The 115,343-nt window shown below is 33.8% G+C and carries 79 protein-coding genes (1 of these 79 running past the window's edge); 39 read left to right on the top strand and 40 right to left on the bottom strand.

All coding sequences use genetic code 11. The features are described 5' to 3' along the window. From AC8GF4_RS04190 to AC8GF4_RS04175, 4 genes are all read right to left on the bottom strand, one after another. Nucleotides 1–1,107, bottom strand: partial view of an MFS transporter gene (locus AC8GF4_RS04190; protein WP_506592931.1) — the 5' portion only. Its footprint begins 177 nt before the window's first position; 1,107 of the gene's 1,284 nt are visible here — the first part of the coding sequence; the start codon lies at nucleotides 1,105–1,107; its stop codon lies beyond the left edge, outside the window. A gap of 531 nt (nucleotides 1,108–1,638) precedes the next feature. After that, nucleotides 1,639–3,198 (bottom strand): glycoside hydrolase family 10-like protein, encoded by a 1,560-nt coding sequence (locus AC8GF4_RS04185; protein ID WP_506592930.1) that lies wholly within the window; start codon nucleotides 3,196–3,198, stop codon nucleotides 1,639–1,641. Between the two features lie 428 nt (nucleotides 3,199–3,626). Then, a complete protein-coding gene (locus AC8GF4_RS04180; RefSeq protein WP_506592929.1) occupies nucleotides 3,627–4,061 on the bottom strand; it encodes a DUF6526 family protein in 435 nt (144 codons plus the stop codon). Between the two features lie 36 nt (nucleotides 4,062–4,097). Beyond that, nucleotides 4,098–4,283 carry a Thivi_2564 family membrane protein gene (locus tag AC8GF4_RS04175; protein ID WP_506592928.1) on the bottom strand — a complete coding sequence of 62 codons (186 nt, stop codon included), beginning with the start codon at nucleotides 4,281–4,283 and terminating at the stop codon, nucleotides 4,098–4,100. Between the two features lie 475 nt (nucleotides 4,284–4,758). On the opposite strand from AC8GF4_RS04175, the gene AC8GF4_RS04170 reads away from it, so the two are divergent. The 8 genes from AC8GF4_RS04170 to AC8GF4_RS04135 all read left to right on the top strand — a co-directional run bounded on the left by AC8GF4_RS04170 (nucleotide 4,759) and on the right by AC8GF4_RS04135 (nucleotide 11,926). After that, nucleotides 4,759–5,121, top strand: a complete 363-nt coding sequence (locus AC8GF4_RS04170; RefSeq protein ID WP_219318079.1) for a BlaI/MecI/CopY family transcriptional regulator — start codon at nucleotides 4,759–4,761, stop codon at nucleotides 5,119–5,121. Beyond that, on the top strand, nucleotides 5,118–7,202 hold the full coding sequence (locus AC8GF4_RS04165) for a M56 family metallopeptidase (RefSeq protein ID WP_506592926.1): 2,085 nt from the start codon (nucleotides 5,118–5,120) through the stop codon (nucleotides 7,200–7,202). Before AC8GF4_RS04170 ends, AC8GF4_RS04165 begins: the two co-directional genes overlap by 4 nt. A 406-nt stretch (nucleotides 7,203–7,608) precedes the next feature. Then, on the top strand, nucleotides 7,609–8,823 hold the full coding sequence (locus AC8GF4_RS04160; RefSeq protein ID WP_506592925.1) for a sensor histidine kinase: 1,215 nt from the start codon (nucleotides 7,609–7,611) through the stop codon (nucleotides 8,821–8,823). Nucleotides 8,824–9,526: 703 nt separating this feature from the next. Further along, the gene (locus AC8GF4_RS04155; RefSeq protein WP_506592923.1) at nucleotides 9,527–9,892 is read left to right on the top strand and encodes a helix-turn-helix domain-containing protein; all 366 of its coding nucleotides are present in this window, start codon (nucleotides 9,527–9,529) and stop codon (nucleotides 9,890–9,892) included. Between the two features lie 11 nt (nucleotides 9,893–9,903). Continuing rightward, the gene (locus AC8GF4_RS04150; protein ID WP_506592921.1) at nucleotides 9,904–10,146 is read left to right on the top strand and encodes a hypothetical protein; all 243 of its coding nucleotides are present in this window, start codon (nucleotides 9,904–9,906) and stop codon (nucleotides 10,144–10,146) included. Beyond that, on the top strand, nucleotides 10,131–10,514 hold the full coding sequence (locus AC8GF4_RS04145; protein WP_506592920.1) for a type II toxin-antitoxin system VapC family toxin: 384 nt from the start codon (nucleotides 10,131–10,133) through the stop codon (nucleotides 10,512–10,514). Before AC8GF4_RS04150 ends, AC8GF4_RS04145 begins: the two co-directional genes overlap by 16 nt. 894 nt (nucleotides 10,515–11,408) lie before the next feature. Then, nucleotides 11,409–11,621 (top strand): hypothetical protein, encoded by a 213-nt coding sequence (locus tag AC8GF4_RS04140; RefSeq protein WP_506592918.1) that lies wholly within the window; start codon nucleotides 11,409–11,411, stop codon nucleotides 11,619–11,621. Beyond that, complete coding sequence (locus AC8GF4_RS04135; protein ID WP_506592916.1) at nucleotides 11,606–11,926, top strand: type II toxin-antitoxin system RelE/ParE family toxin; 321 nt, start codon at nucleotides 11,606–11,608, stop codon at nucleotides 11,924–11,926. The genes AC8GF4_RS04140 and AC8GF4_RS04135 overlap by 16 nt, the downstream gene beginning before the upstream one ends. A 237-nt stretch (nucleotides 11,927–12,163) precedes the next feature. On the opposite strand, the gene AC8GF4_RS04130 is transcribed toward AC8GF4_RS04135, so the two are convergent. Continuing rightward, on the bottom strand, nucleotides 12,164–12,472 hold the full coding sequence (locus AC8GF4_RS04130) for a hypothetical protein (protein WP_506592914.1): 309 nt from the start codon (nucleotides 12,470–12,472) through the stop codon (nucleotides 12,164–12,166). A 458-nt stretch (nucleotides 12,473–12,930) separates the two neighbouring features. Between AC8GF4_RS04130 and AC8GF4_RS04125 the strand changes: the two genes are divergently transcribed. Then, the gene (locus tag AC8GF4_RS04125; protein ID WP_506592912.1) at nucleotides 12,931–13,485 is read left to right on the top strand and encodes an REP-associated tyrosine transposase; all 555 of its coding nucleotides are present in this window, start codon (nucleotides 12,931–12,933) and stop codon (nucleotides 13,483–13,485) included. 309 nt (nucleotides 13,486–13,794) lie between these two features. Here AC8GF4_RS04125 and AC8GF4_RS04120 read toward each other — a convergent pair whose 3' ends face one another. From AC8GF4_RS04120 to AC8GF4_RS04085, 8 genes are all read right to left on the bottom strand, one after another. Further along, nucleotides 13,795–14,235, bottom strand: a complete 441-nt coding sequence (locus AC8GF4_RS04120) for a hypothetical protein (RefSeq protein WP_506592910.1) — start codon at nucleotides 14,233–14,235, stop codon at nucleotides 13,795–13,797. A gap of 4 nt (nucleotides 14,236–14,239) precedes the next feature. Next, nucleotides 14,240–15,064 carry a hypothetical protein gene (locus AC8GF4_RS04115; protein ID WP_506592908.1) on the bottom strand — a complete coding sequence of 275 codons (825 nt, stop codon included), beginning with the start codon at nucleotides 15,062–15,064 and terminating at the stop codon, nucleotides 14,240–14,242. After that, nucleotides 15,065–15,760 (bottom strand): hypothetical protein, encoded by a 696-nt coding sequence (locus AC8GF4_RS04110; protein ID WP_506592907.1) that lies wholly within the window; start codon nucleotides 15,758–15,760, stop codon nucleotides 15,065–15,067. Between the two features lie 2 nt (nucleotides 15,761–15,762). Next, nucleotides 15,763–21,960: a fibronectin type III domain-containing protein gene (locus tag AC8GF4_RS04105; protein WP_506592905.1), complete on the bottom strand. Its 6,198-nt coding sequence runs from the start codon at nucleotides 21,958–21,960 to the stop codon at nucleotides 15,763–15,765. A gap of 141 nt (nucleotides 21,961–22,101) precedes the next feature. Next, nucleotides 22,102–24,555, bottom strand: coding sequence for a porin family protein (locus tag AC8GF4_RS04100; RefSeq protein WP_506592903.1), 2,454 nt, complete (start codon nucleotides 24,553–24,555; stop codon nucleotides 22,102–22,104). Between the two features lie 140 nt (nucleotides 24,556–24,695). Further along, nucleotides 24,696–32,375: a T9SS type A sorting domain-containing protein gene (locus AC8GF4_RS04095; RefSeq protein WP_506592901.1), complete on the bottom strand. Its 7,680-nt coding sequence runs from the start codon at nucleotides 32,373–32,375 to the stop codon at nucleotides 24,696–24,698. Nucleotides 32,376–32,379: 4 nt separating this feature from the next. Continuing rightward, nucleotides 32,380–34,470: a hypothetical protein gene (locus AC8GF4_RS04090; protein ID WP_506592899.1), complete on the bottom strand. Its 2,091-nt coding sequence runs from the start codon at nucleotides 34,468–34,470 to the stop codon at nucleotides 32,380–32,382. 1 nt (nucleotide 34,471) lies between these two features. Beyond that, nucleotides 34,472–39,442 carry a hypothetical protein gene (locus tag AC8GF4_RS04085; RefSeq protein WP_506592897.1) on the bottom strand — a complete coding sequence of 1,657 codons (4,971 nt, stop codon included), beginning with the start codon at nucleotides 39,440–39,442 and terminating at the stop codon, nucleotides 34,472–34,474. Between the two features lie 681 nt (nucleotides 39,443–40,123). Between AC8GF4_RS04085 and AC8GF4_RS04080 the strand changes: the two genes are divergently transcribed. Together AC8GF4_RS04080 and AC8GF4_RS04075 are read left to right on the top strand one after the other, a co-directional pair. Then, a complete protein-coding gene (locus AC8GF4_RS04080; protein ID WP_506592895.1) occupies nucleotides 40,124–42,055 on the top strand; it encodes an amino acid permease in 1,932 nt (643 codons plus the stop codon). Nucleotides 42,056–42,248: 193 nt separating this feature from the next. Next, nucleotides 42,249–42,476: a CDGSH iron-sulfur domain-containing protein gene (locus AC8GF4_RS04075; RefSeq protein WP_506592893.1), complete on the top strand. Its 228-nt coding sequence runs from the start codon at nucleotides 42,249–42,251 to the stop codon at nucleotides 42,474–42,476. Nucleotides 42,477–42,549: 73 nt separating this feature from the next. Here AC8GF4_RS04075 and AC8GF4_RS04070 read toward each other — a convergent pair whose 3' ends face one another. After that, nucleotides 42,550–43,758 (bottom strand): aminotransferase class I/II-fold pyridoxal phosphate-dependent enzyme, encoded by a 1,209-nt coding sequence (locus tag AC8GF4_RS04070; RefSeq protein WP_506592891.1) that lies wholly within the window; start codon nucleotides 43,756–43,758, stop codon nucleotides 42,550–42,552. Between the two features lie 388 nt (nucleotides 43,759–44,146). On the opposite strand from AC8GF4_RS04070, the gene AC8GF4_RS04065 reads away from it, so the two are divergent. After that, complete coding sequence (locus tag AC8GF4_RS04065) at nucleotides 44,147–44,605, top strand: Lrp/AsnC family transcriptional regulator (RefSeq protein WP_506592889.1); 459 nt, start codon at nucleotides 44,147–44,149, stop codon at nucleotides 44,603–44,605. A 253-nt stretch (nucleotides 44,606–44,858) separates the two neighbouring features. On the opposite strand, the gene AC8GF4_RS04060 is transcribed toward AC8GF4_RS04065, so the two are convergent. Continuing rightward, complete coding sequence (locus AC8GF4_RS04060) at nucleotides 44,859–48,788, bottom strand: starch-binding protein (RefSeq protein ID WP_506592887.1); 3,930 nt, start codon at nucleotides 48,786–48,788, stop codon at nucleotides 44,859–44,861. Nucleotides 48,789–49,224: 436 nt separating this feature from the next. On the opposite strand from AC8GF4_RS04060, the gene lpdA reads away from it, so the two are divergent. Next, nucleotides 49,225–50,628: a dihydrolipoyl dehydrogenase gene (gene lpdA / locus AC8GF4_RS04055; RefSeq protein ID WP_506592885.1), complete on the top strand. Its 1,404-nt coding sequence runs from the start codon at nucleotides 49,225–49,227 to the stop codon at nucleotides 50,626–50,628. A 78-nt stretch (nucleotides 50,629–50,706) separates the two neighbouring features. Here lpdA and AC8GF4_RS04050 read toward each other — a convergent pair whose 3' ends face one another. Both AC8GF4_RS04050 and AC8GF4_RS04045 read right to left on the bottom strand, forming a co-directional pair. Beyond that, entirely contained in the window at nucleotides 50,707–51,081 is a 375-nt protein-coding gene (locus AC8GF4_RS04050) for a DoxX family protein (protein WP_506592883.1), read from the bottom strand. Nucleotides 51,082–51,189: 108 nt separating this feature from the next. Next, nucleotides 51,190–52,074, bottom strand: a complete 885-nt coding sequence (locus AC8GF4_RS04045; RefSeq protein ID WP_506592881.1) for a DUF4349 domain-containing protein — start codon at nucleotides 52,072–52,074, stop codon at nucleotides 51,190–51,192. A 201-nt stretch (nucleotides 52,075–52,275) separates the two neighbouring features. Here AC8GF4_RS04045 and AC8GF4_RS04040 point away from each other — a divergent pair, with 201 nt between their 5' ends. The 4 genes from AC8GF4_RS04040 (at nucleotide 52,276) to AC8GF4_RS04025 (ending at nucleotide 58,301) form a co-directional block, all read left to right on the top strand. Continuing rightward, complete coding sequence (locus AC8GF4_RS04040) at nucleotides 52,276–53,562, top strand: anthranilate synthase component I family protein (RefSeq protein WP_506592879.1); 1,287 nt, start codon at nucleotides 52,276–52,278, stop codon at nucleotides 53,560–53,562. A gap of 189 nt (nucleotides 53,563–53,751) precedes the next feature. Beyond that, nucleotides 53,752–54,909: an ATP-binding protein gene (locus AC8GF4_RS04035; RefSeq protein ID WP_506592877.1), complete on the top strand. Its 1,158-nt coding sequence runs from the start codon at nucleotides 53,752–53,754 to the stop codon at nucleotides 54,907–54,909. 11 nt (nucleotides 54,910–54,920) lie between these two features. After that, complete coding sequence (tilS, locus tag AC8GF4_RS04030) at nucleotides 54,921–56,234, top strand: tRNA lysidine(34) synthetase TilS (protein WP_506592875.1); 1,314 nt, start codon at nucleotides 54,921–54,923, stop codon at nucleotides 56,232–56,234. Nucleotides 56,235–56,264: 30 nt separating this feature from the next. Further along, the gene (locus AC8GF4_RS04025) at nucleotides 56,265–58,301 is read left to right on the top strand and encodes a protein-disulfide reductase DsbD family protein (protein WP_506592873.1); all 2,037 of its coding nucleotides are present in this window, start codon (nucleotides 56,265–56,267) and stop codon (nucleotides 58,299–58,301) included. A gap of 56 nt (nucleotides 58,302–58,357) precedes the next feature. Here AC8GF4_RS04025 and AC8GF4_RS04020 read toward each other — a convergent pair whose 3' ends face one another. The 5 genes from AC8GF4_RS04020 to AC8GF4_RS04000 form a co-directional block, all read right to left on the bottom strand. Next, nucleotides 58,358–61,255, bottom strand: coding sequence for an aminotransferase class III-fold pyridoxal phosphate-dependent enzyme (locus tag AC8GF4_RS04020; RefSeq protein ID WP_506592871.1), 2,898 nt, complete (start codon nucleotides 61,253–61,255; stop codon nucleotides 58,358–58,360). Between the two features lie 246 nt (nucleotides 61,256–61,501). Continuing rightward, nucleotides 61,502–62,827, bottom strand: coding sequence for an ammonium transporter (locus AC8GF4_RS04015; protein ID WP_506592869.1), 1,326 nt, complete (start codon nucleotides 62,825–62,827; stop codon nucleotides 61,502–61,504). 468 nt (nucleotides 62,828–63,295) lie between these two features. Beyond that, on the bottom strand, nucleotides 63,296–64,366 hold the full coding sequence (locus AC8GF4_RS04010) for an aminotransferase class I/II-fold pyridoxal phosphate-dependent enzyme (protein ID WP_506592867.1): 1,071 nt from the start codon (nucleotides 64,364–64,366) through the stop codon (nucleotides 63,296–63,298). 4 nt (nucleotides 64,367–64,370) lie between these two features. After that, entirely contained in the window at nucleotides 64,371–65,384 is a 1,014-nt protein-coding gene (locus tag AC8GF4_RS04005; RefSeq protein WP_506592866.1) for a dipeptide epimerase, read from the bottom strand. A gap of 124 nt (nucleotides 65,385–65,508) precedes the next feature. After that, entirely contained in the window at nucleotides 65,509–65,886 is a 378-nt protein-coding gene (locus AC8GF4_RS04000) for a PH domain-containing protein (protein WP_506592864.1), read from the bottom strand. A gap of 328 nt (nucleotides 65,887–66,214) precedes the next feature. Here AC8GF4_RS04000 and AC8GF4_RS03995 point away from each other — a divergent pair, with 328 nt between their 5' ends. The 3 genes from AC8GF4_RS03995 (at nucleotide 66,215) to AC8GF4_RS03985 (ending at nucleotide 69,696) form a co-directional block, all read left to right on the top strand. After that, on the top strand, nucleotides 66,215–67,192 hold the full coding sequence (locus AC8GF4_RS03995) for a Gfo/Idh/MocA family protein (protein ID WP_506592862.1): 978 nt from the start codon (nucleotides 66,215–66,217) through the stop codon (nucleotides 67,190–67,192). Nucleotides 67,193–67,283: 91 nt separating this feature from the next. Further along, the gene (locus AC8GF4_RS03990; RefSeq protein WP_506592860.1) at nucleotides 67,284–68,819 is read left to right on the top strand and encodes a YifB family Mg chelatase-like AAA ATPase; all 1,536 of its coding nucleotides are present in this window, start codon (nucleotides 67,284–67,286) and stop codon (nucleotides 68,817–68,819) included. Between the two features lie 160 nt (nucleotides 68,820–68,979). Continuing rightward, a complete protein-coding gene (locus AC8GF4_RS03985; RefSeq protein ID WP_506592859.1) occupies nucleotides 68,980–69,696 on the top strand; it encodes a pseudouridine synthase in 717 nt (238 codons plus the stop codon). Between the two features lie 158 nt (nucleotides 69,697–69,854). Here the strand turns inward: AC8GF4_RS03985 and AC8GF4_RS03980 are convergent, their stop codons facing one another. The 10 genes from AC8GF4_RS03980 to panB form a co-directional block, all read right to left on the bottom strand. After that, nucleotides 69,855–70,199, bottom strand: coding sequence for a hypothetical protein (locus tag AC8GF4_RS03980; RefSeq protein ID WP_506592858.1), 345 nt, complete (start codon nucleotides 70,197–70,199; stop codon nucleotides 69,855–69,857). A 1,150-nt stretch (nucleotides 70,200–71,349) separates the two neighbouring features. Next, a complete protein-coding gene (locus AC8GF4_RS03975; protein WP_506592857.1) occupies nucleotides 71,350–72,639 on the bottom strand; it encodes a DEAD/DEAH box helicase in 1,290 nt (429 codons plus the stop codon). A 198-nt stretch (nucleotides 72,640–72,837) separates the two neighbouring features. After that, nucleotides 72,838–73,689, bottom strand: a complete 852-nt coding sequence (gene ypfJ / locus AC8GF4_RS03970) for a KPN_02809 family neutral zinc metallopeptidase (RefSeq protein WP_506592856.1) — start codon at nucleotides 73,687–73,689, stop codon at nucleotides 72,838–72,840. After that, entirely contained in the window at nucleotides 73,686–77,411 is a 3,726-nt protein-coding gene (locus tag AC8GF4_RS03965; RefSeq protein ID WP_506592855.1) for a PAS domain S-box protein, read from the bottom strand. Before AC8GF4_RS03965 ends, ypfJ begins: the two co-directional genes overlap by 4 nt. Before the next feature lie 392 nt (nucleotides 77,412–77,803). Beyond that, a complete protein-coding gene (locus AC8GF4_RS03960; protein ID WP_506592853.1) occupies nucleotides 77,804–78,580 on the bottom strand; it encodes a DUF2189 domain-containing protein in 777 nt (258 codons plus the stop codon). A 27-nt stretch (nucleotides 78,581–78,607) separates the two neighbouring features. Then, nucleotides 78,608–79,345, bottom strand: a complete 738-nt coding sequence (locus AC8GF4_RS03955; protein WP_506592851.1) for a nitroreductase family protein — start codon at nucleotides 79,343–79,345, stop codon at nucleotides 78,608–78,610. Then, nucleotides 79,336–80,664 (bottom strand): aldehyde dehydrogenase, encoded by a 1,329-nt coding sequence (locus tag AC8GF4_RS03950; protein ID WP_506592850.1) that lies wholly within the window; start codon nucleotides 80,662–80,664, stop codon nucleotides 79,336–79,338. Before AC8GF4_RS03950 ends, AC8GF4_RS03955 begins: the two co-directional genes overlap by 10 nt. Before the next feature lie 72 nt (nucleotides 80,665–80,736). Continuing rightward, on the bottom strand, nucleotides 80,737–81,426 hold the full coding sequence (locus tag AC8GF4_RS03945; protein WP_506592849.1) for an RluA family pseudouridine synthase: 690 nt from the start codon (nucleotides 81,424–81,426) through the stop codon (nucleotides 80,737–80,739). A 94-nt stretch (nucleotides 81,427–81,520) separates the two neighbouring features. Beyond that, nucleotides 81,521–81,880 (bottom strand): four helix bundle protein, encoded by a 360-nt coding sequence (locus AC8GF4_RS03940; RefSeq protein ID WP_506592847.1) that lies wholly within the window; start codon nucleotides 81,878–81,880, stop codon nucleotides 81,521–81,523. A gap of 121 nt (nucleotides 81,881–82,001) precedes the next feature. Beyond that, nucleotides 82,002–82,820: a 3-methyl-2-oxobutanoate hydroxymethyltransferase gene (gene panB, locus AC8GF4_RS03935; RefSeq protein WP_506592846.1), complete on the bottom strand. Its 819-nt coding sequence runs from the start codon at nucleotides 82,818–82,820 to the stop codon at nucleotides 82,002–82,004. Nucleotides 82,821–83,037: 217 nt separating this feature from the next. Here panB and AC8GF4_RS03930 point away from each other — a divergent pair, with 217 nt between their 5' ends. The 11 genes from AC8GF4_RS03930 to AC8GF4_RS03880 all read left to right on the top strand — a co-directional run bounded on the left by AC8GF4_RS03930 (nucleotide 83,038) and on the right by AC8GF4_RS03880 (nucleotide 94,922). Next, nucleotides 83,038–84,381 carry a sigma-54-dependent transcriptional regulator gene (locus AC8GF4_RS03930; protein WP_506592996.1) on the top strand — a complete coding sequence of 448 codons (1,344 nt, stop codon included), beginning with the start codon at nucleotides 83,038–83,040 and terminating at the stop codon, nucleotides 84,379–84,381. Nucleotides 84,382–84,415: 34 nt separating this feature from the next. Continuing rightward, the gene (locus AC8GF4_RS03925; protein WP_506592845.1) at nucleotides 84,416–84,943 is read left to right on the top strand and encodes a hypothetical protein; all 528 of its coding nucleotides are present in this window, start codon (nucleotides 84,416–84,418) and stop codon (nucleotides 84,941–84,943) included. A gap of 2 nt (nucleotides 84,944–84,945) precedes the next feature. After that, nucleotides 84,946–85,110 (top strand): hypothetical protein, encoded by a 165-nt coding sequence (locus AC8GF4_RS03920; RefSeq protein WP_506592843.1) that lies wholly within the window; start codon nucleotides 84,946–84,948, stop codon nucleotides 85,108–85,110. A gap of 188 nt (nucleotides 85,111–85,298) precedes the next feature. Next, nucleotides 85,299–85,580, top strand: coding sequence for a DUF7674 family protein (locus AC8GF4_RS03915; RefSeq protein ID WP_506592842.1), 282 nt, complete (start codon nucleotides 85,299–85,301; stop codon nucleotides 85,578–85,580). 246 nt (nucleotides 85,581–85,826) lie between these two features. Next, nucleotides 85,827–85,904, top strand: a complete 78-nt coding sequence (kdpF, locus tag AC8GF4_RS03910; protein ID WP_111410498.1) for a K(+)-transporting ATPase subunit F — start codon at nucleotides 85,827–85,829, stop codon at nucleotides 85,902–85,904. Between the two features lie 135 nt (nucleotides 85,905–86,039). Beyond that, complete coding sequence (kdpA, locus tag AC8GF4_RS03905) at nucleotides 86,040–87,761, top strand: potassium-transporting ATPase subunit KdpA (protein WP_506592841.1); 1,722 nt, start codon at nucleotides 86,040–86,042, stop codon at nucleotides 87,759–87,761. A 97-nt stretch (nucleotides 87,762–87,858) separates the two neighbouring features. Continuing rightward, a complete protein-coding gene (gene kdpB / locus AC8GF4_RS03900) occupies nucleotides 87,859–89,892 on the top strand; it encodes a potassium-transporting ATPase subunit KdpB (RefSeq protein ID WP_506592840.1) in 2,034 nt (677 codons plus the stop codon). 93 nt (nucleotides 89,893–89,985) lie between these two features. Beyond that, nucleotides 89,986–90,540: a K(+)-transporting ATPase subunit C gene (locus tag AC8GF4_RS03895; RefSeq protein WP_506592839.1), complete on the top strand. Its 555-nt coding sequence runs from the start codon at nucleotides 89,986–89,988 to the stop codon at nucleotides 90,538–90,540. A 202-nt stretch (nucleotides 90,541–90,742) separates the two neighbouring features. After that, the gene (locus AC8GF4_RS03890; protein WP_506592838.1) at nucleotides 90,743–91,819 is read left to right on the top strand and encodes a porin; all 1,077 of its coding nucleotides are present in this window, start codon (nucleotides 90,743–90,745) and stop codon (nucleotides 91,817–91,819) included. 129 nt (nucleotides 91,820–91,948) lie between these two features. Then, nucleotides 91,949–93,076: a sensor protein KdpD gene (locus AC8GF4_RS03885; protein ID WP_506592837.1), complete on the top strand. Its 1,128-nt coding sequence runs from the start codon at nucleotides 91,949–91,951 to the stop codon at nucleotides 93,074–93,076. Nucleotides 93,077–93,185: 109 nt separating this feature from the next. Next, complete coding sequence (locus AC8GF4_RS03880) at nucleotides 93,186–94,922, top strand: ATP-binding protein (protein WP_506592836.1); 1,737 nt, start codon at nucleotides 93,186–93,188, stop codon at nucleotides 94,920–94,922. 151 nt (nucleotides 94,923–95,073) lie between these two features. On the opposite strand, the gene AC8GF4_RS03875 is transcribed toward AC8GF4_RS03880, so the two are convergent. Next, entirely contained in the window at nucleotides 95,074–96,501 is a 1,428-nt protein-coding gene (locus AC8GF4_RS03875; RefSeq protein ID WP_506592834.1) for an L-serine ammonia-lyase, read from the bottom strand. Nucleotides 96,502–96,810: 309 nt separating this feature from the next. Between AC8GF4_RS03875 and AC8GF4_RS03870 the strand changes: the two genes are divergently transcribed. Further along, on the top strand, nucleotides 96,811–96,978 hold the full coding sequence (locus AC8GF4_RS03870) for a hypothetical protein (RefSeq protein WP_506592832.1): 168 nt from the start codon (nucleotides 96,811–96,813) through the stop codon (nucleotides 96,976–96,978). Between the two features lie 67 nt (nucleotides 96,979–97,045). Here AC8GF4_RS03870 and AC8GF4_RS03865 read toward each other — a convergent pair whose 3' ends face one another. Next, on the bottom strand, nucleotides 97,046–99,544 hold the full coding sequence (locus AC8GF4_RS03865; RefSeq protein ID WP_506592830.1) for a TonB-dependent receptor: 2,499 nt from the start codon (nucleotides 99,542–99,544) through the stop codon (nucleotides 97,046–97,048). 80 nt (nucleotides 99,545–99,624) lie between these two features. Beyond that, complete coding sequence (arsC, locus tag AC8GF4_RS03860) at nucleotides 99,625–99,966, bottom strand: arsenate reductase (glutaredoxin) (RefSeq protein WP_506592829.1); 342 nt, start codon at nucleotides 99,964–99,966, stop codon at nucleotides 99,625–99,627. Between the two features lie 105 nt (nucleotides 99,967–100,071). Between arsC and AC8GF4_RS03855 the strand changes: the two genes are divergently transcribed. Both AC8GF4_RS03855 and AC8GF4_RS03850 read left to right on the top strand, forming a co-directional pair. Then, nucleotides 100,072–100,986 (top strand): CPBP family intramembrane glutamic endopeptidase, encoded by a 915-nt coding sequence (locus AC8GF4_RS03855; RefSeq protein ID WP_506592827.1) that lies wholly within the window; start codon nucleotides 100,072–100,074, stop codon nucleotides 100,984–100,986. 41 nt (nucleotides 100,987–101,027) lie between these two features. Then, on the top strand, nucleotides 101,028–102,077 hold the full coding sequence (locus AC8GF4_RS03850) for an AMP-binding protein (protein WP_506592825.1): 1,050 nt from the start codon (nucleotides 101,028–101,030) through the stop codon (nucleotides 102,075–102,077). 171 nt (nucleotides 102,078–102,248) lie between these two features. Here AC8GF4_RS03850 and AC8GF4_RS03845 read toward each other — a convergent pair whose 3' ends face one another. Beyond that, on the bottom strand, nucleotides 102,249–103,877 hold the full coding sequence (locus AC8GF4_RS03845) for an acyl-CoA carboxylase subunit beta (protein WP_506592823.1): 1,629 nt from the start codon (nucleotides 103,875–103,877) through the stop codon (nucleotides 102,249–102,251). 223 nt (nucleotides 103,878–104,100) lie between these two features. Further along, nucleotides 104,101–105,765 carry an alpha-glucan family phosphorylase gene (gene glgP / locus AC8GF4_RS03840; protein ID WP_506592821.1) on the bottom strand — a complete coding sequence of 555 codons (1,665 nt, stop codon included), beginning with the start codon at nucleotides 105,763–105,765 and terminating at the stop codon, nucleotides 104,101–104,103. 289 nt (nucleotides 105,766–106,054) lie between these two features. Here glgP and AC8GF4_RS03835 point away from each other — a divergent pair, with 289 nt between their 5' ends. Further along, entirely contained in the window at nucleotides 106,055–106,957 is a 903-nt protein-coding gene (locus AC8GF4_RS03835; protein ID WP_506592819.1) for a phospholipase A, read from the top strand. Between the two features lie 219 nt (nucleotides 106,958–107,176). Here AC8GF4_RS03835 and prfB read toward each other — a convergent pair. Further along, nucleotides 107,177–108,275 (bottom strand): peptide chain release factor 2 gene (gene prfB / locus AC8GF4_RS03830; RefSeq protein WP_506592818.1). Its coding sequence is split into 2 segments (ribosomal slippage): nucleotides 107,177–108,211 and nucleotides 108,213–108,275, totalling 1,098 coding nucleotides; the frame shifts between segments, so codons are not numbered across the junction. Between the two features lie 240 nt (nucleotides 108,276–108,515). On the opposite strand from prfB, the gene AC8GF4_RS03825 reads away from it, so the two are divergent. Then, complete coding sequence (locus AC8GF4_RS03825; protein ID WP_506592816.1) at nucleotides 108,516–109,541, top strand: threonine aldolase family protein; 1,026 nt, start codon at nucleotides 108,516–108,518, stop codon at nucleotides 109,539–109,541. Nucleotides 109,542–109,809: 268 nt separating this feature from the next. Here the strand turns inward: AC8GF4_RS03825 and AC8GF4_RS03820 are convergent, their stop codons facing one another. Then, nucleotides 109,810–110,130, bottom strand: coding sequence for a YbaB/EbfC family nucleoid-associated protein (locus tag AC8GF4_RS03820; RefSeq protein WP_506592814.1), 321 nt, complete (start codon nucleotides 110,128–110,130; stop codon nucleotides 109,810–109,812). Between the two features lie 137 nt (nucleotides 110,131–110,267). Between AC8GF4_RS03820 and AC8GF4_RS03815 the strand changes: the two genes are divergently transcribed. The 3 genes from AC8GF4_RS03815 to AC8GF4_RS03805 all read left to right on the top strand — a co-directional run bounded on the left by AC8GF4_RS03815 (nucleotide 110,268) and on the right by AC8GF4_RS03805 (nucleotide 114,759). Then, nucleotides 110,268–112,328, top strand: a complete 2,061-nt coding sequence (locus AC8GF4_RS03815) for a S9 family peptidase (RefSeq protein WP_506592813.1) — start codon at nucleotides 110,268–110,270, stop codon at nucleotides 112,326–112,328. A gap of 73 nt (nucleotides 112,329–112,401) precedes the next feature. After that, the gene (gene capA, locus AC8GF4_RS03810; RefSeq protein ID WP_506592812.1) at nucleotides 112,402–113,442 is read left to right on the top strand and encodes a cysteate synthase; all 1,041 of its coding nucleotides are present in this window, start codon (nucleotides 112,402–112,404) and stop codon (nucleotides 113,440–113,442) included. A gap of 348 nt (nucleotides 113,443–113,790) precedes the next feature. After that, the gene (locus AC8GF4_RS03805; protein ID WP_506592811.1) at nucleotides 113,791–114,759 is read left to right on the top strand and encodes a LamG domain-containing protein; all 969 of its coding nucleotides are present in this window, start codon (nucleotides 113,791–113,793) and stop codon (nucleotides 114,757–114,759) included. A 407-nt stretch (nucleotides 114,760–115,166) separates the two neighbouring features. Here AC8GF4_RS03805 and AC8GF4_RS03800 read toward each other — a convergent pair whose 3' ends face one another. Continuing rightward, a complete protein-coding gene (locus AC8GF4_RS03800) occupies nucleotides 115,167–115,328 on the bottom strand; it encodes a transposase (protein WP_081367642.1) in 162 nt (53 codons plus the stop codon). Nucleotides 115,329–115,343 lie beyond the last annotated feature (15 nt).

Below are 115,343 nucleotides of genomic sequence, written 5' to 3'. Positions count from 1 at the left end.
GCCCAAAGCCATAAATCCTGTTGCAATAGAGTAGTGAGAAGTTTTTGATTCGCCTTCGGCTACGTAAATCAAATACATCATAAAGGCTGCAAAACCAAAACCGTATCCAAACTGCTCTGCAATAACTGTGACATAAATGTAGTAAACAGAAGTTGGATGAAAATGAGCCAGTAAAATAAAACCAATTATTGGCAAGTGCATCGCTAGGAACATCGGTAACATCCATTTTTTCAATCCTCCTTTGGAAATGGCTATACCACCTAGAATTCCTCCTACGACAAGTGCAGCGACTCCAAATGTTCCGTAAATAATTCCCACATCTTCGGTAGTTAATCCCAAACCGCCTTTGACTTTTTCATCGATTAAAAAAGGAGTCAACATTTTTAACAATTGTGATTCCCCCAGTCTGAAAAGCAAAATGAAAGCCAGTATCAGACCAATTTGTTTCTTTTGAAAAAATGTAGCAAAAACTTCACCAAAACTTGCTTTTGGAGCTGTTTCATTTTCTGTGATTTCTTCGACTTTTGGAGTAGTAAAAAAGTTGTATATCGTTAGGAAAGCCATAATTAAGGCCACAACAATCATCGTGTACGACCAAGCCTTGCTTTTGTCTCCAAATTTATTTTCTAAAAAACCTCCCAGAATGACAATCAATCCATTGGCAGTAAGCATCGAAAGGCGGTAAAACGTGCTTCGAATCCCTAAGAAAAAGGATTGCTGTTCTTTTTCTAATGCCAACATATAAAAGCCATCGCTCGCCACATCATTGGATGCCGATGCAAATGCCGCTACCCAAAAAAGCGCCAAACTCAACATGAAAAAATGATTCATCGGTATGGTCAATCCCACAATCAAAAACGCAATGGCAATAACCAATTGCATTGTTAGAAACCATTTTCTTTTGGTGGCGTACAAATCAATGAAAGGACTCCAAAGAGGTTTGATGACCCAAGGCAAGTACAATAAACTAGTGTAAACACCAATGTCTTCATTGGCAATACCCAAATTTTTGTACATAATCACCGAAACCGAAATAATAATCGCATACGGAAAACCCGAAGCGAAATTTAAAAACGGAATCCAATACCAAGGTTTGTTGTCTTTCATTTTTTTAAGAGTTTAAATTGTTTAAGGGTTTAATTGTTTAAAGGTTTAATTGTTTAAGGGGTTAAAGGTTTAAATTGTTTAAGGGTTTAAATGTTTAAGGGTTTGAAAGTTTAAGGGTTTAAAAGTTTAAGGGTTTAAAAGTTTAAGGGTTTAAAAGTTTAAGGGTTTAAGAGTTTAAAAGTTTAAATGTTTAAGGGTTTAAAAGTTTAAATTGTTTAAGGGTTTAAAAGTTTAAGGGTTTAAATTGTTTAATTGTTTGGATTTGGTCAAATTTTAATTGTAAATCAAAAATTATAGATTCATATAATTTCGTCTAGCACCTTTGTCAATCCCGATAATTATCGGGATAAACATTGACAAAGGTTAGAGATTCATCAGAACTTTATTAATGTTTCTTTTTTAAATTACCATTAAAATTTTAATTGTCTTAACAAGTTAGTAATTAAACCATCTTAAACCATCTTAAACCATCTTAAACCATTTTAAACTATCTTAAACCATTTTAAACCATTTTAAACAAACTTTAACCTTTTATTTCCTCTGTGTTTCTACCTGTAAATCGATTATTGTTTCAGGACTTTCGTTGGCATAATAATCTACGAAAGTAAAGGCAAAAGCCGTTTTTCCGATCATTTTATTAGCAGCTACTTCAATATTGAATGCTTCGTTTTCTTCTGTAACTGCTATTTTATCCAGAATCTGGCTTGCATCATTAATGTTGATTTTAGAAACGTCTTTGGTGCCATATACTATTATATACCTCACCTTTCCCAACTGTTTTGGTTTTTGGAATGAAATGTAATAATTAGAGGTGTCTTTTGTTATAGAATTAATAAGCAAACTTTCTGTCATTTCCTTTTTTAAATTAGGAACAGGCAACGGCAAAGCAGGATATTTGTATTGATTCTCTTGGATTATTTTTACCACATCTTGGTTTTTATTTATAAACCACTTAGCGCTAAAAAAACCATTTCCTTTTACGTTTTCGTAACTTCTTGCCTGATCAATTTGGTTTGGAATTTCATATTTATAATTCCAGCGTTTGTCAGCATCTGCTTTGATTTTGTAGGAGCTGTTGCCAATATATAGTGCGGTATTTGACGGTGTGTTTTCTGACCACCATTTTAATAATTTAGTATAAGATACAGCCGATGGTGATTTGTAATCCATACTCCAGTACAATTGAGGGACAATATAATCGATCCAGTTGTTGTTCATCCAGTCCATAGGATCTGCAAACAAATCGTCATAATTGCTAGTGCCATAAGTGACAGAACCTTTTGGGTCAAATTTTTGATTGCGCCAAACTCCAAACGGGCTGATGCCAAATTGTACCCATGGTTTTAGTTTCTTGATGGCAAACGAAATATTTTTGACAAAAGTGGTCACATTCAATCGTCTCCAGTCGGCTAGGGAAAGTCCGTTTCCGAATTTTTGATAGGATGCAGTATCATTAAAATTCTCCCCTTTTACTACATAAGGATAAAAATAATCATCAAAATGTATCGCGTCAATATCGTATTTTATTACCACTTCTTCGACCAAAGAGGTAAGGTGTTGTTGCACTTCGGGAAGGGCAGGATTGTAATAATATTTGCCTCCATATTGAATCATCCACTCGGGATGTTTGTAATAATCATGATTAGGACTCAAGGTTTCGGTTTTTAAATCAAAAGAGGCACGGTAGGGATTGAGCCAAGCGTGAAATTCAAAACCACGGGTGTGCGCTTCGGCAATCATCCATTCGAGTACGTCATAATTTGGATTGGGCGCATTTCCTTCTTTTCCGGTCAAATAACGAGACCAAGGAGCCATCATCGTTGGATACAAAGCATCACCCACAGATCGAATTTGTACAATTACAGCATTGTAATTCAGTTTTTGGTACGTGTCTAGGATCTCAATAAAGTCGGTTTTTTGTTTCTCCACCAAATCTGTACTGCTTTTAGGCCAGTCAATATTTACAACCGTGGCAATCCAAACGGCTCTGAATTCGTTTTTGGGATGCATCTCTCTATTTTGAGCATGTGCAATGACAGCAAAAAACAAAAGATATATAGTTAGGAATAGTTGGGACTTCTTTAAAATCATTTTTACTCTTTTTATGCAGCATTCAAAAGTAGTTTTTTTAGCTAAGTTTATTAAATTAATTGCTAATTAAATTCGAATTAGCGTTTTGGTTTTGCAGTATTGCCAAAAAGAATCTTCATGCGCCTGATCCAGCTATCCGCTATAGCCCTCGATTGCAACTCTTTTTTTACTAGCCACTACAGGAGCTTCCTCTGGTCGCTCTGTATCGGCAGTAAAAAATAGTGTTCCAATTCTCGGGGCTGTCGCTTTTATCTGGGGCGGGGATTTGCTGCATTGATGGAGCTTTTGTACTAATTTAGAAAATAGACAATCCTAATGATATTCACGGGAGAAGTCTGGAGATTCTTATCACATTTACGGTTTTCAAGAGCTTTAATAAAAGCTTGAAGTCGTAAGGCTTCGGAGTAACTACACTTTGGGGAGCCGGCTTAAACTCTTGCATAATCGCCTTTCCAGTGTTTAATTTCTTTTTTAATTTCAGTTCCTGAAAGTTTATTAAAAAGTGTTTTTTTGATGAGTTTTTCTAGTTCGTCATCGGGAGCAAAACGTAAAGCAAATAACTGGTCATCTTTTAAACGATTTTCAAAATTCTCCAGTCTTTTTCCCGTAAGAGAAAAATAGCGGTATCGGAGTTCAAGACGCACAATTCGGTTCTGTAAAATCAGTGCATAATGCTGACGCAGCATAAAAGCAAGAAAAAACAAAGCAATAAAAACTGCACTGATAAAACTCCAAATCAATTGGTCTTCGGATGTAAAAACAAAAAATACACTAAAAACCAGCAATGTCATTATAATCGGATAATAAATAAAATGATGCGGCGTATAATATCGAATGTGATTTTTAAAGGATTGTCTTTTCATGTTTCAGTTTTTTTATAACACGCTAACAGATTTATTTTACACATGTACATTCATCAGATTATCAAAAATCCCGAATACTTTAAGCAGCCAGATTATCACAAAGATTACAACAACAATGTTAAAGATATTTTTAATTTTAGAATCCATCGGTATGTAAGTGTTAACAAGCCAAAAAAGGACGCCTACAACAATTAATACGACTACTACAGTAACTAATGGCATATCATGAAGTTTTAGATTTATGTCCAAATGTATTTCACTTTTTATTGAATTGCTTTATATAATTATTTAAAACTGTTACATAATTCAAGTCTATGCTATTTACTTTTTTTAATTAAATATTTGAAAAAATAAACCGATAAAAATGCCGTAAAAATTAAGTCTTACGGCACTTTTCATCCAAATTACAAACTATTCCTTTATATCATCACCTTCTTTAATTTCTTCACTAGCAGTTTTCAACAGTTTGATACTTGAATGCAAAGTGCCGAATATTTCAATTTTATCATCGATTTCGCTACCTTTTTTAATATCAATCCGAGTGGCTTTATGGTTTAAGACTTCTGATTTCGATCCTTATTTTCTGATTACGTTATTAAGAAATTAGTATCTCCACTAAAAAATTAGTTAAAATATTAATCAATTAGTTTTGCTACTAATTAATTAGTAGTTACATTTGTCAAAATATTTCTATACTATGATAAAATTAGCTAAACGAGAAGAACAGATCATGCAAGTCTTTTGGGATTTGAACAAAGCCTTTATTAGAGATATAATTCCATTGCTGCCAGACCCAAAACCGCATTACAACAGCGTGGCAACAATAGTGAAAATACTGGAAGAAAAAGGGTTTTTGAATCATGAAACCACAGGGAATATGCATTGTTTTTTTCCGGTTATCAGCAGAGAAGAGTATCAGCAGTTTGCGCTGAAGGATGTCGTAAGTCAGTATTTTGATAATTCGTATCCCCGAATGCTTGCTTTTTTTGCCAAAGAGCAAAAGCTTACCGAAAAGGAGTTGGATGAAATTGTAAACATCATTAAAAAAGATAAAGTATGATACCATATATTTTGTACACAGCGCTAATTCTTTCTGCTTGCCTTTTGTTTTATAAAATGCTTTTACAGAAAGAAACGTTCTTCCACTTGAACAGATTTGTCTTGCTTGGTTGTATGATTTTGGCTTTTATATTGCCATTGCTTCCTATTCCGCAGCAACTATCCTTACGAAAAGTTGCAGTAGAAAAGCACGTTCCTTTGGCGAAAACGGCTGTTGACAAAAGTATGGCTATTGTGCTAAAAGAACCACCAGTGCAGGAAGTTATTGTCGAACAGGCCAAACAGACCTTTGATGTGGACTTGTTGCTGCAATGGCTGGTTTATTTGTATTGGTTTGGTGTATTGCTATTTGGTGTTAACTTTTTGATGCAGGCTTGTGTGTTGCTGTACAGAGCGTATTCATTTTCGGCAATTCAGGACGGGAAATTCCGCATTGTCGAAATCACTGGTGACAAAGCTCCTTGTTCATTTGCCAACAATATTTTTATCAATCCCGAAAAGTACGAGTGGGAAACGTACAATCAGATTTTGCTACATGAAAAAATCCATATTGAGCAAAAACATACTGTTGATTTATTGCTGGCCGAAGCAGTTATTATTTTTCAGTGGTTTAATCCGTTTGCCTGGCAATGGCGAAAAGCATTGGAGAGTAATCTTGAATTTTTGACTGACAACGAAATGCTGCAACAAGACACTGTTGAAAAAGAGAGTTATCAGTATAGTCTGCTCAAAGTGGCGGCACCCCATTTTCCGTTGAGTCTTACAACTAATTATAATCAATCATTAATCAAAAAACGAATCATTATGATGAATTCAAAAAAATCAAGCGTACACACAACGTGGAAATATTTTTTCCTGTTGCCTTTATTGGTTTTGCTTGTCTGCCTTTTTAATCAGCCGGTAGCGCAAGGTCAAAACCCAAATTTAATTGAAGCGCCTAAGGAGCAATCAAACACTCAAAACGGTATGGATACCGAAGGCAGCTGGTTTGCTGTTATCAAAGGCACTACAGTAAATATTCAGTTCAGGAATGACGATGGCGATAATTCTTCAACTACTTTTCAGTTGAGTGAATTGACAGGACTAACAAAGGACATGAAAGGCGAGTTTAAAATAACACGCGAAGCAGGAACCATTAATTTTGAAGGAAAATTTGACGGGAACAACGGAATGGGAGCCTATACCTTTACTGCCAATAAAAATTTCAGCACAGCAATGGCTCAAGAAGGAGTTGTCGTGGCAGCTGAAAGTGACTTTATGGCTTTCTTTATGGTAAACGTGAAAATTTCATACGTAAAAATGCTGAAGAAAAACGGTTACAAGACTATTGACAAAGATCAGTTGATTCCGTTGGCTGCTTTAAATGCAGATGAGGCGTATATTTCGTCTATTAAAGAGGCTGGAATTCCTGATTTTGATTTGGAAGATTTAATACCTTTTAAATCAATGGGTATCGATAAAGCTTTTATTGACGACATACGCCAAGCTGGTTATAAAAACATTACTGCCGATAATATTATTGCCTTAAAATCGCAAGGCATTAACGGCAAATTTATTACCGATTTTCATAATGCAACCAATGGTAATGGCGATGATGAAAATGAGGATAACATCATTGCATTCAGGTCTTTAAATATTGATGCTGCATTTATTGATTCATTTAAAGCTATTGGGTATACTAATCTTTCGAACGATGATCTGATGGCTTTGAAATCGTTAAATATCACGCCAAATTATATCAGTGAGTTTGAAAAAATTGGCTATAAAAATATCAAAACTGATGATTTGTTTGCTTTGAAATCACTAAATGTTACGCCAAAATACATTACAGATTTTGAAAAAGCAGGTTTCAATACCCTCAAAATAGACGATTTAGTTGCTATGAAATCACAAAATATAACTCCAGACTTAATCAAAGAATACAAAAATCTTGGATTTACAGACTTGAATGTAGACGATGTTATTGGAGCAAAATCTATTGGAGTTTCTCCAGCCTTTATTAAATCAATGAAAGAAAAAGGACATAATTTTAAAACACTGGAAAAGTATATGGAATTGAAAGCTGTTGTTGGCACCAATTAAGCCGATAAACCACTAGTTTCTTAATTGTACAAGACTGTTAATACAGTTTTAATGAAAAAAAAATCAAATTGTAAGACTAAAATTTAAGTAAGCCCAAACCGCAAGGAATGGGCTTTTTTTATTTTTTTTTACTACTAAAATCTATTTCAAAAGACATTTAGGTTAAAAGTCGGGTGACTTTTATTAGGGGAGTGGTTTTCAAGAACTTTTAATCAAAAAGCAAAGTTATAAGGCTTTAATTAGCGGATTTTCAATAGTTAAGAGAATGCCAAGGAATATATTTTTTATTAAAAATAAGTGAAAAAATTTCGTATATTAGCAAGAGAAAATATTTATTTTCATCAAGGATGGGGGTGAACTTTCTTACGTATGTTTATTTTGTTTAAAACTTATAAAATTCAGTTATATGCACAAACCTGAAATTCCTGATAATGAAGATCTTCGTTCCGAAGCATTAAATGTTTATAAAATACTAGATACATTACCTGAAGAAGAGTATGATGCCTTAACCAAAATAGCAGCAGAAATTTGTGGTACACCCATCGCATTGGTAAGTTTAGTGGATCAAAATCGACAATGGTTCAAATCACATCATGGTTTGGATGCGAGCGAGACTCCTAGGGATCTTGCCTTTTGCGCACATGCAATCAACACACCTAATGAATTATTTATTATTCCAGACGCCACTAAAGACGAAAGGTTTCATGATAATCCGTTAACTACAAATGCCCCAAACGTAATATTTTATGCAGGTGCTCCTTTAAACACCAAGGACGGTTATTCTTTAGGTACGCTTTGTGTTATTGATCATAAACCAAGAGAAGGCCTGACAGCGAGTCAACAAGAATCATTAAAGGCATTGGCCAATCAAGTTATTTCGCAATTTGAACTTCGCAAAAAAAATAGATTTTTAGAAGATTTGAATGATGATATTTCGAAAAAAAATGTACAGTTAAACCAATTTGCGCATCGTCTTACTCATGATTTAAAAGTTCCCATTCGTGGCGTAAATTCTTTATTATTTTTTATAAAAGAAGATTATAAAACACTCATCGAAAATACAGACTTAGAGGTATGGATCGATTTGATTTATTCACGAAATGAATACATGGATTTTTTAATTAACGGTATTTTAGAATATACGAAAGTTAGTAATGACCAAATTTGTTTTGAAGACTTTAATGTCGAAAGTGTCATTCATTATATAGTTGATAATGATGCTTTAAATATTCCAACTAGTATTCATTATAAAAATTGCGATACTGTCATAAGGCATTCAAAAATAGGTTTTGTTCAAATCATTCAAAATCTTTTATCAAATACCACAAAACATACTGACAAAGAAGAATGTAATGTTTGGATATCGCTAACAGAAAATGAAACTAGTTATTCATTCGTTTATGAAGATGATGGGCCAGGTATACCAGAAGAATATTGGGAAAAAGTATTTCAATTATTTGAAACGGTCAGTTCAAAAAGTGGTAAGAATGCAGGTATTGGCTTGTCAACAATAAATGCGATTGTAGAGAGAGTAGGAGGTACTATCTGTTTGAAAAACAGAGAAGACAATAAAAAAGGGGCTTGTTTTTGTTTTGTTTTACCCAAACAGGACGATTGTTGATTTTTTATCAATAACAAGAAGATTGGATGATACTTTTAGTTTTTTTTATCAATGATTTAGGATTTAAAGTATGTGAATCAGAAAAATAGAGCTTCACTTGGTGCCAGTTCTGCGATTCCAAAAGCTTTCTGAACCCGACTTTGAACTTTTTTTAAATGTTCTAGTAATTCGTAAATCTAATAAAAGTCTCCCGATTTTTTCGTTAATAACATATAAATTCAAATTCAAATTCAAATTCAAATCGTTTGCTTATAAATCGAAACGCTCCCTCTTAAAATAAAAAAATATAAAAAGCTACAAAATAACAGAATTGTTACTTTGTAGCTTTTTATAATGATTTGAAACGCCTATCATTCTAAAGACATTCACGGGAAAAGTCGGGAGACTTTTATCGCATTTACGGTTTTCAAGAACTTTTAAAAAAACGCAAAGTCATGAGACTTCGCGGAGCGGGGTTAAAAGTCGGGAGACTTTCGACACGTTTACGTATTTTAAGAACTTTCAAAAAAACACAAAGTCATGAGACTTTGCGGAGCGGGAAAAACGCAAAGTCGGGAGACTCCATATCTTTAAATTATTATATGCGTTAAAATACACAGTACAAAAATAATTGTATTAAAATGCACAATTGTTTTTAATTAAATTAGTAAATGTTGTCTTTAAGCCTATTTTTTGTAATTTTGTAGCTATAAATACAATAATTATGGTGACTATTGGCGATAAAATAAAAAAAATGAGAGAAGATAGAGGACTTTCTCAAAAAGAAGTGGCTTCTGTTGCTGATATTGATAGAGGGCAATACTCTAGAATAGAAACTAACAAAGTAGAACCTTCTCTTTCTACATTAGAAAAAATAGGATTGGCTTTTAAAGTAGATGTAGAAGACTTCTTCAAAAAAGAAGCTCCTATTACTATAGACAGCTTTGATAAAACTTTGGTAGAAAAAGTGAAAATCATTGACGAACTGGAAACTGAACAAAAAAGCCACATCTACGCTATTATAGATATGGCAGTTTCTAATAATCGTTTGAAAAACACGCTTACAAACGCATTGCAAGTTAATTTCTAAAATACAATAAAATGATACGAACATTCATAACACCAACACAAAGCAACTACAATGTGGCTTTGGTGTTTCCCGAAGATTATTTGGGAGAGGAACTAGAAGTAATTGTTTTCAAAAAACAAGAAGGATTGGTTACTGAAATAAAACTAAATCCTATAAAATTGTCTGATAAATACAGAGGCGTATTTACTAAAGAAGACGCCAAAAGCTTTAATGACCACAGCCAACAAATGCGTAAAGAATGGGACAGTATTTAATTGATAATAATGCGATTTCAAATTTCTTCTCGGGGCTTTTTACTGAAAAAGGGATGGATTTTATGGCAGAGGTTTTAGACCAAATACCTACCATTTCTGTAATTACAGAGATTGAAGCTTTGTCTTGGATTAATCCCGATAAAAGCAAAGAACAAATTGTAAAAGCATTTATTCAAGACGCAACTGTTTTGGCTCTTACTCCTGATGTAGTGGTTCAATGCGTTAGTATTAGACGAAGCCGTAAAATAAAAACCCCTGATGCAATTATGGCAGCTACCGCCATCGTTCACAATCGTACACTTATTACTAGTGATAGGGATTTTAATAATATCACAGGACTTAATGTTATTGATCCTTTTAATTTATAATTAACCCGTTGGGTGAAATTCTAAGAAAAATCTAACCACATAGAATCATAGATTAATGTTAAATAGGTAAAGAATAAATAGAAATAGCACTATTTCACACATAGAATTTCTTTGTGAATAGTAAAATGTCTGTTTCTTTCTTTTAAAAATTATAAACTCTATGTTTCTATGTGGTGAAAAATAATTACAACCAACGGGTTTATAATTATAAATTAGTAACATGTTTTTAACTTTAGTTCTCGAACAAAATCCTGATTATGTTGATGAACTGGAGGATTAATACAATATTCAACTACCGCTAATATTTAAAGCATTTGTGCAAATTTTTGAGTTTGGAAATTTCAAACCAATCCACTCTGCGATTCCAAAAGCTTTCGGAACCCGACTTTGAACTTTTTTTAAATGTTCTAGTAATTCGTAAATCTAATAAAAGTCTCCCGATTTTTTCGTTAATAACATATAAATTCAAATTCAAATTCAAATCGTTTGCTTATAAATCGAAACGCTCCCTCTTAAAATAAAAAAATATAAAAAGCTACAAAATAACAGAATTGTTACTTTGTAGCTTTTTATATTGATTTGAAACGCATATCATTCTAAAGACATTCACGGGAAAAGTCGGGAGACTTTTATCGCATTTACGGTTTTCAAGAACTTTTAAAAAAAAAGCAAAGTCATGAGACTTTGCGGAGCGGGGTTAAAAGTCGGGAGACTTTCGACACGTTTACGTTTTTTAAGAACTTTAAAAAAAACACAAAGTCATGAGACTTTGCGGAGCGTTGCGTTATAAGAAAGATAATTTAGAAAGTTTACACGAAATGATTGCTAGTTTTCATTCGATAAATTATAATTATGGAACAAAATTTGTATTTTTGGTTTTTAAAACAGAGAAGAATGAAAGCTATTGAGTTAAAGAGAGAATTGCATAGTTTTATCGATGAAGAAGATGATAAATCTGTTGAAATATTTTACCAAATGGTAAAATCGTATATTGTTCAAAAGCGCAAGGATAAAATGATTGCTGAAGGAGAAGATGATATTAAAAACGGTCGTATGCATAGTCTTAAAGAGTCTAAAGAAATTATGGATAAATGGGAAACAATATAATAGTTGAATTAACCTCAAGAGCATTAAAAGACTTACAAGAAATAAGAGGATTTAACGATTTGCTTTACGGAGTTCCAAAGTCTAAAGAGATAATCAGTACTATTTTTAATACCATTGAAATTTTAGAGATTTCTGATTTTGATTTTACCGAAATAGGTTCTATAGATGAAGATTTTGTTCATCTAAAGTATGAGTATAGAAAGTTAATAGAAAGCCATTATAAAATAACATATCGTAAAGCGAAGAGTAAAATATATGTAGTTCGAGTATTTGATACAAGACAAAATCCGAATAAAAATAAATAAATTATTGTTTGAGAACCCCACTCTGAGATTCCGAAAGCTTTCGGAACCCGACTTCGAACTTTTTTTAAATGTTCTTGTAAAATGTAAATCTAATAAAAGTATCCCGACTTTTCCCGCTCTGCGAAGTCTCCAGACTTCGAACTTTTTTTAAATGTTCTTGTAAAATGTAAATCTAATAAAAGTCTCCCGACTTTTTCCGAGAATATCTTTATAATTCAAAGAATTTTAGAACTATAATCAATACAAATTGTAATTAATAAAAGCAATAGGATTCAAAACATCAACAATGGGATTGTCTGCTTTTTCTATTTTAAGAAGTCTTGTATCGTTTACATAATTACTGGCACTTGAGTATATGTATTGTGATGCTTTTTCGACAATTCCTGCACGTACAGGATTTAGATGAATATAATCCAACTTTGACCACATAAACTTGTTGGTGTAGATTTCTTCTGGATGGTTGCCATATTGCCACCCGAGCCTGAAAGGCGAACTGACGAAGTAAAATTGATAGTTTTTGTTTCTAGAATGGCTTTCGGTTGCCAATTTAAATCGATCCAACATCCATTGGCTCCGCCGAACCACTTCGTTAGGTTTCTCTTCGGCTCTAGGGTTCGATTTGTATTTTTTCTAAGATTTTGGTTGCTATGAATTTTTTGAAATCACGTATTAAATCCGAAAGTTTACCGTCACTGGATTGAACTTTTAAATGAATATGATTGCTCATAATAATACCGATTATGTATTGCTTCGCCTGTTCGCTATCGCTCGGGTCAATATAGTCCAAAAAAAATGGACTATTTTCATACTATATCGGCATTATATCCCCGATCGCTCGGATATGTAAAAAAGTCTCTTAGGCACGATAGCGCGGATTTGCACACGAACGAAGTGAACTGACGAAGTAATCCGTGCCCACAAAGCAAATCTACACGAAAAGAAACAAATTAAAGCCATAAGATTGTTTTATTTGTAGCTTTTATTGTATTTTTAAATAAAAAAGGATGTCGACAAAATATAAAGCAACAACAACAGATCAGGCATATTTTATAACCATAACAACTGTAGGTTGGGTTGATGTTTTTACGCGACTCAACCAAAAGTACAATATTGTTAATGCTTTGCAATATTGTCAAGAGAAAAAAGGACTTGAAATATATGCGTATTGCATTATGCACAGTCATATACATTTAATGTGCAAAGCCACAAATGGTTTTATTTTATCGGATGTCATGCGTGATTTTAAAAAATATACCTCCAAGAAAATTATTCAAACTATTATGGAAGAGCCAGAGAGCCGCAGGGAGTGGCTTTTGGCTTATTTTGAAAAAGCGTGTGCGCATCTAAAACGAGATCAAAGTTATAAAGTGTGGCAAGACGGCTATCACGCTGAAATAATAGAAACCAATTGGTTTATAAAACAAAAGGTTAACTATATTCACAATAATCCTGTAAAAGATAAAGTAGTTGCCTTGCCAGAGGATTATTATTTTAGTTCTGCAAGAAATTATGCAGGCTTAGAAAATGATTTGGATGTTGTGATGTTGGATTTGTTTTAGATTGTTGCTCTATTGTGTGGGCACGGATTGCAAATCCGCGCTATCGTACGTAGAGATATATCCGCGCCATAGGGGTTATTATTTTAGTTCGGCAAGAAATTATGCAGGCTTAGAAAATGATTTGGATGTTGTGATGCTAGATTTGTTTTAGATTGTTGCTCTATTGTGTGGGCACGGATTGCAAATCCGCGCTATCGTGCGTCGAGACATATCCGCGCGATCGGGGTTTACTGTGTGGGCACGGATTGCAAATCCGCGCTATCGTGCGTAGAGAGAGATATCCGCGCGATCGGGTTTTATTAAATCACATTAGCCAAGCTTTTCTATATTTTTTTCGTCAATTATTTCTTTGCCATTTTTCAATAGCAACGCATCTAAATATTTTGCCATTTCAACAAAAATTTTTAGATCTTCCAACTTAGGGGTTCTTGCAAATTGAATGGATATCCAATTGTCAGATTTATTAAAGCTTGCGCTAATATTATATACTCCTTTTTTTTTGTCAAGCTCTTTGAAACACCAAATCTTATTTAAACTTCCCAAAACTCTATCTCTAAAATCTTCAGGAACGTTATTGATGTTTTGTAAAGATATTTTTCCTTCTTCGGTATTTTCTTTCCAAGTAAATTGGTCTTGATGTCCGTTTACAAAATCAATCCATTTTTCGTATTCCATTGGTTGATTTTTAATAAAAACAGAATCCATAATGTTTTTAGCAATGTAAAAATGTGTACTTCTATTAAACTTCATATACTTATTTTATAAAATCTTCTAATGCTTTTATTTCAAACTTAATTTTAGGGTCTATTATATTTAACTTATTCATCCAAGACGTTTTAAGAGACTCTGTAATATTTGCTTTCGGCATATAAATATGAATTTCAGCGTTTGTTATAAACATCGTTAGTTTATTATTCAGGTCAATTAGGCCTAAATCTGGCTTGAGACCATCCTTTAAAAACCTTATATTATCTTGAACAGATTGGTATCTAAGCCAATCATCTACATTTGTTTGAATTGTGGTTTTCATTGATACAGCTGTGTTAGCAAAGATTTCACCTCCTTGTTGTGTTCCTTTATAAAAATCAATCCCTTTTACATTAAATGATATATCTCCAGTATGATTCCAACCAGAAGATTTTAAATAGCGGTATTGTCCCATAATATCTTCAAAGAAACTTCTACCACCCAACATGTCTTGAATTGGATACTTGGTGTTCCAAATGTTTTTAATATCATCTAATTTCTGTGCAAGTGTTTTGTTTGTAAATCCTAACAAGTCATTTGCTACTTGTAGCTCTTTCCACTTAACATAACCGCCAGCATTTTTTATTGCTTCAAGATTTTTTGAAACTATATTGAGTTCTTCTATGTTGGTTCTTAATGTTGGTTTTTCCTTATTAAGTAATTGCCATGCATCGAAGCCTTTGGACTCATTTACTATTGTTTTAAATTCAGCAGGGGATGAAGTTAAATCGTTTGCTAATAAAAGTACTGTACAATCAGTATTTTGGGCATTTAAATTTAGATACCCTAATAGCATCAAATAAAAAAAGAATTGTTTTATTATAAGTTTCATTTAATTTATTTTAAAATAAGTACTTTTAAATTCGTTATTGGCTTTTTGAACTAGTTCCATTTCTACTCGATTTGTACTGTATTCTTGACCTCTGTAAATCCATCTAAAAATATGTGGATAAAGTAGTTCATCTGCAATACTTTTTTTACATATAACTTTTTCTTCGTCTAAATCATATATAAAACATAAATTAGAAAATGCCTGAATGATTTGAATTTGCGTTGGATTAATTAAGTATGCCCATTCGATATCTATATCACTTTGGAATTTTATTTTTTTATTTTCCAAAGTTAACAGATCCGTTAAAACCAAACTTCTTTTATTAATCAACAAGTGTTTTTCAGGATAAAAAAAACTTCCGACCAAGTTATCTATAGTTGTATTTCCATTTTCTCTAAAATATACTTTTAAACTTTTTTTTGTATAATCTAATGTGTTGAGTAAAAGAAAATCTATACACGGAATGAACGCAAAATTTTTAGTAGGATGCTCTGTTTCAATTTTTTCATTTACTAAGCATTGAATTGTTTTTTCTGAAAATAATTCATCAGTTTTATCAATGCCATCAAGCAGTACCGAGTAGTATACAAGCTCTTGGCCTCTATTAGGCTCTTCCCATCCCATATACTTTAACTCAATTCTTTTATTTATAGTTTTAAATAAACTTAAATGTTCAATTTGCTTTATTTGTATCATATCTATTCGCAAAAGGCTTTTTTATTATCTGTAAATATCTTCCAAGCATCAATTCCATTTTCAGGATTTTGATTTACAGTTTTCATTAAATTAGAGTTGTTTTTTAAATCTTGCATCAATGTTTTTATTTCAGCGTCTGACAAATTTAATGATTTATTTTTGGTAATAATTTTACTAGCAACATCATCTGTAAATCCTAAACCTTTTAATTCACTCAAAGTATTTACACCACCTGTTGGAGTTTTAGAAATTGTTCTTCCTTTTCCAACCCAAGTTGAATATTTCCCACTTGGAGATTCTATAACTTGTATTTCAACAGAACCCTCACTAGCTAATTGTGACCATGTTTTTTGACGACCAGTTGTAGGATCAAGATCTTTAATAATAAAACGTGATTGTTCTGCCTTACCAATTTTTCCAAACCAAGGAATTGCTTTGTTCGTTTCAATCTCAAATTTAGAAGGATCTTTAATTATTATTTTGTAATAAAAATCATATTTATTTCTTTCGATATTTAAGGCCCTACCATCAAAATCATAAGGTTTATCATTTAACATTGGACTTGTGTATGTTCCTCCTAAATTTGGAGTTCCATCAGCAAGATCTCCGAAAGAGCCTCCATATCTGTCAAATACTTCATTCATATTAGGTGTTCTTTTGACCAATTGACCATATCCGCCATTTGCAGGTGGCCATAATGCATTACTGTAAGAATCAAAATTTATTTTATATTCTTTTGCCAGAGCTTCAAGTTTATCCCATTGGCTTTGCTTGTAATAATTCCAGTATTGACCTCTAACATTACTTGATATTTTTTCAAGATGTAAATCTTCTAAATACTTTGAGTTTAGCGATAACTCATATGCTTTTTGATTAATGAAAAATTCATTATTTACTTTTGCTTTATTTGGATACCACCAGTTTTTAAATTTATTGATATCTGTTGAATAATTTTTAACATCTGAAACTATTGAGTTTTTCCATAATTTTTGAAATGCAGTGTAGTCATCTTCAAATCTTACAATATCATCTAGTTCCTTTAAAACTGCATCATCAGCATTAGCAAAATCTTCTAAGAATTTAGGCTTTAAAGTTCCTAAAGTATTTACCTTGTTTTTCAATTCTAGTAATGATGCAGACTCTAAACGTGAAGCTAATGTTGCAGGTTCTAATAATTTTGGAGTAACATATAAAGTTCCTTTTTTATTTAAATCTTCTACTATCTCTAGCGCTCCATTAACAGCTTGTCCAGATTTATTTATGTATGATATTGTGGTAAAAGTATTAATCAGTTTTACATTTGATACAGTACTTGGCAGCCATGAAGTAATATTACTTAAATTAAGAACACTTTCTGAAATACTTACATCTGCAATTTTCTGACCTGCTTTGCTACCATAATTAAATAAAACTGCTCCATTTTCGACTGTTATGTCTACTATTGTTGAAAGTTCTTCATGAATATTGGTACATTTAATTCTGTTTTCTAGCAGTAAATCATAAATTTGTTGAAAGGTCTTACTTTCCTCTTTACTATATTTTGTAGTACCAATTGCTGTTTTAAGTTTGTTTAATAATTGTTCACTTGCAATTAGTGAGGAAACTCTTTCTGACTCACTCAAATTTTTAAAACCAGCCGCATATTCATTTAATAATTTTCTAGTATTTACCAATGATTTCCATTTGCCTGCAGCATCGAAAGCTTCACCCAAAATAGGGCCAAGTACAAAACCACTCAAATACATTGCAGCAGTTCCTATTTCACCTTGGGATATATAATAACCAACGGCAACTGCATCGACAAATAGAACTGCACTAGCACCAACTGGGATTACGGCGATACTGGCAATAAGAAAACCTGTATCTATAGCTTGCTTTTTACATGTTATATCTCCAGAAAAGTCGCAATCAAAAATATGTAAATTTACTCCAGCACTTTCATAATTATCTCCATGAACATTTAGTAAATGTTCTTTTTTCATTCGGGTATAACGCCACCTGCCTATTTTTGAATCGGCAGAATAAATATTTGCTAAAACAATACCGTCATCTTTTACATATTGTTCTTTTAACTCTTTTTTATCCGATATTAAAAAATCAGCAATTTTATTGTCGACAATCTTTCTTAAATAATAATTATGTTGAATCGCATTTCCAATTATATTTTGTGTTACAATTTTCTTTAAAAGGATTTTTTTAATTACATAATTGTAAAGTGTTGCTTCAGCTTCATCTTCTGTAGTAGCTTCTTCTATTAAAAAATTATATTGAAGTTGTTTTTTGGGGACACTTTTATAAAATTCAATTAAATTTGCTCCATATATTTTAAAACTATTAGTATCTCCTATAATTAATTTTGTTGCGTTGGCTTGAATTGAAGGGGAGATATCCGAACCAAAAACTAGATAAGTACTCCATCGATTTTTGTCGTTTTTTGCATAATTATTGTAACTTACTAAAACAAAAATTGCTTTACTATTTTTTGCAAGATTACTGTTTTTAAATATTTTATTGGCGAAATTTTGACCTTCTGTTTCAGAATAAGTGCAATTTTTTTCTTCGAAATGAATATATAATTCAACTCCTGAACTTACTTTTAAAAAAGCTAATTTATCATTGAGTTCTTCAATATTTGACGGAGAAAATATAGCCGAATTTGAATGGTTTACACCAGATATATATTGATTATTACCTAATTTTAAATTGTTTAAATCAGTTTCTAAACTGTTTAAATCTTTGTTGACAGAATTTTTTTCGTTATTTTGTATTTGATTATTAATATTAAAAACAATTTTTTCACCATAAGTTGTAATTTCATTATTATATGTGAATAATGATTTTTGATTGTATGGATCAGTTTGACAAGCTATATCACCATTTAAAGCAACATCTTCACTGTCGTTAATTTTAATTTTGCTGCAGTTAGTAATTGGTGAAATTTTATCTCCTTCCAGAATCATCAAATCTGGAGTTTTAAAATTGATTTTTAATCTAACTGCTAAGTAATAATTACATGAATTTGGTGATTGCTGAATTATTAATCTGAATTTTTGTGTGGCGAATTCTTTACTATATGCATTAGCGTAGGGAGGAGTAGTAGAATTAGGTTCATAATATCCTTGCGGTGTTTTTGTAGTATTAAATTCATATTCTTTTCCATTAATATCAAATGCATATAGTGTTCCATTTGCATAACCACCATTATTGGTGCTGATAATATTTATCTTATCTGTTTCTAATTTTCCTTCATCCTTTATAAATCTAAAAGGCAGATTATTTGGCATTAAATAATTATAGTCTGAGGCAATTTGAGCCCCCGCATTACTCCCCTGAGTAAACTGATACAACTGCAATCCTGGAGCGTGCATAATCTCCCAATCATTGTGGTTTAATGCTGTGCCTGTTCCATAATCCATTAATAAATCAGTAGTAGCAGTGGTGTTGTATTCTGTGAACGGATGTTGCAATCCAAAAATACCATGTCCAAGTTCATGCGCTAACGTGCGTAGCCCGCCAGTTCTCGAAGGCGGAGCAAATACAAACCCAAATTGGCGTTTGAGTGGCATGAAGCCTAATATGCCAGACTTACTGGATGGTGCTTTAGTAAACAACACATAATAAGTGTCATTTTTATAGCTAGCTCCCAATTGGGTTTGGAAATTGTTAGTAATGGTTTGTTGTCCATCAGTATAAGTATTAAGCAAATCGCTGTCACCCGTTTCTATGCTTGCGCCCCAACTGTCAGTAATATCAACTTTTGTGGTACTAACCTCAAATTGAATTCCTGCTTTGCCGTATATGCTATCAAGGTAATCTTGAGCATCTTTTTGTGTTGGTGTTTCTCCTCCATTAAGACCTACTAAGGTTACGTTTACTTTTTTGCCGGTTACATGCCACATATTTAGTGTGCCTGCAATGTCGTATTTGGCGCTTACTTTTACACTGTCTTTTTGTACTGGCGGTTTTACGGTTGCGAGTATCGATTCTTTGGCAAAATCCAAAGTTCTTTTTAGCGAAAGCGTTGCCACATTACCAGACCAAGTAGATGGGATTTCGGTACCGTTTTCGGTTTTAAATACAATATCGGCAGTTGTTTTTCCGTTGCTGAATGTCGCTTTTGCAGTTACATAGTCTTCTGCTTTTGGCGCATCCGAGATGACTTTGTAATGTACATAATAGCTAGTGCCATCCTTTTTAGGAATGATATCGTAGGTGTTATTAAGTTTGGTGTTGGCCTTAAGTTTAGGATCTTGGTTTGGGTTTTCATCCAAGCTATAGAAACCCGCTCCTGCGGCAAAAGTTATAGTAATATCTGGAGAAGAAATTTCTTTGATATTGCCACCAGATCCCATACCATTAGTGTTTTGGGGAGTAGGAATACCTCCAGGAGCTACTTTGCCAGTAGATTTGATTTCTCCTGCTGGCGAATTAGGTGAAACAGCGTATTGATTACCGTTTCTGTCGGTGATTATTACATCATTATCTGTTTTTGGTTGTTGAACGATAACACCATTTGTACCTGTTATGGTAAGAGTACCATCAGCATTTTTTACAACACTTTTAATTTCAAATTGTACATCAAGAGGAATAACAGTTCCCGTATCGCCCATTATATCGTTAACGAGTTTATCCCCATCGACCATACTTCCCCATTTCGGGTCGTAACTGGCCACAATTTCCCCCGAAATCAACTTGAAATCGGTATTTACCCCAATGTTTTTAAACGTAATCCGTATGCGGGTGTATTTGCCAATATTGGCTTTGGAGTCACCTTTTTCATCACTGCCTGCCAAAGCGGCTGCGGCATCAATGAGTTCTCTAAACTTATCCAAAAAAGGCAAAGTTACATAGCCTTCGCCTGAGAAAGTACCGTTGCTTCCTGTTGATTTTAGCACTACAATAGGAAAGTCGCCTGCCGTTACCACATCATTTGGGAACAAAGCGGGTAGTGGCGTTTTGTTGGATTGTGCGGCAGGATCGGGCTTGATGCCACAACCTACAAACGCAATTTCGTCTTGTGCCAGCGTAGTAAACTCCTGTATGTTGCTGTGGGTGTATTCGCCAGGGTCGCAGGCGGCGCCTACCGTGTACTCGTAGGCAGTTTTGGGTTTAAGGTTGCTTATGGTAATGTATTCCCTTGGTGTTACGAGTTTGTACCACTTAGAGTCGGCATTTTTCTCTCTATAATTTACTTGGTAATCGTAATTATCAACTTCACCGCTCCAAGTTACTTTGGCTTGATCCTGACTTACATCGGTGGTGGTAATGGCCAATGGTGCTTTACAAAACGTGAGGTATTTAAACGAAAATATTTCGCTATACCCGTTGTTTTTGAAAACGCCAATTTCTTCGGCGCCAACCAAGGCTTTGGCTTTTACGCGCCATGCGTAGGTCTTTCCGGGAATAAGCTGGGGCTCGGCAATGCTGTATTGCACGGTTGTATTTCGGGTAGTTGTAGTATAAAGTGGTGGCGAGTAAGCAAAAGCATTTTGAAGGGGCGTATTGGTGTTCCAAATTTCTACTAGAGAGAATTCGTATTCTACATTGCTCACATTAATGCTTCTTGGCGTCCAGCTAAAGATGATATTCTGGATGTTCTGTTCTACAATTTCTGCTTTGTTTACAGGAAGGTTAAGAAACGGGGGTTCGTTTTGGAAAATAATAGTGGTAACACTCGATTTTTTGGACAGTTTTTTGTTGGTCGCAAAATCAAACACTTCAAATGAGATAGTATAGATTCCTTCGGGTAAGGGTTGTGCGTATTGGTTGGGGTTAACGCCCTGCAGGTTTTGGAATTCGAAATAAGGTCCTAATTCTACATTGGTCAAAAGTGTTGGAAATCCGCCTTCGAGATAAATGGGTGATGCTCCCACCACAAAATCATTGGAAACAAAAGACACCGCTCCCTGAAAATAGCATTTCAATCGCACCTGCCTGTTCATGATGGTCAAATCGTTAAGAATCAACTGCACTTTTATGGGGCTGTTGATACTCGTAGTATTGGCATAATTACTCAGGTAAATAGGCGAGGGCTGTGTGAGTTGTGTGCTTATGGTTACTGGGTAGGTTTGAGCTTGACCTGAAAAAGGCAAAAAGCAAAAAGCAAAGGGCAAAAGGCAAAGTGCAAAGTGCAAAAGCCAAGAGCCAAAAGGCAAACGGCGAAAGGAAAAAGAGGACAGATGTGTAGTTTTTTTTTGCATTTGGTAATTATATTTTAGACTTCTTAGATTATTGTATTTTTAGAATTTTTGAGCTTTTTTTTTTAGCTTTTAGCTTTTTATCATTTTGCCCTTTGCTTTTTGTCTTTTTATGAGTTCGGCTATTTGCCCTTTGCCTTTTGTTTATTTCTGAATGTATTTCAACTCCACTTCTTCATTCATTCCGTTTGCAACGGCTAGTTCATGGTAAAACGGAATTAATTTTTGTTCCAGTTGGGCGATGATGTCGGCATCTGGTTTTTTGTCGGTTATCATTTTATAGACCTCTTCGATTTCTCTTTTGCTATAGCGAAGGAGGTATTCATTTTGATTGATATCTTTGGCTTCTGCTTTTGAAAGTTTCAAGAATTCGGTTTGCATAAAGCGGTGTGCCTGTAATTTCTGCTTGGCTTTGTTGCTTCGTTCGACCAATTTTAGATACGAATTATAACCAATTTTGTCGGTTACCTCGCTTGCATTTACACCATGTAATTTATGAGTGTTCACTCGGCTGATGGCCGTGGTATATGACTGTTCAAAGCTTTCGTCTTTGTTGCTGATTTCTTTTGCCACTTTTTGAACTGCTTGTGTAATCAGTTCATTGTATTTTTTTACCACTTCAGCTGCTGTTTGGTATTCTTCCAAATAATCAATCACTTTGTCTTTGAAACTCGCCTCATCTGGTGTTAAAGTCGCTAATGTTAGCAGATGCTCCAGTTTGGTAGCTTCTTCATTAGGAATAGGTTGTAATTGCTGTTGTAAATCTTTTAATTGTTGTGTAATTTGTTCTCTTGTTCCTTCGAGTTTGTAGTCTTGTAAATTTATTTTCAGAATGTTGTCACCCAATTGCTTTTCGTCTTTTGGGGTTGCTTTTGGGGTTTGTCTCAATTTTATTTTATCGAATGAATAAGCGTACGACAAGGTTGCGGTAAGATCATTGTTTTTATTGGTTGTCGTTTTACCAAATAAGGATATTACACTCAAATTGAAGCTGTGTTTTTGCAAATACAAATAAGAACTAGTGAGACGGAAGTTGAAAATGTCATTTTGTTTTTTTCCATTGCTGAAACTGGTATTGTAGCTGGTAGAAAACGAAGAATTTAATTTTCGATCCATAAACAATTTGGTTACACCAAGTGTTGGCCCTACTATAAGGCTGTTGCCGTTTTCTATCAGGCTGTACGTATTGTTTATAGAACCCATAAAGTTTAAATCTTTTGCGGGATAGCCTTGAACATAGGAAATAGCCGAGTTGTAAAAAGTGGATTTACCACCCGCTACTGCTTGTCCCTGTTGCTCATTGGTTGATTCTTGCATAGAGAAATTGGCATTTATGGATTTCTTGAGTTGCTTGTCGTTTTTGAGCAAGTAGTTTACAGTTAGTCCTAAATTTTGGTTGACTTGTCTAAAGTTCAATGTATCAACATATACCAAACTTGGATCTTGATTGATGTAATCAAATTGGTTGCGGCTGTTGGTATAGGATTGAAAATTGGAATAATTGAAATTCAGGTTTAATTTTTGACTGGCTTTATAATCTGCCGTAAGCGAGGAAACCAACCTTTTGGACTGGCTCACTTTTTGTTTTTCTAAATTGTCTTTTTGCATCCCTAAGCTTAAGGCTAGCGACACTTTGTCTTTGAAAACCTGCTGGGTTGCATTTACGGTGATGTTTTCTAAATCATTATTAAAGTAGTAACTCCCCAAGGTTCTGTAGTTGGGATCGATGCGCTCGTAGCCCAATCCCAAAGTTCCTTTTCCTGCAGGATAAACCAATTGAGCTTTGATGGCATTCTGGGAAGTAGTTGTAGCATTTGAATTTAAAAACACAGAGGCTATTCCTTTTCCTGTGACCGAGTCATCGACGCTGATGTCTTCGGTTATGCTACTGTTGGCATATTCGGTCATGACTTGGAGTTTCTGGAATAGTTTAAAACTGGTTTCAAAACTAATGGCTACGTTCTCTTTTGGCGTAAGCCCTAACTCAAACGGAACTGGATTGGATAACGAACTCGCCACATCTGAGGCTTTAAAGAAGATAACAGCCAGATTTACTTTCTCAAAAGTATAAGCCGTTTTAAATCCATATCCATAACGTTTGTAAGTTGGTATTGCCTCTGGGAAGTTTACATCATATTCGGAACTTTTTAATAGTCGACCGTACATTGCACTCACTTTGAATTTTCCGGGTGGCGTAAGATCTACTCCAAAACCAGTAAACAAATGTCCGTTTAAGGTATAAGGAGAAAAAGTCATGCTTACATCGCCAATATGGGTGGTTATCCATTTGTAAGAGGGATGAATGCTCAACGTTTTTAATAACACAGGCTTAGTGTACCCAAATTTTTGAGTAGAGTAGGAGAAAGAAAACGGTAAGTTGTACAATCCAGCCACGTTGATATTGATATTTCCATTAAAAAAATACGAAAAAGGTTCCCTAACCGCATTCCCCGAATACATAATTGCATTTGCCGACGCACCTCCCGATACCGTAAACAGTTTGGCCTTTGTTAATTGTTCTACATTGAAGCTTTGTGAATAGCCAAGGGTAGTTGCAAAAAAAAGTAAAATATAAAATTGTATTCGGTTTAAAATCATTTTAATAGGGCTATAAAAAGGGAAGAAAAACAGTATTTCTCTTTCTGCCTTTTTATGGGTTGTTTGTTTGAAAAAATCTAAAAAATCTAAAAAAAAATCTAAGAGTCTAATAATCTAATAAGTCTAACAATCTAATATGTCTATTTGATAATTATTTTCCTCAGTTGATTTCCCTGTTGTGATTCGACTAAGACAAAATAAACTCCAGAAGTTAGTCCGCTAAGGCTAAAGTCGAATTTGTAAGCATCTTTGCCTTCTTGATGTTTAGAGTCGATCACCACATTGTTGGTTAAGTTATAAACCTTTACATGAGCAGACATCTCTTTATCTAGTGTAACATCAACAGTAAAAATACCGCTGGATGGATTTGGATAAATTTTAAGGTCAAATTTCTTCTTCAAATCAGTGCTTTCAGGATTAACGTATTCGCCTTCGATCACAACGATTTTTTTGGTTTGAGTTGCGGTACAATTACCTTTCTTGGTGTTTAAAGTCAGTTCGTATTCGCCTGCTTTGCTAAAACTCAATTCGGCATAATCTTTGTTTTTTGAAACAACGGTTGCTTCTGCTGGTAAACTCCATTCAATACCGTCCGCAATAGGGTTACTGATGTCCACCATAATGAATTTCTCGTTCACAAACACTTGTGAGGAGACTGCAAATTCAGCACTAATTGCAGTTTCTTGCTTGGATATTTTTAGCATATCGGTAGCGGTGCAACCCAAACGATTGGTTACAACCAGCGTATATTCAGCTGGTTCCGAAACGGTAATAATGGGTTTGTCACTTTTGAAACCTTTGGTCGATGTCCAAGCATATTTGGCTTTATCATCGGCAATAGTCGAATTAATTGTCAATGATTGGTCAAAACAAAGCGTTACATCTTCGCCCAACGTAATAACGTCTTTTGGCGGGTTTTCGATGGTATAGGTTTTGTCAATCACACAACCTTTGAAATCGGTTACAGCAACCGAATATACTTTTGCGGAAGCGTTACTCAAAGTATTCGATTTCTCTCCAGTATTCCATAAATAAGTATAAGGACCCTGACCACCTGATGAAGTTAATACGATAGTAGCATCCGATCCTTCAAAACAGGTTGGTTTTGTAATAGTTTCGGCTGTGGCCAAATGTACAGGAGCTGTGATAGTACTGTTTTTTGTAATACTACAACCGTTATTGTCTGTTACCAAAACCGAATATGTTCCTGGAATAACGTCAAGTAAAGTAGCTGTTTTTTCTCCAGTATTCCACAAATAAGTGTAAGGTACTGTTCCACCCACTGGTGCTGTAGTAATTGTCCAGTCCTTAGCATCACCACAACGGGTGTATTCAGATGACAGCGTGTTGTTAAGTATAGCGGGTTCAGTTACTATAAATGAATCACTTTTTGTGATGTTGTTTTTTGAATCAGTGACAATTACGTAATAGGTTCCTGCTCCAATTGTAGGGAGTGTTGTTCCTGTTCCGATTTTGTTTGGGGAATTGATGTTAAACCATTGGTACGTATATCCAGCAATACCACCAGTAGTGGTAGTTTTTAAACTTGCATTTTTATCACCATTACATAGTATAGCGTTAAACAAAGAAAGGCTAACCAATAATTTGTCAGGTTGCGTTATTTCAAATAATGAAGAGGTGAACTGGCATCCTTTGTTGTCGGTAATAATTACATAGTATTTACCGGCCAAAACATTGGTTAGTGTTGCAGTGGTTTGATTCAATTGGGTGTTTGCACTGTTAAACCATTTGTAAAGATATCCGCCGTTTCCTCCTTGAGCTGTAATCGAAATACTTCCATTTGCTACATTGAAACCAGTTGTTGAAGTTATAGTAGATTTTGAAATGTTTAATAGTGCTGGTTCAGAAAGGGTAATATCTAGATTTGAAGTGTAGTTACACCCTTTATTATCTTGGATTTGAATGGTGTATACTCCTGCTTTTAGATTTGAAAGGGTAGCAGTAGTCGTTTTTTCGAAAGGAATCCAAGAGCTGTATGGATTTCCAGTAATTCTAAAACGATATTGAAAAATATTGCTTCCGCCATTAGCCGAAAGAGTTATACTTCCATCATTAAATCCTTTACAACTTATCTCTTTTTGAGTTGAACTTGCACTTATCGCATTGGGTTGAGTAACTATTATGGTGTTACTGCTTACTTCGACTTTATTGAAATCTTTGACAACAGCATAATAGCTACCAATGCTGTTATTGGTCAATGTAGCCGCTGTTTCATTCGGAATAAGCACATTGTTTTTATACCAAGAAATTGTTTTTACACCAAAACCGCCAATTACTGCAGCATTTAATGTTGCGTCTGTACCATTGTTACACGTTACTGGAGTGTTTTGCGTTGTAGTGATGGTTAAGACATTATTATTAAAGTCAAATGCTGTAGATTTTGTACATCCTGTTGCATCAGTAACCGATACAGTATAATTGTCTGTTGTTAAAGATAAAAAGTCGGCTTGTTTGTTTGGAATACCAGCTTTGGTTTCTATAATAGTGTTTTTGCTGTCTTTGCATACATAGGTGTACGGTGCAATGCCGCCAACGATTTCGATGTGCAGGGCGCCATCAAAAGCATTTTTTGCAGTTGGAATGGTTGGTACAATTTTGTCCAAATCAAAGCCAAAATCGGCTGGTTGTGTAATGTTTATGTTTTCAAGAGATCCAATACAAAAATTAGGATCATTACTGTTATAATTTCCATCAAACACTTTTACAGAATAATTGCCCGATTTTAATGAAGAAGGAGAGAGATTATTATTCATATTAATAACTATTCCGTCTTTTTTCCATTCGTAGGTATAAACAGGGAAGCCGTTTTCAATAATCGGCGTTCCACCTGTTACATTGATAGAAATGCTACCGTCATTTCCGTTAAAACAAGTAACGTTTGGTTTAGCCGAAAGCGTTACTACTATTGGGGTTGGTTGTCCCAAATTTATTAGGAACGGAGCCGTTTGGTTGTTTTTACTGTCAATAACTATCACTTTGTAGTCACCACTTGGGAGCGCTATGAAGTTGGCAGTGTTTCCATAAAGAATCTGAAGAACCTTGTCAGTATTATCCAAAAGGCTATAGGTATAAACTCTTTCACTTTGTAATTGTTCAATTTCTGTACCGCCTGAGGCAGTTGCCAATAAGGAACCCAAACCGTTATTGCAATAGGCAATTGTTGGCACTACAGTAAGTGTCAATTCTTCGGGTTGTTTGATTTCAAAAGTTTTTGTAATGGTACAATTAGTACCAAAAGGATTGGTATCTTCGACCAAGGCTGTATAGAAACCAGCTGTTAAATTACTTATCGTTTTAGTAGCATTTGAAATCAGTTTAGCCGAATCTACAACAGAACCATTATACCATTTGTAGCTGTAAGTTGGTCTTCCTCCCGTAATGTCTAAAGTGATACTACCGTTGCTTAATTCGAATCCTGATGCGTTGACAATAGTTGCGGGATTGAATGCCAAAGCGTCTGCAGGTTCATCAATAGAAATTGTAAAATCCTTAAAACAATTGATGTCGTTTTTATCAATGATACGTACATTATAATCCCCTTTTGAAAGTCCAAAGATGCTTGTCTTATTATTGTTTGTCGCTGGATTATAGGACCAAATAATAGTGTAATTACCAGAACCACCGGTTGTATTAATTTGTATGGTTCCATCGCTTTCTCCTTTACAAGTTGCATCCGTTTTTGTAAAAGTTAAAGCAATAGGTGCGGGCTCTGTTATAATGATATCATTTGATGTTGTCGTATTTTTAAAACTATCTGTTCCATCAGTAACTATCAATCTATACGTTCCTACACCTAGTCCTGTCGCAGGATTTGATGTTGCAACTGGATTTATAAGATCAGTTGTTTTATACCAATTATAAATATAGGACTTGTCAGCGTCCAGGATTCCGATAGGTCTTCCACCAGAAACTGTTGCTTGGAGAGTCGCAGTTTTGTCACCATTACATGTAATTAGAGCAGTTTGGGTAACCGAATTTATTTTTAGTTCTTCGGGTTGTAATAAAGTGTAATCTTTGAATGTTGTGCAACCATTGGCATCTGAAATTGTTAGTGTATACGATCCCATTGGTAGTTTGTCTAATAGTAATTCACTTCCAACAATAGCAACATTGGATTGGATACCAAAGCTGAATTTGTAAGGGCTTTTCCCACCTGTTATTGCTACTTTAATACTACCGTTTAAGGTTTCAAAACCAGTTAAGTTTTTTATGTCTAAATTATTTATTGCTAAAGCAGCATCAGGTTGGTTAATAGTTATAGGTTCAGAAAGTGTTGCAGTACAATTATGACCAACAGCATCTGTAACGGTAACTTGATAGGTGCCAGCACCTAGATTGATTAAATCTTCATCTTTTAAATAATCTATTTTGTCTTTTGTCCATTGTTGTGTGTAAGGTGCGGTTCCACCATTGATAGTGATATTAATAGCCCCAGTTTCTGCACCATGACATAAAACATTGGTTTGTGATGCGGTAACGGATAATAAAGTGGGTTGAGATAAAGGAGGTACTAATGATGTTTTTACAGCTCCTTTAGAATCGGTAACTTCTACTATATAATCTCCAAATCCTAATCCACTTTGTGTATCTGAATTGGTTCCATATTTTTCCCCATTTTTGAACCATTGGTAATTGTAGGTAGCAACACCTCCAGTTACTATTGCTTGTAATTCTCCGTTGAAATCTCCATTACATTTTATTGGGGAGGATTCAATAATGGTAACCGATAATTCTGGTTCTTGAGTTACTTCGAAAATTTTGGGTATGGTGGTACAACCTTTGCTGTCTTTTATTTCAAGGGTATACAAACCAGCTTTTAAATCAGAAATATCTTTTGAGGTTTTTGGTATAAAAGTAGGAACGGTGCTTGTCCAGCTGTATGTATAACCGCCAGTATTACCTCCTGTTGGATCTAGTGCAAAAGTTATAGCTCCTGTGCTTTGACCAAAAATTGAGACTTTGGTTATAGTTTCGGTGGGGAAAGTAATAGGAGAGATTGGTGTTAATATTATTCCGGATAATGTTTCTGGACAGCTATTTGCATCGGTAACAGTCACGGAATAGGTTCCAGCAGATAATCCTGAAATATCTTTAGTTGTTTTTGTATTACTCCATGCATAAGTATATCCTGCTGTTCCACCAGAAACTGTTATTTCTATGGCTCCGTCTTGTATATCTGAACAAGTTTGATTGTGTTGTTGTGCTGGAGAACTAGTTACTGATAATGGAAATGGAGGTTGTGTTAAAGTATAAGTAGGTGATTGAATTGTAGTTTTATCATCTGTAATTTGAACATAATAATCTCCAAAAGTAAGGCCGTTTATTGTTGGGTTTGTTTGACCAATTAGTTCAAATCCGTTTTTAAACCATTTAAGCTTATAGTTTGTATTCGTTATTAAAGTTCCTCCACTAGCACTTACAGTTATGTTTCCTGTAGCATCACTATGACACAAAATGTTGTTTGAAGCTATAAGAGATACATTTAATGCTTCAAGTTTAATTGTTTTGGGAGTAGATTCACAGTTATTTGCGTCTTTTACCCATACCTCATAAGTGCCGTTTTCTAAATTGGTGATACTATTCGAAGTATAATTTGTAATTACATTTCCTTTCTTGATTATATAGGTATAGCTTCCTGTACCCTCAGTTGCTGTTATAGTTATAGAGCCATCTTGTGCAATAAGTGAAGACGGTTGTGTTTGATTTATGGAGTTAACGGTTGGTAGTGATGGTTGAGTGATTGTTATATTACCAGGACTATTGTATTGGCAATTATTAGCATCAGTAACTGTATAGGAGTAACTTCCGACAGATAATCCTATTCTGCCTGGTATTGTTATACCATCGTTCCAAAGGATTGAGTATCCAGTGGTTCCACCAGTGATATTAACAGTAATTTCACCATTATTGGCACCATTACAGGTTATATTTGTTTGAGAAGTGCTTGCGTTTAAAGGTGTTGTAGGTTGAATTATTTCGAATTCATTCGACCAAGCTACATTAACGGGTAAAGCATTGTCGCTTACTTTTACTTTGTAAACACCTGCAAATATTCCACTTGCACCTGTTGCACCTGTTGCACCAGTGGTGTAAAAATTGCCACTTCCATCTTTTTTAAACCATTCGTAATTATATCCGATTGTAACTGTTCCGCCTTTAGTTTCGACTACAGAAAGTGCTCCTGTACTATTACCATTACAGAGGATTGCGTTACCAGTGATACTAACTTCAAGTTGGTTTGGTTGTGTGATTGTAAACGCATAAGGTTCACTAGAGCAGCCTCCTGAATTTGCTGTTATTGTATAGTATCCTGCCCCTAGTTTGTCCCAATCTGGTTCAGGGGTAAGAGGCGTAGGATTGCTTGGTGCTGGATTACTTGGATCCTTAGTCCATGTATAGGTATATGTTCCAGTTCCATTTTTAAATGCAATGCTTATTGAGCCATTGCTTTTTCCAAATCCTGTTGAGTTTGAAATATCAGGTGTTCCATCAACTTCAATAGCATTGTTTGGTTCGCTTAATACTATATCTACAGCAACTGAAGTACATGGTGTTTGTAACTTATCTTTAATCTTTACAGAATATATTCCAGCTTTTAGATTTGGAAAAGTAGGAGAGGTTTGCCAAGAAGTACCACCATCATTACTATAACTATACCCTCCATTTCCTCCCTTGGCATCTTCTACAGTTATGCTTCCAGTGTTTTTACCTTTGCACAAAATATTAGTTTTTGTATTGTTTGTTTTTGTAACATCAAAAGTTATTGGGGCAATTTCATTGTAAGGAGAAGGTGCTGTTGTTTGTATAACCCCCATAGGTGTAGCATTTAAAAAGGCTTGATATTTTACTACATAAGTATGTCCACTAATAAGTCGATTCAATTGTATAAACGTATACTTGTACTTATTGCTTATTGGATCACGAACTAAACTAGTAACAGGATTTATTTGTGCACAGAGAGGTGTTGTTATGGAGGTATCTGTGTCAAGTATGTAAAGAGGGAATATGCTTTCATTCAATTTTAGATCTCTATCAAATGTAACCTCTATTTTTTGAACAATATCACCACTACATTTTGGGCCTTCAAATGCAATACTTTCAATTACTGGAGCACATGGAGAAAATGTTATAGGTATTACATTCGAAAAAGGTCTGTCATCATCATATCCCAATCTGAAATAAATTGTTGTATTGAAATATTGTTCACTAGTAGATCCTAATAAATCATTAATACTAAATGTAGTTAGTGGAGTATTATTCGTTTTCAGATTAGTACCTATTGAAGAAGGAACGTCTATCCAAGTCAATTTATTATCTAATGAATATTGCCAGTGATAGGCTTCAACTGGAAAAACATTTGGGCTACTTACTTCAAGTTCTAATTGGTCCCCAGAGCATACAATGTTGGGTTTTTTATTAGAAATTGTTAAATTATTAGGGGTGAATTCAATTATTTCGGAACTTACACACATACATCCCCAACTTAAATTACGAGGATCAATTATTAAGTTTTGAATTGTTTCTGTTGTTTGTTCTGAGCATATATCATCAGCTCTACTTGGCCCACAAACTCCTCTAGTTTTTAAAGTATAAACATCAAGATGTGCTACATTTGGGAAAATTTCATATTGGACCCCTGCTCCTGAGATTCCAGGCCCACTTTGTCCCCCAAAATCATAACTGTAAGTGTATCTATAACTTGTATTACCCGGGATATCATATGCAACTTTTGCAGTATACGTTTGTCCATATCCTTTAATAGATAAAACTAAAATCAATAGTAAAAATATCTTTCTCATAATCTTAAAATTTTAAAGTAAAAAACGTCATTTTAGAAACTCTTCCGTCTGAAAAAAGAGCTCTTATGGCATACTTGTAAGTGGTGTTGATCGTAATACTTGGATCGGATATTTTTTTTGTTTGTGCTGTAACCATTTGCATCAATTGCATCGGTTCCTCAGCAGTAGCTTTATAAATCTCGAAACTTTCTACTCCAGTTGCTTTGTATTCCCAAGACAAATCAATACTATTGGTTGTAGTATTGGTTGTAGTATTGGCTTGAGCATAAAAACTTTTAATAGCTGGCATTACAGAAGAAGCTGGAACCAAAACAGCTATTTCTGGTGAAGGATTGGAAACTAAATTACTTTCATCTTTAGCATAAATGGCATACCGATACGTACCGCCTTCTGTAATGCTTTTATCCTGATACCTTTCTGGTTTGTCTTTGGTGTCCAAAATTAATTGCCAATCTTTTTGCTCATTTTCTTTGCGATAGAGTTGGTGCGAGACTACATCTTCACTTTGGCTATTGATCCATTCTAAAGATACCATTCCATCTTTTATCTCATAATTGGTAAAAATGGGTGAAGTAGGAGGAATGACATCTGGTTTTTTTACAATCAATACTTCCGAAAAGGGCGACATATTAAAATGGGTATCTACTGCAATAATTTTGTAATACACTTTACTATTCAAACTCTTTATAATAACACTGTCTTGGTATTTGTTCGTTTCATTCGGACTTACCGTCATTTGGCTATACTCTTCGTTTGGATTGCTTGCCTTGTAAATACGATATCCCATTAAATCTTTTTCTTTATTGGGATCCCAGGTTAATTTTACTATTCCCAAACTGTCAATGACTCCTTTTAGGTTTAAAGGTTTTGCTGGCGGAATAGAATCAACCGGTTGCACGAGCATCGGGAAAGAGGTTCTATTACTGCCCTGTTTGCCTATGGCGGTTATCGTGAAATAATTGGTTGAGGCTAATTTGTTGTAGGTAACTGTTCGGCTTTTTGGAGGAATATTTTTGACAACAGTAGTATATTTGTTGTCGTAGTCCGAATCCGAACGATTGAGTTCGAATCCAGTGATTTCAGAATCTCCAGCTGGATCAAATTCAAAGGTTAGGGTTACAGTCTTATCATCTTTGAAATTTTTTATAGTAAGATGGGGTACATATTTTAAGATTGATTTTCCTGATCCAGAAACTATTTCAGAGTAAGGCCCTAATTCTCCAAAAGAGGAAATTCCTTGAATTCGATAATTGTATTGTTGGTTATTGGCAATAGAATCTACATAAAAAATACGATTGTTGTTTTCGTTTTCCTGATTCATACTGGTGTAGGGTTTATTAGTAATACGCTCAAAATGAATTTTGTCTTGGGAGCGTTCTACATAATAACTACCGTAAGCGTGTGCCAATATTTTAAAATTCCAACTCAACATAGCACTTTTGTCAGTGAAATGCGCAGAAAAATCCATTGGTTTGGGCAAGTCTTCGTATTCTTTTAATCCAACAAAAACGCCTCCGTATTGTATCTCTAGTTCTTCTATGGGTACATTTGAAGATACTCGGTAAGTGTATTTTTCATTTTTTAAAGCAGTTTTGTCTTCAAAACCCAAACCCGCTTTTTTGGCCATTTCAAAATCTTTGTCGGCCGCAAATAAGGCATAAGTGAATCTTTGTTCATTTTCTTCTGATAAATTGACGATGGTTTGTAGTTTATTAGCGCCTTCTACCTCAAAACTTTCACCATAAAGTGCTTGAGCAATGATAGCTCCGTTATCATTGTCTTCTATTACTTTTTCCCAATTTTCAATTGGTTCTGGTTTTAAAATGTTTATTAAAACAGTTTTTTCAGGATTGGCCAATGTTTTATTGTCGCGAGTAACCGTATAACGTTCGAGTTGATACCCATATTTATTCAGTTTTTTCCAAGCGATGTTATCACTAGGTGCCCAACGCAAAAGAATTTTATCTTTTTGGACTCTTACAATAACTTGAATGGTTGACTCTTTTTCGGGGATTGCTTTCTCTACAGTTGTTGTTTGTGCAAAAGACAAATTATATCCCAAAAAAACTAATGCTATTATATATTGAAACTTCATGCTAATTTGATTTGTTGAATGTAAAAATGGATCCCGAACTAGTACCTGGCTGTCCGCCTGGAAGAGTATAGTTTAATTTTATTTTATAGGTACCTTTTTTGATATATGGGAATTCACCATTTATAAGATAATTGTATTTTTGAATCATAGCTTGATTTAGTGAATTCACATATTTGTTAGCAACTTTATAACGTAAGTCTTTAAAATCACTTTTGTAATAATAAGGCAGGTTATATCTAAATGGGAGATATTCCTTTAACATAAAACTAGATGGATTATTGATTATAAAATCCTGATACCAAGCTAAAGTTTCGACAGCTCTTACTGGAGGAACTCCTAATTTAGCTGTGTCTCTGTCTAGTTTTATTTCATTTTCATAAGGATAGCCTTTGTAGATTAGTGGATAGATTTCATTCAAATAATAACTATCGTCTAAAACTGCTTCTACACTAACTAATGGTTTGTTTAGTGTTTTTGAATTCCCTATTATTTCGATTTCATCAAATGGTTCGGTTGATTCATTCAACGATTGTAGCGCATGTACATCGGTATATATAATTTCTACCAATGTTTGCTTGGGCTTCTTGGCATCCATTTTTTCTTTGAAACTCAAATATTGACTAGTATTGAAATTGTAAGTTAACATTTCTGTTCCTTCGCCACCAATTACTGATTCATTGAGTTTGTTGTTTTTTATTTCAACATCAACCCCAGGAGCTAATTCTTGTTTGTCATAATTCTGTACTAGATTATTGTTCGCATCCGCTTTGGTTTCCAGAGTCATTAAGGATAATGAATATGGTTTAGTTGTTTTTAAAGCGGGTAATTCAATAGCCAGCTTTTTGTCATTAGTGTTATAACTAATATTACTGGTAGCTGTATGATCCGTAGTTTTATAAAATGCTTTTTGGGATTGACCTGGTTTTAAATCAAATAAATAGGCTTGTCCTTGATTTAATACGACATACGCTTGCGTACTCTCTTTTTGATACACATATTTTTGGTCAAAAGCAGGATAACAATAAGCAATGTTAGTTGTAGGGATATAAGATGGAGCTGTTCCGGTTGTAAAGTTTCTAACTTCTTTTTCTGTAGCGATCTGTCCGTTATCAGTAAGTGCTACCCAATTACCTTTCACATTTTCTTGAAAACTAACTATAGCAGTAAGTGTAAGATTTGAATTTTGAGGCAATACTTCAGTAGCATTAAAGCTTACCAAATCTTTCATATCATTCCAACTTAGTTTACCAGCCAAGGATACACCTTCTTTTTTGATGGAGTATTCTTCGAGTTTTAATCGGTAGGTTTTTTTTCCTTCGTCATCTTCTATCACAAAACTTTTTTCTATTGGCATATTAAAACCAACTTGCGGAATTGCAAAGACATTAACATCTTTATTTCCTTCGGCAGGATTAATATCTGCTATGGTTTTGAGGCCATCTAAAGGAGTACTGTTTATGAACTCGCATTCCGATCCAAATTCAACTTTAAACCTAAAACGTCCTTTTACTATTCCTCCTAGAAGGTTATAATTTCCGCCTAAATACCCTCTAATCCACACAGGATTTGGAAGTTTAGCCTGCATTATAGCCGCGGCTCCACCTTCGAAAATTATTATTTTCTTTCTTATTTTAGATACTTTTACTTTAATTCCTAGCTTACCTTGCAAGTAGGCATAAGCTTGTCCATTGGCATACCATCCATTTATTCCTATTTGTCCTGTTCCTTTGCATTGTGCTTCTCCATAATCTTTGACCATAATGTCAAAACCAAGACCTGCTTCAAAACTTGCATAGAACATTAAAAAGGATATATCTCCCGTTTGCATACTAAAGTTAGAACCAAAAGCAAAACCTTTTCCGGATCCCAATTTACTTGCATTTTCAGAACGCATGTAATCTAATTTGCTCTTGTCTAATCCAAGTATTTGAGCAACAGCAGCAGGAGGAGGAGGACTTGCTGGTATATCGTCTCCCATCATAAAATAGCTACCCGTAGCAATAGCGAAGGACCCAATTTCCATTTTTAAACCGAGTCTGTCAGTAGGCGTGCCCATACGAACGTACCATTTGTTTGGAGCAAAATGAAGGACTGCCCAACCTGCTCTATTTTTTTCTTTTGGATCGTTACCAGTTATAAAACCTCCTGGTGTGTCAATATATAAATCAAATGATCCGTGTAGCGTACTTGATCTAAAGTCATATTCAATAGCTGCAAAGGCATTGATACCCATTGATTGTTTTACATTGTTGGGATAAAGTTGTTCTGCTGCTTTAGCTAAATCTGAGGTTTTTAGTGCTTCTAAAGCAATTTGGGTCATAAGTGATTCATTCTCGGTAACAGTTTTTAGTGCCTCTTTTAATGCATCACCTCCAGGAAGTTCAAAAGGCTGCATAACGTGGCCTTCTCCATAAATGCTAATTCTATTGATCCCGTTTGAATTGTTAAATGCAATTTCGAATCCTGCACCACCCCAAAAAGCATCTGCCGATGCGGTTCCAGAAAATTTAATCATTGCTTTAACTCCAAGGCCCGAACCAATATCTGGAACATAGTTTGATCCCGAAGCAACGAACTTGGAACTAAATCCTTCTTTTTTCATTCTATAGTAGGCACCTCCAGCAAAACCTTTGAAAGTAATTGCTCCAGCAGGAATGTTCAATCCCTCAACCAATGCATCTACATACCAATACCTAAAATCGTCTTTTTTTCCAAAAATAGCATTGGCTTCTACAGCAATCCCTCCAGTAAATTCGGCTGCTAGACTCCCTTTGAAACCTTTTCCATATACAGGATCGTTTTCCATAATAGTTATGCTTCCTTTGAATTTTGCACCTCCAAGATTTGCATCTATTTTAATTTCTTCAAATTTTAAATGATCAAATTTCCATTTTTGAATACCTTCATTTTCTGCAAATTTCCCAACGATATTAAATTTTGTTCTACCGTTGAATTGATCTTTCATTAAATTAACCGATAAATCAACTTTTAAAGTAGCCGAATTATCATCCGCTATAATCGCTATTTCATGAATCGTTATAGGGAAATTGGCAACTTTGGAAGAATTTGGATCGTTTTCGGCTTCATTTTTATAACCAAAATATTTTGCTTTAAAAACAGGAGTAACGGTTTGTAATTGTAAGTCTTGAAATATTATTCCTTTAAATGCTACAATTTCTTCTTCCTTTTTTTCTACAGGAGCTACAGGAGGAGTTGTAGTTGATGGAATAGGTTCAGTGGTTTTCGGTGTAGAAGATTGTGCGGGTAAAAAGCGATTTGGCGTATTTGTCGCTGTCGTTTCAGGGGTGGTTGTATTTGTATTTGTATTTGTATTTGTCGTTTCAGGGGTGGTTGTATTTGTCGCTGCAGTTGGTTTAGGAGGCAAAATTGGCGTTGAAGTTGCTACTGCTTGAGGTATAAATTCTTTCGCAGGTGCATTCGATTTTGGTTCTGCATCTGGCGTTGGGGCATTACTTCCTTTTATTGCAAGACTTCCGTTCAAAAAGGCTTTAGGTAAAAATTTCCCGTCTTTGACTTTCAACTCAATATAGGAGCCTTTGTCAATTCTAGCAGTAGCTTTAAAAACTTGAAAACAAAGGTTATTATTTACTTCTGCTTTTAAAGAATAAAAGTTATCTATCGTGTTGAAAATCGCTGTGTATCCTATTTCACCTTGTGAGTCAGAAGGGCATTTTTTATTTTTATCAGTTACAGGAAGAACAATAGCTCCATCAAATCCTCCAGCAACTAAGGCATTGGCTCTGAATTTTAGATTAATATTGTTTACCGAAAAGGCCCATCCACCTGCAGATCCTTGATCAATGTTCAATATGTTGTTTCCTGTAAAACTCCCTGAAACTCCCATTCTGTCAATCAGTAAATCGGTAGCTTGAAAGGTAACTCTGCCTTTACTGGAACTAAATTTGAATTCTTCGGGAAGGGTAATCAATAAGGACTTTACATATAATCCTCTCCACAAATTTTCGCTTCCAGGGACCAAATAATCTTTGGCATAATTTTCTGGCCAAGTTACATTGTCTGAATTTCGTAAATCACTTAAGTCTATTACTGCATTGTTGAGTTCGAAGCAAGTTCCCTTGAAAGAAGTTAATTGGAATTTTGGCAAAGAAATATCAATTAATATGTCATTCCAATTGGTTATTGTCGTTTTAAATTTACCTGTTACACGTGTAGCTTTTTTAATAGTGTCAATTACCTTATTATTACTATCAACAGGTTCTATTATTGATCTTGAGAATTCTACGTCGGCTGTTATTCCTAATTCCTTGAATCCATTACAATCAATAGTAACATAGGTTTTGTTCTCGACAACACCTGTTTTCATATCCATTCCTCCTTTTAAAATCAAAAGGGCTTTGTCTCCACAAATTTTTAAAGGAAAATCACCAAGTAAAACTAGTTTAGTATCACCAATCAGTCCTCCTTTGTGGGAAAGCTTTATATTATTGGCTCCGAAAAATATTTCTTTTTGCTTGCCAAGCGAGTCTATTTGAGGAATGATTATTCTAACAAAAGCAGTTAATTCGGTATATTCTGGGGTGAATTTTGCATTACTGATACCCAACATGTATTGGGTTTTGTGAATAGTCTTTTTGATACCAATAGGCAGCATTGAGAGATTTTTCGACTCTAGTAAATCAGTATTGTTATTGGTACTATCAATAGTATTAAAAACCGCCTTAGCTTTTTTTATATCTTCATTCGTATCTTCTAGGATTCGAAAATTTTTCTTGATAAAACCTTCTGTAAATTCACTTTTGGAAATAGAAGATTTTAATTGAGGAATAGCCGTTTTTTTATAACTTTTCTTAGGAGTTATATTTAAAGTTAATTTAGCCTTGTTTTTTTTAGGGGTATTTAATGAATCTATGAAGCTTTTAGAGTAGCAGTTTAGATTTATAAATAACAATAAAAGGAAAGCAGAATATAGGTTTGAAGTATTTTTGTTCAATTTTTCGCAAGTTTAGGTTACAAGAAAACTTCAGAAAATATCTGTTTTCTTTAGATAAAATAGATTTAAAGGCCTACAAATGTAATAATTTATATTTTTTTTAACAAGATTAAATGTTGATTTTAGAAGTTATTTTTATTATTTCTAAAATGGTATCCAATAAGCTTAAAAGTGTATCGTATTAATTGTTAGGTATTTGTGTTTTTTGTATATAAAAATGTAAAAGTGTGTTAAAATTTGTATTGAAGAAGGAAATTTATGTAGTTTATAAATTGAAATAAACTGATGACAATTGATTAACTTTTAAATATCGGTTGGCAGATTTAATTTTGTAGTAAATTTACATATTATCCGCTTTTGTCTAATGAAAGTTTAGCGTATTGTTACATATCCTTTTTATATTTATTAAGTTTCAATTTACAAAATCTTAACTTTTTATTTTTTTTTAAATAAAACCTGATTTTAATTTTGTTTCATAGTCTTTTTTAAATGTATATTTGACTTTTTTTAAGATAAAAAAGAGAAATATTATAATTATATCCCAATATTATAAAAAATCAAAACCTAGACTTGATAGATAGAATATGTTTTATATATTTGGACTTTAATAGATTTATTGTTTTATTAAAAAATAATTGCAAATAATACAAAATAATAGTTTTTAACGATAAAATTTACAACATGGCATTAAAAGGGCTTTTTAGAAAAAAAACAGTTCAGGATATTTTAAAACAAGTCGAGAAAAACAATTTGGATGGGCATGATGCACTAGGAAAACATTTAACAGCCAAAGATTTAACAGCTTTTGGAATTGCAGCTATTGTTGGTGCAGGTATCTTTAGTACCATTGGTAAAGCCAGTTTTGACGGTGGTCCAGCAGTAATTTTCTTGTTTTTGTTTACTGCAATTGCCTGTAGTTTTGCAGCCTTTGCTTATGCCGAATTTGCTTCTATGGTTCCCGTTTCGGGTAGTGCCTATACCTATTCTTATGTAGCTTTTGGAGAATTAATTGCTTGGATTATTGGATGGGCCTTGATTATGGAATATTCGGTAGGTAATATAACCGTAGCCATATCGTGGAGTGATTACTTTACAGGACTACTCTCCAGTGGCGGAATTGATATTCCACAGTGGACTCAAATGGATTATTTAACCGCTTCAAATGGTTTTAAAGACGCTACAGCCCTAATGGAAGGTGGTAAAACTTTTGAAAACTTGAGTTCTGGAATGCAAAATGCTTACACTGCTTGGACAACTTCTCCTGTAATTGGTTCTTTTCATATCGTTGCCGATTTACCCGCTTTATTAATTATAGTTTTGATTACAGCTCTTATTTATAGAGGAATGAAAGAGTCTCGTAACGCAAGCAACATCATGGTAGTGGTAAAATTGTGTATTGTTCTTTTGGTTATTGCAGTTGGAATCTTTTATGTAGATACTACGAATTGGCATCCTTTTGCACCAAACGGAGTTTCTGGGGTTTTAAAAGGGGTTTCGGCAGTATTTTTTGCTTATATTGGTTTTGATGCTATTTCGACTACAGCTGAAGAATGTAAAGACCCACAGCGTGATTTACCTCGTGGAATGATGTGGGCGATTGTTATTTGTACCATTCTTTATATCGCCATTGCATTGGTACTTACTGGAATGGTAAGTTACAGTACTTTGAATGTGGGAGATCCGTTGGCTTTTGTTTTTGACGAATTGCATTTGAAATGGATGTCGGGAATTATTGCCGTAAGTGCTGTAGTAGCTATGGCGAGTGTTTTGTTGGTTTTTCAAATGGGACAACCGCGTATCTGGATGGCTATGAGTCGTGATGGTTTGTTGCCAAAGAAGTTTGCAACCGTACATCCAAAATTCAAAACGCCTTCTTTTGCAACAATTGTAGTTGGTTTTGTGGTTGCTGTTCCTGCTTTGTTTATGAATTTAACAATGGTAACCGACTTGTGTAGTATCGGAACGCTGTTTGCATTTGTATTGGTATGTGCGGGAGTTTTGGCGTTGCAAAATAGAACGGATATTCCTAGAGGAAAATTCAAAACACCTTATATCAATTCCAAATATATTTTCCCTTTGTTGATTGTAATTGCTTTAATTTTCTCTTTTGGATATAATAAAAAAGCGACTATGGGTTTCATTACCAATGAAACTAAAACCAATAATTCGGAGTTTATTATTACATCATTAAACAAAGAAGAAACTCAAAAAGTATATGATTATTTGGTAAGTATAGAATCTAAAAGTAATGCTAGCGAAAAACTGGATGTGGAGCAATTATTGAGTCAATACCAACAAGATGATGCTAAATATGAATCGGTTGTTGCAGCTTTGCCTATTTCAGATTCTATAAAGTACGAAAGTGGATTTGATTTATTCAAACACAAAATACCAATGTGGATTTTCCTTATTGTAATTGTTGGATTGGTATTCTGGTCCTACAAAGAAAACTTGTCTTTGATTCCGCTTTTGGGTTTAATCTGTTGTTTGTATATGATGGCGGAATTAAGTGTGTGGAACTGGATTTATTTTGGAATTTGGTTGTTGTTTGGATTGGTGATTTACTTTGGTTTCAGCCGTAAAAACAGTAAATTGAATCTTCCAGAATCATAGTTGGTATTCAATTTTAATAAAAAAAGTAAACGTTCCAATTTTTTTTTTGGAACGTTTTTTTTTAACTTTTAATCTAGTTTGTGATCTTTAGAATTAATGTAAATAGTGCTTTGAAACATAAAATAAAACTATCAATGCTAAACAATAAAAATATATTTTACAATCTTTGACCTCAAAATAACTAAATAGTATTATGAGCAAAACGAAACTAACAATCAATAGAAATGGATCTTTAAAAATTGAAGGGGATTTCGAAATAGTAGACCAAGACGGGAACGTTTATGGCTTACAAGGAAGAGAAGCTTTGGGACTTTGTCGTTGTGGATTATCTGCCAATAAACCTTTTTGTGATGGATCTCATCGCAATAGTTTTGAGCACGATGCAAAAGCATTTGATTTACCTCCAATGAAAACAAAATAGATTTTTTCTATTTTAATTGTATAAAAAAAAGCTGCATTTTAATTAAATGCAGCTTTTTTTAGTTCTTATTTTTCTAATCCTTCGAAACGGTAAGTTCTACTAAGCAAGCTTTCATCATTTGGTACGTTCTTTCGATGTCATTATCCAATCCAATAGAGAAACGAATTAGTCCATCAGTCAATCCCATTTCTTGTTGTTCTTCCAGCGGAATTTCACTTGAGGTAGATGTTCCTGGTGCACTGAATAATGTTTTGTAAAATCCTAAACTCACCGCTAGATAACCCAAATTACGAGCTTGCATTAACTCCATTACCGCATTGGCTTTTTCCAAAGTTCCAACATCAAGTGTCATCATTCCTCCAAATCCATATTCAGGATTAATCATACCTGCATACAATTTGTGACTCGGATGACTTTTCAAACCAGGGTAAACGGTTTTGATGCCGTCTTTTTCAAAACGTTCTGCCAAATAACTAGCATTATAGCTGTGTTGTTTCATGCGTATGTGCAACGTTCTCATGTTTTTCATCACACTAGCAGAACGTAAACTGTCCATTGTTGGTCCAAGTAGCATACTTGCTCCAGAGTTTACATTTTTAAGACTGTCAATAAATGCTTGCGAAGCACAAGTAACGCCACCAACAGTATCACTACTTCCGTTAATGTATTTTGTTAAGCTATGAATCACAATATCGGCTCCCAAACGAGCTGGAGAAACCGAAAGTGGCGAAAACGTATTATCTACCACCAAAGTCAAATTGTGTTTTTTTGCAATTTTGGACAAACCTGCAATGTCGGCTACTTCTAGTAAAGGGTTGCTCACCGTCTCGCAATACAAAACTTTGGTTTGAGGTGTAATGGCAGCTTCGACTACATCCAGTTTTGTAATATCAACAAATGAGGTCTGAATACCAAATCGAGGTGTAAAGTTTTTAAGAAAAGCATACGTTCCGCCGTAAATGGTTCTGCTCGATACAATATGATCACCAGCTCCGCACAATTGCAAAAGAGTAGGAGTGATAGCGCCCATTCCCGAAGCCGATACATTTGCAGTTTCGGTTCCTTCCATTGCTGCAAGTGCTTTGTCTAGGTAAAGATTACTTGGTGACGAATGTCGGGAATACAAATAACAGCCTTCCATGTTGCCCTCAAAAGTATCAAACATAGTTTTGGCCGAAAGGAAAGTATATGTAGATGAATCCGAGATAGACGGGTTCACACCACCAAATTCGCCAAAGTACTGTAAATCCTGAATGTTGTCTGCGGGATTGAAATTTTTCATATTTTATTTATTAATGTCATTACGAGGTACGAAGTAATCTGGAGCTATTCCTGCTATTCGTTGCAATCTTTTGTTTTTTAAAGAAAAAAACAAAAGGATTTCCACTGCTATCAGGGCTAGGGTTTTTCGTTGTTAATTCGACTTCAAAATAATGACAGTTTAGATTATTAATCAATACTTGGTCTGTATTTTAGATTATAAAACTATTATAAATAAAAAATGTAAATTTTATTTCTAAATTTGTCATTAAAATAAGATGCAGATAGATTTTATTTCATTTTTAGTTCAAAACCCAATACCCATAACCCATAACCCAATACCCATAACCCAATACCCATAACCCAAAACCCCATAACCCAATACCCATAACTCACAACCCAAAAGAAAAATGACACTCGACTCCACCGACAAAAAACTATTGCATTTGTTGCAAACAGATAGTAAGCAAACCACCAAAGAATTATCACTTAAGCTCAATCTTTCGGTAACTGCCGTTTACGAACGGATCAAAAAACTAGAAAGAGAAGGCATTATAGATAAATATGTAGTTTTGCTTAACCATTCGAAAATCGAAAAAGGATTTGTTGTTTTTTGTCACCTCAAATTGATTCAACACACGGTTGAATTTATATCAAAATTCGAAAGTGAAGTGATTCAGCTCAAAGAAGTATTAGAATGTCATCACGTGAGCGGTGATTATGATTACATCTTGAAAGTAGTTGTAAAAGATATGGAGGCCTATCGCGAATTTTTGGTTACAAAACTAACTACTCTAGAGCATATTGGTAGTACACACAGCACGTTTATGATCAGCGAAGTAAAATATACGACTGTTGTTGAGGTGTAGTGTATATAAAAGTGATTTCGATTCTATAATAAAATTTCGTCTTTGTTTCTGTGTTAATGGTTAAGTGGATTTTTGAAACTGGATTTATTTTGGAATTTGGCAACTGACTGGAGTTTTGATTTATTTTGTTTTTTACTAAAAAAACAAAAATGATTTTGAAAGTGACTTTATACAGAAATATAAAATGAAAAGCCGTTCTGATATTTATTCAGAACGGCTTTTCATAAAAATTTATTTATTATGGTTAATGAACCTATTTTTTAATGATTTTTTGCATGGTTTCTGTTCCATTTTCTAATCGGATGGTAACAAAATAAAGACCAACACTCAAACGGCTTACATCAATGCTTCCTTCATTTAATTTTCCTTCTTGCACAATACTTCCCTGCGCCGAAATAATACTGTAATTACTTAAAGCACTTGTTGAACTAATTTGCAATGTCTCATTCACAGGATTTGGATACAAACGTATAAGGTAGGTTTCTTGTTTTTCGGTTGTTAATCCCAAAGTACCCTCATCTTTGGCCGTAGTTACACCCCAAGTATAGGAGTATCCATTGGTTTTATTCAATAAATCAGGTGTTTGATTGGCAGATCCGCTAGACCCATTATTGAAAATTATATTTACAGACGTTGGACCTGTTATCGTGTATTTATAAAAACCATTCGTGTCTGCAATCATTGGTACACCTGGCCAAGTTGTATTGGCAACACTTCCTGACGGAACAGCATTCCAATAATGTACTTTTGGAACAGTTGTCCAGCTCGTTGGTGGTTTAAAATAAACGGTTAGAGTTGTGGCGGCACTAAAATTATAAACTTCGGATTTAACCGTCGAAACAGCACCGCTAGTATTTTTTACAAACGCTTTTAATGTAGTGTTAACAGTAAAAGCAAATGATTTTGTTCCAATTGCATAAGCCGAAGCTGTTGTTGGAGTTGTTCCATCTAAGGTGTAATAAATAGTAGATGATGTTTCATTAGCTGTCAAAACAACATTTACAGTTGTTCCGGTTGTAAAGGTACCTCCAGGTTTTGAATTTGTGAAATCAGGCACAATAATTGGACATCTGTTGGTAGGTTCAGCACTTAACCAAGCCGAATCGTAATATTTAATTCCTGCTGCGACAGTTAAGTCCCCTGTTTTTAGGTTTCCATCATTAAATAATAAGTTTGTTGCGCTTACAGTTGATGGAAAAGTATATTTATACCAACTTCCACAATCTTGAGTCATTGCTACCCCTGGGTAGGTTACAGCAGGCGCAGTTCCCGTTGGAGACCAGTAATAGATTTTTACAGTAGTACTCCAGTTTGTTGGCTTTTTAAAATAAACGGTAAATGTACTTGGAGTATTAAAAGTATAAGTCTCTGTTTTAATGGCAGAACTAACTCCGGCTGTATTTTTGACAAAAGCTTTAAGAGTTTTTGTGCTTGTTATTGCCACTATTTTGGAGCCTATTGAAGAGGCAGAAGCTGTTGTAGGTGCTGTCCCGTCCAAAGTATAATATATTGTAGAGGTACTTTCGTTTGCTGTTAATGTAACGTTTACAGTTGTTCCAGTTGTAAAACTTCCTCCTGCTTGTGAGATCGTAAAATCGGGAGCAATAACAGGGCATCTGTTTGTAGGTTCTGCACTTAACCAAGCTGAGTCATAATATTTAATTCCTGCTGTAGTATTTAAGTCGGCAGTTTTTAAGGTTCCGTCATTAAATAATAAATTTGAAGCAGTGACTGTCGTTGGGAAAGTATATTTGTACCAATCTCCACAATCTTTTGTCATTGCCACTCCAGGATAGGCTACAACAGGCGCAGTTCCTGTTGGAGACCAATAATATACTTTTACAGCAGCATTCCAGTTGGCTGGTTTTTTAAAATAAACTGTGAATTCAGGAATTGCTCCGATGGTGTATAATTTTGTTGTAATTTCTGATGAATTGCCGTCTAAATCTACTGCAAATGCCTTAATAGTCGTATTTTTTGTTATGTTTATTGTTTTGCTGGATTGCACAAAACTTGAGGAAAGAGTTGGAGTAGATCCATCTGTTGTATAGTACAATTTTGGTTTAGGATCAGTGCTGTCTGTAGCGGATAGGGTTACGTCTAAAGCTATTGTAGAATTACCAGCATCTGGAGTAAATGCAACTTTTGGAGCTACATCCAGATTTTTTCCAACCCATACGTGTTGAATTTTAGATTTGGTTATATTTCCTTTTTTATCCGTTACTTCAACATAATAATCTAGTAATTTTTCTGATATTCCAGCAATTTCAGCAGAATATTGACTGGCAATTACGTCTGGCAACATGTATAAATCGGCCTGTGTACTATTGGTGAAATTTCCTTTTGGAAAAACTCTTTCGGTCATTGGTAGTGATATCCATGCTCCAACTTCACTGCCTCCAGCGTAAATCTCGTTTTGATTTGAACCGACAGTGTTCTTGCCGTCAACATCAATTCTATATTTTAATTCAGATTTTTGAATGCCACTCACATCATAAGCAAAAGTATAAACAGTAAAGTCGGCTGAATTCAAGAAATCCTTGTAGGCATAAGGCGCGCCATATCCTTTTTCACCTGGATTATAAGGCCAGCGTTGCGGAATGAAAACTGAGGGTTTTGTTGCATCTACACCTGGATGTGCATCTAGTGTAGGTTTTGCAAATTGAACGCAACGATTTACAGCAAGTGTTGTTTTTATTTCTAAGTCTTCGGCTAGACCGTAATAAGCATTTCCACTGTCATAACCAGCCATCAAGAAGTGCCATGCTTTTTCAGCTGGACTTATAGCAGCAGTTGGATTTACAATTTCGCTCATTCTAAGATTGTTTCCCTCTAGTTGCTCTGCCATGATAGCATGGTTTTCACCTGCAGTAGTTATGGCTTGGTTCATCATGTCTTCGGTCCAACCATTTGGGTTGAACTTTTTGGTAACGGGATCAAAGAACGGCCAGAGCCAGTTTGTAAATTGCGGATGGCCAAAATCACCGTCAGCATTTACCCATGCACCATCTTCAACATGGACTACTTCTGATTCGGGAACTGGATTATCTTGTAAATATTGAGGTATTGTGGTTGGAATATTTCCATTAGCAGCCGATGTATGCGAAAATCCTGTTACAGATTCGTTGTAATAAGATGAGCCACCGCCCCAAGCATTATCGCCATCGTGAGCAAATAATACCAATGGGCGTCTTGGAGATGTTGAGGCTTTGGCAACAATTGGATCGATTAAAGAAGTACCAATCGCAGCATAGCCATCTTCATAACTTTCATAATCCGCCATTGGAACTACAGTGATTTTATATTCCTGTGCCGTTTCTGGATCAACATATTTAGCCTTGTACGGAAGATAAGAATAGGGAACTGCAAACTGACCACCACGAGCGTCTTTTTGAGCTGAAAACCAAGTGTTTCCTTTTGTGTCTACCTGATCGGCTTTATTGGGAACATCACACATAGTTCCGCCAGAACCATATTTTACAGGATAATCGGATAATGTTCTGGATAAGTGACTATTGGCTATCACCGACCATTCGATACCGCATTCGGTTAATGTTTTTATAATTCTTTCAGAGAAAGCACATTCTGCAGGCCAATATCCTTTTGAATCGTGCGAACCAAACAATTGTGCCGAGTAATATTGATGCGCTTTGATTTCTTTTTTTAACGCTTCATCGCTTAACAGTGGAGAAAGTGCATGATGCATAGTAAACGACACTACTTCCATACGGGAGAAACCGCCAGATGTTTTCCATGATTTAGCATCTTTAATATTTTGAGTCCATGAATTGGAGTAGCCCCATTGATTGGATTGTGCAAGTTCATTAATATTCTCCATCAAAGAGCCGCCATAAGTTATTTGCGCTCCTGCTTTGGCTAAATCCCGAATAGAATTAATAGCATTTTTTGGAGCAAATTGATAAGCAGCAACACGATCGCCTATGCCGAAAATTTCTTCTAGGTTGTTTGTAGGATGAGCAAGGCCATTTTTATCATTATTAGCTCCCGATACTTTTAAATCTTGTGATTCTTTTACAATTTGATATCTATTGGGATTCTTTTTACTTAGATCACCCCAATATGTAGGTTGATGCAAATGCCATAAATAAGTTGTATTCACTTGTGCCTTTACAAAAACAAAAGGAATTAAAAGGACATAAAATAATAATAGGTTTTTTTTCATGGTTTAATATTTTCACATTTATATTGTAATTTTTTTGTTAAATGTATATTTTATTAACATAAAAATTACAGTGTTTGTTTTTGTACGGCTACTATTACGTTGTAGTGTTTGTAACTTTGTTGTTTTTAACAAAAATCAAAAAAACTGTTTGTAATTTTATTGTAATTAATTGTTTGTTAATTGGTTGTATAATGCTTGGTTTTGATTTTAGTATTGTTAATATGAATTATAAAGTGGAGTAGTTTTTAAAGAGTATTGATGCTTTTGGAACTATATGTTGGTTAAGAGATAAATTATGATTTGTTGTTTTTTATAAAAAGTTTTTCAATAATTCTTGATGAAATCGTTATAATTCGAACAAAAAACCTCTAAAATTAAACTTTAAACAAAACTTTATTCCTTAATTTTGCATCACTAAAAATAAAAATTAGATACTATGAGTTCATTTGACGTAGTCATTATAGGTTCTGGGCCAGGCGGATATGTTTCGGCTATTCGTTGTGCACAACTGGGTTTCAAAACTGCCATTATAGAAAAATACTCCACTCTTGGGGGAACTTGCCTTAATGTAGGATGTATTCCATCAAAAGCATTGTTGTCATCTTCTCATCATTATGCAGAAATTAAACATTTTGCCGATCATGGAATTGAAGTTTCAGGTGAAGTAAAAGTAAATCTAGAAAAAATGATTGCTCGCAAACAAGGTGTAGTAGATCAAACATCTGGAGGAATTAATTTCTTGATGGACAAGAATAAAGTAACCGTTTTTAATGGTTTAGGATCTTTTGTAGATGCTACTCACGTTGCTATTGCAAAAGGGGATGGAACTTCGGAGACAATTGAAGGAAAAAATATCATTATAGCAACGGGTTCAAAACCATCTTCGTTGCCTTTTATTAAAATTGACAAAGAAAGAATCATTACTTCAACAGAAGCATTGGCTCTGAAAGAAGTGCCAAAACACCTTGTAATTATTGGTGGTGGCGTTATCGGAATCGAATTGGGTCAAGTATATTTACGATTGGGAGCGCAAGTTTCGGTTGTAGAATACATGGACCGAATTATTCCAGGAATGGACGGAGCTTTGTCTAAAGAATTGACCAAAGTGTTGAAAAAACAAGGGATGAAATTCTATGTTTCGCACAAAGTAAAATCGGTAGAAAGAAATGGAGAAGTTGTTGTGGTTCAAGCTGAAAATGCTAAAGGAGAAACGATTACTTTAGAAGGAGATTATTCTCTAGTTTCTGTAGGTCGTCGTCCGTATACGGATGGATTGAATGCAGATAAAGCAGGAGTTAAAATTTCGGATAGAGGAATGGTGGAAGTAAACGATCATTTACAAACTTCCGTTCCAAATATTTATGCAATTGGAGATGTCGTTCGTGGAGCTATGTTGGCTCACAAAGCCGAAGAGGAAGGAACAATGGTTGCAGAAATTTTGGCTGGTCAAAAGCCACATATCGATTACAATTTGATTCCTGGAGTGGTTTATACTTGGCCAGAGGTCGCGGCTGTTGGACAAACAGAAGAGCAATTAAAAGCCTCTGGAGTAGAATATAAAGTGGGAAGTTTTCCTTTCAAAGCGTTAGGTCGTGCTCGTGCGAGTGGAGATTTGGACGGATTTGTAAAAATCCTTGCCGATGCCAAAACCGATGAAGTTCTTGGAGTTCATATGATAGGTGCTAGAACTGCCGATTTGATTGCCGAAGCAGTAACTGCAATGGAGTTTAAAGCCTCAGCCGAAGATATTTCGAGAATGTCACACGCACATCCAACATTTGCGGAAGCGATAAAAGAAGCTGCATTGGCAGCAACAGATAATAGAGCTTTACACGTTTAAATTGTAATCTTCTATAAATTATAAAACCCCGATGGATTTAAAATTCTGTCGGGGTTTTGATTTTAAAAAGGCTTTTTATTATGCTTCAAACAAACCTTTGTAGCTATCCCATTTGGTATAAATCAAGAATATATTGCCCAATAATAAGAAAGCTGCAACAGGTATTCCTTCTGGTGCTAGACAAATGTGCACGAAAAGGATGTTGATTGAAATAGGCATCAATAGAATAAAGGCTAGTCTATTGAATTTTCCTGATACAAAAGCCAATCCACAGATGAGTTCTACACTTTTTACCAAAGGCATTAAGTAGCCAGAGGCATTCATCCCATCATTGAAAAGTTTCATGTTTCCTGTTAAAACAGGTTCAGGGAACAGCTGCAAAAAATAGCTTACAGAAGCAAATAATAATAGTAATCCAATTAGTGAACGAATGATAATAGTGGCAATTTTCATGGTTTTTGAATTTTAAAGGTTTGTATTGATGAAAGTGGTTCGTTCAAATGTAATTATTTTTTTAGTTGGTTGCAATGAGGAAAGTAAGGACCATTCATTTAAATTCGCTTATTCCTTTTTTAAATATTTTTTATAAAGAAAGAAACCGCCAATAGCTATAAATAAGAACCACCAAATTTCTACTAAAAAAACAATCACGTCAAGTAGTACATACCAACCCGTTTTTAAAGAATCGAGTATTCGTATTCCAATATGTGGTTTGTAGTAATTGTGATCCTTTGTAATAGCATTCATTTCTTGTTTTACGGACTCGTGTTGGTATATTTGTATGCTTAAGGTGCTGAAATTAACTTGATCTTGGATAGATAAATTTTCAATTTTGGAATTGTCATTTTGCTCTTTTTGATTGGCCAAAGTATTTTCGGCATCCATAATGTCGTTTATTTTTTTTCCTTTTGTATCAATTGCTTTTTCTACTCTTTTTTCATTTTTACTACTCCTTTTTTGGGAAAGTTGGTTGGAAAGTATTTTCAAAGAGACATCATCTGCTTTAATGATTCGATAATCCAAAAAATCAATTTGTTTGGCAATAGATTTTATTACAGTATCCAGCCTTTTGTTGGGTACACGAATGGTTATATTGTTTTCTACGTTGTATCGAGTAGTTTCGAGTGTGCTGTCTTGGCTAACTTTGGTTTCAAATTTATCTATAATGTTACTTTGTAAATTGGTATAGGTGACAAAACCATCAAATTGATTGGTGATATTTTCAATGCCATAAGTCGATTTTATGACATTCTTTACTTTGAATTTTAAATCTGCTGTGCGAATAAATTTTCTAGTACTTCCTTCTTTTTCTATAGCTGCAGAGGAGGAAATAGTATCTGTTACTGTCTCGGAAGCAACTTCTTCGTTGGCACTGCTTTTTTTGCAAGAAAATAGTAAAAGAGTTATGGTTAATACTGTTAAACTAATTTTTGTGATTTTTGTCATAATGTTTGATTTAAGTGTTAATTTTAAGATTTTTAATTGATGATTATTAATCTAAATATTTAAATTCGTGTCAAATATATAATTTTTTAATAGGAAAAAACTTTTTTAATATATATTTAACTAAAGCAAAGTTTTATGAAAGTTCTGTTTGAGTAGCGACTTTTTTTATTGTAATTTTGAAGTACATAAATAGTTTATTTTTTGAGAACCTCCATATACAAATCTATTGAGCAACCCTTGCAGTTTAAGCAACAACTTATAGCTTGGGCACAACAATTTCGTGAAATTACTTTTCTGGACAGCAATTCATTTTCAAACGAATTTTCTAGCTTTGATTGTGTATTAGCAGTTGATGCTTTTACGTCTATAAAAACAGATTATAACAATGCTTTTGATGATTTAAATCAGTACCAACAAACGACTAAAGACTGGCTGTTTGGCTACTTATCATACGATTTGAAAAATGATGTGGAGCATTTGCAATCTTCCAATTTTGATGGATTGGATTTTCCAGATTTGTTCTTTTTTCAGCCTAAAAAGTTGTTTTTGTTGAAAGGAAATCAACTCGAAATTCAATATCTCAATATGTGTGATGATGAAGTTGAGGTAGATTTTATGGAAATTATAGAAAGTAGAAAGCTGAAAATTGAAAGCGAGAACAAACTGGAAATAAATCAACGTATTTCTAAAGAAAGTTACCTCCAAAAAGTGTCAAAATTGCTTGAGCATACCCATCATGGAGATTTGTACGAAGCCAATTTTTGTATGGAATTTTTTGCTCAGAATGCTGTAATTAATCCTTTAGAAAAGTTTGAAAAACTGAATTTTATTTCTCAAGCTCCTTTTACAGTGTTTTTAAAAAACAACAAGCAATTTTTACTGTCAGCTTCTCCAGAACGTTATTTGAAAAAAGTGGGAGAAAATATGATTTCTCAACCTATAAAAGGAACTTCAAGGCGTTTTTCAGATTCCAAAGAAGATGAAAAATCTAAAAATAATTTAGCTCAAGATCCAAAAGAACGTTCTGAAAACATTATGATTACCGACTTGGTTCGTAATGATTTGTCTCGCACTGCTCAAAAAGCAACTGTAAAAGTAAAAGAACTTTGTGGGATATATTCTTTTTTGCAAGTGCACCAAATGATATCGACAGTTACATCCAAATTGGATTCGAAATATACTTCCGTAGATGTTTTGAAAACTACTTTCCCAATGGGTAGTATGACAGGCGCTCCCAAATATGCTTCAATGAAAATTATTGAGGAATTAGAGGAGTCCAAGCGTGGTTTGTACAGTGGAGCAGTGGGGTATTTTACACCAAATGGCGACTTCGATTTTAATGTCGTTATTCGTAGTATTTTATACAATCAAGAAAATCAATACGTTTCATTTTCGGTTGGAAGTGCAATAACCTCTCTTTCTATTCCAGAAAAAGAATATGAAGAATGTTTGCTAAAAGCCAAAGCGATGTTGGAAGTTTTGAGTTGATTATTTTATCTGTAAATTCAAAATATTTCAGTCGTTAATTCAAAATAAATGTGGTGTTAATTCAAAATTTATAGTTTGTTAATTCAAAATAAAACTTCTGTTAATTCAAAATAAAACTTCTGTTAATTCAAAGTTTGGTATTGTTTTTTCAATGTAATTATTTACATTTGTCTTTTAAATCAAGTATTTATGGCGATATTTAGAGTGATAGTAAATGAAATTAATGAGAACATGAAAATGTATCCAATAATTGCAGTTTCTGGACCAAGACAATCTGGAAAAACTACTATGTTGAAAGAGAATTTCCCAAACTATCAATACTTGAGTTTAGAAGATGTTGATGCTCGTAATTTTTTGACAAATGACCCTAAAGGTTTCTTCGATAAATATGATAAATTTTGCATTTTCGATGAAGCACAACGAGTGCCTGAGTTGTTTTCGTACTTGCAAACAAAAGTGGATAACGATAAAATAATGGGGCAATACATACTTTCGGGTTCGCAGAATTTTCATTTAATGAAAAGTATTACTCAAAGTTTGGCGGGTCGCGTTGCTATTTTAAAATTATTCCCATTGGATTTTAACGAATTAAAATCCGAAAATTTATTAGACAAAGATTATGTAAAAGCAATGTTAAAAGGGTTTTATCCAGCAATTTATGACAGAGGTATTCCTTCAAAAAAATTTTACAACAGTTTTATTCAAACCTATGTTGAACGTGATATTACGGATTTGGTAAACATACAAAATCTGCGATCTTTTCGAATGTTTTTAGGGTTGTGTGCCGCTCGTGCGGGACATTTATTGAATCTAAATAATCTTGCAATGGATTGTGGGATTTCACAACCTACGGCAAAAGCTTGGTTGTCGGCTTTGGAGTGTAGTTATATTGTATTTTTGTTGCAACCATTGCACAATAATTTTAACAAACGGATTATCAAAACGCCAAAATTGTATTTTTATGATACGGGATTGCTTTGCCACTTATTGAAAATTAAGGATGAAAATCAAATTAGTGAAAATACGTTCAAAGGCAATTTGTTCGAGAATATGATAATTGCAGAGTATATAAAACAAAACTATCATCAAAATAAATTTGATGAATTTTGGTTTTGGCGCGATGCATCGGGACACGAAGTTGATTTGATACGCCAAGATGATTTTAAGTATAATTGCATTGAAATTAAATCTACTAAGACAATTATGCATAATTTATTTAAAGGACTTGACTATTTTGAGACTTTAGCCAAAGAAAATGTAAAATCAAAAACATTGGTGTATGCAGGTTTAGAAAATCAAAAGCGAACCATCGCCGAAGTTATTTCTTGGTACGATTTAAAAATATAAATTTTTAACAAATGAAAGACACACTTCAGAATCATATAGAAAATGAAATCCCTTTTTTGAAACAAAAAAAACTGCTCCTCGCTGTAAGTGGTGGATTGGACAGTATGGTTTTGTTGCATTTGTTTCAGGAATTGCACTATGACATTTCTATTGCTCATTGTAATTTTCAACTTCGGGGAGTAGAAAGTTTTGGTGATCAAAAGTTCATACAGGATTATGCTGATGTGAATGAAATTCCCGTATTTGTAACCCAATTTGATACTGATGCTTTCGCTAAAGACTACAAATTATCCACTCAAGTAGCTGCAAGAGAACTGAGATACAATTGGTTTTATGAATTGTTGGAAACAGAGCATTTTGATTATATTCTTACCGCACATCATGCCGATGATAATCTGGAAACTTTCTTGATTAATCTTACTCGTGGAACTGGTCTTGAGGGTTTGACTGGAATTCCGGAACAAAATGACAAAATTATTCGTCCATTGCTTTTTTCTTCTCGTCTGGAAATTGAAAATTATGCCAAACTGCATAATATTCAATGGAGAGAAGACAGCAGTAATGCCTCTGATAAATATGTAAGAAATAAAATAAGACATCATTTGATTCCAATTTTGAAGGAATTGAATCCTAATTTTATAACATCATTTCTAAAAACCGAAAGTTATTTGCAGGAATCATTGGCAATGGTTGAAGATGCAGCCGTTATGGTGTATCAGCAAGTGGCTAGGGAAGAAGGTGAGCAAATTTATTTTGATTTAAATCAGTTGTTGAAACTGCCTAATTATCAATCGTATTTGTATCAGTGGCTCAAAGAATTTGGATTTACTGCATGGAATGATATTTATGAATTGGTTCACAGTCAATCAGGGAAACAGGTTTTTGCTTCTGATTATAAATTGCTGAAAGATCGAGATTCATTAATTTTATATCCCGTTTCAGTTACCGATTCTCCAGATTTTTTTTATATAAATAAAAAGCAATCAGAAGTTAAGATTCCCTTAAATTTCAGCATTTGTAAAGTAGCCGACATTTCTATAGGTTCAAATAGAACTATATTTGTAGACGAAGATCAATTACAATTTCCGTTGGTTTTAAGAAAATGGAAAACGGGTGATTTTTTTCAACCTTTTGGTATTAATGGTCAGACAAAGAAAGTGAGTAAGCTTTTTAAAGATGAAAAATTATCATTAATTGAAAAAGAAAACACCTGGTTGCTTTGTTCGAATGATCAAATTGTTTGGGTAATTGGAATTAGAGCTGACAACCGATTCAGAATCACAGATTCAACAAAAAATATATTAAAAATAGAATTAGAAAATTAGAAAATAGAATACAGATAATAGAAAACAAAAATGAAAAAAATAATTTTTATACTGCTTACGTTTTTAGCTTTCGCTAAAGGAAATGCACAGCTTTTAGATCCTGTAAAATGGACTACTAAAATCGAAAAGAAATCGGAAACCAATTATATATTAACCTTTAATGGTCTGATTGAAAAAGATTGGCATTTGTATTCTCAATTTACACCAGATGGAGGTCCACTGCCTTTGGAAATTATTTTTAAAGATCAAAAAGGAAATTTTGAATTAGTTGGCAAAGCCAAAGAAGGTAAAACAACTACTGCCTTTAATGATGTTTTTGGAGTGAATGAAACTTTTTTTCACGACAAAGCCCAAATTCAACAAGAAATAAAATTATTGAATTCTAAGGTTTTCAATATAGAAGTACAGTTTGACTTTCAGGTGTGTAAAGAAGTTTGCATCAATTTGGAAAAAAAGTTTACATTCAAAATACCAACAACAGAAGCGACTGTAAATGCTACAACTACTGTTCCTGCTGAAGAATTGGATACTGCAAGTACTTTTTCTGTGCTAAAAGCCGATACTGCAATTGTTGATTTAAAAACAAATGCATCCGGAACTGAAGTGGTAGATTCTAATGACAACCAAAAACCAGCTTCACAAAGAGGATTATGGTCTATTTTCTTTATTGCTTTTATATCTGGATTCGCAGCTTTGTTGACTCCTTGCGTATTTCCAATGATTCCAATGACGGTAAGTTTCTTTACCAAACAAAGTAAAACAAGAGCAGCAGGAATCAAAAACGCTATCATTTATGGCGTTTCCATTATATTGATTTATGTGTTATTAGGATTTCTAGTAACTTGGATTTTTGGTGCAGACGCTTTGAATGCATTATCGACCAATGTTTGGTTTAATATAATATTCTTTGTTTTGTTGGTGTTTTTTGCGGCTTCGTTTCTGGGAGCTTTCGAAATTATGTTGCCAAATTCTTGGGCCAACAAAGTAGATAGTCAAGCAGATAGAGGCGGAATAATTGGTATACTATTTATGGCTTTAGCTTTGGCTATTGTGTCATTTTCATGTACTGGACCAATAGTTGGAACTTTATTGGTAGAAGCTGCTTCCAAGGGTGGAATTGCACCTATTATTGGAATGCTTGGTTTTTCATTGGCTTTGGCTTTGCCATTTATGTTGTTTGCTATGTTTCCAGGTTGGTTGAATTCGTTACCCAAATCAGGAGGTTGGTTGAATACTGTAAAAGTAGTTTTAGGGTTTTTAGAATTGGCTTTGGCTTTTAAATTTTTATCGAATGCCGATTTGGTTCTACAACTGCATTTGTTGGAAAGAGAAGTGTTCTTGGTGATTTGGATTGCTATTTTTGGAACATTAGCCTTTTATTTATTCGGAAAAATTACATTACCACATGATAGTCCTTTAAGTCATATTTCGGTAGGTAGATTGTCGTTAGGTTTGATTGTTCTTTCTTTTACGATCTACTTGATTCCGGGACTTTGGGGAGCGCCACTTAAACTAATTAGTGCTTTTCCACCTCCAATGGAATATAGCGAAAGCCCGCTGGGGGTTGGTAGTGTGAATGTAGCCAGTACATCAACAACTATTTTGCCAGATGGAGCCAAATTGGGTCCGCATCAAATTGTTGTTTTTGATGATTATGACAAAGGATTGGCTTATGCTAAATCGGTAAATAAACCCATTATGCTCGATTTTACAGGACATGCCTGTGTAAATTGCCGAAAAATGGAAAACAATGTTTGGTCGGATGCAAGCATTCTTCCAATTTTGAATAATGAAGTGGTGCTTATTTCTTTATATGTAGATGATAAAAGGCCATTGCCAAAATCGGAACAATTTATTTCAAAATCAACAGGTTCAGAAATTGAAACGATTGGAGATAAATGGACGGATTTTATGATTACAAAATACAATACAAACACGCAGCCATTGTATGTTTTGACTGATTTACAGGGAAATTCTTTAAATACAAAACAGCCTACTATAAGTTATGTGTCAGTTGAAGAATATCTAAGTTGGTTAAAAACAGGAATAGCAAATTTTAAAAAATAAAAATTAAAACCCAATCCTTTAAAAGATTGGGTTTTTTTGTATGGAATGTAAGTGTTTTAATCTTCCATTTTTGTCAAAATCATTCGTAAAGTTTCGACCAGAAAAGTGGCATTTTCTTTGGTAAAACACATAGGCGGTTTAATTTTAAGAATATTGTAATAATCTCCTGTGGGGTAAATTATAATTCCCTTTTGTTTCATCGCCTCCGATACCCATAATGCTTTTTGACTATCTGGAGTTCTTGATTCCTTGTCTTTAACCAGATCTACTCCCAAATACATGGCGTGTCCGTAAACAGCGCCTACTGTTTCGAATTCATCAATTAGTTTTTCTAATTCTTGCTTTAAGAATTGGCCTACTTCTGCTGCATTTTGTTGTAATTTTTCGTCTTCAATAACATCCAAAACAGAATTCGCAATTTGGCAAGAAACTGGGTTACCTGCAAAGGTGTTGAAATACGTATATTTTTCTTTATAGGCATCTGCAATTTTTCGAGTTGTAATAACCGCCGAAATAGGATGTCCATTCCCCATGGGTTTACCTAGAGTAACTATATCTGGCAAAACATCTTCTTTTTGAAAACCCCAAAAATGACTTCCCATTCGCCCAAAACCAATTTGCACTTCGTCTGCTATGCATACACCACCCGCTTGGTGAACAGATTCATATACTTTTTTCAAATATCCTTTTGGCATTTCTACACCACCACCAGAACCCAATAAAGATTCGGATATAAAAGCGGCAACACCACGACCTTGAGAATGAATATAGGCTATCTTTTCATCTGCATCTTTCGCATAAAGTTCAGCTACATTGGGAGTGTCAGTTTTGTATTTTCCTCGAAACGTATTAGGCTGCATTAGTGGATGCGTAAAGGGTCTGGTGCTTTTTGAAGCAGTGGGATTATCCATTAAGCAGGTACTTATTTCATCTACAGCAGTTGTGTTTCCGTGGTATTCCCCATCAATAACCAGAACGTCATTTTGATTGGTATACGCTCTTGCTAATCGTAAAGCGAGATCATTGGCTTCGCTTCCAGTACAAGTATAAAAAATTACTTGTAAAGACTCTTGGAAATAGTTTAATAAACGTTCAGCATAATCGATGTTGTCTTCATACAAAAAACGAGCATTGGTATTCAGTTTCTGAAGTTGCTTGGTGGCTGCTTCTACTATTTTTGGATGCGAATGGCCAATATGTGCCACATTATTTATGGCATCCAAATAGACTTGGCCATCATCGGCAATGAGGTATTGCTGCCAGCCACGTACAAGATTCATCGGTTTTTGATAATAGTATTCCTGAGCTTGTTGAATAATTTTGTTTCTGCGTGTTTCTAATGTTTGGTTGTCTAAAACATCTTTTTTAGAGTTCAATTGTAAAAAGACAGCAGGATCAGGGCATAAAATTTCCCAGCCCATTCTTTCGCTAGGTAGGCAATACAGTGGTGCAGTACCAGAGGCGTCTAGTTGTATAAAAACATGAGGAGGGAATGGTGAATCTGGTTCTTCGGATGTTATTATTCCTAAAATTTCACCCTTTTTTAAATTAGTACCGATTTCTAAATTGGAGGTAATTCCGGAAATATAAAGGTAAAAATCACTGGTTTTAAAAATGAATTTATCAGTTGTTTGTTTTATAAAAATGATATCGGTTGGGGCATAAATTACAGTTTCAATTGGTGCAAAAGCATATATTCCTAAAGCAATAGTTTCAGTTTCTTGTGAGTTGTTTGTGTAAGGTTTTAAAATTGGAGTATTTGCAACAGTAATTCCGAAACCATTTTCCAGCTTGGATTTGATGTTTTCTTTACAAGCTTCAGGATTTGTCCACGCCCCGTCATTATGGATATCGGAGGATGGACTAATGTCAATTGTTTTAAAGTTTATGGCATCTTTAAAAAGAGAAGTTATTTTTGTGGTTTCAAAATAAGTATTGAATTTCCCCACTACATCACTTTCTAAATTACAGGCTTTTAGAAAGAGAGCAGTCGCAAAATCATTTTTATCAAATGAAAGTTGATGAAACATCTCCTGATCGAATATAGCTTGTTTTCTAACATATTCATTGTTGGGTTCCATAGACAATTGTCTGGCCGATGCACTTACAATGGTTGCAGATCTCAATTGAATTAATGGATATAACAGTTGAATTTCTTCTTTTGTAATTGGGAAAACGTTGTGGTATGCTTTTATTACTTCATAGGCATCGGCAAATGGGGTTGGACTTCCCGTCATAGCTGATTCTAGAACTAAAACAGCTAATTCTCCGATTGTCCAGGAAAAACAAACATCACCAAAATCAATAATTCCTTGTATTTGGCTTCCAGAATTATCGAGCAAAAGGTTGTAACGGGTTAAATCAGCATGGATGATGCTTCTTCGGACTTTGCTGATTTCTGGAATCTTGCTTTTCCAATTTTCCATGATAGTCAATATTGCACTTTTTGTTTTTTCATCTTCAACAAAAGTGACCCAGTTTTCTAAAAATGAAGCCGATTGTTGTAAATCCCATTGCAAAGGTCTTTCGGCGGCTTCATGCGAAAAAGTTGCTAGTTGATTTGAAATTTGTCCAACAAAGGTTCCAATATTTTGCAATAGCTTTTGTGAACGGTAGGGAACAGTAGAAAGCATGGTTCCTTCTAGGAAACTCAAAACTCTCCACCAATGTGATTGGATAAAAAGCATCGGTTTTTCATCTTTGGAATTTATTATTTGGGGAATTGCTATTCCTTGTAGATGATTTAGTGATTTATTTTGAAGATCCAACCAGGGTTTTGGAGTTTCTATGTTGGCAATTTTAAGTACGTATTTGCGACCATCTTTTGATTTCACTAAAAAATTTTGGTCCAAATAACTGTCAAGTGGTTTTAAAAGGCCAGTTATTCCCCAATGTTGTTCTAATACCAATAAAGCGTCCTTGGGTGTGAATGCTGGGCATGTGGAGGTATTCATTTGAAAATAATTTATAAAAATGACTAAATGTAAAAATTTTATAAATTAAGTGAAAATATGTATATTTTACAAGTAAAATATTAAATATTGTAATATTGTTAATATTTGTGTTTATGAAGTTCAAATTAACATTTAAAAGTGGAGTTGATTTTAAAATTATAAATTTTGAATCTAATGCTAAATAAAAAAAAACACTCTAGAATTATTTCTAGAGTGTTCTTGCAAAATGGTTTTGGTTATTGTGTTTTAAAGGAATTCTCCGTGTTGAGAAATATCTAATCCTAATTCTTCTTTTTCTTCTGAAACTCTTAGTGGAGTAATTTTGTTTACAATAAAAAATAAAGCATAAGAGGCTGTGAAAGCAAATGCTGAAACAAGTACTAAAGCTTTTAATTGAATTAAAAACAAAGTGGCATCACCATAGATTAAACCTTGGTTGTCACCAACAATTGCGTTTACCGATTTTGAAGCAAATACACCTGTCAAAAGCATACCTACCATACCACCCACACCATGACAAGCAAATACGTCTAATGCATCATCAATTTTACCTTTAGGGAATTTGCTAACAACTAGGTTACTAACAAAACTTGCAATAAAACCGATGGCTAAAGCAGATGGAATTGTTACGAAACCTGCAGCTGGTGTGATAGCAACTAATCCTACAACTGCTCCAATACAAGCTCCCATTGCAGAAAGTTTGTGACCAAGAATTTTGTCAAGAAATACCCATCCCATTGCGGCGGCAGCAGCAGCTACAGTTGTAGTTCCCAATGCTTGTGCGGCAAGGCTTCCAGCTCCAACGGCAGAACCTGCATTAAATCCAAACCATCCGAACCACAATAAACCGGTACCTAATAATACATACGTAATACGAGCAGGATTTGTTTTTTGTACTTTTCTTTTTCCTAGAAAGATAGCTCCAGCAAGTGCAGCCCATCCAGCACTCATGTGTACTACTGTTCCACCTGCAAAATCTAGAACTCCCCATCCGAAGAATAATCCATCAGGATGCCATGTCATGTGGCATAAAGGAGCGTAAATAAATAATATAAACAACACCATAAATAACAAGTAAGCCCAAAAACGAACACGTTCTGCAAAAGCTCCTGTTATTAAGGCAGGTGTAATAATTGCGAATTTTGCTTGAAATAAAGCAAATAAAATAAATGGAATCGTTGGAGCTAAATCCCAAGCGGTATTGGCGCTTACGCCTTGAAAAAATAGGTTTGAGGTTGGGTCGCCAATAAGACCCCCTATTGAAGGTCCGAAACACAATCCAAATCCAACTACAACCCATAAAACAGTAACAACAATCATTGCGATAAAGCTTTGTAAAACGGTGCTAATTACGTTTTTTTTACCAACCATCCCTCCATAAAAGAATCCAAGTCCTGGTGTCATTAATAATACAAGTCCTGTAGCGCATAGCATCCAAGCGGTATCACCAGTGTCTAATTTTAAAGGAATAACATGAGCACCTAAAGTGGTAGATTCAGGAAATAAATAAATTGAAAAAATGGATAATACCAAAATCGTGATTAGAATCACACTTAAAATAATCTTTCGCATAGTTTATAGTTTTAAATTTTTGATAAAAGTATAAAAATGATTTAAAAATCACCAAATAAATAGGGGTTGTCATTGTATTTTTATGAAATTTGTATTTTTACCCCCTTAATATTTAAGGGGTACTCAAAATATATTATAAAAATAAAGAATGTGTTAATCCTATTTTAAGTTTTTTTTAAGTTTTTTTCTTTTTTCAAGGTCGAAAAGTATAATAATCGATGATTTTTGTATTTGAACGTATATTGTGTTAAGAATAACTTAAAAGAGTCTTAATAAGAAAATACAGTATTTAGGTTTTATTTAATTTCAAAAACAGGTAGAAAGCTTTATTTTTAGGATGTTGTGTTGTTTTTTTTTTAATTTTTAAATCAATTGTTTTGACATAAAATTAATTTGCTTTTTGATTTAGAATTTATTGCTTTTATATCCAAATAAGATCTAATAGGCATTTACTATTCATGCGACATTTTATAGAACAAAACGAATGTCTCCTTCTAAATCATCAGTTTGTTTAGAGAAATTATTCAATTGATTAATCATTTTGTCTAAATCTTCTATTTCGTGATGTGCGCTGATAACAATTCTGCTTAATTTTCCTGAGTAAGTGGGATAAGGAAATGATGTTGGTATTATATTATTTTCCAAAAGCATTTGCAATACTTCTTCATTGTCAAAATAAATAACTGGATATTCTTTTGTAAAAGTAAAAGCTGAATTTGGTATTAAATTTTCTGCTACATGCTTTAAATTATTTTTTAGATGTTGTCTTTGCAAATCGTAAAGATATTGTGCGTTTACAAAAGTTTCTAAAAACGCAGGATTCATCCCAGAGGCTCCAACATAATTTTGCAGTTGTTTTAATTCGTTTAAAAAACTCAGTTCACCAGCAATCACTCCACCTGAAAGTCCCATGGCTTTTCCTAGTGAGGCAATACTGATTTTTTGTCGAACATTTGAAAGTTTGTATTGATTTAAAACACCTTCTCCTTTGTCACCCAGAATTCCAAAGCTGTGGGATTCGTCAAGTACCAAAGTAATTTCTTTATTAATTGGAATATCTTCTAAAATACTCAAGTCTATAGGAGTAACTTCTAATGAAGGAACTGCATCGGCAACGATACCAATTTTTGAAACAGTTGGATCTAAAAGAAAAGGATTCAATTTCCCATTTTGAATTAACGGTAATGAAAAAGGATGTTGTAAAGCGGGATGTGTATTGGGGAAATGAAAAATTAAATCCGTGGTGTGTAACAATTGTTCTAAAACTAACTTACCGGCCAGCATCCCAGAAGAAATGGTAACTGCTGCTTCGGTTCCTATTTGTTGGGCTAATAATACTTCGGCAGTTTTATAAACGTCCAACTGAATGTTTGCCGAACGGGAACTCCCGTAACTTGTTCCCCATTTTTGGAAACCAGACCATAGAATCTTTTGAAAATCAGGTAGAGTAGTAACTCCCAAATAATTGGTGCCACCAAAGTAGAGAAACTCTTCGCCGTCCTTATAAAATACTCTATTGGGAATCTGGTTAACTTGCATTATTTTAATGATTTAAAACAGCACCAATTCCGGTAATATCTGCATAGTGAATGATTCCGTCAGTAATGGTAACGCCAGTGGCAATATCTTCCGATAATAATAGAGCACCATCCATATCCACATAATCCAGTTCCGGCAACAAATGGGCAATAGCCGAAATTCCTACTGTTGACTCGGTCATGCATCCAACCATCGTTTTCATTCCTAGTTTTTTGGCTTCGGCAATCATTCTTCGGGCGGGTGTAAGGCCACCGCATTTTACCAATTTTATATTTACTCCATGAAAATGGTTGTGACATTTGGCAACATCTTCTTCAAGGATGCAACTTTCATCCGCAATGATCGGCAGAACAGAATGTTTAAAAACTTCTTTGTGTGCTGCCCATTGATCAGCTTTCATTGGTTGTTCTAGAAATTCGACACCCAAATTTTTCAAAGCAATTGCATTATTGATCGTTTCGGTAACGGTCCAGCCACAGTTGGCGTCTATTCGAAAACGGGCATCGGTATGTTTGCGTAGTTCAGTAACAATTGCAATGTCATCTTTGGTTCCTAATTTAATTTTATAAATGGGCCACGGCATCTCTTTGAGTTTCAACACCATTTTGTCTATTTTGTCAATCCCAATGGTGTAATCGGTTTTTGGGTTGTGCAAAGGAGAATTTCCCCAAAGTTCGTATAGTTTTTTGCCTTTTTTCTTGGCATACAAATCGTTGTAAGCCATATCCAAAGCACATAAAGCAAACCTGTCATTTTTTAATAATGCCGAAGCACTATCCCAAAATTCCTCTGGAGTTTCATCATTATGCGATTCAACAAATGGAATAATTGCTTCCAAATTGGCTCTCATAGAATCTACTGTAATGTTATAGTAAGGATTCGAAGTAGCCTCGCCAAAACCAGAATAGCCTTTACTTTGTAATTCAACAATCAAAGTGGGTTGAATATCATGTGACTCTCTAGAAATTGTAAACGTATGTTTTAGCTTTAGCTTAAAAGTTCGTATAATGATTTTCATAAGAGTGGTTTTTTTGATGTATTAAGATATGAGTATGATGTATTAAGTATTAAGATATGAGTATTAAGTATTAAGACATCAAAAAAAATATCTTGGTGCAATCTTAATTCTTAATACTTAATACCTATTTCAATAAATGTTGGCTAAGGATTTGGTACACCTCGTTGATGTTATTGCCGCCTTTACCAAATTGTTTGGAAATTGGAGCAACTTCACCAGTGAGCCAAATCTTTAATTCGGCATCCATGTCAAGTATTCCCGCACTTTCTTTAGAGAATTTTTTAATAGACGAATACGGAATCGATAGGTAATCCACCTTACTGCCCACCAATTGTTTTTCGACTAGAATCAGTCTTTTATTGGTAAAAACAAACATATCCTTAATCACTTTGTAACCCTTCTCGATCGTTTCGCCTGTTATCAATAAAGGTTCAAATTCTTTCGAAAGATTTTCAATATTCACTTCCGATGCATTGCCCAGTATAGCATTAAATAATCCCATGGTATTTTCTTTAAATTGTAAGTCTCAAATTTAAAGAATTTACTTGTTCCAAAACTACAATTTGTTACAAAATCATAAAACCATTAGATTCTTTAGTTTGCTCAAGTTCGTGAGGGCGTAACCCCAATAGGAAAAAAAGCCTGCTTTACTTTGCGGTTATTCGGCCTTTTTTCCTACTGCGGTCGGGCTATTTGGGCTACTACGGTAGCTTCCGTCTATCCCTTACGCGCGTATTCAAGAGCTTGAGTGAAAGTTAAGATCTATTATTATTAAAGCTTAGTTTTTCTTTTTAAAACTTATATTTACGTATTAAAAACAGGAATCGATCATGGGAAATAACAAAAAAAGTAAATGGGGGATTATAGGATTAGGTAAAATAGCCCAACAATTTGCCAGCGAATTACAGCTTATTCCAACTGCTGAATTGTATGCGGTAGCCTCTCGAAATCTTGAAAAAGCCCAAGATTTTGCGTCTATTCACAATTGTCCAAATGCCTATGGTTCGTATGATGAACTCTTTCAAGACAAAAATATAGACATTCTTTATATTGCCACACCTCACAATTTACATGCTGAATTGACTATTAAGGCATTACAAAACAACAAGCATGTATTGTGTGAAAAGCCAATTGCATTGCATTATGAGGATGCATTGCAAATGATTGAAACAGCTCGAAAATATAATAAATTTTTTATGGAAGCCTTTTGGACCCGTTTTAATCCAGCGGTTCTAGAAGCACTAGAGCATATTCAAAACGGTGCTATTGGAGAGGTAAAATACTTAAATGCCGATTTTGCTTTCAAAGCGGATGTATTAGAAAACAATAGAATGACCGATCTCAAGCTCGGAGGTGGATCATTGATGGATATTGGTGTTTATCCTTTGTTTCTGGCTTATTTGATATTAGGAATTCCCAAAGAAATTGTAGCTAAATCAAATTTTCATCCCACGGGTGCTGATTTACAAACTTCTATTATTTTAAATTATAATAATGCTCAAGCCATTTTACATTCCAGTTTTTTATCCACTTCAGATCTAAAGGCTACTATAAGTGGAACAAAGGGCCGAATTAATCTCAATTCGCCTTGGTTTATGACTGAATCGTATACATTAATTCAAAATGATGTAAAGGAAAAGTTCAAAAGACCAACTCTTGGAAAAGGCTACTCTTATGAAATTGAGGAATGTCATAAATGTATATTAAGCAATAAAATTGAGAGTGAACTTTGGTCACATCACAATAGTTTGGACCTCATTTCTATTATTGAAGAAGTAAAAGCTCAAATTGGATTAGAATTTCATTAAATATTCACTTATTTCTTATCAAGTAAGAAAAAAGTTAATATATTTTGGTTTAAAGTAAAATAGTGTTTACATTTAAGCAAAACTATTTTATATGTTAATCAAAGTTTACGGAAGTGCTGTTTTTGGAGTAGAAGCTACAACTATTACTGTTGAAGTGAATATTGACAAAGGTGTAGGGTACCATTTGGTGGGTTTGCCAGACAATGCTATTAAAGAAAGCAGTTACCGAATTGCAGCTGCGTTAAAAAATAATGGTTACAATCTTCCGGTCAAAAAAATAACCATCAACATGGCTCCCGCCGATTTACGAAAGGAAGGTTCTGCCTATGATTTGACACTAGCCATAGGGATTCTTGCCGCATCGGGACAAATTAAATCCGAGGAGGTGGCTAAATACATTATCATGGGGGAACTTTCGCTCGACGGAAGTTTGCAGCCTATAAAAGGAGTGCTTCCAATTGCCATTAAAGCCAAAGAAGAAGGATTTAAAGGCTTTTTTCTGCCCAAACAAAACGTGAAAGAAGCCGCTATTGTCGCTGGTCTTGACGTTTATGGAGTGGAAAATGTATTGGAAGTCATTGATTTTTTTGAAGGAAAAGGAACAATTGAACCTACGGTTATTAATACACGCGATGAATTCTACAAAACCTTGGATTTTCCAGAATTTGATTTTTCTGAAGTTCGCGGACAAGAATCCATAAAACGGTGTATGGAAATAGCGGCTGCTGGTGGACATAATATTATTTTAATCGGTCCACCAGGTTCCGGAAAAACAATGATAGCCAAACGATTGCCAAGTATTTTGCCTCCAATGACTTTGAAAGAAGCTTTGGAAACTACAAAAATACACAGTGTTGCCGGAAAAGTAAAGGATGTGGGATTAATGAATCAGCGCCCGTTTCGTAGTCCGCATCATACTGCATCAAGTGTAGCGCTTGTAGGAGGTGGGAGCTATCCGCAACCTGGCGAAATTTCATTGTCGCACAATGGGGTTTTGTTTTTGGATGAATTACCCGAATTCAAACGCGAAGTATTGGAAGTAATGCGACAGCCATTGGAAGATAGGGAAGTGACTATTTCGAGGGCGAAATTTACAATAACTTATCCTTCGTCATTTATGTTGGTGGCTAGTATGAACCCGAGCCCGAGCGGATTTTTTAATGATCCAGATTCTCCCAATACTTCATCTCCTCATGAAATGACACGCTATTTGAGTAAAATTTCTGGTCCTTTGTTGGACAGAATTGATATTCATATTGAAGTAACGCCGGTGCCTTTTGATAAATTAACCGAAAAAAGAAATGGAGAAAGCAGCGTAGAAATTAGAAAACGAGTTACGGCCGCCCGAGAAATTCAAACGGCAAGATTTGAACTTTTGGACAATATTCATTATAATGCTCAAATGAGTTCGAAACAAATACGAGTGCATTGCGAATTGGATGACGCTTCGTTGCAACTGTTGAAAACAGCCATGGAAAGATTGAATCTTTCGGCCCGTGCTTTTGATAGAATCCTGAAAGTTGCTAGAACTATTGCTGATTTGGAAGGAGTAGAAGTGGTTGGTTCTGGGCATATTGCCGAAGCCATTCAATATCGAAGTTTGGATCGTGATGGTTGGTTGGGGTAGAATATTTTTGATTTCGGTTGCCTTATAGTGCAAATTGTAAATCTGCGCAATCGTTAAGATGAGGTAACCGCGCAATCGAGTCTAAAATAAAAAAAGAAAAGTAGAGAAATAAATACGTCAAAAAAGAGATTTCAATAGCAATCTCTTTTATTTTTGCCTGATGTTAGAAATTCTTTACCAAGACGAATATATTATAGCAATTAATAAACCAAGTGGATTGTTGGTTCATAAATCATTTTATGCACGCGATGCAAAAGTTTATGCTATTCAAGAACTGAGAAATCAAATAGGAGGGCAACATGTTTTCCCTATTCATCGGTTAGATCGCAAAACATCTGGTGTTTTGTTATTTGCATTAGATAAAGATGTTTTAAAAATTATGAATGATCGTTTTGCTACTCGTGAAGTCGAAAAAAAATATTTAGCAATTTTACGTGGTTGGTCACCCGAAGAACATACGATAGATTATGATTTAACCAATGATGATGACATTACACAAAATGCAATAACATACTTTCAACGATTGCAAAGTACCGAAATTGAGTTAGAATTTAACAATAAACCAACATCGCGATATTGTTTGGTAGAAGCAATCCCCGAAACTGGACGTATGCATCAATTACGAAAACATTTCAAACATATTTTTCATCCCATTTTGGGAAGCCGTCCACATGGTTGTAACAAACAAAATAAATTATGGTTGGAGAATTTTGACCTGAAAGGAATGATGCTGCATGCACATCAGTTAATTTTTAATCATCCAATAACAAATGAGCAACTAATCTTGAATGCAAAGATTAATGAAGAGTTTAGCAGAGTTGGTTCTATTCTTAATCTAGATTTGAAAAAGTATGAAATCGCCAGGACTGAAGCCTGATTGTGCGGATTTACTTCGTCCGTTCGCTATCGCTCGGGTTCAATCCGTGCCCATTTCAATTATCAAGACCAATTTGTTTTAATCTTTCCTTTTCTCATTTTCTCACTTTGTCGATGTGCTGTGTGTGCACGGATTGCAAATCCGCGCTATCGTTACGATCACATATCCGTTCGATCGGGGCTATCGTTGCGATGACATATCCGCGTGATCGGGTGTGTTGCCCAATAAAAATCCCATTTTTTGTCTTCCTTCAAACAAGCCAAAATAAAATTTTCATTGTCAACTTCTTTTAGATAAAGATTTGTGCATTCTGCAAAATTGAAACTAGTTATTAATCTTTTAAAAGTTTCATTTTCATTTTCTGTTGGTTTTCTCCAAGGCTTTTCTACTGAAACTTCTTCGCCTGCAATCATTACCGTTTTTGAAAAGAATAATTTACCATATATAAATGTTAAAATTATTATTGTGATTAATGAAATTATTAGATATTTAAGTATTTTCATTTTGCTTTAATTCATTTTAATTTTAACTAATTGATAAAAAATTAATTTAAAAGTTTTATTGACACGAATGCTATTATTAAACCAATTACAATTAAAAAGAAAATATTTCGCGACCATTTTTTTCTCTTTTTGCTCGTCTTCAAGTTTAGTTTTACAGAATTTTATAAATAACCACCATAAAAATCCGCCGATGTCAGCTTCAAGTCTAAATCTCATTTTTTGTATTTTTCAAAGGTTCAAATTAAATCTGTTGTGTTTTAGAAGTAATATATTATCGATTTGTTTTCTACTACTTATTGAATATGTATAATTGTAATTCCTCGTTTTGTTTTCGTTGCCAAACTGACGCACAACTCATTTACAGGACTGATAAAATCACTCCAATCTTACCAAATTTCGGTAGCTTGACCTGTCAAATACCTCTTTATTGTTTTCTTTCAAATATAGATAATAATAATCACAAACTTACAAAACCTAAATTTTATTCAGTTCAACCCTTTTTATGCTCCGCCCAGTAAAATAGGGCATTTGAAGAAATAATAATGCCCTGATACGAGCTTCGGAATGCCTGATATGGTCTTCGGAATACCTTTTACAGGCTTCTGTTTGCCATTTGCAAGCTACGGACAAGTAATTTTCTGCTTCGGATGGGCTTTTACGGTCATCGGACAGCTTGATTGCTGATGCTGAGCACTTTGTCTTATTGTAAAGCAGTATTATTTTGATGTACAAATGCAGTACCTGATGGCGGATTTACTTCGTCTGTTCGCTATCGCTCGGGTTCTATCTGTGCCCATTTCAATTATCAAGACCAATTTGTTTTAATCTTTCCTTTTCTTAATTTCTCACTTTGTCGATGTGCTGTATGTGCATGGATTACTTTGTCAATTCACTTCGTTCGTGTGCATATCCACGTTATCGTTGCGATGACATATTTGCGGGATCGGGTTGAATGGTTGTGGATAGAAGATTTCAGATTTTTGAAAATTTGAAAGAAATAAAAAACCTGTATTTTAGCCCCGATAGAAACGAAAAGCCTTGTGAGGGCTAGTGTTTAGCCCTCACAAGGTTTGTAGTGTATAGCGGGAGGAGACTTCTTAAAAAAACGAAATTATCTTGCTCCTAAAAAAAAAACTCAATTTATTAGTTGTTATTTACTAGAGCGTCTGTCGTTATTTTGACTTGGACGTCTCGGACCAAAGCTATTATTCCCAGTTCTGCTAGAAGTAGTAGTGGTTGCTTTTTTAGGAGTCGAATTGCGTTGCTGTCTTCCTTGCCCTTGTTTAATAGGTTCGGTTGATGCGTTTGGGTCCGGTTCAAAACCTTTAATAGTTTCTCTAGGTAATTTCAGACCAACCAATTTTTCTATATCGCGTAAAAAAACAGTTTCGTCTGGACTAAATAATGAAATGGCTTCTCCGCTAGCTCCAGCTCTTCCGGTTCTACCAATTCTATGAACGTAGTCTTCGGGGATATTAGGCAATTCAAAATTCACTACATGAGGTAATAATGGAATATCTAAACCTCGAGCTGCAATATCGGTTGCAACCAAGGCAGTTAAGCTTCCGTTTTTGAACCCAGCTAAAGCTTTAGTTCGTGCTCCTTGGCCTTTGTTTCCATGAATAGCAGCAGATTTTATACCTGCACTAATCATGCTTTCACAGAGTTTATTGGCACCTTGTTTGGTTCGTGTAAATACCAAAATTTGTTTCCATTTGCCTTCTGTAATCAGTTTAATGATTAGTTCTGTTTTTTTCTCTTTGGCACAAGGATATATTTTTTGAATAATTGCTTCAACTGTTGTGTTTTCTGGAGTTGCTTCAACTTGAATAGGATGATTTAAAATCCCCATTGCCAATTTCTTAATGTCTTTGGAAAAGGTTGCCGAGAACAATAAGTTTTGTCTTTTTGGAGGTAACACTTTAAGAATGCGTTCAATATCTCTTAAAAAACCCATATCAAGCATTCGGTCTGCTTCATCCAAAACTAAGATTTCTACTTTTGAAAGTGAAATTAAACCTTGATTTTGTAAATCAATTAATCGACCTGGAGTTGCGACTAATATATCTACTCCTTGACGTAATTGTGTTACTTGTGGATTTTGGTTTACACCTCCAAAAATGACTGCGCTACGTATATCCAGAAATTCACTGTATTCTTTTATATTCGCTAATATTTGTGCCGCCAATTCTCTTGTTGGGGTCAAAATTAAAGCACGAATGGGTCTGTGACTTAAATGTTTTCCTTGGGATAATAATTGTAATATGGGTAATGTAAAACCAGCTGTTTTTCCTGTCCCTGTTTGTGCAGATGCTAATACATCTTTACCTTCTAAGACTGGTGGAATTGCTTTTTGTTGTATTGGTGAAGGAGTTGTGTATCCTTTTTTGCTGATGGCTTTTAGTAAAGCATCAGATAAGCCTAATGATTGAAATGACATAAATTGTATTTATGAAGTAAATCTATTTAATATAAGTTTACTCCTTTAAGTTGGCGCAAAGGTACAGTTATTTTATTCGTTGTGCCTTTGATTGCTTTACTTTAGTTTTATTAAAATAAAGCGCTTCGTTTAATTGGTTTCAAAATAACAGCATTTGTTTTTTTAATATTGCTATTGAAATTGCCATTATTATTGAAATTATCTCAATTCCGAAAAAGTATCACCTTGTTTAATATCACCTGTTGTATACCCTTTCATAAACCAAAATTTGCGTTGTTCGGATGTTCCGTGAGTAAAGGATTCTGGAACTACATGGCCTTGCATTTTTTTCTGAATAGCATCGTCTCCAACAGCTTGCGCAGCACTCAATGCTTCATCAATATCACCAATGTCAAGATTTTGTTGGTTGTATTTTGCCCAAACTCCAGCATAAAAATCGGCTTGTAATTCTAGAGCTACAGAAAGTTTATTGGCTTCAGCTTCACTTTTCCCTTCTTGAGCTTGTCGCATTTTTACAGATGTTCCCAATAAGGTCTGAATGTGATGTCCTACTTCGTGGGCAATTACATAAGCTGTAGCAAAATCCCCACCCGAAGCACCAAATCTAGTTTGTAATTCATCAAAAAAACCCAAATCCATATACACTTTTTGATCACCTGGACAATAAAAGGGACCAGAGGCTGATGAAGCACCACCACAAGCTGTTTCTACAGAATCAGAGAATAATACCATTTTCGGTTTGGTGTATTGCATATTATTTTCTTCAAATATTTTGGTCCAAATATCTTCTGTATCTGCAAAAACTACTTTTGGAAACTCACCCAGTTTTTCTTCTTCTGCGGTTAATGTTCTTGATTGGGTTTGAGTTGAATGCTGTTGATTAAACTGTTCCAAAATAGGCGTAATCATTTGCGCATTTTCACCTCCAAAAGCATTGAGAAGTAAAATAACAATACCAATTATTCCACCACCTACAATAGTTTTTCCTCCAGAAGACATTCCTCTACGGTCTTCTACATTATCGCTTTGTCTTCTGCCGATCCATTTCATAAGATTTCATTTTTAGTTATAAGCCATTTTTCCAAAATATCCTCTAGGGATTTCTTTATAATTGGTTTTGAAACATAATCATTCATACCCGCTTCCATACATTTTTCTTTTTCTCCAACAACTGTACCAGCAGTTAATGCAATGATTATAACATCTTTAATGTTTTCTATTTTTCTAATCTCTTTTGTTGCTTCGTATCCATTCATTACAGGCATTTGGATATCCATAAAAATGAGATCAGGTCTTATATCTTTTGTCATTATTACCGCATTTTCTCCATTAACAGATTCAGAAAGTATAGCTTTTGGAATAATTTGCTTTAACAACGTTTTGGTTAATAGCATATTGATTTTATTATCTTCTACAATCAATATTCTAGGTGTTTCATTATCAAATCTTAGTATTTTTTTTTCTAGTACAACATTTTTTTCTGGAATTATTATCTCTATTTTTGTTTTGTTTGAGCTTTTTAGCTTTATATCAAAGAAAAAAGTACTACCAACATTATATTGACTATTAATTTGCAAATGGCTATTCATTAAGCTTAATAATTGATTCGAAATTGTTAGCCCTAATCCAGTACCTCCAAATTTTTTGGTTGTAGAACTGTCTTCTTGAGAGAAGGCTTGAAAAATGATTTTTTGATTGTTTTTTCTAATTCCAATACCAGTATCTTTTACAGAAAACCGTATTGTGCTAAAGCTTTTTTGTGATTCTAAAATTGAAATAGTAAGTTCAATTTTACCCGCTTGTGTAAACTTAACTGCATTTGTTAATAAATTAATAAGTACTTGTTTTAAACGGATATAATCTACCCAAATGTATATAGGAACATTTTCTTCAATTGTAAATTTTAGTTCTAAGTTTTTGGATTGGGCTTGATAGTTGATTAATTCTTTTATTTGAAATATGATATCTTTTATACAGTATTTTTCTATGTTAAGTTCTAGTTTACCTGATTCAATTTTAGAGAAATCCAAAATATCATTTACTACTTCCATCAAAATATTAGCAGATTGGTTAATAGTACTCATATATTGTTTTTGAGTGCTTTCCAATTTTGAATTCATTAATAAATCCGTGTAACCAATAATACCGTTTAATGGAGTTCTTATTTCATGACTCATATTTGCTAAAAATTCTGATTTAGCTTTATTTGCAGCTTCTGCTAAATCTTTTTCTTTGATGATAGACTCATTATTTTTCTTTTCGGTGATATCGATAAGTATTCCTTCCATAAAAGCAATTTCACCGTTTTTTATTATGGAATCACCAAATTCTTCTACCCAAACAATTGATTGATTTTTATGTTTAATTCTATAAGTAATATGTAACGATTTTTTTTCTTCTAAGGCAATTTTATTTTTTAATTTGACATATTCAATATCTTCTGGAAGTATTAAGTCTATTAAAAAAATTTTATTCTCTAAAAAATCAGATTTGGCATAACCTGTTAATTTTTTTATTTCATCATTTAGATATATTTTGCTGTATTTTTCATCATAATTGGATAAATAAACAGTTCCTGGAATGTTGTTGGCCAACAATCTAAATCTTTCTTCACTTTCTTCAATTATGGATTCGTTTGTATTTCGTTCTATAGAAGTAGCTATGTTCTTTATTAATATTTGCATAATTGAAACTTCATCAATACTCCAAATACGTTCTTGAGTTGTATCATCAAATACAAAAAAACCATCCAACTCATTTTTAACAAATACAGGTAATAATAAAAAAGATTTTATATCTAAACTTTTAATAAAATTTTTAATTTTTTCGTTTCTTATTCTCGTTGTACAAAAATTGAAATAGGTTTCAGGGGTTAATTCATTTATGATGCTTTTAAATTCTGAAAATGTAAGATTTTGAAGTTGTGGATTGACGTTGTCAAATCCTTGAAGACTGCCAAGCCATCTATAGTTTTGATTAAAATTACCTGTTTGAACTTCTTTTTTTAAGTAAGATATTCGTTCTGCTTTTGTTATTATTCCTATTTCATTAATAATACCTTTAAAAATATCATTCGAGTTTTTTTGTAACAAAAACTTATTTATATTTTGATTAATGATTAGAAGTAGCTCACTTTTATAAGCAAGTTTTCTTTCTATTTCAGCTCTTATTTGGGATGAAATTGCAATAACAATTAGATCTGACACAGATTTAGAAAAATTGATATCTTCATTGTCCCATTCTTTAACTTGAAAAGTTGATTCAAATGAAAGTACCCCTTTTAGTTCTCCATCAATAAAAATAGGCGTGTCTAATGTTGAAAATATATTATTGTCTAAAATGTACTCTTTGTTTTTTTTATTATTAGAAATATGAGCTCTTACGTTTGTTAAGACGATTTGAAGTTTGTTTTCTATCTTTTCAAAATACTTTAGATTTTCATTTTTGGTAAAATAAATTCCATTTTGAAAAGTATTTGTTTTGGAATCGTATAATTTGTTACATACAATTTTATCAAATTCATATTCCCAATAACTAGCTCTATTAACACCAAGTGTCGAAGAAGTTTCTTGTAAAAGGGTGTCAATTGTGAATTCCAAATTATCATTGTTGGAATGATTTAGGATTGCTATTTTTTTTAATGCTTGACTGTATTTTTGTATTTTGGCTTGTCTATTTGCTTTGTCGATTTCAATGTTTTTTAATAATGTAATATCTCTAGCAATACCTGAATAACCATTAACTTTTCCAAAATTATTTCTCCTAATAAAAACATTTTGAGAAATCCAGATTTCTTCACCGTTTTTCTTAATTATTGGAAATTCTAAAGTTGTAAAATCATTTTCTATCACAGAAAAATTTTGATAATACCTCATAATTTTGAACACATAATCTTTACGAATTATGGAGTAAAATTTCTTGTTGAGAAATTCTTCTTTGGTATAACCAGTAGCTTTAATCATATAATCATTCACAAAAGTGAAATTACCTTTGTAATCTACTTCAAAAATGATATCTACAGCAGTTTGTATTAAGTTTTCATATTGATTTCTTAGGTTAATTTCATTTGTAATGTCCTGACCGATACCGATGGTAATATCGTCTTCAAACTTTTTGTCAATCCATTGAATAAATTTGTATTCTCCATTTTTGCATTTTAATTTTCTAACATAAAGTCTGTTGTCAATAAAATCTTCATGATAATCTATACCTATGAATTCTGGGTCTTCGGTTAGTTTCCAAAATCCCATTCCTATGACTTCCATTTGTGTGTATCCTAAAATTGAAGTTATGGTTTCACTGCAAAATGTTACTTCACCAGATTTGTTTGTAGCTATAGTAAGTGAATTACCTTTGTTTACAATTTCATTGGTAAAATTATATTTCTCTTGAATTTTTGTTAAAGATACGTGTCTAATATAGTTTATAATAAATGCTAAAATGGAGTAGTTGAAAAGGATTCCGATTTTTTTGATATTGACCAAATCAAAAGCATAAATTATTATTAAATAACAAACTATTAATCCCGTAAAAATTAAATACCTTTTTAGTGGTTTTAAAATGATATACGAAAAAAAGAAAGCAACAATAAATGCATACGAAGGTATTGGATCTTCAGGTAACTGAATTATATTATAACCTATTAATATAAAATAAAGGCAGAATAAGAAAATATAAATGTTTTGAATTCTATTATAAATGTACTTTGATTTTTCACTAAGTAAAAATAAAGCCAAAAAGAAAATACCAATTGCAAAATTGTTTATTAACATACTTTTTGGACGAATATGACATATTTCGAAAATGATCTCTATAAATGGGATAACTAATCCAAAAAATAATAAACAAAGTTTGTATTCTCTTTTTTCAGAATCATTGAGGGAAAGATTGTCCTTGTTTAATAAAATGGTGTTAATTTTTAAAAAGGAAAAAATTAATCCTAGAACGATTAAAGTTAAAATTAGTAATAGAATAACTGAATTGTGTAATAAATTAAAAAAATCGGTATTGATATTTATCAACATAGTTTTACCAACTAAACTTGAGTAAGTAAAGTTTAATAAGAAATGTATGTTGGTTAATAAGAACATATTCTTAAGGCTTATTGTTTTAAATGTATAATTTTAATGGAATGTATATGAACGCTCAAACAAATTACTTTTCATCAATTATTTTCTACGTTATTTTTTATATCTATTCCAACAATAGCCGAATAAATTGCATAATTCATGGAAAAAAGAAATGGCAAAGTGAAGAAAACACCAATACAACATGCCATAACACCAACAAATGAAGCAATTATTGCTACAACCATTAATCCTAATAGAACAAAGGGTTGTTTGATAACAATTTGAATACTATATTTGATTGCATCAAAAGCTTTCAAGTCACCAAAAATAATAAGAGGTATTGCAAGTATAGTTACAAATGAAATAAACCATTGGATAAGCGTTCCCAAAAAACTTAATTTTGCTAAAGATAGCAAATTGGCTAGGCCAAAACTTATGGCTGAAATTAATAATGTAACAATAAAAATTTCTTTTAGATATGGAAGTTTATAATAACTGAATAAATTCGAAATATGAAACTCTTCATCTTTGTCTCCACAGTCAGCCATTTTTAAAAAAGAGGCATTAAAAGGAGCTAATATAGAACCAACAAAAATGGAAATCACACCCAAAAGCAATAATGTGTTTTCTGAAAAATTTTCAATTTTCAATTTTTCAGGATTTAATTCTTGTGTCATTGCAGTAACACCAATTACAGAAATTAAAGAACCTGCAATTAAAATGGTAAACAATACCATAAATACAAATAGTACTAATCCAGCATATAAAGCAATTTTTTTGTAATTCTCAAAAGCATGATTGAATACATTTGCAAAATCCACTTGGTATCCATTCTTTTCTATATCCTTTAATCGTTCTAGTGTTTGGTTCATAGTAGTTGGGTTGATTGTTTTTTTTAATTATAATTTAAAATAGACCTCTTCAAATGGAATACGGAATCGATCTCCATACACGCCATGTTCTTCTCGAATACCACAACCAAGAATCATAGTAATTTCGGCAGAAGCAGGCAAATTTACAATTTTTTTAACTCTTAAAGAATCAAAACCTTCCATAGGACAAGTGTCGTAATTGATGGCTGCCATACTAATCATAAAGTTTTGAGCAGCAAGTGCTGCGCTTTTGTGCGCTACGATACGCATGTCACTTACTCTTGCTTGTCTGTAAATGGGTTTGAAGATTCCAATAACTTGAAAAATGAGATATTTAATATATCCCAATAGTCCAAAAAAGTCAAAATAAATTGATGGAACTATTTTTTTATAATAATTTAATGCAAATTTTTCTCTTTTAGAATAGTCAGTTTCAGGTTTGTTTCCATATTGCGATTTCAAAAAATCAATATTGGATTGCACTCTTTTTCGCCACAAATCTTTTCGAGCTACAATTATAACCAATTGTTGAGCTGTTTTGGCACCGTTTTGGTCAAAACTAGCTATTGCAATTTGTTCAATAATTTCTGGTGATGTGATGTGATAAAATTCCCAAAGTTGCATGTTGCTACTGGTAGCAGCAAGAGTTGCAAGCTCTATACATTTTTTTACTTTAAGATCATCTATTGGTTCTTTTTTAAAAACTCTTACGGATCGACGGTATTGTATGGCATCACTAACCAATTTTTCGTTTGTTAAAGCCATTTTAATAATTTTTTTAGTGTTTCTATTTTTTTAGAATATGGAGCGTATCTCAGTTTTATGTCCAGCCAGTTTGCTTTTTTCATAACTCCTTTATGATGCGAAAAAGTGTCAAAACTCAATTGACCATGATAAGCACCTATACCACTGTGTCCAACGCCTCCAAAGGGGAGTCTTTTATTTGCAAAATGACTTACGGTATCATTTACGCAACCTCCTCCAAATGAGAAGTCAGTTGTTATCTTTCTAGCAAATTTCTTGTCATCTGTGAAAACATACAATGCTAATGGTTTCTCGTATTTTGAAATAGTTTTGTAGATTTCTTTTTCATCATTATACGTTAAAATTGGTAATATCGGACCAAATATTTCATCTTGCATGAGTAAACTGTCAAGGGAGTTTTCATCGACTAGTGTTGGAGCTATATAGCAATCATCAATATCAGTTTCTCCTCCAAAAATTACTTTTTTCGGTTCAATCATACTACTTAGTCGAAGCCAATTTTTTTTATTTACAATTCGAGCAAAATCTGGAGATTCCTTTGGATTTTTGCCATAAGCTTTTGTTATTTCGTTTTTCATAAAATCAACAAAATGACTTTTCATATCTTCTTGAATCAAAATATAATCAGGAGCGATACAGGTTTGACCTGCATTTAAAAATTTACCCCAAACGATTCTTTTGGCAGCTAGTTTTAAATTGGCTGTTTCATCAATAACACATGGGTTTTTCCCGCCTAATTCAAGTGTTACAGGAGTGAGATGTTCGGCTGCAGCTTTGGCAACTATTTTACCAACTGCTACGCTACCCGTAAAAAAGATATAATCCCAACGTTGAGTTAATAAATTTTGAGTTTCTGCCACTCCGCCTTCAATTACTTTAACATGGTTGTGTGGGAATACTTTTTCTACAATTTTAAGAATGATTGCCGAAGTTTTAGGTGTTAACTCTGAGGGTTTTAAAACCACTTGATTACCTGCAGCAACTGCCGATATCAAAGGACAAAGTGCCAATTGAAAAGGGTAATTCCAAGGAGCTATTATTAAAACTTTGCCATATGGCTCTTTATAAATGTAATCTGTTGAGGGAAAATTAAGTATAGAAGGCCTTATTTTTTTTACTTTAGACCAATTATGTATGTTATTTATGGTGTCTTTTAATTCAGATATAATGTAGCTAGTTTCGGTAGCAATTGACTCAAATGGCGGTTTCTTAAAATCATCATATAGAGCTTGAATGATTTCATTTTCATGTTTGATTATGACATCCAACAGTTTAATTAAAGATTCTTTTCTAGATTTAATATTTGAATTGTAATTCATTGTAATGCAGTTTGTAAGTAGTCTGCAATATAAATTTTATAATTCAAATAAAACATTATTTTACCTGAAAATTTAAATTGCACTCCAAATAACATCTACTGGAGTAGGTGCTATAATAGAAATGTTTTCTTTAGTGACTGGGTGATTAAAAGATAATTTTCTGGCATGCAAATGTATACCTCCATCAGGATTGCTTCGGTCAAAACCATATTTTAAATCTCCTTTTATGGGAGAACCAATAGCAGAAAGTTGAGCCCGTATTTGGTGGTGTCTTCCTGTGTGTAAAAGAATTTCTAATCCAAAATAATTGTCTAGTTCTTTTATAATTTTATATTCTAAACTAGCCAATTTACTTTCGGGAACTTCTTTTAAATGTGCTTTTGAAGTGTTGTTTTTTTCGTTTCTTTTTATATAATGAACTAGTTTGTCTTCGTTCTTGGAAGGCTTGTTTTTTACTACAGCCCAATACGTTTTTTGAGTTTCTCTGCTACTAAACAGTTCATTCATTCTAGTCAAAGCTTTGCTGGTACGAGCAAAAACAACAATTCCTGTAGTTGGTCGGTCTAATCGATGCACCACTCCCAGAAAAACTTCGCCAGGTTTATTGTATTTGTCTTTGATGTATTCTTTTACAACATCGCTTAATGGTTTATCACCCGTTTTGTCCCCTTGCACAATATCACCTACACGTTTATTAACCACGATTAAGTGATTGTCTTCGTGCAGGATTTGCAGATTGGATTTATTTGAAATTATTTTCATTCTGACTACTTAGATTTTTAGATTATTAGACTACTTAGATTTTTTAGAACAGTTAGGCAGCCTAACAATCTAAATAGTCTAATAATCTATTAGTCTATTGATTTTGTGTTAAAGTTGATCTGAATTTTGATGTCATTTTTACAATTTCATCTAGCATAATTATTAATTCATCGGCTTTGTGTATGTTAATAAAACCTAAATCAGATGAAATTAAAAGTTGTGTTTCAATTTCATAAGCTGAACCAATTGAGATTTCTAAGAATCTAGCAAAATCTTTATTCGAATGTCTAGAAGAACCTTCAGCAATATTTGAAGGAATAGATACAGCAGCTCTTCTTAACTGGTTTGTAAGTCCAAATCTTTCTTCACTTGGGAAAGAGGATGTAACTGAATAAATTTTCACACAAAACGTTCTGCTTTTTTTCCAGATTTCTAGTTCTTTAAATCGATGCATTTTATTTGTTTAAGGTTGTTGTTTTTTTATAAAAACTGTTATTAGTTTTTTTGTTCAAAGATATTTAAGCGGTCTAAAAGTCTAACTATCTAAGTAGTCTAACAATCTAAAAGGTCTAAAATTAATACTGTTCGTTTGTATTTGGGAAATCTTCAGATTTTACATCGGCAACATATTGACTTATAGCAGTTGTCATTCCTTCGTATAAATTCATGTAGCGTCTCAAGAAACGAGGACTGAATTCATTATTCATACCCAACATATCGTGAATTACCAATACTTGTCCGTCTACACCGCCACCAGCTCCAATACCGATTACTGGAATCGAAATGCTTTCTGCCACTAATTTTGCCAAATGAGCGGGAATTTTTTCAAGTACTAATGCGAAACAGCCTAATTTTTCAAGTAATTTTGCGTCTTCAATTAGTTTGTCGGCTTCTTCTTCTTCTTTGGCACGAACGGTGTAAGTACCAAATTTATAAATTGACTGTGGCGTTAACCCCAAATGTCCCATAACAGGAATTCCAGCATTTAGGATTTTTTTAATCGATTCTTTGATTTCTTTTCCACCTTCCATTTTTACTGCATGTCCACCACTTTCTTTCATGATTCTAATAGAAGAACGCAAAGCTTCTTTTGGATCTGATTGGTAACTTCCAAAAGGTAAATCAACCACAACCAAAGCTCTTTCTACAGCTCTAACTACTGATGAAGCGTGATAAATCATTTGATCTAATGTGATCGGTAAAGTAGTTTCATGACCTGCCATAACATTCGAAGCAGAGTCACCAACCAGAATTACATCAATTCCAGCAGTATCCACAATTTTGGCCATGGTATAATCATAAGCCGTTAACATAGAGATTTTTTCTCCATTGGATTTCATCTCGATTAAAGACTTAGTAGTAATTCTTTTGTAATCTTTTTTAATTGCAGACATTGTGATTTATGATTTTAATTCCGAAACGATCGGTATTGATTTTAATTTGAGAGTGTAAAAGTAATAAATTGAATTTTTTTAAATTGAATTTTTATAAGGAATATCAAAAAGTAGGCTTATGAAATTATGGGATTATTATTTAACCAAAGTATTTAGAAGAATTTCTATAACAAATAACTAAAACAACTAATTTTGAATAACTAAAACACAAAATATAATTTTGAAAAATATTCTCATTATTGACGACGAAGAAAAATTACGTCATCTTCTAGCTCGAATCATAAAATCGGAAGGTTTCGATGTCTTTGAAGCTTCCGATTTAAAGTCTGGTTTGAAGAAATTGGAAACACTTAATATTGATGTCGTATTGTCTGATGTTAAACTTCCCGATGGTAATGGAGTTGACTTTCTTCAAAAAATAAAAACGGCTTTCCCATTAACAGAAGTCATTTTATTGACCGCTTTCGGTAAAATTTCGGATGGTGTTCAGGCCATGAAAAACGGAGCTTTCGATTATATTGTAAAAGGTGATGATAATGATAAAATTATACCACTATTATACAAAGCTTTGGAAAAAGTTCAGTTACAAAAAAAAGTCAAACAACTCGAAAAACGAATTTCTGATAAATATTCTTTTGATAGCATTATAGGAAAATCAAAAGGTTTGGAGCAAGTTATTGATTTGGCTAAAAAAGTAGCCAAAACCGATTCGACCGTACTTTTGACAGGAGAAACCGGAACAGGAAAAGAAGTTTTTGCGCAAGCCATTCACGAAAACAGTCTTAGAGCTGGAAAATCATTCGTTGCATTAAATTGCAGTACTTTCAGTAAGGAGATTCTGGAAAGTGAATTATTCGGTCACAAGCAAGGCGCTTTTACGGGAGCTACAAAAGACAAAAAAGGTTTTATCGAAGAGGCCAATTGCGGAACTTTATTTTTGGATGAAATAGGGGAGATGCCACTAGAACTGCAAGCCAAATTATTACGGGTTTTAGAAACCAATGAGTACATTCAAATTGGGGACACTACTCCTAGAAAATCCAATTTCCGTCTGATAGCCGCTACCAACCGCGATTTAAAATCAGAAAGTAATGAACACCGTTTTCGCTCGGATTTATATTTTAGATTGAATATTTTCGAAATAAAAATTCCGCCTTTGCGTGAAAGAGTTAAAGATATTGCACCTTTAACGTATTATTTTACAGAGGAATTTTCGTCGAGAGGGAATAAGAAAACATTGACTATCGATCCTGATTTTCTTCATAAATTAGAAAGCTATCATTGGCCAGGAAATGTTCGTGAATTGAGAAATGTGATTGAACGTTCTGTAATTCTGGTGAATGACGATGTTTTGACTCAAGATGTTTTGCCATATGAAATTCAGCACCAAGTAGATAAAAATAATAAATCCTTATCAGCATTTTCTATGGAAAGTGTCGAAAAACTGCACATTCAGAAAGTATTGAACTATACCAAAGGCAACAAAGCCGAAGCCGCGCGTTTACTTGAAATTGGTATTGCAACACTGTATCGAAAATTGGACGAATACAATATTCAATAGGTGTATTTTGAATTTAATTTTGTAAATTAGCTTTATGTTTGAAGAAGAGAAGAAACCACTTGATTTTGTTATTGATAAGTTAACAAACTCGATTGAAAATACAATAACAGCCGAAGTTTTCGACACCTTAATTGTTAAATTATCCGATAAAGATTTGAAAGATATTAGAAAATCTATATGGAGATTTGATTGGACAAAAGAATTAAAGGATAAATCTAAGGAAGTTTACAAGTTAGTTACTGTAAATAATCCAAATATTATTCAAGGATTATTGAGTATAGAAGATAAACAAGATCATATTTTTATGCATTTAATTGAAAGTTCAAATTTCAATACTGGAAAAAATAAAATGTATTTTGGAGTACCTGGGAATTTAGTAGCATTTGCTTGTAAAGTTTCTTTTGAAAAAGAATATGAAGGTTTTGTCGCTTTTGATGCTAAAACTACTTTGATTAAACATTATCAAGAAACACTTTTAGCAACCCATTTTCGAGGTTTAAGAATGTTTATTGAAACTAAAGCAACTATGAAATTAATTAATCATTATTTTAAAAATCACTAAATATGAATATAATTAAAGAACCTAAAGAAATTGATTTTTCTGTAAAATCAGAACCTTGGAGCGAGGAAGAGCTTTTTGAATTTAGAAAAATTATGAATATTGAAAAGCAAAATAATGTAAAAATGAAATCATTAAAAGCGAAAACAAATAAGGAGTTAGCAAAATAATTCCAAATATAATATTCAATAAAAAATTTATCGTTTTGAGAAAAGCCTATCATTTTGATAGGCTTTTTTTATGCCTTTTTTTGGCATGATGATATCAATGTCATAGGAAACAATACTTTATGTTTTTTTGCTTTTTTTGGAACACTTTTTGGCATAAGGGAGAAAGAACAAAATAAACCATTACCAAAATGAAAAATAAAATAGCAACGATTTACGATAAAGCCGAACGCTTTGCCGAAATCACAAAAATTGCAATTATTACCGGAAATATTAACCGAGCCAAAAAATGTTTGGCACTTGCCGAAAGACTGTTCGAAACGGGAAGCAACGAAACCAAAAACGCTATTTCGAATGTATATGTTTTTTCGGTTTCTTCTTTCATGGAAATGCGGCATTGCAGCATTTCGAATCTGTTTCCACAATCGTTGAAGGCGGAATATGTAAAGCACATCAATACCTCTGGAGTATAGAAAAAAGACAATAAGATAATAGAATATAGAAAAAAGAAAAAGCGATTGTATAGAGTAAAATAATTGTAGAATCGTAATCCAGAATTTATTATCTATATGTCTATTCTCTATTTTCTATTCTCTTTTTTCTTAAAAATAACCTTAATTTTTAATAAAATGATAATAACCATTCTTTTACTTGCATTAGGAGCTTTGCTCTTTGCGATTTGTTTTAAATCCGTCGAATTTTTTGAAAAAATCTAAATCATGACAGCACTATTTATTGTCGCACTTGCCGTATTCGGTTATTTGGTTTATGTACTAATCAAACCCGAAAAATTTTAAACTAGAAAAATAGATTTTTAGATTATTGGATATTTAGACTATTAGTCCTGAAACTTTGGGATTGAAATTAAGAGTTCAATATATAATTTCTAAAAATCTAAAAATCTAAAATTCCAATAATCTAAAATCTAATAAATGAACACAGAATTTTTTGGCGTCATTAGTATTTTTATCGTCTCGATAGTTTTGGCTATTCCTTTTGGAAGGTATATAGCCAAAGTGTATTTGGGAGATAAAACAATGCTGGACGCAATTTTCAATCCAATTGAAAAATTTATTTTCAAAATCAGTGGTGTCAATTCTACTGAAGAAATGAACTGGAAGCAATATCTAAAAGCACTTTTAAGTGTGAATATGCTTTGGTTCTTTCTATGCTTTTTAGTGCTAATCTCTCAAGGGGGTTTATCGCTAAATCCAGATAGAAATCCAAATATGTCACCCGATTTGGCATTTAATACCGCTATTTCATTTGTAGTGAACTGTAATTTACAGCACTATTCTGGCGAAACGGGGCTTACATATTTATCACAATTGTTTTTAATGTTCTTGCAATTTGTTTCGGCAGGTACGGGAATAGCAGCCGCTGCAATGGTTTTTGTTGCTATGAGAGAGAAAACTACTGATAAATTAGGAAATTTTTATAATTTTTTCATCAAAAGTTGTACTCGTATCTTGTTGCCTCTTTCTGCTATTGTTGCTGTAGTTCTAGTATTTAGTGGAACTCCAATGACTTTTGAAGGAAAAGATAAAATCGTGACTCTACAAGGTGATACTGTTGAAGTTTCCCGTGGCCCAGCTGCTGCATTTATTGGTATCAAACATATTGGTACAAACGGTGGTGGTTTTTTTGGAGCCAATTCAGCACATCCTTTGGAAAACCCAACTTATTTAACCAATGCAGTTGAATTATGGGCACAATTGATTATTCCTTTTTCGATGATTTTTGCTTTAGGTTTTTATTTAAAGAAAAGAAAATTTTCGTACGTTATTTTTGGAGTAATGACGGTTGGTTTCTTGCTTTTAGTAATACCAACAATTATCAGTGAGCTCAATGGAAATCCAGCGATAGAAAAAATGGGAATTACCCAAGTAACTGGAGCTATGGAAGGCAAGGAAGTTCGTTTTGGATCAGCCGTTACTGGGTTTTGGAGCATTGCAACTACTGTGATTTCTACAGGTTCGGTTAATAGTATGCACGATAGTTCGATGCCAGTTTCTGGTTCAATGCAACTGTTGGCTATGATGGTCAATGCCTTTTATGGCGGTTGTGGAGTAGGATGGCTGAATTTTTACATCTTTATAATTCTCGCTGTATTTATCTCAGGTTTAATGGTAGGTAGAACCCCTGAATTTTTAGGAAAGAAAATCGAGGCTCGTGAAGTGAAAATTGCTGCTTTTATCGCCATTCTTCATCCTTTATTGATATTGGCAGGAACAGCTTTGGCTTCTTATTTTGCTGCAAATGATACGGCAATGGGTTATTGGTTTTCAGGAAACGCCACAGGTTGGTTGAACAATCCTGGTCATCACGGATTTTCAGAAATGCTATATGAATACACTTCGAGTGCAGCCAATAACGGTTCTGGTTTTGAAGGCTTGGGAGACAATAATCCGTTTTGGAATATTACTACTGGAATTGTGTTGCTATTAAGCCGTTTCCTTCCAATCATTGGACCATTAGCGATTGCAGGTTTATTGGCTAACAAAAAATACATTCCAGAAAGTGCAGGAACTTTAAAAACAGATACTACCATTTTTGGTGTGATGGTTTTTGCCGTAATCGCGATTATTGCTGCTTTGTCTTTCTTTCCCGCGTTAGCTTTAGGGCCATTAGCAGAATATTTTACATTAAAATAAAAAAAAGTTAGAAATTAGAAGTTAGAGGTTAGAAGTGAAAAAACTAAAGACCACAAACCATAATCGAATAACATTTAAACATTTAACTCATTTTAAAATGAATAAAAATAAATCCAATTCATTATTTGAGAGTAAGCAGGTAAAAGAGGCATTAGTGCAGTCTTTTCTGAAGCTGAACCCGAAAGTAATGTTCAAAAATCCGGTAATGTTTACCGTAGAAATAGGTACTGCCATTATGTTTGCTGTATGTATCGCCATTTTGTTTGGTACACCCGATCAAGGTAGTTTTGTATATAATTTCATAGTATTCTTAATTTTGTTAGTAACGCTTTTGTTTGCCAATTTTGCCGAGGCCATTGCTGAAGCAAGAGGTAAAGCACAAGCGGACAGTTTGAGAAAAACACGTGAAGAAACACCAGCGCGACAAATTTTGGCCAGTGGCGAAATTAGAAACGTAAGTTCTTCCGCTTTGAAAAAAGGCGATGTTTTCATCTGTGAATCTGGTGATTTAATTGCCACAGATGGTGAAATCATCGAAGGATTGGCCACTATTGATGAAAGTGCTATTACGGGTGAAAGTGCTCCTGTAATTCGAGAATCAGGTGGAGACAAATCATCGGTTACTGGAGGGACCAAAGTATTGTCGGATAAAATTAAAGTAATCGTAACTTCAGAACCAGGAGAAAGTTTCCTTGACAAAATGATTGCTTTGGTAGAAGGCGCAAGCCGTCAAAAAACACCAAACGAAATTGCTTTGACGATTCTGTTGGCAGCTTTTACTTTAATCTTCGTAATTGTTTGTGTGACTTTGAAACCTTTCGCAGATTATGCGAATGCACCAATTACCATTGCAGCTTTCATTTCTCTTTTTGTATGTTTAATACCAACAACTATTGGAGGCTTATTATCTGCGATTGGAATTGCCGGAATGGACAGAGCATTGCGTGCGAACGTAATTACAAAATCTGGAAAAGCGGTAGAAACTGCTGGTGATATTGATGTATTGCTTTTGGATAAAACAGGTACAATCACCATCGGAAATAGAAAAGCAACTAATTTCTATCCTGCAAAAGGAGTTATGCTAGAAGATTTTATCAAGTCTGCGGTATTAAGTTCACTTGCCGATGATACCCCGGAAGGGAAAAGTATTGTAGAATTAGCTGGACCAGATGTATCTCAAAAATTGTCTATTGAAGGTGCTACTTTAATTAAATTTACTGCTGAAACCAGAACGAGTGGAGTGGTTTTAAGAGACGGAACCAACATTCGAAAAGGGGCTCAGGATGCTGCTAAAAATATTGCACTTCAATCAGGTAATGTTTTCCCAGAAGATGTCGCTGAAAGAGTTATTGCTATTTCTTCAAAAGGAGGAACGCCATTAGTAGTTGTTAAAAATAACGAAGTTCAAGGTGTTATTGAATTGCAGGATATCATCAAAACGGGAATGAGAGAACGATTTGAACGGTTGAGAAAAATGGGTGTAAAAACCGTGATGGTTACAGGAGATAATCCGTTGACAGCCAAATTTATTGCAGAAGCAGCCGGTGTGGATGATTTTATTGCCGAAGCCAAACCTGAGGATAAAATGAATTACATCAAAAACGAGCAACAAATGGGTAAACTTGTGGCGATGATGGGTGATGGTACAAATGATGCACCCGCTCTTGCGCAAGCCGATGTTGGTGTTGCTATGAACAGCGGAACTCAAGCTGCTAAAGAAGCAGGTAATATGGTCGATCTAGACAATGATCCAACTAAGTTAATTGAAATTATTGAAATTGGAAAGCAACTCTTGATGACCAGAGGAACGCTCACCACATTCTCTATTGCGAATGATGTTGCCAAATATTTCGCTATCGTTCCTGCACTTTTCATTACGGCTATTCCTGCTTTGCAAGGTTTGAATATTATGCAGTTGCACAGTCCGGAAAGCGCCATTTTATCTGCAGTGATTTTCAATGCGATTATCATTCCGATATTGATTCCGCTAGCGTTGAGAGGGGTTGATTATAAACCGATTGGTGCAGAGGCAATCTTGAAAAGAAACCTTTTGATTTATGGTTTAGGTGGGTTGATTGTTCCGTTTATCGGGATTAAGTTAATTGATTTGGCAGTAGCGTTATTTATGTAACTAAGTTTCTGAGATGCTAAGTTGCTAAGATGCAGAGAAAATAACTTAGAAACTCAGCAACTTAGTATCTTAGAAACTAAAAAAAAACTCAAAATGAAAAATATATTTTCAATACTAAAATTGACCGCAATATTGGTCATTTTATTCTCAGTTATTTATACTATGGCAATTTTAGGAGTTGCACAATTTGCTCCAAACAAGGGAAAAGGAGAAACCATTTCTGTAAATGGAAAAGTGGTTGGTTACCAAAAAATTGGACAAAAATTTGACAAGCCCAATTATTTCTGGGGACGACCATCGGCAGTGGATTACAATGCTGCAGGAAGTGCTGGAAGTAACAAAGGATCAAGCAATCCAGAATATTTGGCATTGGTACAAAAAAGGATCGACACATTTTTGATTGTTCATCCTTATTTAAAAAAATCGGAGATTCCATCGGATATGGTGACAGCTTCGGGTAGTGGTTTGGATCCCAATATTTCTCCGGAAGGCGCTTTGATTCAGGTAAAAAGAGTGGCGAAAGTTAGAAATTTGTCTGAAGAAAAAGTAAAAGCTTTGGTAGAAACCAAAATCAATATACCATCGTTTATGGGAACTGCAACGATAAATGTCCTGGAGTTGAATGTAGCTTTGGATGAGTTGAAATAAAGAAAAATTTCAATAGCAATAGCAATAGCAATAGCAATGTCAATGCGAATCGCAATTTAAACTATAAATGCTAAGATTAAAAATGATGATCTTAAAAAAACGTGATGCCTTAGCCCCGATAGAAGGGAAAATCCTTTTGTTTTTTCTTTTAAAAAACAAAAGATTTGGAATGATAGCGGGATTAGCTCCTAAAAATTATAAAATGAAAAGAATACTAATTACAGCTTTTATAGCTTTTGGTTTTACAACAATTAATGCTCAAGAAGAGTCAAAAAGTCCAATTACATTTTCTGGTTATGTAGATACTTATTATAGTTATGATTTTGGGAAACCGGATAATCATACCAGACCAGGATTTATTTACAGTTACAACAGAGCCAATGAAGTGAATCTGAATTTAGGGATGGCCAAAGTGAATTATACCAAAGAGAATGTTCGTGCCAATTTTGCGCTTATGGCAGGAACGTATGCTCAATACAATATGGCAGCAGAACAAGATTTGCTAAAAAATATTTATGAAGCCAATGTTGGAGTTAAAATTTCTAAAGACAATAATCTTTGGATTGATGCGGGAGTTATGCCGTCGCATATTGGATCTGAAAGCGCGATTGGGAAAGATTGCATGACTTTGACCCGAAGTATTGGTGCTGAAAACTCGCCCTATTATGAATCGGGTGTAAAAATCGGGTACACTTCAAAATCGGAGCAATGGTATTTGGCGGCAATGTATTTAAACGGCTGGCAACGTATTCAAAAAATCGATGGCAATCATACACCAGCTTTTGGAACGCAAATTACATATAAACCAACTTCTGGAGTTGTCTTGAATTGGAGTACTTATGCTGGAAATGAACAACCTGATGCGGATAAGAAATGGCGTTATTTTAACGATTTTTATGGAACATTTAAATTGACGGATAAAACAAGCGTTATCGTAGGTTTTGATATCGGAGCGCAACAATCTGCAAAAGGAAGCAGTGATTATGATTTTTGGTATACTCCATCTGTAATTATTCAATACAAGCCAACGGATAAAATTCAATTGGCAGCCAGAGGAGAATATTACCAAGATGAAAAAGGGGTAATTATCCCAACAGGAACACCAAATGGTTTTAAAACCTATGGTTTCTCGGCAAATTTTGATTATTTGCCTATAGAAAACGTACTATTTAGAATAGAAGCCCGAACTTTGAATAGCAAAGATGATGTCTTTTTGAAGGACAACAATCCAACAAACAGCAATGTGTGTATAACTACATCTTTGGCTATATCAATTTAAAAAAAAAAGACAATAAATTGTAAATTTTTATTGAAAACCATTAAGGAGTTAAGTTTAAAAAAAACTTAATTTCTTAATGGTTTAAAAAGTTTTATTTAAAATGAAATGATTCAACTGTTAGTTTAATTTATGGATAACGAAAAAGAAAATAATGTAAATCACTTTCTGGATTTAATTCAAAAATCACGCAAAGGAAAGTTTAAAGTCTACATTGGGATGAGTGCGGGTGTGGGCAAAACTTTCAGGATGCTTCAGGAAGCGCATACACTGTTGAAAAATGGAATTGATGTAAAAATTGGTTATATCGAAACACACAATCGAAAGGAAACACACGATTTATTGGAAGGATTGCCGGTAATTCCGCGTCGAACTATTTTCTATAAAGGGAAACAGCTCGAGGAAATGGATGTGCAAGCTATTATCAATTTGCGTCCAGAAGTCGTTATTGTAGATGAATTGGCACATACGAACATTGAAGGAAGTAAAAACGAAAAGCGCTGGCAAGATGTTTTGGAGATTTTGGAAGCGGGAATCAATGTCATTTCGGCGGTCAATATTCAGCATATTGAGAGTTTGAACGAAGACGTAAAGCGCATTACAAATGTTGAAGTTCTAGAGCGAGTTCCTGATAATGTGTTGCGATTGGCAGATGAGGTGGTGAATATCGATTTAACTTCGGAAGAATTAATTGCTCGTTTGAAAGAAGGGAAAATTTATACAGCTGATAAAATTCAGACCGCCTTGAACAATTTTTTTAAGTCGGATCAAATTTTGCAATTGCGCGAATTGGCTTTGCGGGAAGTGGCGAGCCAGGTCGTTCGGAAAGTTGAAAGTGAAGTTCCCAAAAATCAGGCCTTACGTTATGAAAAATTATTGGCTTGCATTAGTAGTAACGATAGAACAGCCAAAATTGTCATTCGAAAAACGGCTCGATTGGCCAGTTATTACAATAGTTCCTGGTATGTTTTGTATGTACAGACTCCAAAGGAAAGCAGTGACAAAATTGCTCTTGACAAACAACGCCATTTGATCAATAATTTTAAACTGGCCACACAATTGGGAGCCGAAGTAATAAAAGTGGAAGCCAAAAACATCACTGATGCAATGTTGGAAGTGGTAAAACAAAAGCAAATTACAACGGTTTGTATCGGTAAACCCCATTTCAATTTATTTAAAGTAATTTTGTCTACAACCCTTTTTAGCAGATTATTGAATAATCTATCGTTATCAAATATTGACCTTGTAATTCTATCATAAAATGAAATCGTAATGATTCCAAATCGAAAAAGGACTGAAGAATGGCTACCCAAGCGTAATCGTACAGGCGAAGCTTACTGTTTTCTTTAAATACAAATATTATCTCCATATGAAAATTAAAACCAAATTAAATCTAGGTGTCGGATTGTTATTTTTATTGATAATTATCTTGACTTTAGTGAGTGCTTTTTATGTTTTTTTGATAAAAAAAGACACTCAAAACATATTGAAAGCCAATTACAACACGTTGGAATATTCTCGAAACATGCTTTATTCATTGGATGAGATAAGAAACAATGAAGGGAAATCAATAGCTGCATTTGAAACCAATCTGAACAAACAAAATAAAAATATAACCGAAGTTGGAGAAGATTACGCAACGCGTAATTTGCACAAAAGTTTTACTCTTTTGAAACAAAATAAAAATAGTGAGGTTGTAAAAAGCCAAATTCGTTTGGATATTTTTGAGATAATGAAGCTCAATATGATTGCCATAAAACAAAAAAGTGATATTGCCAACAGAACCGCTGAAACAGCCAATATGTGGATTGCCATTACGGGTACTCTTTGCTTTTTGATTGCCTTTAATCTTTTGGTGAATTTGCCCAACAATATTGCCAATCCAATAAAAGAACTTACCGCAAGTATTAAGGAGATTGCCAACAAAAATTATTCGGAACGCGTACACTTTATGAATCATAATGAGTTTGGTGATTTGGCAAAATCATTCAACACTATGGCCAAAAAACTAGAAGAGTATCACAATAGTAATCTCTATAAATTATCGTTTGAAAAGAAAAGACTGGAAACCTTAATTAACAATATGCATGATCCTATTATTGGATTGGATAATCAAGGAACGATTTTATTTGTAAATGATGAAGCTTTGAAAATTATAGGTATGAAATCCGAAGATGTACTTGGAGAAATTGCCACAACCTTAGCACTGAAAAACGATTTAATGAAATCTTTGATTATAAAAAATCTGGAAAGTGATACGTATACAACAGGGCAAAAGTTATTACCAATGAAAATTTTTGCGGATGGTAAAGAAAGCTATTTTGAGAAAGAGAATGTAAATATAACCATTAAGCCAACCGGTGAAGACCAAACGATTGATATTGGTGATGTGATTATTTTGAGAAATATCACTCCTTTTAAAGAATTGGATTTTGCCAAAACTAATTTTATAGCCACCATTTCACATGAATTAAAAACACCAATTTCGTCTATAAAATTCAGTTTGCAATTATTAGAAAAAGAGCAAACGGGTACCTTAAATGACGAACAGAAACATTTGATAGAAAGTATCAACGAGGATAGCCAGCGTTTATTAAAAATAACTGGAGAATTATTAGAACTTTCCCAAGTAGAAACAGGAAATATTCAGTTGAATATTGAAAAAAGCGATCCTTACCAAATCATACATTATGCTACTGAAGCTGTAAAAATGCAAGCCGAACAAAAACAAATAGAACTGCATGTTGAAACAGATGATAATTTGCCAATGGTCAAAGCGGATAGCGAAAAGACCTCTTGGGTATTGATTAATTTTCTAACCAATGCCATTCGGTATTCTTCTGAAAAAAGTGTGATAGCAGTAAAATTGAAAAGCGATAGTCAACATATTCTATTTATGGTTGTTGATACGGGAAAAGGAATTGATAATCGTTATCGAAGCAAAGTTTTTGATAAATACTTTCAAATTCCGGGAAGTCAAAAAACAGGAACTGGATTGGGATTGGCCATATCCAAAGAATTTATTGAAGCCCAAGGTGGTTCTATTGGTGTTGAAAGTGAATTGGGATTGGGAAGTACTTTTTATTTTAAACTATTGAGTGCTTGATTCCTATTTAAGCAGGAAGAATTAATAGATATTCGGTAGAAAAGATTTCAGACTAAATGGATTAACCATTTTATCTGAAATCTTTTTTATTTTTCTATATTCTAAAATCTATATTCTAAGTTCTTAAACCTGAAATCGACCTTCTAAAATCCTAGCAATCGGCCATATTCACGGCAATAGCCAGTCCACCTTCGGAGGTTTCTTTGTATTTGGAATTCATGTCTTTGGCAGTTTGCCACATCGTGTCTATCACTTTATCCAATGGGACTTTTGCGTTTTTGGAATCGGTTTCCAATGCCAGTTCTGCTGCGTTTATTGCTTTTATAGCTCCCATAGTATTTCTTTCAATACAAGGAATTTGAACTAATCCACCAATTGGATCGCAAGTTAAACCCAGATGATGTTCCATAGCGATTTCGGCGGCCATAAGCACTTGAGCAGGAGTGCCGCCCATAAGTTCGCACAGAGCGGCGGCAGCCATAGCTGAAGAAACGCCAATTTCTGCTTGACAGCCTCCCATAGCGGCAGAAATGGTGGATCCTTTTTTGAAAATACTGCCTATTTCGCCAGCTACCATCAAAAATTGTTTGATTTCTTTCTCACCGGCATTGTGATTTTCAATTACCATATAGTACATTAAAACGGCAGGAATTACTCCAGCACTACCATTGGTAGGAGCTGTAACTACACGACCCAGTGCAGCGTTTACTTCGTTTACAGCCAAGGCAAAACAACTTACCCATTTTAGAATTTGACGAAATTTAACTTCGGTTTTTCTAATTTCTTCCAACCATTCTTGTGGATTGGTATAATTTGCCAAACCAATCAAATTTTGATGCATGTCAAAAGCACGTCTGCGAACGTTTAAACCACCTGGTAGTATACCTTCGGAATGACATCCTATATACATGCACTCCAACATAGTATTCCAAATACGCATTAATTCATCATGAATAACTTCTTCAGAACGCATTGATTTTTCATTTTCATATACAATTTCGGAAATGGTTTTATTTTCCGAAATAGTATAATTTAAAAGCTCCTCCGCATTTTGAATAGTGAATGGAAAGGCACATTTAATAACATGTTTCTTTTTTGCATTTAATCGTTCTTCTTTGACTACAAATCCACCACCAATGGAATAAAAGGTTGATTTGTATTCAGTTTCATCTTTGATAAAAGCAGTAAACATTAATCCATTAGCGTGAAATGGAAGGAAGTTTTTATTAAAAACGATATCTTGAAGAAAGTAGAAAGGAATAATGAGTTCGTTTCCTAAATTAATTACATTTTTAGACTCTATCGATTGGATGATGCCATCTATATTTTGAACAGGAATGTATTCGGGATCTTGTCCGCTTAGGCCTAACATTATAGCCAAATCAGTAGCATGACCTTTTCCAGTTAATGAAAGTGATCCGTATAAATCAACTTTTATTCTTGTTACTGTATTAATGTCAAATTTATTTCTTAGTTCATTTAAGAAGCGTTCTGCTGCTCGCCAAGGGCCTAGAGTATGAGAACTTGATGGGCCTACACCAATTTTAAGCATATCAAAAACGGAGATACATTCTTCCATAAAAGTTTAATTTTTTGATGAACAAATATAACTATTAATAAATGTATAAAAGTAAATTTATGACTTAATAAATGATAATTCAATAATTGTTTTATTGAAAGTCACGAGTTGATTGCTAGATTATCAAAAAGAGAAAGTAAGAAAGTTAGAGAGATTTGTTGAATAACAGTATTTTAAACTGTTGTGAATCTTTTACTATTTTGTATAAATGAAAATAGTCAGAAATAAAAGCATAGTTTTTATTGATTTTATTGTTATAAAAAGATTTAAATCATACATTTGTGGCTACATTCAAAAATTCCGGAAAACATGTTTGAATTTCAACAGTATTTAGGCTTTTTACTTTTCTTGACCATCCTTACAATGGGATTTTGGTTAATGTTTTTTTTAGTTGGTTTCGTATCCTATTGGGTAGGTGGAGCAACTTGGGAAGCTTATAAAGAAAAGAAAGCAAAACAAAATGAAGAAGAAGCTTAAGCTTTTTACTTTATTTCACAAAAAAAGGACCCGTTTTTACGAGTCCTTTTTTTTCTTTTATTTAGATTTATCCTGGAAAATCTCCACTGTTTTCATCCTGACTCTTTTTAGGCTGTTGTTTTTCTTTATCATTTTTTCCTTTGTTAAAACGATAGGTGAAAGATAAATTGAATTGACGTTTACGAAACTGCATTTCACCATATGATTTTTGGTTATCAAGATAGGTGTATGATCTCATTTTTCTTGTATTGAATATATCACTAACATTAAAAGCTAATGTTGCTTTGTCTTTTAGTAGGTCTTTGCTGAAAGCGGTGTTCATACTAAACTGATCTAAGCTTTTTCCTTGTGCTGTTTTTTGTTCACCATTATAATTAGCGTTCAATTGCCAGTCAATTTTGTAAGGTAATGTTAGTTTTGAACTAACTCTTGCAGACCAAGTATTGGCTTGGTTGTCCAGATTTTGTACTATAACATCTCCTTTTGTATCCGTGTAACTGTACTCTCCAGTTGTTTTTACATTATACAAATTGAAATTACTATTTATTCTCCATATTTTGAAAGGGTTGTAATTTAAAGTAAACTCAAAACCATATTTTTGTTCTTTTCCTAAGTTAATTGGAGTGCTTTTAATAACAGGAACACCATCAATTATCACGCCAGGCGAAGGAGTTACCACATCGCCATTGGGAGTTACTACATCACCAGTTGGAGATCTTACAAAGCTGAAAACAGCTGTAGTACTTTCAAAATAAGCAGAAGTATTGAATGTTACTTTTTCCCAACGCTTGATGTACCCAAAATCAAATTTGTCTGTTAATGAAGGATCTAAATCTGGATTTCCTTGAAAAATATTCACGTTACTTGAATAATTTACAGCAGGATTCATGAAACGACCTCTTGGTCTTGTCAATCGTTTGCTGTAACTTGTAGTGATGTTACTTTGATCTGAAACTTCATAACTAATAAAAGCACTCGGAAAAAAGTTGTTGTATTTTTTAGTGTTAAATTCGTTGGTATCCAGTAAGTTTACTTGAACATTGGTGTCTTCCCAGCGTATTCCAAATAAATAGGAGAATTTATTTTTCTTGAAACCGTATTGGGTATAAAATGAATTGATATTTTCTTTGTATTCTAAAGTATTTGACAAATTATCAATTCTTATTCCTTGATCGTCAAGAACATAGTATTTGTTGTTTAAATCGCCAAAACTCCCTTTGTATCCAGCCTCAAACTGACTTCCTTCTCCTAATGGGAGTACATAATCAGCTTGAAATTGTGCTTGTTTTTGAACCTGATTGTTTAAGGTATTATTGTAATTGTTTGAACCTGTAATAATACTTTGGCTATCATCAGTATTTCTTGAAACTGAAGCATCAACTGTAAGTTTGTGTCCTTTGTCGTTGAAGTTTTTAATTAAGTTTGATGTAAACGAAGTGTTTTCACTACCCGTATCTCCATTGTTTAAACGGTAAGTTGAACCTGTAAATGCATTAGAGGCGTCATAGTTACTGTAATTGATTAAATCATTGTCTTCGCCGGTATTCTTTTCGTAATTGATGGCATTTGTCCAATACGTATTTGGCGCTACTGTCCATTCAAAACCAGCTCTTCCATTAAAACCATTTCTCGTTCTTTTTGTTTCACGGTTTTCATCCAAAAAGTTTTTCACGGTACCGTCATTATTAAAATACTCTGAATTGGTTTTACCTCCACCTTCATTTGTTCTGTGATTGTATCCCGCAGTGGTGAAATAGTTTAATTTTTCTGTTTTATAATTCACATTGGCACTTAAACCATACGTTTCAGGAACACCTGTCGAAGCTATTAGAGTTCCGTTGAAACCCTTATTTTTACCTTTTTTAAGAATGATATTAACGATTCCAGAACCACCTTCCGCATCATATCGTGCAGATGGATTGGTAATTACTTCCACTTTGTCAATCGCATCAGCAGGAAGTTGTTTTAAAGCTTCTGCAATATTTACAGCATAAGAGGGTCTTCCGTCAATTAAAATTCGGATGTTATCACTTCCTCTTAAGCTTACATTTCCTTCAACGTCAACAGAAACTGATGGAACATTGTCAAGAACATCACTTACAGTTCCGCCTTTTACCATCATATCCAGACCAACATTATATACTTTTTTGTCTAGTTTTATTTCTACTGATGATTTTTCGGCACGAATTACTACTTCATTTAATTGAGAAGCATCTTCTTCGAGTTCAATTGTTCCCAATGATATTTTTTCGGATATACTTTTTCCTTTTATTTCGATATGTTTAAACGAAATAAATTCTATTGTTATATCATAGACTCCTGGGATAACATCAGCTTCAAATTCTCCTTTGTTGTTTGTTATTCCACCAGTAAGAGCTTTTTGAATTTTGGTATTTTTTAATGTTATGGTAGCGTATTCAAGCGGTAGGTTACTTTTTTTGTCTACAATTTTTCCAGTAACTTTAATTTTGTTACTTATTGAAGGTCTTTGTTGGCCTTCTTGTGCAAAGTTGGATAGAAAAGAAAATAATAATAGAAGAACAAGAGTAAGTTTGAAATTTTTCATTAGTAATTAATAAGATTTCTCGATAAGACATAGAAATATTAAAATAGTTTAAAATTGGGTTCTTAAACTTATGTTAAACTTTATAAAAACGGAATTATGTTGTCCAAATCACGGCCTATAGTTGCTTGATTGTCTTTGACTACTATTGGTCTTTCAATTAAAATTGGGTTTTCAACCATGGCTTGAATTATTTCATCTTCACTTAAATTGATCCCTTTGTATTTTTCAATCCAAATTTTTTCTTTTTGACGAACTAACTCAATTGGTGTAATTTTTAATTTTTGCAAAAGCGCTTTCAGTTCTTCAGATGTTGGAGGTGTTTCCAAGTAATTGATGATTTTAAATTCAACATTGGAGTCTTTTAAAAACAGTAGGCAGTTTCTTGATTTTCCGCAACGCTGATTGTGGTATACTTGTATCATTTTGATAAGGAATTAGTTTGTGCTATAATATTAAACTATTTTAGTACCGACAAAAATACCATTTGCAAAAAGGAAAGCAAGTACAATTAAATAAAAAAATAATAAATGTTTTTAGAGCAAGGAATTAAGGAAGAAAATAAATTTGGAAAATATTTATTGGGTTCTGTTTGTATTTTTTTTGCCTCTTTATTGGGGCAAATACCATTGTTGATAGCCATCGGATTTGAATCCAAGTTCATGGGGAAAACGTATCCTGAAAATGACAAAATGATAATGCAGTTTTTCGATCCAAATGTTACTTTATTTTATATTCTTATTTCATTTGTTTTTGTTTTTTTTGCTATCATTTTAATTATTAAACATTTGCATAATCAAAGTTTAATGTCAATTGTCACTTCTAGAAAAAAAATGGATTGGAGTAGAGTGAAGTTCTCTTTTATTCTATGGTCTTTATTCACGATAGTTTCAACGGTTGCTCTTTATTATTATAATCCATCTGATTATGTTTATAATTTTAAACTCATTCCTTTTTTGATTTTAGTAGTCATTGGAATAGTATTAATTCCGATTCAAACTAGTGTCGAAGAATTAGTGTTTAGAGGATATTTAATGCAAGGTTTTGCCAATTTGTCCAAAAACAAATGGTTTCCGTTGTTTATGACTTCTTTGATTTTTGGTTTGATGCATTTGGCCAATCCAGAAGTAACAAAAATGGGATATATTATTTTGGTTTATTACATTGGGACAGGTTTTTTTCTTGGAATTTTAACCTTGATGGATGAAGGAATGGAATTGAGTTTAGGATTTCATGCTGCAAATAATCTTGTAGGAGCTTTGTTGGTAACATCGGATTGGTCCGCTTTTCAAACCAATTCTATTTTTAAAGATGTATCAAATCCTGAAGCTGGTTTGGACATTATCTTGCCTGTAATTGTTATTTATCCTTTACTTTTATTTATATTTGGTATAAAATACAAATGGTATGGTTGGAAAGAAAAATTGACTGGAAAAATCATATAATTTAAAAAATAATCTAAAAAAAAACAAGTAATATATAAATCATGAATACAATAACACACAAAAATGTGCACAATCTTTTTAAATTAAATGGATACCATTTAACAAAAGAAGATTTATGTAGGGTAGCTTATAGTTTTATAAAAGAAGGAGAGGATTTTGAACAAGCTGTTGGAGATTTTTTGCTAGACTGGTTTGATGATAAGTCTTTTATTGATATGTATACTTCTGGATCTACAGGTGAGCCAAAAACGATAAGAATCGAAAAGGATGCTATGGTAAAATCTGCAATTTCTACAGGTGATTACTTTAATCTACAGCCTGGAGATAGAGTTTTGCATTGTTTGCCTACAAATTATGTCGCAGGTAAAATGATGTTTGTTCGTTCTTTTATTTTAGGTCTCGACATGGATTTTGTTGCTCCTAGTTCAAATCCTTTAGAGAATAATGATGAAAAATATGATTTTGCAGCAATGGTTCCGCTTCAAGCAAAAAATGCTATTGAAAAATTAACCAATATTAAAAAAGTGATTATTGGTGGTGTAAAAGTACATAAATCATTGGAACAAGAATTGGTAAAATTACCTATTGAGATTTATGAAACGTATGGTATGACTGAGACAATTACTCATATTGCTGCCAAAAAAATAGGGGCAGAAGCTTTTACAACATTGCCTCACGTAACAGTTTCTGTCAATGAAAATCAATGTTTAGAGATTTTGGCCAAAAACATTGGAAACGAAAAAATTGTAACGAATGATGTGGTTAAATTAGTATCGGATACGCAATTTGTTTGGTTGGGACGTTTTGATAATGTTATTAACAGTGGCGGTATAAAAATCATGCCTGAGCAAATTGAAAGTAAGTTGTCAACTTTAATTCCTAGACGTTATTTTATAAATGGGGTATCAGACGATGTACTTGGAGAAAAGGTGGTTTTGTATATTGAAGGAGATACAATTAAAATTGAAGATTCTGTTTTTGATGCATTAGATAAATATGAAAAACCTAAAGAAATCGTTTTTATTCCTAAATTTAAAGAAACAGCTACAGGAAAAATAATGAGAGAAGAAAGCAAAAAATCAGCTGTGTAATTAGACAGAAATAGCTTTATATTTGAAGAGAGGATGTTTGTCATTCCTCTCTTTTTTTTTTAATACAGAGAATGAATCGGTACTATTTTTATTTAGACCTTATATTCTAAAAAAAAACACACTCCTAATTAAAAGAGCGTTTTTGATATTGTTCTAAAGATGGGAAGCTTTTTATACCTGAATCACACCTAGATTGAATTTCTTTTCAATAGGGGAGTGATTGGCTGCTTCGATCCCCATTGAAATCCAAGTTCTAGTTTCTAGAGGGTCAATGATTGCGTCTGTCCACAAACGAGCCGCTGCATAATAAGGAGAAACTTGCTCATCGTAACGCGCTTTGATTTTGGCAAACAATTCGGCTTCTTTGGCTTCGTCTACAATTTCTCCTTTTCCTTTTAAAGATGAAGCTTCAATTTGTGCCAATACTTTTGCGGCTTGTGTGCCTCCCATTACAGCCAATTCTGCACTTGGCCAAGCAAATATCAATCGAGGGTCAAATGCTTTTCCGCACATGGCGTAGTTTCCTGCTCCATAAGAGTTTCCAACAATGACAGTGAATTTTGGCACTACCGAATTGGATACAGCATTTACCATCTTGGCACCGTCTTTTATGATGCCGCCATGTTCGGATTTGGAACCTACCATAAAACCAGTGACATCTTGTACAAATACCAATGGTATTTTCTTTTGGTTGCAATTGGCTATAAAACGAGTCGCTTTGTCCGCAGAATCGGAATAAATAACACCTCCAAATTGCATTTCGCCTTTGGTAGTTTTTACCACTTTTCTTTGATTTGCTACGATTCCTACTGCCCAACCGTCAATTCTGGCATAACCAGTAATTAGCGATTGACCGTAACCGTCTTTGTATGCTTCAAATTCGGAGTTATCAACCAATCGATTGATGATTTCCATCATGTCGTATTGTTCGTTTCTAGCTTTAGGCAAAATACCGTAGATATCTTTTTCGTCCATAGCCGGTTTCTCCGATTTTATACGATTGTATCCTGCCTTGTCAAAATCACCAATTTTATCTACTATGTTTTTTATTTTGTCCAAAGCATCTTTGTCGTCTTTGGCTTTGTAGTCTGTTACGCCAGAGATTTCGCAATGTGTTGTTGCGCCGCCCAAAGTTTCATTGTCAATACTTTCTCCAATGGCTGCTTTGACCAAATAACTTCCTGCCAAGAAAATACTTCCAGTTTTGTCTACTATCAATGCTTCATCGCTCATAATAGGCAAATACGCACCGCCAGCAACACAACTTCCCATAACGGCCGCAATTTGGGTGATTCCCATGCTGCTCATTTGAGCATTGTTCCTAAATATGCGGCCAAAATGTTCTTTGTCTGGGAAAATTTCATCTTGTAATGGCAAATAAACCCCCGCACTATCGACCAAATAAATGATAGGCAGTCGATTTTCCATTGCAATTTCCTGAGCTCTTAGGTTTTTCTTCGCGGTGATAGGAAACCAAGCCCCAGCTTTTACAGTAGCATCATTGGCTACAATTATGCATTGTTTCCCTTTGATGTAACCAATTTTTACAATTACACCTCCCGATGGACAACCTCCATGCTCTGCATACATTTTTTCACCTACAAAGGCTCCTATTTCAATGCATTTTGCGTTTGCGTCTAGTAAATAATCAATGCGTTCTCTAGCTGTCATTTTGCCTTCGGCATGCAGTTTTTCGATTCTTTTTTCACCGCCTCCAAGTTTGACTTTGGCGAATTTTTGTTTCAATTCAGACAGTAAAAGTTTATTATGATCTTCGTTTTTATTGAAGTTTAAATCCATAAGTGTTAACGGTGTTTCTTTTTTACGAGCGCTAATTTACGAAAACGATTGAAATTATTCGTTTTTTGAGGGTATTTTTGAGTTTTTAATAATTTAAGGTTCTTTATAACTCCATTAAAATAAAAACCTCGTATTATTCAAAATAACGAGGTTTGAATTAATCTTTTTTAATTTTTAATACAAAGTGAATTTTCATATTGGCATTGGCACTGTCATTGAAATTTTAATTATACATTTTCATATAATATTCATCGACCATTCTAGCCGAATCAAAATAAGGTACAATTTGTTTCATGCTGGTTTCTACCAAATCCCACCATTCTTCTGAATTATCATAATACAGAGGCAGAATTTCTTCTTCCAGCATTTGGTACAAATTATCCAAGTCCATTTGGTCTTGTTGGTAAATTGGTAAATTGTGATCGACAATTGGTAGTACAAAAGAATTTTGAGTCTTGTTCATGTCTTTGAATTCACGAATCCATCCGTCATTGGTAGAAAAATTTATGGATCCATTCATAGCTGCTGTCATACCAGAAGTTCCAGAGGCTTCTCTTGTTACTCTTGGATTGTTCAGCCAAACATCGGACCCTTTTTTTAATTGACGGGATAATTTTAATTCGTACCCCGTAAGTACAGCCATATTTTTGATGGCTTTACTCATGTACGAAAGATTGTCAAAATTATGAATAGCACCAAAGTCCATTGGATATGGTTTTCCTGCAAAAATAATTTGGACCGGTCTTTCTTTATCATTCATAAGCCTTTTGAATTTCTCATAATCGCGAGTAATTAAATCAGGTCTTTTGTAATCGGCGAAGCGTCTCGCCCAAACTATGGTGAGAATGTCAGGATCAAACATTTTTCCGGTTTGATCGGCTACCAATTCAAAAAGTTTGGTTTTTAGTCTCTTTTTTCTTTCGATTAATGCTTCTCTGTCTTTGTTAGCGTGAGCTTTGTCAAGCCAAGGGTCTACCCAATATTTTTTGTTTTGAGCATTGGTAATATAGTCTATCGAGCAAACTCCAGGTACGTCTTTCCACATGCCTCTAGATACTTCGCCATGCAACTTGGAAACACCATTTGCTTTGTGGCTCAATCGCAATCCTACCATAGTATGATTGAAAGTGTTGTCTTTTATTCCAGTCATCTCACGTACTTTTTCAAGTGGAATTCCATCAAAAAAGCTCAAACTATTCAATAAATTGATATCATGTTTTTCGTTTCCTGCTTCTTCAGGTGTATGCGTAGTGAAAACCATCATTTCTTTAATTTTTTCAGCACTTTTAAATTTATTGTATAAATGAAAAACACAGGAAAGGGCGTGCGCTTCATTTAAATGATAAATATCGGGTTCGTAACCTAGTACATCGAGCAATTTGGCGCCACCCAATCCCAATACCATGGTTTGTGCAATTTTTGCACTTGGATCAGAATCGTATAATCTAAAAGTAGTTGATTTGGCCAAATAATCGTTCTCAGGTAAATCGGTAGATAGAAAAAACATTGGAACGGTTTCGAAAGTTTCTGGTTTCAAGAAAAAAGCTGTGATCCAAACATCGTGATTGTTTATTTTTATGGTGAATTTTATGTTGGTGTCTTCTAAAAAATTATAGCTTTTTTCTCTAAAAAGAGAGCCCATGGAGAGATCTTCTTTTCGATGTTGATCATAATATCCTTTTTTCCATAAAATTCCTATTCCGATTAAGTTTTGTTTTAAATCGTAGGCACTTCGCATGTGAGATCCTGCCAGAAAACCCAATCCTCCAGAATAAATTTTAAGAGATTGATCGATTGCAAATTCCATTGAAAAGTAAACGGCCGATTTTTCGTATTTTTTGTCGAATGCGTAAGGGTGTCTGTATTTTTGTGGTAAACTCTTGCTCATAATGTGTTGGTATTTAAAGTTAGATACCTAACAAATTTAAAGAATTTGTTTGTGATTTAGATTTTTATAAGCTAGATATTTTTGTTTTAATAGGTTATTTGTCAGTTTGTTATACTATATCGTTTTAGCGTTGAATGATTAAATGAGTAAAGCTGTTTTTACATAATAAGAATTGATTTATGGCTTAATTTTTAAAGTATTCTTAAAACGTGAATTATATAATTTTTTGAACTAAATATATAACTGTGTGTGCATATTCAGAATTTAACTTTGCTTAAAATTCGAAACTGTGCTAAAACAATTCTCATTCATTTTATTTTTATTTTCGGTTGTCGCAACTAATGCTCAGGTTCAAGCTTTGTTTGATGACAAAGTAGAACTTAAAACCATGGTTGCCCGTTGGGAATTGGACTCAACTGCCGCACGAGGTACTTTTTTGGTTACTCCATACAAAGCCATTTATGTTTTGCCTTTTGTATGGTCCAGTAATCCAAATGAACAACCTCATTCTGGAAATAATTCACCAGAATATATACCTCCTGAAAAAGTAGATTATAATGTTGTTGAGATGAAATTTCAACTGAGTTTTAAAACTAAAATATTGCAGGGTTTTTTATGGGGGCATGCCGATTTGTGGATAGCTTATACCCAAATTTCGCATTGGCAAATCTATAATTCGGAATTGTCCCGTCCGTTTAGGGAAATAAATTACGAACCCGAAATTATTCTTAATTTCCCCGTAAAGTTTAATGTGTTTGGATTTAAAACTCGAATGATTGGTGTTTCATTTAATCATGAGTCGAACGGGAAAAGCTATCCAAATACCAGAAGTTGGAATAGAGTAATTCTGATGACTGGTTTTGAACGAAAAAATTGGAATATCTACATCAGACCTTGGTATGTGATTCCCGAATCCAAAGGGGATAACCCTGATATTTCTAGCTACATAGGCAACGCTGATGTGAATGTTATTTATTCCAAAAACAAAAGTGTGTATACTTTCATAGGAAGTCATAATTTTAATTTGAAAGGAAACATGAGAGGGAGTTCCACTTTTTCTTGGGCATATCCTATAAAAGGAAATCTTAGGGGGTATTTGCAAGTTTCACACGGTTATGGAAACTCATTGATTGATTACAATCACAATCAAACTACAGTAGGTGTTGGTGTTTCTTTAATTGAATGGCAATAATTAAGTCAATGTAGTTAGGTTGTCTTTGTCATTTCGTCTTCTCTTTTGGACGAGACTAATTGACATAGCAAGCGTGAAATTTATATATAAAAAATGCCTTTCAATTTTTGAAAGGCATTTTTTATAAACTGAAAACTGAAAACTGAAAACTGAAAACTGAAAACTGAAAACTGAAAACTGAAAACTGAAAACTGAAAACTGAAAACTGAAAACTGAAAACTACTCCTCTTCGCGTTGTCCCATCATCATCAAGTAAGCTTTTAGAAAGCCGTCTATGTTTCCGTTCATCACGCCATCAACATCGCTAGTTTCGTGACCAGTTCTTACGTCTTTGACTAGTTTATAAGGTTGCATTACGTAATTGCGTATTTGCGAACCCCATTCTATTTTCATTTTTCCGGCTTCGATATCGCTTCGTTGTGCTTGTTGCTTTTTAAGTTCAATTTCATACAATTGCGAACGTAACATTTGCATGGCTCGGTTTCTATTGTCGTGTTGCGAACGTGTTTCCGAACACTGAATCTGTATTCCTGTTGGCTTGTGGGTCAGTTGTACTTTGGTTTCTACTTTGTTTACATTTTGACCTCCGGCTCCACTGGAACGAGCTGTAATGATTTCGATATCGGCGGGGTTGATCTCAATTTCAATAGTGTCATCAACCAATGGATAAACGTAAACGGATGCAAAGGAAGTATGTCTTTTGGCATTACTGTCAAAAGGGGAAATGCGAACCAATCGGTGTACGCCATTTTCTCCTTTGAGGTATCCAAAAGAATAATCGCCTTCTATTTCGAGAGTAACGGTTTTTATTCCTGCGGCATCCCCTTTTTGGAAGTTTAGCTCTCTGATTTTATAGCCTTCTTTTTCGGCCCACATCATGTACATACGCATGAGCATTTCTGCCCAATCACAACTTTCAGTACCACCGGCTCCCGCTGTAATTTGAAGTACAGCGCTCAATGAATCACCCTCTTCCGAAAGCATATTCTTGAATTCTATGGCTTCAATATGAGCTTGAGTTAAATCGTACTGACTGTCTAGTTCTTCGGTAGTTAACTCTCCTTCTTTGTAAAAGTCATAGGCAAGTTGCAACTCGTCTGTCATATCGACAGCTTTGTTGTAATCTTCGATCCATTTCTTTTTGCCTCTTAGGTTTTTTACAATGTTTTCGGCTTCTTTTGCATTGTTCCAAAAGTCGGGAGCAAAAGTCTTTTCTTCTTCGTTGGCTATTTCGATAAGTTTGGCATCAACGTCAAAGATACCTCCTCAACGCACCAAGGCGCTCCACAATACCTTTTATTTGTTCGGTAGTTGTCATAAATTTATAGTAATTTTGTTTCGAAAATTATTGGGTTAGCACTTTTTTAGCCCTGATAGTAGTGAAAATCCTTTTTTTGAAAAGGGCTATTTTTTGTTAAAGTAAAAAAGCGACCAACGGAAGCTCTTTTTACTTTTTACAAAAAAAGCCGTTTTGAAAAAAGATTGCAGCCAATAGCAGGACTAGCTTCTAATAATTTTATTAGATTTGAATGCAAAAATAGGATTTAGTTTTTAGATTATGGAAATAAATTTGATTAGCGATACGATTACTAAGCCATCGGTTGAAATGTTGCAATACATGTTTAATGCCGAAGTGGGGGACGATGTGTACAAGCAAGACCCAACAGTTATTGCTCTTGAGGCGAGATTGGCAGCAATGTTTGGTATGGAAGCGGGGCTGTTTTTTCCTTCGGGGACTATGGCCAATCAAACGGCGATTAAGTTGCATACCCAACCTGGGGAACAATTAATTGCAGACAAATATGCGCATGTGTATCATTACGAAGGTGGTGGTGTTTCGTTTAACAGTGGTGTTTCTTGTTGTTTGTTAGACGGAAATAGAGGCATGATTACGGCCGAACAAGTGGCCGGTGCAATAAATGATCCTGAGTTTTACCACAGTCCGCTGACGAGTTTGGTGTGTGTGGAAAATACGACTAATAAAGGCGGAGGAGCTTGTTATGATTTGGAAGAATTAAAGAAAATAAAAGCGGTTTGTGTTGCCAATAATTTGAAATTCCATTTGGATGGAGCCCGGATTTGGAATGCGATTGTAGCCAAAAAACAGCATCCAAGAGAATTTGGGGTATTGTTTGATACTATTTCGGTGTGTTTGTCTAAAGGATTGGGAGCGCCAATTGGTTCGGTGCTTTTGGCTGATAAGGCTGCTATTCACAGAGCATTGCGTATACGAAAAATATTGGGAGGAGGTATGCGTCAAGTAGGATATCTTGCGGCAGCTGGAAATTTTGCTTTGGATAATAATATTGCCAAGTTGGTGGATGATCACAGAAGAGCAAGAGAAATTGCCGAAGTTTTGTCACGCCAACTTTGGATTGGTAAAATCGAACCGGTGGAAACGAATATCTTGATTTTTTCGCTTCGAGAAGGTTTGAATGAAAAAGTTTTTATAGAGAAATTAAAAGAAAAAAATATTCTTATTAGTGCTTTAGGACACGGAAAACTCCGAATTGTAACGCATCTGGATTATAAAGAAGTGATGCATACTTATGTTTTAGAAACCTTGCAGAAGATTACCTTTTAAAAGTTTAAATTGTTTAAAGTTTAAAGTCTAAAAGTTTAAATTGTTTAAAGGTTTAAATTGGTTAAAGGTTTAAATTGGTTAAAAGTTTAAATTGGTTAAAAGTTTAAGGTTGTTTAAGACGTTTTCATAAAATACGAATAATTGTTTTTTATAAATTCAAAGCCCAGATTCTGATACAGGATCTGGGCTTTGTTTACTTAAAGAGCATTTATTTTTGCTATAAAACAATTTAAACTTTTAAACTATTTTAAACAAACTTAAACCATTTTTACTTGAATATATCTTCCATTCCTGGAATCATTGGCATGTCCATTTTGGTAACGGCGTCCAATTCGGTTTGGTTTACGTTTGATGCTTTTTCAATCGCTTTGTTCAAAACCAAAATCAAGTAATCTTCCAGTTGTTCTTTGTCTTCCAATAATGAATCATCGATTGTGATTGATTTTATTTTAGTGTTGGCAGTCAAAGTCACTTTTAATAAGCTGTCGGTACTTTGTTCGTCAATCAGTACGGTGTCTAAACGTTTTTTGGTGTCTTCTATTTTTTGTTGGGTTTCTCTTAGTTTACCCATCATTCCCATTAAGTCCATTTTGGTGATTTTTTAAATTGAAATACAAATTTACTTATTTTGTGAGTAATCAATGTTAAATTAGATTAAAAACCGTCTCTTTGTAAAATCGCTTTGTGTTATTTTTGCATTTTAAATACTAAAACCACTCGCAAACAATGCCAGAAAATATACAACCTCCAATAGCTAAAATCATTCCGAAAAAGCTAAAAAAACATAATGAGATACGAATTGATAATTACTTTTGGTTAAATAACAGAGAAAATCCGGAAGTTATTGATTATTTGAATCAAGAAAATGCTTATTACCAAGAAAAAACGGCGCATACCAAAGATTTTCAAACAGCTCTTTTCGAAGAGATGAAAAGCCGCATAAAGGAAGATGATCAATCAGTTCCTTATTTGTACAATGGGTATTACTATATCACTCGTTTTGAAAAAGGGCAAGATTACCCTATTTATTCCCGAAAAAAAGAAAGCCTTTCTGCAGATGAAGAAATACTCTTCAATTGCAATGAAATGGCCAAGGATAAGCCTTATTTTCAATTGGGCGCTTTAAGTATTAGCCCTGATAATAAGTTGGCTTTGTTTAGTTGTGATATTGTTGGAAGACGCATTTATACTATTCAAGTAAAAAACTTAGAAACCAATAAAATTCTTGAGGATAAAATAGAAAATGTAACCGGAAGCGCTGTTTGGGCCAATGATAATAAAACTATTTTTTACTCGGATCAGGATGAAAAGACCCTGCGTTCGGACAAAATTTTTAAACATAAATTAGGTTCAAAACAAACGGACGATGTATTGGTTTATTTTGAGAAAGACGAAACGTTTAATGTAGAAATTGCAAAATCCAAGTCCCGAAAATACTTGGCTATAGAATCGGGAAGTACCTTGACTACAGAATACCAGATTCTGGATGCCGATAATCCCGATGGTGAATTTAAGATTTTTCAGAAGCGCGTTCGAGGATTGGAATACAGTATCAATCATTACGGAGATAGCTTTTATATAATGACCAATAAAGATAAAGCCGAGAACTTTAAGCTGATGAAAACTTCGGTAAACAAGACTTCAAAAACCAATTGGGTGGAAGTAATTGCACACAGAAAAGACGTTTTGTTGGAAGATATTGAGATATTCAAAGACTTTTTGGTTGTAGAAGAACGGGAGAATGGTCTGAATAAAATTCGCATCATGCCTTGGAGTGGAGAAGGGGAGTATTACCTTCCTTTTGAAAGCGAAACTTATACGGCATATACAAGCTCAAATGTTGATTTTGATACCGATATATTGCGTTACGGCTACCAGTCTATGACAACGCCTTCTTCGATTATTGATTTCAATATGAAAACAAAAACCAAAGAAATCAAAAAAGAGCAAGAAGTTTTAGGTGGGAAATTTGACAAAAATAATTATAACGAAGAACGGGTTTGGGCTACGGCAGAAGATGGCATGAAAATACCGATTTCAATGGTCTATAAGAAAGGATTGAAGAAAGATGCTACAAATCCATTGCTTCAGTATGCATATGGGTCTTATGGGCATTCTATGGATGCTACATTTTCGTCAACGCGACTGACTTTGTTGGATAGAGGGTTTATTTTTGCAATTGCGCACATACGCGGAGGAGAAGATTTGGGAAGGCAATGGTATGAGGATGGAAAATTATTAAAAAAGAAAAATACATTTACCGATTTTATTGATTGTTCTAAATTTTTAATTGATGAGAAATACACATCACCACAACATTTATACGCCGAAGGAGGTTCTGCAGGCGGTTTATTAATGGGAGTTGTAGTCAATACTGCACCTGAATTATACAATGGAATCATTGCTCAAGTCGCTTTTGTGGACGTGATTACTACAATGCTGGACGATAGTATTCCGCTTACAACTGGAGAATATGATGAATGGGGAAATCCTAATGTTCGAAAGTATTATGATTATATGTTGTCCTATTCTCCTTATGATAATATTTTGCCACAAAAATATCCCAATATGTATGTGTCAACTGGACTGCATGATTCACAGGTACAGTACTGGGAACCAGCTAAATGGGTAGCTAAATTACGCGCTATAAAAACCGATGCTAATCTCCTTTTTTTGGATACTAATATGGATGCAGGTCATGGAGGCGCCTCTGGACGCTTCGAAGCTATAAAGGAATTAGCAAAAGAGTACAGTTTTTTACTAGATTTAGAAAAAATAAAAAAGTAATTAGATTTTTTTTGTTAGATTTGCATGATATCGGGGTAGATTAAAAAAATGCTCTTAGATAAACTATTTTTTTATGAAAGAAGAAATAAATGCTTATAATAATGTTTTAGAGTTAATAGGCAACACTCCACTTATTAAACTCAATAAAGTCACCGAAGATATAGAAGGAAATTTCTACGCTAAGGTTGAATCCTTTAATCCGGGACATTCTTCAAAAGACAGAATTGCTTTATATATCATTGAAGAAGCAGAAAAGCAAGGTATTTTATCTCCAGGAGATACTATTATCGAAACTACTTCAGGAAACACTGGTTTTAGTTTGGCAATGGTAAGTATTATTAAAGGATATAATTGTATACTAGCTGTAAGTTCAAAATCATCCAAAGACAAAATTGATATGCTAAGGAGCTTAGGAGCCAAAGTTTATGTTTGTCCAGCTCACGTTTCAGCAGATGATGACCGTTCTTATTATAATGTAGCAAAGCGTTTGCACGAAGAGACAAAAGGATCTGTTTATATTAATCAATATTTCAATCAATTAAATATTGATGCACACTATAAATCTACAGGACCAGAAATTTGGAAGCAAACTAATGGAAAGATTACACATCTTGTAGCTTGCAGCGGTACTGGAGGAACAATTTCAGGGACGGCAAAATATCTTAAAGAGCAAAACCCAAATATTAGAATTCTTGGAGTTGACGCTTTTGGTTCAGTTTTGAAGAAATACCATGAAACAAGAGAGTTTGACAATGATGAAATTTATCCCTATCGAATTGAAGGACTTGGAAAAAATTTAATCCCGTCTGCTACTGATTTTGATATTATTGATAAATTTATCAAAGTATCTGATGAAGAAAGTGCACACTCTGCAAGAGAAGTGACCAGAAAAGAGGGATTATTTGTAGGATATACCTCTGGAGCAGTAATGCAAGCAATTAAGCAATATGCAGATGAGGGTGAATTTGATGCAACTAGTAATGTTGTTGCAATTTTCCCGGATCATGGTTCCCGTTACATGAGTAAAGTGTTTAGTGATGAATGGATGAGTGATCAAGGATTTTTTGATAGTATCAATGAAGAAGAAGAACAAAAAATTGAATTTATAAAGTAAAAATACTTTTGTGAAATAGTAAACTCCAGAAAATTCTGGAGTTTTTTTTGTTTAAAAGATACTTTCAATGAACTATGTTTTTTAAAATATTTTTTCTGAAATAAGAAAAATCCCTTTCTTTGTGAATTGTATAAAAATCAATGATAGTATTAAATTGATGTTTTTTATTTTCTACCCCCCCCCCCCGCTTAATTGCCTTTTAGATTGAATAATTTTTGTTTTTTGTATAATAAACGAGTTTTTGGACCCTTTGTCGAAAAATTTTGGATTTACTATGCATGTTGAGGTAAATTTGAATTAAATAAATAAAGCCACATTATTTATTCTCCAAATTTAAATCCAAGTCTCATGAAAAAAACGCTACTCTTACTAGTTTCTGTGTTATCCTTTCAAGTTTATGCACAAACACCAATTCAAGAATTTAATTTTAATGGTAATCGAAGTAATGCTGAAAACAACAATTCCTTTTTGGGAGTTGCTAAGTTTGTAAATGATAGAACAGGTACTGAAAATAGTGCCATTCGAGTTGCAAATACTGCTATGGAAGTTACTTTGCCTAATTTACCACTTTCAAACAAATCAAGATCAGTATCTGTTTGGATAAAATATAATGATGTTTCAATAGCTAATTATATTTGGGGGTATGGAGAATCTTTTAATGCTCAATACTTTGGTTTATTACAACAAAGTGCAACTTCTTCAAAATCTGATTTAAATCTTGCAAGTTGGGGAACTGCTAATAATGCTATTGTTTCTACTTCAATTGCTGTAAATACTTGGTATAATTATACCGTAACTTATGACGGTCTTACTTCTAAGATTTATAGAAATGGTGAATTGATTCGATCTTCAGTAAGCCCAATGAAATTAACTACTGGAAATGTTTTTTCAATTGGTAAAATGGGGAATATAGTTAGTATTAATGCAGATATTGATGATTTGAAAATATATGATGTAGCGTTATCATCAGAAGAAGTAGCAAAAATATATGATAATAGTTCTGTATTGGCTCCTAATGATATTGTATTGATGAATACTACTAATTTAAAAGTAAATGAAAAAGCTACTACAGTAAAAAATAGTAAAAATAACAAGGGTAATACAGCAATTTCAGGTTCAAAACAAGAAATTATTTTGAAAACACCAAAAGAAACTGCAGTTGTTAAATCGACTGAAATTTTTTCAACCAAAGGTCAAAAAGTAATAACAAGTAATAAAAATGATATTGATATTAGTTCACTTCCAGAAGGGACTTATTTGTTGAAAGTTACTAATACATCTCAAAGTTTAAACGATAAAAAACTAACAATTAAATAAAGGTATTTAGAACTTAATAAATTTAAAAAGTGTAATCTATGTTACGCTTTTTTTTTGGAAAAAAAATAAGGGGAATCTTAAATTATACCAAACACAAATACTATATAGTCCAAAGGCTCATTCTAATTTGGAGAGCAATAGTAAAAAAAGCAACCGCTCCCGATATTTATCGGGACGCAGATTATTCCTTAAAAAAATAAATTTTAAAGAAATTAATTCGCGCTAATTCCGCTGTAAGCGGCTAATTTATAGATTAACTTATATTTGAAATCTGCGAATCTGCGGCAAAACAACTCATACGTTTGTCTTGGGGAGAGAGTTTGGGTTGAGGATAAATAATTGGACTAATTTATATATGAATTTGCTATTAGAAAGATTATATTTGGGTCACATAAATTTTATGGGGATTAAGCAAAAAGTTTTTCCATTCTAAAGAGAAAGAATTTCACATCTACTACGCCTCTTTGATTTGCTCTAAAGAGTTTTATTTTGGAATTAAATGATTCTGCATTTGCATTAGTATGTCTGTTTTTAAAGAAGTTTAAAATGGTTTCTAAATGATAGTTCAAACTATTTGCAGCGGT

Origin of the sequence: Flavobacterium rarum (SeqCode) (assembly GCF_965234445.1) — a bacterium.
Classification (GTDB): domain Bacteria; phylum Bacteroidota; class Bacteroidia; order Flavobacteriales; family Flavobacteriaceae; genus Flavobacterium; species Flavobacterium rarum.
This window is presented reverse-complemented; position numbering and strand designations above follow the sequence as displayed.

Bases quoted from the DNA above. Each gene is read 5' to 3' on its own strand.
- AC8GF4_RS04185 (WP_506592930.1), bottom strand. From the start codon at position 3,198: ATGATTTTAAAGAAGTCCCAACTATTCCTAACTATATATCTTTTGTTT.
- AC8GF4_RS04180 (WP_506592929.1), bottom strand. From the start codon at position 4,061: ATGAAAAGACAATCCTTTAAAAATCACATTCGATATTATACGCCGCAT.
- AC8GF4_RS04175 (WP_506592928.1), bottom strand. From the start codon at position 4,283: ATGCCATTAGTTACTGTAGTAGTCGTATTAATTGTTGTAGGCGTCCTT.
- AC8GF4_RS04170 (WP_219318079.1), top strand. From the start codon at position 4,759: ATGATAAAATTAGCTAAACGAGAAGAACAGATCATGCAAGTCTTTTGG.
- AC8GF4_RS04165 (WP_506592926.1), top strand. From the start codon at position 5,118: ATGATACCATATATTTTGTACACAGCGCTAATTCTTTCTGCTTGCCTT.
- AC8GF4_RS04160 (WP_506592925.1), top strand. From the start codon at position 7,609: ATGCACAAACCTGAAATTCCTGATAATGAAGATCTTCGTTCCGAAGCA.
- AC8GF4_RS04155 (WP_506592923.1), top strand. From the start codon at position 9,527: ATGGTGACTATTGGCGATAAAATAAAAAAAATGAGAGAAGATAGAGGA.
- AC8GF4_RS04150 (WP_506592921.1), top strand. From the start codon at position 9,904: ATGATACGAACATTCATAACACCAACACAAAGCAACTACAATGTGGCT.
- AC8GF4_RS04145 (WP_506592920.1), top strand. From the start codon at position 10,131: ATGGGACAGTATTTAATTGATAATAATGCGATTTCAAATTTCTTCTCG.
- AC8GF4_RS04140 (WP_506592918.1), top strand. From the start codon at position 11,409: ATGAAAGCTATTGAGTTAAAGAGAGAATTGCATAGTTTTATCGATGAA.
- AC8GF4_RS04135 (WP_506592916.1), top strand. From the start codon at position 11,606: ATGGGAAACAATATAATAGTTGAATTAACCTCAAGAGCATTAAAAGAC.
- AC8GF4_RS04125 (WP_506592912.1), top strand. From the start codon at position 12,931: ATGTCGACAAAATATAAAGCAACAACAACAGATCAGGCATATTTTATA.
- AC8GF4_RS04120 (WP_506592910.1), bottom strand. From the start codon at position 14,235: ATGAAGTTTAATAGAAGTACACATTTTTACATTGCTAAAAACATTATG.
- AC8GF4_RS04115 (WP_506592908.1), bottom strand. From the start codon at position 15,064: ATGAAACTTATAATAAAACAATTCTTTTTTTATTTGATGCTATTAGGG.
- AC8GF4_RS04110 (WP_506592907.1), bottom strand. From the start codon at position 15,760: ATGATACAAATAAAGCAAATTGAACATTTAAGTTTATTTAAAACTATA.
- AC8GF4_RS04105 (WP_506592905.1), bottom strand. From the start codon at position 21,960: ATGCAAAAAAAAACTACACATCTGTCCTCTTTTTCCTTTCGCCGTTTG.
- AC8GF4_RS04100 (WP_506592903.1), bottom strand. From the start codon at position 24,555: ATGATTTTAAACCGAATACAATTTTATATTTTACTTTTTTTTGCAACT.
- AC8GF4_RS04095 (WP_506592901.1), bottom strand. From the start codon at position 32,375: ATGAGAAAGATATTTTTACTATTGATTTTAGTTTTATCTATTAAAGGA.
- AC8GF4_RS04090 (WP_506592899.1), bottom strand. From the start codon at position 34,470: ATGAAGTTTCAATATATAATAGCATTAGTTTTTTTGGGATATAATTTG.
- AC8GF4_RS04080 (WP_506592895.1), top strand. From the start codon at position 40,124: ATGGCATTAAAAGGGCTTTTTAGAAAAAAAACAGTTCAGGATATTTTA.
- AC8GF4_RS04075 (WP_506592893.1), top strand. From the start codon at position 42,249: ATGAGCAAAACGAAACTAACAATCAATAGAAATGGATCTTTAAAAATT.
- AC8GF4_RS04070 (WP_506592891.1), bottom strand. From the start codon at position 43,758: ATGAAAAATTTCAATCCCGCAGACAACATTCAGGATTTACAGTACTTT.
- AC8GF4_RS04065 (WP_506592889.1), top strand. From the start codon at position 44,147: ATGACACTCGACTCCACCGACAAAAAACTATTGCATTTGTTGCAAACA.
- AC8GF4_RS04060 (WP_506592887.1), bottom strand. From the start codon at position 48,788: ATGAAAAAAAACCTATTATTATTTTATGTCCTTTTAATTCCTTTTGTT.
- lpdA (WP_506592885.1), top strand. From the start codon at position 49,225: ATGAGTTCATTTGACGTAGTCATTATAGGTTCTGGGCCAGGCGGATAT.
- AC8GF4_RS04050 (WP_506592883.1), bottom strand. From the start codon at position 51,081: ATGAAAATTGCCACTATTATCATTCGTTCACTAATTGGATTACTATTA.
- AC8GF4_RS04045 (WP_506592881.1), bottom strand. From the start codon at position 52,074: ATGACAAAAATCACAAAAATTAGTTTAACAGTATTAACCATAACTCTT.
- AC8GF4_RS04035 (WP_506592877.1), top strand. From the start codon at position 53,752: ATGGCGATATTTAGAGTGATAGTAAATGAAATTAATGAGAACATGAAA.
- tilS (WP_506592875.1), top strand. From the start codon at position 54,921: ATGAAAGACACACTTCAGAATCATATAGAAAATGAAATCCCTTTTTTG.
- AC8GF4_RS04025 (WP_506592873.1), top strand. From the start codon at position 56,265: ATGAAAAAAATAATTTTTATACTGCTTACGTTTTTAGCTTTCGCTAAA.
- AC8GF4_RS04020 (WP_506592871.1), bottom strand. From the start codon at position 61,255: ATGAATACCTCCACATGCCCAGCATTCACACCCAAGGACGCTTTATTG.
- AC8GF4_RS04015 (WP_506592869.1), bottom strand. From the start codon at position 62,827: ATGCGAAAGATTATTTTAAGTGTGATTCTAATCACGATTTTGGTATTA.
- AC8GF4_RS04010 (WP_506592867.1), bottom strand. From the start codon at position 64,366: ATGCAAGTTAACCAGATTCCCAATAGAGTATTTTATAAGGACGGCGAA.
- AC8GF4_RS04005 (WP_506592866.1), bottom strand. From the start codon at position 65,384: ATGAAAATCATTATACGAACTTTTAAGCTAAAGCTAAAACATACGTTT.
- AC8GF4_RS04000 (WP_506592864.1), bottom strand. From the start codon at position 65,886: ATGGGATTATTTAATGCTATACTGGGCAATGCATCGGAAGTGAATATT.
- AC8GF4_RS03995 (WP_506592862.1), top strand. From the start codon at position 66,215: ATGGGAAATAACAAAAAAAGTAAATGGGGGATTATAGGATTAGGTAAA.
- AC8GF4_RS03990 (WP_506592860.1), top strand. From the start codon at position 67,284: ATGTTAATCAAAGTTTACGGAAGTGCTGTTTTTGGAGTAGAAGCTACA.
- AC8GF4_RS03985 (WP_506592859.1), top strand. From the start codon at position 68,980: ATGTTAGAAATTCTTTACCAAGACGAATATATTATAGCAATTAATAAA.
- AC8GF4_RS03980 (WP_506592858.1), bottom strand. From the start codon at position 70,199: ATGAAAATACTTAAATATCTAATAATTTCATTAATCACAATAATAATT.
- AC8GF4_RS03975 (WP_506592857.1), bottom strand. From the start codon at position 72,639: ATGTCATTTCAATCATTAGGCTTATCTGATGCTTTACTAAAAGCCATC.
- ypfJ (WP_506592856.1), bottom strand. From the start codon at position 73,689: ATGAAATGGATCGGCAGAAGACAAAGCGATAATGTAGAAGACCGTAGA.
- AC8GF4_RS03965 (WP_506592855.1), bottom strand. From the start codon at position 77,411: ATGTTAATAAACAATTTTGCAATTGGTATTTTCTTTTTGGCTTTATTT.
- AC8GF4_RS03960 (WP_506592853.1), bottom strand. From the start codon at position 78,580: ATGAACCAAACACTAGAACGATTAAAGGATATAGAAAAGAATGGATAC.
- AC8GF4_RS03955 (WP_506592851.1), bottom strand. From the start codon at position 79,345: ATGGCTTTAACAAACGAAAAATTGGTTAGTGATGCCATACAATACCGT.
- AC8GF4_RS03950 (WP_506592850.1), bottom strand. From the start codon at position 80,664: ATGAATTACAATTCAAATATTAAATCTAGAAAAGAATCTTTAATTAAA.
- AC8GF4_RS03945 (WP_506592849.1), bottom strand. From the start codon at position 81,426: ATGAAAATAATTTCAAATAAATCCAATCTGCAAATCCTGCACGAAGAC.
- AC8GF4_RS03940 (WP_506592847.1), bottom strand. From the start codon at position 81,880: ATGCATCGATTTAAAGAACTAGAAATCTGGAAAAAAAGCAGAACGTTT.
- panB (WP_506592846.1), bottom strand. From the start codon at position 82,820: ATGTCTGCAATTAAAAAAGATTACAAAAGAATTACTACTAAGTCTTTA.
- AC8GF4_RS03925 (WP_506592845.1), top strand. From the start codon at position 84,416: ATGTTTGAAGAAGAGAAGAAACCACTTGATTTTGTTATTGATAAGTTA.
- AC8GF4_RS03920 (WP_506592843.1), top strand. From the start codon at position 84,946: ATGAATATAATTAAAGAACCTAAAGAAATTGATTTTTCTGTAAAATCA.
- AC8GF4_RS03915 (WP_506592842.1), top strand. From the start codon at position 85,299: ATGAAAAATAAAATAGCAACGATTTACGATAAAGCCGAACGCTTTGCC.
- kdpF (WP_111410498.1), top strand. From the start codon at position 85,827: ATGACAGCACTATTTATTGTCGCACTTGCCGTATTCGGTTATTTGGTT.
- kdpA (WP_506592841.1), top strand. From the start codon at position 86,040: ATGAACACAGAATTTTTTGGCGTCATTAGTATTTTTATCGTCTCGATA.
- kdpB (WP_506592840.1), top strand. From the start codon at position 87,859: ATGAATAAAAATAAATCCAATTCATTATTTGAGAGTAAGCAGGTAAAA.
- AC8GF4_RS03895 (WP_506592839.1), top strand. From the start codon at position 89,986: ATGAAAAATATATTTTCAATACTAAAATTGACCGCAATATTGGTCATT.
- AC8GF4_RS03890 (WP_506592838.1), top strand. From the start codon at position 90,743: ATGAAAAGAATACTAATTACAGCTTTTATAGCTTTTGGTTTTACAACA.
- AC8GF4_RS03885 (WP_506592837.1), top strand. From the start codon at position 91,949: ATGGATAACGAAAAAGAAAATAATGTAAATCACTTTCTGGATTTAATT.
- AC8GF4_RS03880 (WP_506592836.1), top strand. From the start codon at position 93,186: ATGAAAATTAAAACCAAATTAAATCTAGGTGTCGGATTGTTATTTTTA.
- AC8GF4_RS03875 (WP_506592834.1), bottom strand. From the start codon at position 96,501: ATGGAAGAATGTATCTCCGTTTTTGATATGCTTAAAATTGGTGTAGGC.
- AC8GF4_RS03870 (WP_506592832.1), top strand. From the start codon at position 96,811: ATGTTTGAATTTCAACAGTATTTAGGCTTTTTACTTTTCTTGACCATC.
- AC8GF4_RS03865 (WP_506592830.1), bottom strand. From the start codon at position 99,544: ATGAAAAATTTCAAACTTACTCTTGTTCTTCTATTATTATTTTCTTTT.
- arsC (WP_506592829.1), bottom strand. From the start codon at position 99,966: ATGATACAAGTATACCACAATCAGCGTTGCGGAAAATCAAGAAACTGC.
- AC8GF4_RS03855 (WP_506592827.1), top strand. From the start codon at position 100,072: ATGTTTTTAGAGCAAGGAATTAAGGAAGAAAATAAATTTGGAAAATAT.
- AC8GF4_RS03850 (WP_506592825.1), top strand. From the start codon at position 101,028: ATGAATACAATAACACACAAAAATGTGCACAATCTTTTTAAATTAAAT.
- AC8GF4_RS03845 (WP_506592823.1), bottom strand. From the start codon at position 103,877: ATGGATTTAAACTTCAATAAAAACGAAGATCATAATAAACTTTTACTG.
- glgP (WP_506592821.1), bottom strand. From the start codon at position 105,765: ATGAGCAAGAGTTTACCACAAAAATACAGACACCCTTACGCATTCGAC.
- AC8GF4_RS03825 (WP_506592816.1), top strand. From the start codon at position 108,516: ATGGAAATAAATTTGATTAGCGATACGATTACTAAGCCATCGGTTGAA.
- AC8GF4_RS03820 (WP_506592814.1), bottom strand. From the start codon at position 110,130: ATGGACTTAATGGGAATGATGGGTAAACTAAGAGAAACCCAACAAAAA.
- AC8GF4_RS03815 (WP_506592813.1), top strand. From the start codon at position 110,268: ATGCCAGAAAATATACAACCTCCAATAGCTAAAATCATTCCGAAAAAG.
- capA (WP_506592812.1), top strand. From the start codon at position 112,402: ATGAAAGAAGAAATAAATGCTTATAATAATGTTTTAGAGTTAATAGGC.
- AC8GF4_RS03805 (WP_506592811.1), top strand. From the start codon at position 113,791: ATGAAAAAAACGCTACTCTTACTAGTTTCTGTGTTATCCTTTCAAGTT.